At 62.7% G+C, this 110,292-nt stretch carries 110 protein-coding genes (2 of these 110 cut by a window edge); 48 read left to right on the top strand and 62 right to left on the bottom strand.

What is annotated here, in order from left to right:
* Nucleotides 1-571 carry the 5' portion of a LemA family protein gene (locus tag EHO51_RS03165; RefSeq protein ID WP_124737667.1) on the bottom strand. 26 nt of this gene lie to the left of the window's left edge, so 571 of the gene's 597 nt are visible here — the first part of the coding sequence; it begins with the start codon at nt 569-571; its stop codon lies beyond the left edge, outside the window.
* Nucleotides 572-707: 136 nt separating this feature from the next.
* Between EHO51_RS03165 and EHO51_RS03160 the strand changes: the two genes are divergently transcribed.
* Nucleotides 708-1,145: a SufE family protein gene (locus EHO51_RS03160; protein ID WP_124740020.1), complete on the top strand. Its 438-nt coding sequence runs from the start codon at nt 708-710 to the stop codon at nt 1,143-1,145.
* 9 nt (nt 1,146-1,154) lie between these two features.
* Here the strand turns inward: EHO51_RS03160 and EHO51_RS03155 are convergent, their stop codons facing one another.
* The 3 genes from EHO51_RS03155 to EHO51_RS03145 all read right to left on the bottom strand — a co-directional run bounded on the left by EHO51_RS03155 (nt 1,155) and on the right by EHO51_RS03145 (nt 4,485).
* A complete protein-coding gene (locus EHO51_RS03155) occupies nt 1,155-3,050 on the bottom strand; it encodes a DUF262 domain-containing protein (protein ID WP_124737666.1) in 1,896 nt (631 codons plus the stop codon).
* 236 nt (nt 3,051-3,286) lie between these two features.
* Complete coding sequence (locus EHO51_RS03150; protein WP_124737665.1) at nt 3,287-4,144, bottom strand: DUF6456 domain-containing protein; 858 nt, start codon at nt 4,142-4,144, stop codon at nt 3,287-3,289.
* On the bottom strand, nt 4,141-4,485 hold the full coding sequence (locus EHO51_RS03145) for a helix-turn-helix domain-containing protein (protein ID WP_124737664.1): 345 nt from the start codon (nt 4,483-4,485) through the stop codon (nt 4,141-4,143). The genes EHO51_RS03150 and EHO51_RS03145 overlap by 4 nt, the downstream gene beginning before the upstream one ends.
* A gap of 118 nt (nt 4,486-4,603) precedes the next feature.
* Here EHO51_RS03145 and EHO51_RS03140 point away from each other — a divergent pair, with 118 nt between their 5' ends.
* The gene (locus EHO51_RS03140; protein ID WP_124737663.1) at nt 4,604-4,936 is read left to right on the top strand and encodes a DUF6477 family protein; all 333 of its coding nucleotides are present in this window, start codon (nt 4,604-4,606) and stop codon (nt 4,934-4,936) included.
* A gap of 74 nt (nt 4,937-5,010) precedes the next feature.
* Nucleotides 5,011-5,829, top strand: coding sequence for a hypothetical protein (locus EHO51_RS03135; RefSeq protein ID WP_124737662.1), 819 nt, complete (start codon nt 5,011-5,013; stop codon nt 5,827-5,829).
* Between the two features lie 8 nt (nt 5,830-5,837).
* Here the strand turns inward: EHO51_RS03135 and EHO51_RS03130 are convergent, their stop codons facing one another.
* The gene (locus EHO51_RS03130) at nt 5,838-6,932 is read right to left on the bottom strand and encodes a hypothetical protein (RefSeq protein ID WP_124737661.1); all 1,095 of its coding nucleotides are present in this window, start codon (nt 6,930-6,932) and stop codon (nt 5,838-5,840) included.
* A gap of 141 nt (nt 6,933-7,073) precedes the next feature.
* The gene (locus EHO51_RS03120) at nt 7,074-7,610 is read right to left on the bottom strand and encodes a SixA phosphatase family protein (RefSeq protein WP_124737660.1); all 537 of its coding nucleotides are present in this window, start codon (nt 7,608-7,610) and stop codon (nt 7,074-7,076) included.
* 139 nt (nt 7,611-7,749) lie between these two features.
* Between EHO51_RS03120 and EHO51_RS03115 the strand changes: the two genes are divergently transcribed.
* The gene (locus EHO51_RS03115; protein WP_124737659.1) at nt 7,750-9,456 is read left to right on the top strand and encodes a hypothetical protein; all 1,707 of its coding nucleotides are present in this window, start codon (nt 7,750-7,752) and stop codon (nt 9,454-9,456) included.
* 42 nt (nt 9,457-9,498) lie between these two features.
* Here the strand turns inward: EHO51_RS03115 and EHO51_RS03110 are convergent, their stop codons facing one another.
* The 4 genes from EHO51_RS03110 to EHO51_RS03095 form a co-directional block, all read right to left on the bottom strand.
* On the bottom strand, nt 9,499-9,981 hold the full coding sequence (locus EHO51_RS03110; protein ID WP_124737658.1) for a hypothetical protein: 483 nt from the start codon (nt 9,979-9,981) through the stop codon (nt 9,499-9,501).
* 40 nt (nt 9,982-10,021) lie between these two features.
* Complete coding sequence (locus EHO51_RS03105; protein WP_124737657.1) at nt 10,022-10,705, bottom strand: hypothetical protein; 684 nt, start codon at nt 10,703-10,705, stop codon at nt 10,022-10,024.
* A gap of 248 nt (nt 10,706-10,953) precedes the next feature.
* Complete coding sequence (locus tag EHO51_RS03100) at nt 10,954-11,829, bottom strand: hypothetical protein (protein WP_124737656.1); 876 nt, start codon at nt 11,827-11,829, stop codon at nt 10,954-10,956.
* 356 nt (nt 11,830-12,185) lie between these two features.
* Nucleotides 12,186-12,986, bottom strand: coding sequence for an enoyl-CoA hydratase (locus EHO51_RS03095; RefSeq protein WP_124737655.1), 801 nt, complete (start codon nt 12,984-12,986; stop codon nt 12,186-12,188).
* Between the two features lie 99 nt (nt 12,987-13,085).
* On the opposite strand from EHO51_RS03095, the gene EHO51_RS03090 reads away from it, so the two are divergent.
* The 8 genes from EHO51_RS03090 (at nt 13,086) to EHO51_RS03055 (ending at nt 20,246) form a co-directional block, all read left to right on the top strand.
* Nucleotides 13,086-13,265 (top strand): hypothetical protein, encoded by a 180-nt coding sequence (locus EHO51_RS03090; RefSeq protein WP_205788994.1) that lies wholly within the window; start codon nt 13,086-13,088, stop codon nt 13,263-13,265.
* A gap of 106 nt (nt 13,266-13,371) precedes the next feature.
* Entirely contained in the window at nt 13,372-14,061 is a 690-nt protein-coding gene (locus EHO51_RS03085) for an RluA family pseudouridine synthase (protein ID WP_124737654.1), read from the top strand.
* Between the two features lie 61 nt (nt 14,062-14,122).
* Entirely contained in the window at nt 14,123-15,661 is a 1,539-nt protein-coding gene (locus EHO51_RS03080) for a TldD/PmbA family protein (protein ID WP_124737653.1), read from the top strand.
* A gap of 3 nt (nt 15,662-15,664) precedes the next feature.
* Nucleotides 15,665-16,999, top strand: a complete 1,335-nt coding sequence (locus EHO51_RS03075) for a TldD/PmbA family protein (RefSeq protein WP_124737652.1) — start codon at nt 15,665-15,667, stop codon at nt 16,997-16,999.
* 219 nt (nt 17,000-17,218) lie between these two features.
* The gene (locus tag EHO51_RS03070; protein WP_124737651.1) at nt 17,219-18,205 is read left to right on the top strand and encodes an ABC transporter substrate-binding protein; all 987 of its coding nucleotides are present in this window, start codon (nt 17,219-17,221) and stop codon (nt 18,203-18,205) included.
* Nucleotides 18,206-18,220: 15 nt separating this feature from the next.
* Nucleotides 18,221-19,015 carry an ABC transporter ATP-binding protein gene (locus EHO51_RS03065; RefSeq protein ID WP_124737650.1) on the top strand — a complete coding sequence of 265 codons (795 nt, stop codon included), beginning with the start codon at nt 18,221-18,223 and terminating at the stop codon, nt 19,013-19,015.
* On the top strand, nt 19,012-19,809 hold the full coding sequence (locus EHO51_RS03060; RefSeq protein ID WP_124737649.1) for an ABC transporter permease: 798 nt from the start codon (nt 19,012-19,014) through the stop codon (nt 19,807-19,809). The genes EHO51_RS03065 and EHO51_RS03060 overlap by 4 nt, the downstream gene beginning before the upstream one ends.
* Nucleotides 19,806-20,246 carry a GNAT family N-acetyltransferase gene (locus tag EHO51_RS03055; protein ID WP_124737648.1) on the top strand — a complete coding sequence of 147 codons (441 nt, stop codon included), beginning with the start codon at nt 19,806-19,808 and terminating at the stop codon, nt 20,244-20,246. Before EHO51_RS03060 ends, EHO51_RS03055 begins: the two co-directional genes overlap by 4 nt.
* Before the next feature lie 26 nt (nt 20,247-20,272).
* On the opposite strand, the gene EHO51_RS03050 is transcribed toward EHO51_RS03055, so the two are convergent.
* Complete coding sequence (locus EHO51_RS03050; protein WP_245434723.1) at nt 20,273-21,667, bottom strand: L,D-transpeptidase family protein; 1,395 nt, start codon at nt 21,665-21,667, stop codon at nt 20,273-20,275.
* 115 nt (nt 21,668-21,782) lie between these two features.
* On the opposite strand from EHO51_RS03050, the gene EHO51_RS03045 reads away from it, so the two are divergent.
* Nucleotides 21,783-23,564: a di-heme-cytochrome C peroxidase gene (locus EHO51_RS03045; RefSeq protein ID WP_124737646.1), complete on the top strand. Its 1,782-nt coding sequence runs from the start codon at nt 21,783-21,785 to the stop codon at nt 23,562-23,564.
* A gap of 117 nt (nt 23,565-23,681) precedes the next feature.
* The gene (gene ychF, locus EHO51_RS03040) at nt 23,682-24,779 is read left to right on the top strand and encodes a redox-regulated ATPase YchF (RefSeq protein WP_124737645.1); all 1,098 of its coding nucleotides are present in this window, start codon (nt 23,682-23,684) and stop codon (nt 24,777-24,779) included.
* A gap of 213 nt (nt 24,780-24,992) precedes the next feature.
* Here ychF and phaR read toward each other — a convergent pair whose 3' ends face one another.
* Complete coding sequence (gene phaR / locus EHO51_RS03035) at nt 24,993-25,619, bottom strand: polyhydroxyalkanoate synthesis repressor PhaR (RefSeq protein ID WP_124737644.1); 627 nt, start codon at nt 25,617-25,619, stop codon at nt 24,993-24,995.
* 244 nt (nt 25,620-25,863) lie between these two features.
* Between phaR and EHO51_RS03030 the strand changes: the two genes are divergently transcribed.
* From EHO51_RS03030 to EHO51_RS03015, 4 genes are all read left to right on the top strand, one after another.
* A complete protein-coding gene (locus tag EHO51_RS03030; RefSeq protein WP_124737643.1) occupies nt 25,864-27,036 on the top strand; it encodes an acetyl-CoA C-acetyltransferase in 1,173 nt (390 codons plus the stop codon).
* A gap of 116 nt (nt 27,037-27,152) precedes the next feature.
* The gene (gene phbB, locus EHO51_RS03025) at nt 27,153-27,878 is read left to right on the top strand and encodes an acetoacetyl-CoA reductase (RefSeq protein ID WP_026222828.1); all 726 of its coding nucleotides are present in this window, start codon (nt 27,153-27,155) and stop codon (nt 27,876-27,878) included.
* A gap of 98 nt (nt 27,879-27,976) precedes the next feature.
* On the top strand, nt 27,977-29,104 hold the full coding sequence (locus tag EHO51_RS03020; protein ID WP_245434722.1) for a lysylphosphatidylglycerol synthase transmembrane domain-containing protein: 1,128 nt from the start codon (nt 27,977-27,979) through the stop codon (nt 29,102-29,104).
* A 13-nt stretch (nt 29,105-29,117) separates the two neighbouring features.
* Nucleotides 29,118-29,726, top strand: coding sequence for a L,D-transpeptidase (locus tag EHO51_RS03015; protein ID WP_124737641.1), 609 nt, complete (start codon nt 29,118-29,120; stop codon nt 29,724-29,726).
* A gap of 33 nt (nt 29,727-29,759) precedes the next feature.
* Here the strand turns inward: EHO51_RS03015 and EHO51_RS03010 are convergent, their stop codons facing one another.
* The 3 genes from EHO51_RS03010 to EHO51_RS03000 all read right to left on the bottom strand — a co-directional run bounded on the left by EHO51_RS03010 (nt 29,760) and on the right by EHO51_RS03000 (nt 31,527).
* Entirely contained in the window at nt 29,760-30,398 is a 639-nt protein-coding gene (locus EHO51_RS03010; protein WP_124737640.1) for a pyridoxamine 5'-phosphate oxidase family protein, read from the bottom strand.
* A gap of 30 nt (nt 30,399-30,428) precedes the next feature.
* Nucleotides 30,429-30,917, bottom strand: a complete 489-nt coding sequence (locus tag EHO51_RS03005; RefSeq protein ID WP_124737639.1) for a DUF1348 family protein — start codon at nt 30,915-30,917, stop codon at nt 30,429-30,431.
* A 64-nt stretch (nt 30,918-30,981) separates the two neighbouring features.
* On the bottom strand, nt 30,982-31,527 hold the full coding sequence (locus tag EHO51_RS03000) for a carboxymuconolactone decarboxylase family protein (protein ID WP_124737638.1): 546 nt from the start codon (nt 31,525-31,527) through the stop codon (nt 30,982-30,984).
* A gap of 126 nt (nt 31,528-31,653) precedes the next feature.
* Between EHO51_RS03000 and EHO51_RS02995 the strand changes: the two genes are divergently transcribed.
* The gene (locus tag EHO51_RS02995) at nt 31,654-32,598 is read left to right on the top strand and encodes a LysR family transcriptional regulator (protein WP_124737637.1); all 945 of its coding nucleotides are present in this window, start codon (nt 31,654-31,656) and stop codon (nt 32,596-32,598) included.
* Nucleotides 32,599-32,696: 98 nt separating this feature from the next.
* On the opposite strand, the gene EHO51_RS02990 is transcribed toward EHO51_RS02995, so the two are convergent.
* Together EHO51_RS02990 and EHO51_RS02985 are read right to left on the bottom strand one after the other, a co-directional pair.
* Nucleotides 32,697-33,596 (bottom strand): pirin family protein, encoded by a 900-nt coding sequence (locus tag EHO51_RS02990; RefSeq protein WP_124737636.1) that lies wholly within the window; start codon nt 33,594-33,596, stop codon nt 32,697-32,699.
* A 75-nt stretch (nt 33,597-33,671) separates the two neighbouring features.
* A complete protein-coding gene (locus EHO51_RS02985) occupies nt 33,672-33,875 on the bottom strand; it encodes a hypothetical protein (protein ID WP_124737635.1) in 204 nt (67 codons plus the stop codon).
* A gap of 141 nt (nt 33,876-34,016) precedes the next feature.
* Here EHO51_RS02985 and EHO51_RS02980 point away from each other — a divergent pair, with 141 nt between their 5' ends.
* Both EHO51_RS02980 and EHO51_RS02975 read left to right on the top strand, forming a co-directional pair.
* The gene (locus EHO51_RS02980; protein ID WP_124737634.1) at nt 34,017-34,469 is read left to right on the top strand and encodes a MarR family winged helix-turn-helix transcriptional regulator; all 453 of its coding nucleotides are present in this window, start codon (nt 34,017-34,019) and stop codon (nt 34,467-34,469) included.
* Nucleotides 34,470-34,515: 46 nt separating this feature from the next.
* Nucleotides 34,516-35,820, top strand: coding sequence for an SCP2 sterol-binding domain-containing protein (locus EHO51_RS02975; protein WP_245434721.1), 1,305 nt, complete (start codon nt 34,516-34,518; stop codon nt 35,818-35,820).
* Between the two features lie 8 nt (nt 35,821-35,828).
* Here EHO51_RS02975 and EHO51_RS02970 read toward each other — a convergent pair whose 3' ends face one another.
* On the bottom strand, nt 35,829-37,928 hold the full coding sequence (locus EHO51_RS02970) for an elongation factor G (protein ID WP_124737633.1): 2,100 nt from the start codon (nt 37,926-37,928) through the stop codon (nt 35,829-35,831).
* A 157-nt stretch (nt 37,929-38,085) separates the two neighbouring features.
* Here EHO51_RS02970 and rph point away from each other — a divergent pair, with 157 nt between their 5' ends.
* Entirely contained in the window at nt 38,086-38,799 is a 714-nt protein-coding gene (gene rph / locus EHO51_RS02965; protein WP_018407504.1) for a ribonuclease PH, read from the top strand.
* A 131-nt stretch (nt 38,800-38,930) separates the two neighbouring features.
* On the opposite strand, the gene EHO51_RS02960 is transcribed toward rph, so the two are convergent.
* The 10 genes from EHO51_RS02960 to coxB all read right to left on the bottom strand — a co-directional run bounded on the left by EHO51_RS02960 (nt 38,931) and on the right by coxB (nt 47,649).
* A complete protein-coding gene (locus tag EHO51_RS02960; RefSeq protein ID WP_014892534.1) occupies nt 38,931-39,533 on the bottom strand; it encodes a GNAT family N-acetyltransferase in 603 nt (200 codons plus the stop codon).
* Nucleotides 39,534-39,554: 21 nt separating this feature from the next.
* A complete protein-coding gene (gene thrC, locus EHO51_RS02955; protein ID WP_124737632.1) occupies nt 39,555-40,961 on the bottom strand; it encodes a threonine synthase in 1,407 nt (468 codons plus the stop codon).
* A gap of 93 nt (nt 40,962-41,054) precedes the next feature.
* Nucleotides 41,055-41,792: an SURF1 family protein gene (locus EHO51_RS02950; RefSeq protein WP_124737631.1), complete on the bottom strand. Its 738-nt coding sequence runs from the start codon at nt 41,790-41,792 to the stop codon at nt 41,055-41,057.
* Nucleotides 41,789-42,166 carry a DUF983 domain-containing protein gene (locus EHO51_RS02945; RefSeq protein ID WP_124737630.1) on the bottom strand — a complete coding sequence of 126 codons (378 nt, stop codon included), beginning with the start codon at nt 42,164-42,166 and terminating at the stop codon, nt 41,789-41,791. The genes EHO51_RS02950 and EHO51_RS02945 overlap by 4 nt, the downstream gene beginning before the upstream one ends.
* A 71-nt stretch (nt 42,167-42,237) precedes the next feature.
* Nucleotides 42,238-43,128: a cytochrome c oxidase subunit 3 gene (locus tag EHO51_RS02940; RefSeq protein WP_124737629.1), complete on the bottom strand. Its 891-nt coding sequence runs from the start codon at nt 43,126-43,128 to the stop codon at nt 42,238-42,240.
* A 76-nt stretch (nt 43,129-43,204) separates the two neighbouring features.
* Nucleotides 43,205-43,801 (bottom strand): cytochrome c oxidase assembly protein, encoded by a 597-nt coding sequence (locus EHO51_RS02935; protein WP_124737628.1) that lies wholly within the window; start codon nt 43,799-43,801, stop codon nt 43,205-43,207.
* Entirely contained in the window at nt 43,801-44,010 is a 210-nt protein-coding gene (locus tag EHO51_RS02930; RefSeq protein ID WP_205788993.1) for a CoxF, read from the bottom strand. The genes EHO51_RS02935 and EHO51_RS02930 overlap by 1 nt, the downstream gene beginning before the upstream one ends.
* Nucleotides 44,011-44,022: 12 nt before the next feature.
* Nucleotides 44,023-44,955, bottom strand: coding sequence for a heme o synthase (locus EHO51_RS02925; protein ID WP_124737627.1), 933 nt, complete (start codon nt 44,953-44,955; stop codon nt 44,023-44,025).
* Nucleotides 44,956-45,068: 113 nt separating this feature from the next.
* Entirely contained in the window at nt 45,069-46,730 is a 1,662-nt protein-coding gene (gene ctaD, locus EHO51_RS02920) for a cytochrome c oxidase subunit I (RefSeq protein WP_124737626.1), read from the bottom strand.
* 55 nt (nt 46,731-46,785) lie between these two features.
* The gene (gene coxB, locus EHO51_RS02915) at nt 46,786-47,649 is read right to left on the bottom strand and encodes a cytochrome c oxidase subunit II (RefSeq protein WP_124737625.1); all 864 of its coding nucleotides are present in this window, start codon (nt 47,647-47,649) and stop codon (nt 46,786-46,788) included.
* 326 nt (nt 47,650-47,975) lie between these two features.
* Between coxB and EHO51_RS02910 the strand changes: the two genes are divergently transcribed.
* Both EHO51_RS02910 and EHO51_RS02905 read left to right on the top strand, forming a co-directional pair.
* Nucleotides 47,976-48,512: an invasion associated locus B family protein gene (locus EHO51_RS02910; RefSeq protein WP_124737624.1), complete on the top strand. Its 537-nt coding sequence runs from the start codon at nt 47,976-47,978 to the stop codon at nt 48,510-48,512.
* Nucleotides 48,513-48,603: 91 nt separating this feature from the next.
* Nucleotides 48,604-49,137 (top strand): hypothetical protein, encoded by a 534-nt coding sequence (locus tag EHO51_RS02905; RefSeq protein WP_245434720.1) that lies wholly within the window; start codon nt 48,604-48,606, stop codon nt 49,135-49,137.
* A 63-nt stretch (nt 49,138-49,200) separates the two neighbouring features.
* Here the strand turns inward: EHO51_RS02905 and EHO51_RS02900 are convergent, their stop codons facing one another.
* The 5 genes from EHO51_RS02900 to EHO51_RS02880 form a co-directional block, all read right to left on the bottom strand.
* Nucleotides 49,201-49,680: an ATP F0F1 synthase subunit B gene (locus tag EHO51_RS02900; protein WP_029652008.1), complete on the bottom strand. Its 480-nt coding sequence runs from the start codon at nt 49,678-49,680 to the stop codon at nt 49,201-49,203.
* An 11-nt stretch (nt 49,681-49,691) separates the two neighbouring features.
* Nucleotides 49,692-50,261: an ATPase gene (locus EHO51_RS02895; protein ID WP_245434719.1), complete on the bottom strand. Its 570-nt coding sequence runs from the start codon at nt 50,259-50,261 to the stop codon at nt 49,692-49,694.
* A gap of 98 nt (nt 50,262-50,359) precedes the next feature.
* Complete coding sequence (locus tag EHO51_RS02890) at nt 50,360-50,581, bottom strand: F0F1 ATP synthase subunit C (protein WP_014892520.1); 222 nt, start codon at nt 50,579-50,581, stop codon at nt 50,360-50,362.
* A 45-nt stretch (nt 50,582-50,626) separates the two neighbouring features.
* A complete protein-coding gene (locus EHO51_RS02885) occupies nt 50,627-51,394 on the bottom strand; it encodes a F0F1 ATP synthase subunit A (RefSeq protein WP_018407488.1) in 768 nt (255 codons plus the stop codon).
* Between the two features lie 168 nt (nt 51,395-51,562).
* Nucleotides 51,563-52,051, bottom strand: a complete 489-nt coding sequence (locus EHO51_RS02880; RefSeq protein WP_245434718.1) for an AtpZ/AtpI family protein — start codon at nt 52,049-52,051, stop codon at nt 51,563-51,565.
* 170 nt (nt 52,052-52,221) lie between these two features.
* On the opposite strand from EHO51_RS02880, the gene EHO51_RS02875 reads away from it, so the two are divergent.
* Entirely contained in the window at nt 52,222-52,821 is a 600-nt protein-coding gene (locus EHO51_RS02875) for a CPBP family intramembrane glutamic endopeptidase (protein WP_124737622.1), read from the top strand.
* Here the strand turns inward: EHO51_RS02875 and EHO51_RS02870 are convergent.
* Nucleotides 52,776-53,468 carry a ceramidase domain-containing protein gene (locus tag EHO51_RS02870; RefSeq protein WP_124737621.1) on the bottom strand — a complete coding sequence of 231 codons (693 nt, stop codon included), beginning with the start codon at nt 53,466-53,468 and terminating at the stop codon, nt 52,776-52,778. The genes EHO51_RS02875 and EHO51_RS02870 overlap by 46 nt on opposite strands.
* Nucleotides 53,469-53,745: 277 nt before the next feature.
* On the opposite strand from EHO51_RS02870, the gene EHO51_RS02865 reads away from it, so the two are divergent.
* Complete coding sequence (locus tag EHO51_RS02865) at nt 53,746-56,283, top strand: HWE histidine kinase domain-containing protein (RefSeq protein ID WP_124737620.1); 2,538 nt, start codon at nt 53,746-53,748, stop codon at nt 56,281-56,283.
* Nucleotides 56,284-56,473: 190 nt separating this feature from the next.
* On the opposite strand, the gene EHO51_RS02860 is transcribed toward EHO51_RS02865, so the two are convergent.
* Nucleotides 56,474-57,502 (bottom strand): AI-2E family transporter, encoded by a 1,029-nt coding sequence (locus EHO51_RS02860; protein WP_124737619.1) that lies wholly within the window; start codon nt 57,500-57,502, stop codon nt 56,474-56,476.
* 282 nt (nt 57,503-57,784) lie between these two features.
* The gene (gene smc / locus EHO51_RS02855; protein WP_124737618.1) at nt 57,785-61,240 is read right to left on the bottom strand and encodes a chromosome segregation protein SMC; all 3,456 of its coding nucleotides are present in this window, start codon (nt 61,238-61,240) and stop codon (nt 57,785-57,787) included.
* A 439-nt stretch (nt 61,241-61,679) separates the two neighbouring features.
* Here smc and EHO51_RS02850 point away from each other — a divergent pair, with 439 nt between their 5' ends.
* Nucleotides 61,680-62,276 (top strand): gamma-glutamylcyclotransferase, encoded by a 597-nt coding sequence (locus EHO51_RS02850; protein ID WP_124737617.1) that lies wholly within the window; start codon nt 61,680-61,682, stop codon nt 62,274-62,276.
* A gap of 67 nt (nt 62,277-62,343) precedes the next feature.
* Here EHO51_RS02850 and EHO51_RS02845 read toward each other — a convergent pair whose 3' ends face one another.
* The 3 genes from EHO51_RS02845 to EHO51_RS02835 all read right to left on the bottom strand — a co-directional run bounded on the left by EHO51_RS02845 (nt 62,344) and on the right by EHO51_RS02835 (nt 65,055).
* Complete coding sequence (locus tag EHO51_RS02845; protein WP_245434717.1) at nt 62,344-62,778, bottom strand: hypothetical protein; 435 nt, start codon at nt 62,776-62,778, stop codon at nt 62,344-62,346.
* Nucleotides 62,779-63,057: 279 nt separating this feature from the next.
* Entirely contained in the window at nt 63,058-63,990 is a 933-nt protein-coding gene (locus EHO51_RS02840; protein ID WP_018407477.1) for a glycine--tRNA ligase subunit alpha, read from the bottom strand.
* Nucleotides 63,991-64,176: 186 nt separating this feature from the next.
* Complete coding sequence (locus EHO51_RS02835; protein ID WP_124737616.1) at nt 64,177-65,055, bottom strand: bestrophin family protein; 879 nt, start codon at nt 65,053-65,055, stop codon at nt 64,177-64,179.
* Between the two features lie 644 nt (nt 65,056-65,699).
* On the opposite strand from EHO51_RS02835, the gene EHO51_RS02830 reads away from it, so the two are divergent.
* Nucleotides 65,700-68,522, top strand: a complete 2,823-nt coding sequence (locus EHO51_RS02830; RefSeq protein ID WP_245434716.1) for a metallophosphoesterase family protein — start codon at nt 65,700-65,702, stop codon at nt 68,520-68,522.
* Nucleotides 68,523-68,793: 271 nt separating this feature from the next.
* Here the strand turns inward: EHO51_RS02830 and EHO51_RS02825 are convergent, their stop codons facing one another.
* Nucleotides 68,794-69,537 (bottom strand): SDR family oxidoreductase, encoded by a 744-nt coding sequence (locus EHO51_RS02825; RefSeq protein ID WP_124737614.1) that lies wholly within the window; start codon nt 69,535-69,537, stop codon nt 68,794-68,796.
* A 368-nt stretch (nt 69,538-69,905) separates the two neighbouring features.
* On the opposite strand from EHO51_RS02825, the gene EHO51_RS02820 reads away from it, so the two are divergent.
* Nucleotides 69,906-70,970 carry a DUF2778 domain-containing protein gene (locus EHO51_RS02820; protein WP_124737613.1) on the top strand — a complete coding sequence of 355 codons (1,065 nt, stop codon included), beginning with the start codon at nt 69,906-69,908 and terminating at the stop codon, nt 70,968-70,970.
* A 280-nt stretch (nt 70,971-71,250) separates the two neighbouring features.
* The gene (locus EHO51_RS02815) at nt 71,251-72,801 is read left to right on the top strand and encodes a radical SAM protein (protein ID WP_124737612.1); all 1,551 of its coding nucleotides are present in this window, start codon (nt 71,251-71,253) and stop codon (nt 72,799-72,801) included.
* 183 nt (nt 72,802-72,984) lie between these two features.
* Here EHO51_RS02815 and EHO51_RS02810 read toward each other — a convergent pair whose 3' ends face one another.
* Nucleotides 72,985-73,668: a tRNA1(Val) (adenine(37)-N6)-methyltransferase gene (locus EHO51_RS02810; protein WP_124737611.1), complete on the bottom strand. Its 684-nt coding sequence runs from the start codon at nt 73,666-73,668 to the stop codon at nt 72,985-72,987.
* Between the two features lie 279 nt (nt 73,669-73,947).
* Here EHO51_RS02810 and EHO51_RS02805 point away from each other — a divergent pair, with 279 nt between their 5' ends.
* Entirely contained in the window at nt 73,948-74,958 is a 1,011-nt protein-coding gene (locus EHO51_RS02805) for a polyprenyl synthetase family protein (protein WP_124737610.1), read from the top strand.
* A gap of 146 nt (nt 74,959-75,104) precedes the next feature.
* Here the strand turns inward: EHO51_RS02805 and EHO51_RS02800 are convergent, their stop codons facing one another.
* On the bottom strand, nt 75,105-75,434 hold the full coding sequence (locus EHO51_RS02800; RefSeq protein ID WP_124737609.1) for a PsiF family protein: 330 nt from the start codon (nt 75,432-75,434) through the stop codon (nt 75,105-75,107).
* A 160-nt stretch (nt 75,435-75,594) separates the two neighbouring features.
* Nucleotides 75,595-75,765 carry a hypothetical protein gene (locus EHO51_RS20445; protein ID WP_164479333.1) on the bottom strand — a complete coding sequence of 57 codons (171 nt, stop codon included), beginning with the start codon at nt 75,763-75,765 and terminating at the stop codon, nt 75,595-75,597.
* A gap of 152 nt (nt 75,766-75,917) precedes the next feature.
* Here EHO51_RS20445 and EHO51_RS02795 point away from each other — a divergent pair, with 152 nt between their 5' ends.
* Entirely contained in the window at nt 75,918-78,071 is a 2,154-nt protein-coding gene (locus EHO51_RS02795) for a S9 family peptidase (RefSeq protein ID WP_124737608.1), read from the top strand.
* A gap of 55 nt (nt 78,072-78,126) precedes the next feature.
* On the opposite strand, the gene EHO51_RS02790 is transcribed toward EHO51_RS02795, so the two are convergent.
* The gene (locus EHO51_RS02790) at nt 78,127-78,342 is read right to left on the bottom strand and encodes a hypothetical protein (RefSeq protein WP_124737607.1); all 216 of its coding nucleotides are present in this window, start codon (nt 78,340-78,342) and stop codon (nt 78,127-78,129) included.
* A 247-nt stretch (nt 78,343-78,589) separates the two neighbouring features.
* On the bottom strand, nt 78,590-78,961 hold the full coding sequence (locus EHO51_RS02785) for a hypothetical protein (RefSeq protein WP_124737606.1): 372 nt from the start codon (nt 78,959-78,961) through the stop codon (nt 78,590-78,592).
* Between the two features lie 150 nt (nt 78,962-79,111).
* On the opposite strand from EHO51_RS02785, the gene EHO51_RS02780 reads away from it, so the two are divergent.
* Nucleotides 79,112-80,410 carry an O-acetylhomoserine aminocarboxypropyltransferase/cysteine synthase family protein gene (locus EHO51_RS02780; RefSeq protein ID WP_124740016.1) on the top strand — a complete coding sequence of 433 codons (1,299 nt, stop codon included), beginning with the start codon at nt 79,112-79,114 and terminating at the stop codon, nt 80,408-80,410.
* 689 nt (nt 80,411-81,099) lie between these two features.
* On the opposite strand, the gene EHO51_RS02770 is transcribed toward EHO51_RS02780, so the two are convergent.
* The 4 genes from EHO51_RS02770 to EHO51_RS02755 form a co-directional block, all read right to left on the bottom strand.
* Nucleotides 81,100-81,693 carry an outer membrane protein gene (locus EHO51_RS02770; protein ID WP_124737604.1) on the bottom strand — a complete coding sequence of 198 codons (594 nt, stop codon included), beginning with the start codon at nt 81,691-81,693 and terminating at the stop codon, nt 81,100-81,102.
* A gap of 288 nt (nt 81,694-81,981) precedes the next feature.
* On the bottom strand, nt 81,982-83,037 hold the full coding sequence (locus EHO51_RS02765) for an extracellular catalytic domain type 2 short-chain-length polyhydroxyalkanoate depolymerase (RefSeq protein ID WP_124737603.1): 1,056 nt from the start codon (nt 83,035-83,037) through the stop codon (nt 81,982-81,984).
* A gap of 54 nt (nt 83,038-83,091) precedes the next feature.
* A complete protein-coding gene (gene cobU / locus EHO51_RS02760; protein WP_124737602.1) occupies nt 83,092-83,622 on the bottom strand; it encodes a bifunctional adenosylcobinamide kinase/adenosylcobinamide-phosphate guanylyltransferase in 531 nt (176 codons plus the stop codon).
* The gene (locus EHO51_RS02755; protein WP_124737601.1) at nt 83,619-84,728 is read right to left on the bottom strand and encodes a cobalt-precorrin-5B (C(1))-methyltransferase; all 1,110 of its coding nucleotides are present in this window, start codon (nt 84,726-84,728) and stop codon (nt 83,619-83,621) included. The genes cobU and EHO51_RS02755 overlap by 4 nt, the downstream gene beginning before the upstream one ends.
* Before the next feature lie 92 nt (nt 84,729-84,820).
* Here EHO51_RS02755 and EHO51_RS02750 point away from each other — a divergent pair, with 92 nt between their 5' ends.
* The 4 genes from EHO51_RS02750 (at nt 84,821) to EHO51_RS02735 (ending at nt 88,707) form a co-directional block, all read left to right on the top strand.
* Nucleotides 84,821-85,378 (top strand): YbhB/YbcL family Raf kinase inhibitor-like protein, encoded by a 558-nt coding sequence (locus EHO51_RS02750; RefSeq protein ID WP_124737600.1) that lies wholly within the window; start codon nt 84,821-84,823, stop codon nt 85,376-85,378.
* Nucleotides 85,375-86,337 carry an adenosylcobinamide-phosphate synthase CbiB gene (cbiB, locus tag EHO51_RS02745; RefSeq protein ID WP_124737599.1) on the top strand — a complete coding sequence of 321 codons (963 nt, stop codon included), beginning with the start codon at nt 85,375-85,377 and terminating at the stop codon, nt 86,335-86,337. Before EHO51_RS02750 ends, cbiB begins: the two co-directional genes overlap by 4 nt.
* Nucleotides 86,338-86,489: 152 nt before the next feature.
* Nucleotides 86,490-87,791, top strand: a complete 1,302-nt coding sequence (locus EHO51_RS02740) for a polyhydroxyalkanoate depolymerase (RefSeq protein ID WP_124737598.1) — start codon at nt 86,490-86,492, stop codon at nt 87,789-87,791.
* A gap of 76 nt (nt 87,792-87,867) precedes the next feature.
* Nucleotides 87,868-88,707: a class I SAM-dependent methyltransferase gene (locus tag EHO51_RS02735; RefSeq protein WP_124737597.1), complete on the top strand. Its 840-nt coding sequence runs from the start codon at nt 87,868-87,870 to the stop codon at nt 88,705-88,707.
* 134 nt (nt 88,708-88,841) lie between these two features.
* On the opposite strand, the gene EHO51_RS02730 is transcribed toward EHO51_RS02735, so the two are convergent.
* The gene (locus EHO51_RS02730; protein WP_124737596.1) at nt 88,842-89,891 is read right to left on the bottom strand and encodes a WcbI family polysaccharide biosynthesis putative acetyltransferase; all 1,050 of its coding nucleotides are present in this window, start codon (nt 89,889-89,891) and stop codon (nt 88,842-88,844) included.
* 162 nt (nt 89,892-90,053) lie between these two features.
* Here EHO51_RS02730 and EHO51_RS02725 point away from each other — a divergent pair, with 162 nt between their 5' ends.
* The 4 genes from EHO51_RS02725 to EHO51_RS02710 all read left to right on the top strand — a co-directional run bounded on the left by EHO51_RS02725 (nt 90,054) and on the right by EHO51_RS02710 (nt 93,787).
* Nucleotides 90,054-91,118, top strand: coding sequence for a GSCFA domain-containing protein (locus EHO51_RS02725; RefSeq protein ID WP_124737595.1), 1,065 nt, complete (start codon nt 90,054-90,056; stop codon nt 91,116-91,118).
* Nucleotides 91,119-91,197: 79 nt separating this feature from the next.
* Complete coding sequence (locus tag EHO51_RS02720) at nt 91,198-91,626, top strand: DUF1772 domain-containing protein (RefSeq protein WP_124737594.1); 429 nt, start codon at nt 91,198-91,200, stop codon at nt 91,624-91,626.
* 93 nt (nt 91,627-91,719) lie between these two features.
* Nucleotides 91,720-93,144 (top strand): dihydrolipoyl dehydrogenase, encoded by a 1,425-nt coding sequence (lpdA, locus tag EHO51_RS02715; RefSeq protein ID WP_124737593.1) that lies wholly within the window; start codon nt 91,720-91,722, stop codon nt 93,142-93,144.
* A 76-nt stretch (nt 93,145-93,220) separates the two neighbouring features.
* Complete coding sequence (locus tag EHO51_RS02710; protein ID WP_124737592.1) at nt 93,221-93,787, top strand: hypothetical protein; 567 nt, start codon at nt 93,221-93,223, stop codon at nt 93,785-93,787.
* 302 nt (nt 93,788-94,089) lie between these two features.
* Here the strand turns inward: EHO51_RS02710 and EHO51_RS20440 are convergent, their stop codons facing one another.
* Together EHO51_RS20440 and EHO51_RS02705 are read right to left on the bottom strand one after the other, a co-directional pair.
* Nucleotides 94,090-94,233 (bottom strand): hypothetical protein, encoded by a 144-nt coding sequence (locus tag EHO51_RS20440; RefSeq protein WP_018407452.1) that lies wholly within the window; start codon nt 94,231-94,233, stop codon nt 94,090-94,092.
* Nucleotides 94,234-94,470: 237 nt separating this feature from the next.
* Nucleotides 94,471-95,082: a L,D-transpeptidase gene (locus EHO51_RS02705; RefSeq protein WP_018407451.1), complete on the bottom strand. Its 612-nt coding sequence runs from the start codon at nt 95,080-95,082 to the stop codon at nt 94,471-94,473.
* Between the two features lie 278 nt (nt 95,083-95,360).
* Here EHO51_RS02705 and EHO51_RS02700 point away from each other — a divergent pair, with 278 nt between their 5' ends.
* Nucleotides 95,361-96,263, top strand: a complete 903-nt coding sequence (locus EHO51_RS02700; RefSeq protein ID WP_124740015.1) for a histone deacetylase family protein — start codon at nt 95,361-95,363, stop codon at nt 96,261-96,263.
* Nucleotides 96,264-96,353: 90 nt separating this feature from the next.
* Here EHO51_RS02700 and ykgO read toward each other — a convergent pair whose 3' ends face one another.
* The 3 genes from ykgO to queC form a co-directional block, all read right to left on the bottom strand.
* Nucleotides 96,354-96,479, bottom strand: a complete 126-nt coding sequence (gene ykgO / locus EHO51_RS02695) for a type B 50S ribosomal protein L36 (RefSeq protein WP_018407448.1) — start codon at nt 96,477-96,479, stop codon at nt 96,354-96,356.
* A 350-nt stretch (nt 96,480-96,829) separates the two neighbouring features.
* On the bottom strand, nt 96,830-99,118 hold the full coding sequence (locus tag EHO51_RS02690; RefSeq protein ID WP_124737591.1) for a TonB-dependent receptor: 2,289 nt from the start codon (nt 99,116-99,118) through the stop codon (nt 96,830-96,832).
* A 126-nt stretch (nt 99,119-99,244) separates the two neighbouring features.
* A complete protein-coding gene (gene queC, locus EHO51_RS02685; RefSeq protein WP_124737590.1) occupies nt 99,245-99,988 on the bottom strand; it encodes a 7-cyano-7-deazaguanine synthase QueC in 744 nt (247 codons plus the stop codon).
* Nucleotides 99,989-100,120: 132 nt separating this feature from the next.
* Here queC and EHO51_RS02680 point away from each other — a divergent pair, with 132 nt between their 5' ends.
* From EHO51_RS02680 to kdsA, 3 genes are read left to right on the top strand one after another with little or no spacing between them, the layout of a single operon-like run.
* Complete coding sequence (locus EHO51_RS02680) at nt 100,121-100,732, top strand: glutathione S-transferase family protein (RefSeq protein ID WP_124737589.1); 612 nt, start codon at nt 100,121-100,123, stop codon at nt 100,730-100,732.
* Entirely contained in the window at nt 100,732-101,373 is a 642-nt protein-coding gene (locus tag EHO51_RS02675) for a uracil-DNA glycosylase family protein (RefSeq protein ID WP_124737588.1), read from the top strand. The genes EHO51_RS02680 and EHO51_RS02675 overlap by 1 nt, the downstream gene beginning before the upstream one ends.
* A 12-nt stretch (nt 101,374-101,385) precedes the next feature.
* Entirely contained in the window at nt 101,386-102,222 is an 837-nt protein-coding gene (gene kdsA, locus EHO51_RS02670; RefSeq protein WP_124737587.1) for a 3-deoxy-8-phosphooctulonate synthase, read from the top strand.
* A gap of 27 nt (nt 102,223-102,249) precedes the next feature.
* Here the strand turns inward: kdsA and EHO51_RS02665 are convergent, their stop codons facing one another.
* The 4 genes from EHO51_RS02665 to EHO51_RS02650 all read right to left on the bottom strand — a co-directional run bounded on the left by EHO51_RS02665 (nt 102,250) and on the right by EHO51_RS02650 (nt 104,092).
* Nucleotides 102,250-102,600: a hypothetical protein gene (locus EHO51_RS02665; RefSeq protein WP_124737586.1), complete on the bottom strand. Its 351-nt coding sequence runs from the start codon at nt 102,598-102,600 to the stop codon at nt 102,250-102,252.
* An 83-nt stretch (nt 102,601-102,683) separates the two neighbouring features.
* Nucleotides 102,684-103,373 (bottom strand): Crp/Fnr family transcriptional regulator, encoded by a 690-nt coding sequence (locus EHO51_RS02660; protein WP_245434715.1) that lies wholly within the window; start codon nt 103,371-103,373, stop codon nt 102,684-102,686.
* Nucleotides 103,374-103,436: 63 nt separating this feature from the next.
* Nucleotides 103,437-103,826, bottom strand: coding sequence for a type II toxin-antitoxin system VapC family toxin (locus EHO51_RS02655; RefSeq protein WP_124737585.1), 390 nt, complete (start codon nt 103,824-103,826; stop codon nt 103,437-103,439).
* Nucleotides 103,823-104,092, bottom strand: coding sequence for a type II toxin-antitoxin system Phd/YefM family antitoxin (locus EHO51_RS02650; protein ID WP_124740013.1), 270 nt, complete (start codon nt 104,090-104,092; stop codon nt 103,823-103,825). The genes EHO51_RS02655 and EHO51_RS02650 overlap by 4 nt, the downstream gene beginning before the upstream one ends.
* A 123-nt stretch (nt 104,093-104,215) precedes the next feature.
* Between EHO51_RS02650 and EHO51_RS02645 the strand changes: the two genes are divergently transcribed.
* Entirely contained in the window at nt 104,216-105,289 is a 1,074-nt protein-coding gene (locus tag EHO51_RS02645; protein WP_124737584.1) for a HoxN/HupN/NixA family nickel/cobalt transporter, read from the top strand.
* Here EHO51_RS02645 and EHO51_RS02640 read toward each other — a convergent pair.
* The 3 genes from EHO51_RS02640 to EHO51_RS02630 form a co-directional block, all read right to left on the bottom strand.
* Nucleotides 105,210-106,913 (bottom strand): adenylate/guanylate cyclase domain-containing protein, encoded by a 1,704-nt coding sequence (locus EHO51_RS02640; protein WP_124737583.1) that lies wholly within the window; start codon nt 106,911-106,913, stop codon nt 105,210-105,212. The genes EHO51_RS02645 and EHO51_RS02640 overlap by 80 nt on opposite strands.
* 107 nt (nt 106,914-107,020) lie before the next feature.
* Nucleotides 107,021-107,482: a preQ(1) synthase gene (gene queF / locus EHO51_RS02635; RefSeq protein WP_109027341.1), complete on the bottom strand. Its 462-nt coding sequence runs from the start codon at nt 107,480-107,482 to the stop codon at nt 107,021-107,023.
* Nucleotides 107,483-107,544: 62 nt separating this feature from the next.
* The gene (locus EHO51_RS02630; protein WP_124737582.1) at nt 107,545-108,321 is read right to left on the bottom strand and encodes a hypothetical protein; all 777 of its coding nucleotides are present in this window, start codon (nt 108,319-108,321) and stop codon (nt 107,545-107,547) included.
* A 239-nt stretch (nt 108,322-108,560) separates the two neighbouring features.
* Between EHO51_RS02630 and eno the strand changes: the two genes are divergently transcribed.
* Both eno and EHO51_RS02620 read left to right on the top strand, forming a co-directional pair.
* Nucleotides 108,561-109,844 carry a phosphopyruvate hydratase gene (eno, locus tag EHO51_RS02625; RefSeq protein WP_124737581.1) on the top strand — a complete coding sequence of 428 codons (1,284 nt, stop codon included), beginning with the start codon at nt 108,561-108,563 and terminating at the stop codon, nt 109,842-109,844.
* 242 nt (nt 109,845-110,086) lie between these two features.
* A protein-coding gene (locus EHO51_RS02620; RefSeq protein WP_124740012.1) for a valine--tRNA ligase crosses the window boundary here: on the top strand, nt 110,087-110,292 show its 5' portion. The gene runs 2,503 nt beyond the window's last position; the window shows 206 of its 2,709 coding nt (coding positions 1-206); its start codon is at nt 110,087-110,089; its stop codon lies off the right edge, out of view.

The following is a 110,292-nucleotide window of genomic DNA, read 5'->3' as shown; positions in this document are numbered from 1 at the left end:
GCGCGGCGCCTGCGGCGGAGAATTCCGCCATCGGCTTCGTGCCGGCGAAGAACGTCTTCGCCCAGAGGAGCGTCGGAAAGGTGCGCAGCGACGTGTTGAATTCCCGCACCGCGTCGATGTAGTCGCGCCGCGCGACAGTGATGCGGTTCTCGGTGCCTTCGAGCTGCGACTGCAGGGCGAGGAAGTTCTGGTTCGATTTTAAGTCCGGATAGGCTTCGCTCACCGCGATCAGCCGGCCGAGCGCGCCCGTCAGCTGATTTTGCGCCTCTTGGAACTGCTTCATTTTTTCAGGGTCGGTCAGCGAACCCGCGTCGATCTTGACCGACGTCGCCTTGGCGCGAGCCTCCACGACGGAGGTGAGCACGTCCTTCTCCTGCCTGGCGTAGCCCTTCACGGTCTCGACGAGATTGGGGATGAGATCGGCGCGGCGCTGATATTGCGACTGCACGTCCGACCATTTCGCCTTGGCGGTTTCTTCGAGCGTCGGAATCGTATTGTAGCCGCAGCCGGCAAGACCCAGGCTCAGAAAAATCGCGGCGGCGGCGGCGCGCCAACGGGAAAAGTCGCTCATATAAATCTCCGTGAGAGCGGCGCGGCGCGCCAGCGATCATCGCGCGGAATGTAAGGCGTGGCCCTCGCCAAGGAAAGGGCGCGGCTGAGCGCCGAAATGAGGTAGAATGCGCCTTCGCCGGAAGGATGCGGAGCAAATGCAGATCGACGAGATCATTGGCAATTTCGAGCTGCTCGATGAGTGGGAGGACCGCTACCGCTATCTCATCGAGCTTGGGCGCACGCTCGAGCCGCTGCCGAAAGAGGCCTATACGGACGCGAACAAGGTGCGCGGCTGCGCCAGCCAGGTGTGGCTCGAAACGACGCCGACGCGCGACGCCGACGGACGCACCGCGCTCGCCTTTCGCGGCGACAGCGACGCGCATATCGTGCGGGGCCTCGTCGCGCTCGTGCTGGCGCTCTATTCGGGGCGGCCGGCGCAGGAAATCGTCGAAACCGACGCGGCGCCGCTCTTTAAGGAGCTCGGCCTCGCCGAACATCTGACGCCGCAGCGCGCCAACGGCCTGCGGTCGATGGTCGAGCGCATCAAGAGGGAAGCCAAAGAGGCGATGGCGGCGTCACCACCCTTCCCTTGAGCTATAGCGTTAGACACGCGGCCCTCGCCATAAGCTGACGGCATGATTAAAAAGAGCCTGCCCTCGTTCGTTGATGTGCGCTTCGTCCCACTCTTTCAGAAGCACGATCGAGCGATTCAGATGCAGGTTGGAGACTTGAAATAGCGCGTCACTTTTGACAACAAACTCGCAGTTTTGCAGGCTGCGGTTAACGCCATAATGCAAGAGAGTGAGATTGCCCATTGTCGCTTTTGCCTCTTCGCGCCGATGGATCGCGAGCTGCTTTTCCGTTAGCGGCTCATCAATCATAAACGAGAGCCCAATTCCGCTCGCCTCGGACGATTCCACTTTGGTCCCGTCTGACAGTGGCCAGTATTGAAACCAACTCGTCGGCAAGATGTGATCGATATCGAGATTTTCTAAGCCACTCGGGAGCGGCTCTTCCGAGCGCTCCGGTCTCATAGCAGCCTCGATTTCAGACAGCACAGCCTTAATACGCGGTGCATCAAGGTTGCCCGGGTAGACTTTTTTTGTGAGCCAAGCCTTTTTGAATTCCTCGTCTCTCGGCCAGCGTGATGTATCACCTTCAAGGCCCGCAAGAGAGGCATGCAAGGAGTCCGGTGTCAGCTCGCTAGCTGATACCTTTTTGAGCTGATTCAAAAATATCTTATTGTAATTTTTGGTGGGCAAATCGCAGACAGCACGGCGCACAAAATATGATGTTAAATCATCGTATAGTTCTTTTTGCGCCTCGTCCGATAAGCCCGAAGCTGCTATGCGCAATGCAAGGGCGTGTGTAGTTGAAGCATCCCACACGGCCATTCGCCTGCCAAATCTGGCGATAGCGTCTTCTCCAATGCCCGACACTAATTGGCGATAATTGTTGGCGTGACCGTCTAAAACCTTCAATTGCACAGCGGCTTTTATCGATTGTCCTTTGCCCATCGCGAAACGACGGTAGCTGGCATACAGCCTGCCGACCTCTACTTCTTCGCCTAGAACGGACTGAAGAGCTGTTTGGATAAACCATTCCATCCGCGGCTTTCTGAGGCGCCCGCGGCGTTGCTCGTCAGTCCAAAAATCGCCTTCAAATTGGCTCCACAGCGTTTCGAACAGTTGCGCAGCCGGAGCATTTTCCCGATCCGCGCGCATGAAGATGAAATTTCGGATTAAGTCAGTTGCATGCAGTTGAGCGCCATGCCCATTCAATGTTTCAAAGATAATTTGAGCATCGTCTTGCTCTCCGAGAGCAATAGACACTAATTGCAGATCACGGAAAACGGCCTCGGATATCGCCCTCAACCGTGCTGCTTTTTGCGTGTCAGGTTCTTTGGAGGTCCACTGGCTAATTTGTTCGGCAAAATACCAAATTGCCTCGAGCGCAGGTGGATGGTCGACGCCGACTTTTTTTAGTCCGCCGCTTTGTGTAAAGCTGCGGGGGAACCGTTCTCTTAACTCGTCGAAGCTAAGAGCACTCATCGCGAGTTGAAAGTGTGCGCGATCACGAAACGTTGGCCAAACCTTGAAAATTTCGATGTCCGGCTGCTCCATCGTGTCAAGGTTCCCGTTTTTTAAGCAACCGTCGACCACCGAAAGAAGCGTAGCTTGTTCCTCATTGCGAAGAACAATCGCAAGAGCGGCTAGGAAGTATTGAAGAGTGGTGAGCCGTTGCTGGCCGTCAATGATGTGGAACGTGTCGACGCCTATTAGGCCTTCGCGCTTCTGAGGCTCTAGAACAGCAGCGCCCAAAAAATGAGGTGTCGGCTGATCGCCGTCGTGGCGCATATCTGCCTTTTCGGAAATGTCGGCCCACAAGCGCTCCCATTGATCCTCTTTGTTCCAAACATACGGACGCTGAAAAAAGGGAACGCGATATTGCCTGCGATCTTGAAAAAGCTTCTGGACGGAGATTGTGTCGGCGAGCATGCAACCTCGGCAAATTAATCTTTCTACCGGACTCTATCTACCATAGTTGGGCTCTAGCTATCATCAAGAAAGAGGTGCATGAGGCGAGTAGGCCCCCACCCCAACCCTCCCCCGCTTCGCGGGAGGAGTCAGACTCGGCGTTTGCTCTCTGCTCTCCTGTAATTCATGCAGCGCTGCGCTGCCCGTTAGCGTCCCCTCTCCCGCGAAGCGGGGGAGGGACAGGGAGGGGGCTGTTCTCACACCCTCGGCCGATAGTCCTCCGCGTCCCAATGCAGCAGCGACTCGGCGCGGTCGCGGCCGCGCGCTTCGACCGCCAGCCCGTAATGGCGCGCCAATCGATCAAGCGCGATTCTCAGCACGACTTTCGCCGAGCGGGGCGGCCAGCCGCGTTCGCTTTCGACGATCTCCATGCCCTTGAGATAGCCGCAGACGTCGGTCAACAGGCCCGCCAGTTCCGGCCCCACCGCATCGAAGGCGCGCGCTAGCCGTCGGCGCGCGTCGATCGCGACCTCGGAGACGGCGCCCGCGTCGGCGCCGCGGCGGGCGGCGTTGATCGACGCCTCCCAATTCGCGGTCACGCGCTGCAGGAGCTGCGCCTGCTCGATGTCGCGGCGGAAACGCTCGCCGGCTTCGAGCTGCGCGGCGTCGAGAAAGGTTCGTCCCTCGCGGTCCTTTCGCCGCGCGAGCCAGGCGAGCGGGCTTTCCGCGTCATTGACGAGCGTCGGACGCGCGGCCTTTTCGAGCTGGCGCAGCGCATAGGATGCGTGCTGGGCGCGAAACGGCTCCGCCTGATCGACGTCGGGCGCGGACAATCGGCGCAGATGCGCGCGGCCGGCGTCGGTGAGCGCCAGCCGACGCTCGCCGCCTTCCTGCTCCCATCGCACGAGCCCTTCGGCGAGCGCGGCGTCGCCGGCAGCCGCCGCAAATCGCGCGCGCGCCACGGTGACGCCTTTACGCGCGGCGAGCACGACGAGCGTCGAGGGCTCGAGCGCGCTGAGCGCGCCGCGCGCCCCCGGCTCGGCAAGCGCCTGCAGCAGCCGACGCATGACGCGGCCGGTTTCGTCCCTGGAGGGGGTTCCCGCGCCTTTCTTCATTGCGCGCTCCCTTGGGAAAGGAGGGCGCAAATCATGTCGCGCTGCGCGGCCAGCGCGGTTTCGAGCCGGCGGGCGCCGGCGTCGAACAGCGGATCGTCGCGCAGATCTTCGATCGTCGCGCAGGCGTGACGGACAGTGGCGCGGTCGCGCGCGAAAGCTTTGGCGCAAGCCGAAACGCTGGCGCCGAGCGCGACATGGTGGAGATAGACGGCGAGCTGACGCGCCCGCGCGACCGAGGCGCGAGAGCGGCGAGGCGAAAAGAGGTCAGTGAAGGGCGCGCCCTTTGCGGCGGCGGCCGCGGCGGCGCTAAGTCCCGGAATAAGCGTCGGATCGAGAAACATCGAGGTCTCCAGCCAGGTGACGAACAAGCGTAAGCTGGAAAATAATCCTATTCAAGGATAAAAAGCTTATCCTCATCCGTTTGAGGGAAAGCATTCTGAGCGTCACGGAGGATGATCCATGACGCACAGGCCAATTCACGCCCCGCAAGACGACCGCCCCGCCCGCTTCGCCATAGCAGCTGGCGCGGCGCTCCAAGCCGCCCTCGCCGCGGGGCTCGACGCCTATGACCGCACGAGCGCGCTGTCGCGTTTCCATCGCCTGTCGGCTGAGACGATCGCCAGTGAATCGCCCGATGCGGCGCGCGCCGCGCTCAAGGAAATCGAGCGCGCGATGCGCGGCGAACGCGCCCGGCGCGGCCATTGGAGCTATGATCTCAACCGGCATATCAGCCTGCTCGTCGCCCACCGCGCCGAGACCGCGCGGCTTCATCGCCTGTTGACCGGCGCCTGAGCGCCGCCGCGCTTCCGCCCTCCTGCGCAATGCTTTAAGCTTCGCGCTTTCCGTCAGAGACGCAAAGGCCGGCGATGTATCTGGAGAAAATTCTGGCGCTGCTGGCTGCGGCGCTCGTCGCGGTCGGAGCCGGCATCGGCCTCACCTGGCTGGCCCTCAATCCCACGCCGCGCATGGCCGATGCGGGATCGGGGATCGCGGCGCCCGCCAATGGGCAGGTCGACAAGGGGACCGCGCGGCAGCAGATCGAGGCCTTGATCGCCTCGACGCCGGATTATGCGCGCTACTTCGCAAGACTTCGCGAGACCTTCACGGCGGATTACGAAGCGGCGATCAATGATTTCGCCACCCGCCTCGCGCAGACGAAAGAAGAGCAGAGCGTCGACTATTATCTGTCCGAGGCGGTGCGCCGCATCCGAACCTCGCGCGGCGCTCTGGCGGCGAAAGCCGAGCCTGAGCCGATCGCCCGCGTCTTCGAAAAGCAACTGGAAGTGCTGCAGGCGGTGGCGCGGGAGGACAAACGCATGTGCGTCGCCTTCCTCTACGGCGCGACCAATCTCGACTTTCAGCGATTCGCCGCCTCCCGCCGCCAGATCGTCTCGGACATGGCGCTTGCGGGATTAGAGGCGATCGTCAGCGGACAAGCCAAAAAGATCGACAGGACCGCGCCGACGGAGGCGGACTTCCGGGTGTTGGAGACCGCGCTCGCCGCGCGGGGTCTGAACAAGGTCGAGATCGACGCGCTGCTCGACGGCAAGATGCCGACGCCGCCGCTGGAAGACGCCCGCATGTGCGGCGCCGGGCAGACTTATTTTGAAGTGCTGAAAACCCTGCCCGAACCCGCCCGCACGAAAGTCTACGGGCTCGCGCTGGAGCTCATGGCGCGCTCCTAAAACTAAAATCACCGACCCGCATGCGCCGGCGGCGGCGCCGCCGCCGCAGCCCTCGGCGTCGCATCGCCTGCCGGCTTCGCGGACCCCCGCATCTGGCGCAGTTGCGCGACGGCGATCCGGATAAGCGCCTCGCGCGGCCGCGCCGGCCCGATCTCGACCGCCGCCATATTCGCCATCACCTTGGCCAGATTTTCGGTCGGCGCGCCGTCGGAGGTGAACAGCGCCAGATCCTCGTTCGGACCGCCGACGACGCCCTGGGCGATATTGGTCGCGTAAGTGACGATCCGCGCCAGCTCCCCGGCGCAATTCGAAACGCCAAGCGGCCGCGGCGCGGGCGCCGGCGGCAGGTCGGCGATTGTCGTCCGAGGCGCCGGTTCGATCAGCTCGGCGAGCTTTTCCCGCCGCGCGGGAAGCTCGGAGACGCCGGCCATGATCGAGGGCGCCGGCATGAGGTCGACGGGCTTTCCGAGCGGTCGCCGGGCCGTCTTCAGATTGACCCCGCCGCGCCCATGCGCCGCCAGCCAGCGCGAGCGAAGCGTGTTCTGAATGCCGCGCGGCGCGAGCCCCAGGGGCGCGAGGCGCTGCGGCGACATGCGCGCCATGGCGCCGCGCGACGCCGGCAATCCGGGAGCGGCTACCGGCCGCCGAGGCGCGGCGGACGCGAACACAAGCGAACATTGCGCCGGCGCCCAGCGCTCGACGATGGCGCGCGCGGTGCGCCTGCCATAGGCGACATAGTACCGGCGCAGCAGCAGCGCCGCGACGGCTGCGCCCTCCTCCGCCGAAGCGAAGGCGACATGGCCATCGGCGTCGGCGGCGATCTCGCCGTTCCAGCCCGCGCTCTTGATGCACCAGTAATTGTTGAGCTTGACGCAGCGGGCCGGTTCGCCCGCTTCGGCGCCGAGCGCCCGGCGGATCGCGGCGACAGGCGCCATCTCCAGCTCCAGCGCGCTTTCGAAGCGCCAATTGTCCACGGCGCGCGCTTGCGGCTGATAGGCGGGACTCGGCGTCGCGGCGAATATCGACGCGGGCGCGACGATCGCCGCCGGCGCCTTGTGGGGCGCAGCTACGGCCAGCATCGTCAGGAGCGCTTCGATCAGCATGGCCGCCTTGCGGGTTTGCGAACTGCGCTAGATCACGCTGCATTTGGGCGGAATCGCCCAAATGCAGATAACGTGATCGATTCCAAAAGTTTAGAGCGCGCTCAACGCGAAAAACCGGTTCCCACTTTTTCGCAGCGCGCTCTAGTCGGGGTCTTCCGTCGCCTCGCCCCGTAGAATGCCCGGCGTGACGAAGTGCGCAAGTCGCGCCCCGCCCCTGCCGACGTCCGCCCAACGATCGGTCTCGAAGTCGAGCATCGCCAGCGCCGCCGTTGGGAATTTTGAGCGCATCAGCGCCAAATCTTCCGCCTCGCCCGAACCGGCGAGCCAGGCGGCAAGTTCGGCGAAGCCCGGATTGTGACCGACGGCGAGCAGCGTCGCGACCTTGTCAGGCGTCTGCCGCAAAATTTCGACCAGATGGTCGACGGTCGCAAGATAAATCGTATTCTCGATCAGATGCGTGACATGGCCTGGGAACGCTTCCAGCACCTGGTCGAGGGTCTGCTTGGCGCGACGCGCGTCGGAGGCGACGGCGAGGCCCGGCACGATGGCGGCGTCTCGCAGATACTCGCCCATGCGCCGCGCATCCTCCATCCCTCGACGGGTGAGCGGACGTTGGCGGTCGCCGCCGGCCGAATGCCGGTCGGCCTTGCCATGGCGCAGGAGCAGGAGTCGACGCATGCGGCCTCTCTATCACGGCGCCGCCGCGCCGCCACGCGCCGCCCCTCGCGAAACGCCGGCTGCGACGAAACTACGCGCCTCTTTACCCCGAAAGGCGCGGCGTGCAAGCTCTCCCCCTTCGTCTTCCCAAGGTTTCCTGATGCGCAGATCCCTCGCTATCGGCGTCGTGACGTCGCTTTCGCTCATGAGTTTCGCCGCGCCTTCGCCGGGCGCCGGCGAAAAGCCGCTGACGCTCGACAATCTCGTCATCACGCTCGGCGCGACGACCTATCGTATCCCGCACATCGAAATCGAAGGCGCGAGTCTGCCGCTGACGGAATTGGCCACGCTGTTTTTGAGCGGCGACGGCAATGTCGCGGCGCGTCTTGCGCGCATTTCGGCGCGGCGAATCGCCGTGCCTTCCATGTCGAGCGAAAGCCGCAATGAGTCGAACATTGAACGCGCCGCGTATCGCAAGCTGCTTTTCGAGAATGTCGTGTCCGGACGCGCGGTGACCGTGCGCGGCGACGGCGGCGAGGAAACGATCGAATCCACGAAAGGCGGCGTTCAGCGCGTCTTCTGGGGCGCCTCTGTCGCCAAGGGCGTCGATCTAGCAGAACTCGCGCATCTGGCGCTCTCCACGCGCAGCGAGGCCAATGCGCCGCTGAAGCCATTGGTCGAGGAGGAAATCGTCGAATCGTCACGCCTCGAAGACGCAAGCGCCAATCTCATTCTGACGACGGGCCGCCTGAAGATCGAGGGCGTGCGCGGCCGCGCGCTGCGGACTCCCGCCGGCAAACTTATTGAAAGATTCGAGAAATTCGATCCGGCGAAGCCCGAAGAGGATCCCGCGCTGATGCGCGATGTCCTCGACGCGCTGCAATCCTTCGAGGCGGCGGCGATCGAGGTTGATGACGTCGTCGCCGCCGGCAAGGGCGAACCCGCGGAGAAGCCGTTCACGGCGAAGATCGCGCGCGCCGGCATGCGCAAAGTCGCGGGCGCCGGCGCCGGCGAGATGTTTTTCGACGATTTCTCGCTCGCCGCGTCGGACGGCGGCCATCTGTCGGTCAAGCGATTTGCGCTGAATGAATTGCAGCTGGCTCCGGTTTTAGAGGGCGCCGCCTATCCCAAGCTCGCGCGAATCGAGGCGCGCGGCGTCGCCGCCGATATTCCCGACTCCAAGACCAGCGAACCGTCGCGAATGAAATTCAGCGTCGAGAACGCCAGCGCGACATTCGATAATTTTCTTAGCTCGACGCCGACGAAATTCTCCGGGCGCGTCGACAATTTCATCGTCGATCTTTCGGCGCGCGGCGAAACCCAGACGACGGCGCATTTCCTGGCGCTCGGCTATCGCGAACTCGCGCTCTCCGGACTCGCCGCCGGCGAGTGGCGCGAGAAAACGTCGGAAGCGGCGCTGGAGCCTGTCGCGATCGACGCGAAGAACATGGGCGTGGCGCATCTTTCGGCGCTCTTCGGCAATGTGTCGAGCGCGGCGTTCTCGTCTTCGCCCCTCATTTCGCGCGCCGCCATGCTCACGACGTCGATCAAATCGATCGATCTGACGCTCGAAGGCGACGGTCTCGTCGATCGCGTGCTCGCGCTTGAAGCCAAAGAGCAGAAGACGTCCGTCGACAAGGCGCGCGCCGATTACGCCAAAGCCGCCGCGACGGCGATCAATACGCTCGGCGGCTCCGGCGCCAACGCCAAGCGGATCGCCGACGCGGTTTCGGCCTATATCGAGAAGCCGAAGCGGCTCCATCTGCGTTTTGCCGCGCCGAAGGGCGTCAACGCCATCGACGTGCTGGCGCGAAAGCCGAACGAAATTTTGGAGAGCATAGAAGTCGAGGCGAGCGCCGACCGATGATGGGCGAGGCCTGGCTGCTGCTGACCGGCGGTCCGCCAACGTTTACTGCACTGTCGCTGTCGCTTCTCCGTTTATTGTTTCTATTTTCACGAGAAGTCGCCTGGAACAGATGGCGCCTGGCGCATCTCTATCTTTATCTGAGAGTTCCAAAGGATATTTTCTCTTTGACGTCGTCGTAGACCATACGTGGAAAACTTTCACGAGCCGCGTGGCGTCCCAGCTCGCGACAATGCGCCAGCGCGCCACATTGTCCTCGTAATCGTCATCATCGCCCGGAACTGAGATCTGCTTTTCGGGCAGCGCCCGCCGAATATATTCGTTGATATTGGCCTCCGGCGGCACAACGCAGATCGTGTCCGCCGAAAACAGCTGGTTCAGATTCAAGAGCTGATTTTGACGAGGCGCGGAAATTATGAGCTCAGTGACGTCTTCGCCGTCGTCACGCGGCGGCAAAACTTCCCTGAGTCCGGTGAGAAGAAATAATACGACAACCGGCAGCGCCGCCAGAATCGCCGCCATGTTCATCACAAATTTGTACACTCGCCTTTCAGTTTTGCTGAACATTTCACATCCGCCGCGCCTTTAAAACAGCAAAACAAATATATGTCAGTATGAGTTCTGTAAGAAACTGCACGGAGAATACAAATGCCACCGCGACGATAATGAGCATTACGGCCGGATGGCTCTCCAGTAATTTTTTAATAAGCAGAGCGCTTTTATATGCTCCTGGATAGGAGACCAGCCAAAAACCCCCTATAGGTAAAATAATCCAAACGGCATAGCCTAGCGGACCCTTGCCGTAACGCTCCATTGCCTTCACATGCTCGAGGCTTGACGGGCGCCCAAGCAACGCCAAACCTATAGAAAGCGTAATCCTGAGGCCTGCGATAATGCACGCCGCCAGCGCCAGAATGTCCAACTGATGAAATACTGAATCGTTGTCACAAAATGCGCCATATTGATTACAAAAAACTTCATATTGTTGCGCAGAAAAGCCAAATATATACTGTTTATTGACTGCAATTTGATTACCATCCGAAACATACCTGGATAAAGACTGAATAATTGGGGATATCAGCATTAACAATGGCGTAAGCACAACCGTGATGGCTGCTGCGCCCCCTAGAACCATAGGCGCATCTATTTGGTATTTCGTTTTATCTGCTGAACATAAAACAGTTGTCACGCTCGCAGCAAGAAGAACGATAAATATAGCGCCGAATATTCTTTCGTGAACCGTTTCAAACATTTTTAAACCTCAGTGTATCCGCTCAACACTGTCGCCATCAGGGAGGCGCCGGTCACAGCTTCAATAACGTCTTTGTCAGTTAGCTTTTCGCGCTGTTCCGCCATTGTCTGGACCGATCCTTCTAGTTCAACCAACGACGCGCCGCCGGAAAGGCGCTGCCGACCAGCGTCACAGCAAGCAAAAGCGCGCCGAGGCGCTGCCGGCCCCCAACGGCAGCAGATGAGGCGCGCAAACGCTTGTTGAAAGCCTCAAGACAATCCTCCCCCTGGTTCGCCGCTACACGGGGCAGGCATGTTTTCATAACTTCTCCTAAACGTATGGTTGGGGTCATCGCGAACCAAACTTCTTACTTTGGCCGCGCCCCCCCCCCCCGGCCGCGCCTTCGTCAATGCTTGGCGCTCGTAAACAAAATAAGTATCACCATTTTTGAGTTTATACGGCGCTTCTTCCAATAAGTTGAGGGCAGACATGTTCGCTGTGCTAAATCCAAGTGAACTCATCGCAAAGAAAGCGCCATCTGAGCTTCCGCTTATTTCTCGACATCCCTCCGCAGAATTTCTTTTTCGCCAGTCCTCTGTGCGGTAAACATCAACATCGACGATATGATCCATCTTATCGAACTCCGGCGGTGAGCCTTGCAATAAAAACGCTCTTACCGGCAACTCGGCGTCTATGACAATTCTCGTATGAAATGCATGATAATTGATGTTACATTTTTGAGGATAGAGTCGCGGATCTTTAAAAAAAGGTTCTGTGCGTTTCTTTATGATTTCCACTTCTTTAACGGCGCAATATTTCGTGTTTTCGTCCACGGAGATGTAGGCCAAATCGCTCGAATTCGACGCGTCCTTGACCGAAATGATGTTGTTCTCGCGGGTGAACTTTATGTCAGAATATTTGGTCGAGCGCGCCGCGGAAACGCCGGGCGGCGCAGAAAATCGGTTGAGAATGTTGAAGTCCGAACTGCACTCGTAGGAGTCGGGATCGTGACCTCTGTAGTTTTCCCCCGCTCCGGCTGGCGCCGCGCTGCCGAAAAGCATCGCGGCGAGCAGAAGCGCGCCGAGGCGCAGCCTGCCTCCAGCGGCAGACGATGATCTGCGCAAACGCTTGTTGAAAGGCCTCAAGACAATCCTTCCCGTAATTCGCCGCTACACGGGGATAGGCATCGCCAATCGTCGCTGAAACAGTAACCGCTATGCCCACGCCGTCAAGCCGACCTGCATAAACAACAGGGCTCCGAATCCAGGTTAACAAGGCGTCCTCTCACCGCGTCATGGCCGCGCTTGTCGCGGCCATTCACGCGACGTCTCCGCACGATGCGTTTCGCGATGTCCCGGCGTGGATGCCCGGCGCAAGGCCGGGCATGACGGCTGAAAGCGAGCTGGATTAACCCGAGTTCGAAGCACTGGCATAAGCAAAGCGCGCGTTTACGCTGGCGACGGCCCCATCGCGACGGCGCGCGCCACGGCTGCGAGTAACGTCATCGCCCGGAAAAATTCGGCTCACGCTTCTCGAGGAACGCGGCGCGCCCTTCCATGTAATCCGCGCTGTCAAAACAGGCGCTCGTCAGCGCTTCACACTGCTCATGCGACGACGCGCCGGGCAGGCCTGCGGCGGCGCGGATCGCCGCCTTGGCGGCGCGCAAGGTCAGAGGCGCGCCCGCGGCGATGGTTTCCGCGAGCGCATGCACCGCGCCTTCGAAACTCTCGGTGGCGAAGAGGCGGCTGACGAAGCCGCGCTCCTTGGCTTCATCAGCGGTCAGGCGGCGCGCCGTGTAAAAGAGATCGAACGCGAGTTGCGGGCCGACGGCGGCGACGACATAGGCCATCGCCGCCGGCGGATAGCCGACGCCGAGCTTCGCCGCCGGAATCGCGAACGTCGCTTGCCCATCGGCGACGCGCAGGTCGCAGGCCGAGGCGATTCCGAATCCGCCGCCCATGCAGAATCCCGACACGGCCGCGATCGTCGGCTTGGAAAGATTCGAAATCGAGTCGAAGGCCTCGACATTGGCGTTCTCATAGATGCGCCCGCCCTCGCTTGTCGCGCGCAGGTTGGAGAATTCGCTGATGTCGGCGCCGGAACAGAACGGCAGACCCGGCGCCCCGCTGATGACGAGGATGCGCGCTTCCTCCGCCGCGTCGACGGCGCGCAGCAGCGGCGGCAGCGCGCGCCACATCTCAAAGTCGAACGCGTTCCGCTTGGCGGGGTTTTCGATGTAGAGGCGCGCCACGCCGAATTCGATCGTGACGCGCAGCTTCGGGGTCGGAGATATGATCGCCATTGTTCCTCGGAAAGCAAAGTTTCAACGTCGCCGGATCGCTCAATAGCAGCCATTCGGCGTCGATGTCGGCTTGTTTTGGACCCCGACAAGGTCGTCCTCATGAACGGCGTCAACGACGCGAACCAGCGCGTCGGCGCATCGGCCTATGTCGAATATACGGGAAAACGCGTCGAGTATTTCGCCGACGTCGACGACGTCGAGATCATCTCCCATAACGCCGTCAACGAACGGAACTCAAGCCGCCGACTCTGCATAGCGCCGTCAAGCATACGATATTGAGCTGTTTCTACGACGGAGAGTTCATCGGCGGCGCGGATTCACTCAGAAAAGCCGCGCCGGCCGTGAAATAGCGCCTTCTTGCGCGCGGCGCTGCTATAAGCCCGCCATGGACCTCCTTTCTCGCCTGCTCCACCGCGACGGGCTGATGCTGATCATCGACAAGCCCGCCGGCGTCGCCGTCCATCGCGGGCCGAAGGGCGGACCGAGCCTTGAAGACGCCTTCGACCAGCTGCGCTTTGGCCTGCCCCGGCCGCCGGCGCTGGCCCATCGACTCGACAAGGACACGTCCGGCTGCCTTGTTCTTGGGCGCCACCGCAAGGCTCTCGAGCGGCTCGGCGGGCTGTTCAAGTCCGGCCGCATCGGCAAGACTTACTGGGCGGTGGTCGAAGGCGCCCCCGTGGGCCAAGAAGGGGAAATCGACCTCCCGCTCGGACGGCTCGACGCGACGCGCGGCTGGTGGATGCGGCCGGACCCGCTCGGCCTGCCCGCCAGAACATCCTGGCGCGTGCGTGGCAGAAGTCCGGATAACGCGCTGACGTTCATCGAATTCACGCCGCACACCGGTCGCACGCATCAGATCCGCGTGCATGCCCAGGCGATGGGATGGCCCATTCTCGGCGATCCCATCTACGGCTCAGGTCGCCGCGAGGACTCAGCCCCGCTACATCTTCATGCGCGCGCGGTGAGCGTGCCGATGCAGGACGGCAAGCCGCCCGTGGAAGCTGTCGCTTCGCCACCCGCGCATATGGGCGAGGCGCTCGCCGCATGCGGATGGAACAGCGAAGCGCAACCATAACACGGCGATTGCAAATCACCGCCGAAACGACCAACATATCGAGGGAATTATGGAGCGACCAATGGCGCCCGCCGCCCCGCCTTCGACGAGCGAAGCCTCCTGCGCGAGGGGCCGCAGCGCTTTCGCGCTGGACCGCGCGCTGCTCTACGATCTCGCCGATATCGCGCTGACGGGCGCGAGGCAAAATGGCGCGAGTTACGCCGACGTCAGAATCGGCGAAACGCGGCGCGAATACGCCTTCGCCAAGGACGACCGCTTGGAAAGTTTCGACGAGCGGGCGTCGCAAGGCTTCGGCATACGCGTGCTGCTCGACGGCTGCTGGGGATTTTATGGCGCGCGGCGGCTCGATCCGCAGAGCCTGCGCGATGGCGTCGAGCGCGCGCTGGAAAACGCCCGCGCGGTGAAGCGGATACAAACCCAGCCGATCGCGCTTGAGCGGCTGCCCGTGCATGAAGCCGAATGGATCATGCCTATGGGCGTCGATCCCTTCGAAGTGTCCGCGAGCGAGAAGGCCGACCTGCTGCTGTCGATCATCGCCAGCGCGCGTGATCACGGCGCGGATTTTTGTTCCGCGTCGCTTTCGGCGACCTGCGAAGAGCGATTCTTCGCCAATAGTCTTGGCAGCCGCATTCATCAAACCCGCACGCGCGTCGCGCCGAACTTTCAGGCGACCGCCATCGACCGCGCCAGCGGCCGTTTTGCGACGCGCGAGTGCCTGGCGCCGGCGCGCGGCGCCGGCTGGGATTACATCGTCGGCGCCGGCCTGATCGAGGAAGCGGCGCGGGCCGGCGAGGACGCGCGCGCGAAGCTTGGCGCCAAGCCAGTGACGCCGGGCGACTACGACGTCGTGATCGACCCGACGAATCTGTGGCTCACCATTCACGAGACGGTCGGCCATTCGACCGAACTCGACCGCGTGCTGGGCTGGGAGGCGAATTTCGCCGGAACGAGCTTCGTCAAACCCCATATGCTCAACAAATTGCAGTTCGGCTCCGAATTGATGACGATCGTCGCCGATCGCGCGCAGCCCGGCGCGCTCGCCACGATCGGCTTCGACGACGACGGCGCCCCCGCCGAAGCCGCTGAGTTCGCCATCGTCGAAAAGGGCGTGTTCAGGAATTTCCAGATGGCGCTTGGACAGGCGCATCTCATCGGCCTGTCGCATTCGAACGGCTGCGCCTATGCCGACAGTCCGACGACGTTTCCCATTCAGCGCATGCCGAATATTTCGCTCAAGCCCAATCCTCAGAAATGCTCCTTTAATGATCTCATCAGCGATGTCGAGAACGGCATTTATGTCGTGGGCGCCGGCAGTTGGAGCATCGATCAGCAGCGCGACAACTTCCAGTTCGGCGGACAGCTCTTCTATGAGATCAGGAACGGCCAGCTCGGCGATCTGCTGCGCGACGGCGCCTATCAGGGCCGCACCACGCAATTTTGGAACTCCCTCGCAGGACTATGCGACGCGAGCGCCTATCATCTCGACGGCACCTTCACCTGCGGCAAGGCGGAGCCGGTGCAGGTGGCGCCGGTCTCGCATGGCAGCCCCCCGGCGCTCTTTCGCAACGTGCGCGTATTGAACACGAGCGACGACGCATAGCGCATGTTTCTTTCTTCAGACGACGCAAAGTCGATCGCCGACAAGGCGCTCACGCGTTCCAAAGCTGACGCCTGCGCCGTGCATATCCAAGGCGGCTTGGATCAAAGTCTGCGCTTCGCGCGCGGCGGCGCGACGACCAATCTCGCGACCGCGGAAGCTGCTCTGCGCATTTCGTCACATATTGGCGGGCGCATCGGCTCCTGCAGCATCTCGCGTTTCGACGACGCGGCGCTGGCCGGCGCCGTGGCGCGCTCGGAAGAGATCGCGCGGATGTTGCCCGTCGACCCGGATTACGTCGCGCCGCTCGGCCCGCAGAATTACGGTTTCTCCGACCGCTATGACGACGCGACCGCCAATCTGCGACTCGACGCCCTCGCCGACGCGGCGGCGCGCGTCATCGAGGAAGGCGCGCGCATCGGCGTCGACACCTTCGGCTGCGCGACGACGGCAAGGCGATTCGACGCATATGCGACGAGCGCCGGCCTTTTCGCCTATGAGCGGCGCAGCGAAATCGATCTTTCCGCCACGGCGCGCAACCGCGCCGACGCTTGGTCGGGCTGGGCCGGCGCGCATCAATTCTTTGCGGATCGACTCGACGCCGAAGCGATCGCGCGCGTCGCCTGCGCCAAGGGCGCCCATGACGCGACGCCGGTTGATCTCGAACCCGGCGCCTATACCGTCGTTCTCGAGCCGGAGGCGACGACCGAGCTCGCTTTTTGGCTCATCAGAACAATGGAGGCGCGCGCCGCCGACGAGGGGAGAAGCTTCTTCGCGCGTCCTGGCGGCGGCGCGCTTTTGGGCGAGAAGCTCTTTGACGAAAAGCTCACGATCCGCGTCGATCCGGCCGATCCGCTGGCGCCCGAAGCCGCCGTCGGTTACGAGGGCGTGCCGCATCGCGCCCGCGCCTTTGTGGAGAACGGCGTTGTGACGACGCTCTATCGTTCACGCGCCTGGGCGCAAAAAACCGAATCCGAACCCATCCCCTTCGCGCAGAATTTCGTGATGTCCGGCGGCGACGTTTCGCTGGACGACATGGTCCGCTCGGTGCGGCGCGGCGTTCTGGTGACGAGATTTTGGTACACCAATATCGTCGACCGGAAGAGCCTGCTGCTGACCGGCCTCACGCGCGACGGCAATTTTCTCATCGAAAACGGCCGGATCGTCGCGCCCATGCGCAACATGCGCTTCAATCAGCGATTGGGCGAGCTGTTCAGCAACATTAAAGCGCTCGGTCCAACGCGTCGGACCTGGCGCGCGGCGGGCGAAGGCGGCGCGCCGGCGGCGCCGGCGATGCTCGTCGAAGGCTTCAATTTCTCGTCGAAGTCGAGCGGGATATAGAGCCCGCGCGCGTTCATGTATGATCGCCGCGTTACGAAGGAGCGCTTGGTCATGCGAATCGCAAATCGCTGCATTTACAGTACTGTCATTCCCGACAGGCCGAAGGTCTGATCGGGAATCCAGGCTTCTTCAAAACACCGCGCTTGCTCTGGATTCCCGATCGCTTCGCCTCAGCGAAGCGTCGGGAATGACACTCAAGCAACCCGCCGGAGCCGCACCATGCGCCTTTTCGCCTTGCTCATCGCTCTCCTCATCGCGGCGCCGGCCCTCGCGCTCGACAAGGTGCGTTTCGCCACCAATTGGCGGGCGCAGGCCGAGCACGGCGGCTTCTATCAGGCCGTCGCCGACGGCACTTATGCGCGCTACGGACTCGACGTGACCCTTTTGCAAGGCGGCCCGCAGCTCAACGCGCGGCTGCTGCTCGCCGCGGGCCGGGTCGACTTCGCGATGGGCGCAAACACCATTCAGATGTTTGAATCGGTGCAGCAGAACGTGCCGGTCGTCACCGTCGCGAGCATGTTTCAGGTCGATCCGGTGATTTTCATGTCGCATCCTGGCGTCGGCCTCGATCGTTTCGAAGATCTGCCGAAGGCGACGGCTTTCATCGCCAGCGACATGCGCGCTTCCGTCTGGCAATGGCTGAAGCAGGCCTATGGGTTCAAGGACCAAAACGCCAAGCCTTATAATTTCAATTCGGCGCCGTTCCTTGCCGACAAGACGTCGATTCAGGAGGGAATTCTCACCTCGGAGCCCTACGCGATCGAGCGCGCGGGCGGGTTCACGCCCAACGTCTTTCTTTTGCACGACTACGGCTATGACGGCTATTCGACCACGATCGAGTCGCGCGCCGACACGATCGCCAAGACTCCCGACCTCGTGCAGCGCTTCGTCGACGCTTCGATTGTCGGCTGGTACAATTATCTGTACGGCGACAACGCTCAAGCCAATGCGATGATCAAGCGCGACAATCCGGAGATGACCGACGGCCAGATCGCCTATTCCCTCGCCAAAATGAAGGAGCGCGGCATTGTCGATTCCGGCGACGCGCTGACCTATGGCGTCGGCGTCATCACCGACGCGCGGATGAAGAGCTTTTTCGATAAAATAGCGAAGGCCGGCGTGGTTCCCGCCGACGTTGATTACACGCGCGGCTACACGCTGCGTTTTATCGGCAGGAAGGTCGGCATGGAGCTGCGGCCGAAATGACGCCCGGGACCCGACATGAGCGCGCGTGACATCGCGGAGACGCAAATGGCGGCGCCCGCGCTCGTTTCGTTGCGCGCAGTCGGTAAGACTTTCCCAAGTGGGCTCGTCGCCCTCGCCGACTATGATCTCGACGTGCGCGACGGCGAGGTCCTGACGCTGCTTGGGCCTTCGGGCTGCGGCAAGTCGACGGTGCTGCGACTCATCGCAGGGCTCGCGAGCCCGACCGCCGGCGCGATCGACTGGAGCGCGCCTCAAGTGAAGGACAATATCGGCGTCGTGTTCCAGGATGCGACGCTGCTGCCCTGGGCGAGCGTCTTCGACAATGTCTTTCTGCCGCTGCGGCTTAAGGGCGTTCCGCGCGAGGCGGCGTCGCTGCGCATCGAAGAGGCGCTCGCGCATGTCGGCCTCCTCAACTTTTCGAGGGCGCTGCCGCGCGAACTCTCCGGCGGGATGCGGATGCGCTGCGCCATCGCCCGCGCCCTGGTGACGCGGCCCACGCTGATGATGATGGACGAACCTTTCGCCGCGCTCGACGAGGTGACGCGCTTCAAACTCAATGACGATCTTCTCTCGCTCAAACGCCGGTTCGGCGCGACGATCGTCTTCGTCACCCATTCGGTTTTTGAAGCCGCCTATCTCTCGACGCGCATCGTGGTGATGTCGCGGCGCGCCGGCAGACTCATCGACGAGATCGAGATCGACCCGGCGATCCCACGCGACGACGACTATCGGTCGAGCAGGACTTTCGCCGACGTGTGTCGCCGGGCGTCGCAGGCGCTTCGCGTCTCAATCGAAGAGGCGACGCCATGATCCAGAAACCAAGCGCGATCGCCTGGCGCGACATCGGCGTGCCGCTCGCAGTTCTTCTCGCGGTGCTGGCGCTGTGGGAAGCGCTCGTGCGCTGGAAAAACATTCCGCCCTACATTCTCCCGGCGCCGAGCGTCATCCTCACCAAGCTGATCGAGGACCGTGAACTCCTGTTCTCGTCGCTGATGGTGACGCTCGGCGTCACCTTCGAGGCGCTTGTTATCGCCACCGTCTGCGGCGTCGCGCTGGCCCTGCTCATCGCCCAGTCGAAATGGCTGGAGCGCGCGCTGCTGCCCTTCGCCATCACTTTGCAGGTCACGCCGATCATCGCTATCGCGCCTTTGCTGCTGGTTTATTTGCAGCCCGGCAATGCGGTGCTGGTCTGCGCCTTTCTCGTCGCCTTCTTTCCGATTCTTTCGAACACGTCGCTCGGACTCGCCTCCGTCGACTTCGGCTTGCGCGACCTGTTTGACCTTTATCGCGCCTCGCCATGGCAGAAGCTGATTTATCTGCGCCTGCCGTCGGCGCTGCCGCAATTCCTCGCTGGCCTGCGCATCGGCGGCGGACTGGCGCTCATCGGCGCCATCGTCGCGGAGCTCGCCGCGGGCGCGTCGGGTCAGGGAACCGGCCTCGCCTATCGCATCGTCGAAGCGGGTTTCCGTCTCGACATCCCGCGCATGTTCGCGGCGCTGGCGCTCATCTCACTGAGCGGCTTAGCCATCTACGGCGCGCTCGCGGCGCTCTCCTATGTTCTGCTGCGCGGTTGGCACGAAAGCGCCAGAGCGCAAGACGAATGACGCTCATCCGGGACATTTGCGAGCCGGACGCCGCGGCGTGGCGCAGACTCTGGGCAGCCTATAATGATTTCTATGAAACGGCTGTGCCCATAGACGTGACGGAATTGACCTTGCGCCGCCTTCTCGACCCAACCTCGGCCATGATCGGCCGGATTGCTGAAAGGGAGGGATGCATCGCCGGCTTTTCCGTCTCCGTGCTGCATGAAAGCAGTTGGACCTCCTCCCCTTCGTGTTACCTCGAAGACCTTTTCGTCGATCCAACTATTCGAGGCGCGGGCGTGGGACGCGCGCTCGTTCAAGACCTCGTCGATCTTGGACGCGCGCGCGGATGGGCGCGCCTCTATTGGCATACGCAAGCGGACAATGAACGCGCGCGGCGCCTCTATGATTCATTCGTTGAAGCCGACACTTTCGTTCGCTACCGCGTGACGCTGTAGGGCTCATACGGAATTTGACGACGCCTTCATTGCTCGGCGATGCCGCTGATTTCGTCGAGATGATAGACGTCGTCGCGAAAATGCACGAGGCCGTCCGCCGACGCCCAGCCGGTCATATAGACCCACGCCACCGGCACATGCTGCGTCAGCCGCACCTCCTCGCGTTCGCCCGACGCGATTTTTGCGTTGATGTCATCCTTGCTCATCTGCGGACCGGATTCGCCGTCAAGCAGCCAGGCCGCGAGATCGACGACGCCCTGCACGCGCACGCAGCCATGCGAGAGGAAGCGATAATCATTGGCGAAGAGATTTCGCGAGGGCGTGTCATGCATGTAGACGGAATGGGAATTGGGCATTGAAATGCGGATCGAGCCCAGCGAATTGTCCGCGCCGGAATCCTGCCGCAGTGTGTATTGGGCGGCGCGCTCGCTCGCCCAGTTGATCGAGCGCGGATCGACCTCCTCGCCATGGCCGTTCAGCACGCGAATGTGCGAGCGCTGCAGATAGGTCGGGTCCTTCAGCATCTTCGGCGCGATCTCGTTCTTGATGATCGAGACCGGAACCGTCCAGGTCGGATTGATGTTGACCGCGACGACCTTCGCATGCAGCTCCGGCGAATGATGCTCGGGATCGCCGACGATCGCGGCGTAGCGGCGCACGACGCGATCGTCTTCCACCGCATCGACCGCCGTCGACGGAATGTTGACGACGATGTAGCGCGGACCAAAGGCGAAATCGAACGCGGTGAGCCGTTGTGCGGTGGACTCGAGCTGATGGAATCGGGTCTCGGCCGGCACGTCGAGTTCGCGTAGCGTCGCGCCGGCGACGACTCCCGTCTGTTTCAGCCCGAGGCGAAACTGAAAGCGCTTCACCGCCGCGGTGAGATCGGCGTCCCATTTCTCTTTGGCCGTGTCGACGAGGCTGTCGTCTTCGGCGGCGAGGCGCCGGCGCAGCGTCGACACCGCGGCTCCCTTCGCGCCAGGCCGAAGCGAAACGCCCACTCTCGGCCATCCGCCGCGATCGACGATCTGCCGATAGCGATCCGCCGCTTTCGAGGTGGTGAAAAATGTCTGAGGCTGCAATGCGGGCGTCGGATCATCGGAAAGCGCCGTCTCGCGCGGCGGCGCAGGTTTCGGCTTTGGCTTTTTCACGGCGGCCTGAACGGGCGCTGGCGTTGTCGCTTGCGGCGCGGCGGGCGCGGCGCTGACAGGCGGCGCAGACGTCACGGGCGCAGACGTTACGGGCGCTGGTTCGGACGGCGCCGCAGGCGCCGGCGCTACGGGCGTCGGCGCCGGCTGCGCGGACGCAGCCGCCGGTTCGGGCGTCGCGGTTTCAGCGCGAAGCGGCGCGCCTGTCGCGAGCATCGACAACAGCGCCCCAATCAGGAAGCCAAGACGAGAAACGGAAGGAGTTTTCTTCATTTTCATGCCGTGTCGGCGCGCACGTCGCGCGTAGCGGCGGCGCGCCGCCGCCCGTTGTGAATCACGCGCGCCTATGCTCTAATTTCATCGCATATTCTATTGTTTTGGGGGAGCCATGATTGCAAACAAAGCGCTGCGCACGCCATTGCGTGCGCACATCGCCGCCGCTGCGCTGCTCGCACTCGCCGCGGCAAATCCTTCGTCAGCCGCCGAACTGAACTACGCAAATCAGGGAGATCATTGGACGCCCGCCGAGCGCACGGAATTCTACAGTCTCGACCAAGGCTCGCGAATCATGCCGCTCGACTGGTTCAAGGCGTTGAAGCGTCCCGACGGCTCACATTTTCTCGACGACGGGATGACGCGCTACGGCTATCTGCCGAATCCGGACAGCGCCGCCGGCCTCCCGGTTGGATTTCTTGTCGCGCCCGAGAGCAAGACGCTCAGCATGACATGCGCCGCGTGCCATACGCGCCAGATCGACGTCGGCGGAGTGTCGTGGCGAATCGACGGAGGTCCGGCGATCGTCGACATTCAGCACTTCTTCGCGGACATCGACACGTCCGTCGATAAAGTTGTCAACGACGCGCCGACATTCGCCGAATTCGCCAAACAAGTGCTGGGCCAACATGCGACGGAGTTGGAACGCAAATTACTCCACAGGCAGGTGGAGGACTGGTTCAAGCCCTATCATGCGCTGATGAAAGAATCCCTGCCGCCCGAAGGATGGGGCGTCGGGCGTCTCGACGCCGTGTCGATGATCTTCAACCGCGTCTCGGGGTTGGACATCGGGACCTCGCCCGATCACATCATCAAGGAGAATATAAAGAAGGCCAACGCGCCCGTGCGTTATCCCTTCCTTTGGAACGCGCCGGTCCAGGATATGACCCAGTGGCCGGGGTTTGCGGAAAACGGGAACGACATTCTCGGCCTCGCGCGCAACGTCGGCGAGGTTTATGGCGTCTTCGGCGTCTTTCATCCCCGTAAAGATATTTTGTATCCGGACGGGGTCGAATATCTGAATGGCTCTTCACTCAATATGCCGGGCCTCATGCGTCTCGAAACGCTCATAAGGCAAATTGAGCCGCCAAAATGGCAGTGGGGCGTCGACAAGGGACTCGCCGACGCCGGAAAGAAAATTTACGACCGCGAATGCGGAGCGAATTGCCACGAGATCAACACCAAGGACGCCGCCAAGCGTTTATGCGCGAAATTTACCTGGAGAACGCCGATACAGGACGTCGGAACTGACGTTGCGGAATATGGGGTTCTCGAGCGTGTCGGCAAAACCGGCGTGCTTGAAGGCCAGTTGCTCCCCAAACCTCCCTTTAATCAGAGATTAAAGCGCGAGGGTGAAAGCCAGATCAACATTTTGACCGTGGCTGTCGTCCAATCGATCCTCCGCGCGCCCATACATTTCAGAGACATCACACTATATGAGCCCCTGCTGCAGGAGTGCCTAAAAAATCAGTCCGATAGACCGGATGTGACCGCGCAGGCATTGCGGCAGGACTTTCTCGGCGTCATCGGGAAAAGCCTCGCCACTCTCTATCAAAAGCCGGAGGAAAAGACGCCGCCTGCATATGAGGCTCGGGTCATGCAAGGCATCTGGGCGGCGGCGCCATATCTGCACAACGGATCGGTGCCGACCCTCGCCGATCTCCTGAAAAAGCCTGCCGACCGTCCGGCGTCTTTCAAGGTCGGCCCCGCCTATGACATCGAAAACGTCGGCCTCGCCAAGGAACAGACGAAGTTCGACGACACCTACGCCACCACAGCCAGTTGCGATCCGAAAAACCGCGACGCTTCCGGCAACAGTCGCTGCGGCCACGACTTCGGGACTTCGCTTTCGGAACCCGACAAGAAGGCGCTTCTCGAATATTTGAAGAGCCTCTAGCGCAAAGGCCGCGCGCGAGCGCAGCATGAAGACGAGGGGGACGCCCGTCCCCCTTGCCTTTTCTCGCGCCGCCCCGCATACCGCGCCGCAACGCGCAATCGAAAAACCGGGACGGATATGGGGTTCAAATGTGGCATCGTCGGCCTGCCCAACGTCGGCAAGTCGACCCTCTTCAACGCCCTCACGCAGACCGCCGCGGCGCAGGCCGCGAACTATCCTTTCTGCACGATCGAGCCCAATGTCGGCGAAGTCGCCGTTCCGGACCCGAGGCTTGAGGAACTGGCCAGGATCGCCGGCTCCAAAGAGATCATTCCGACGCGCCTGACCTTTGTCGACATCGCCGGGCTCGTGCGCGGCGCCTCCAAGGGCGAAGGGCTCGGCAACCAGTTTCTGGCCAATATCCGCGAATGCGACGCGATCGCTCATGTCGTGCGCTGTTTCGAGGACGGCGACGTGACCCATGTCGAAGGCGGCGTCGATCCGATCCGCGACATCGAGACGATCGAGACCGAGCTGATGCTCGCCGATCTCGATAGCCTCGAAAAGCGCGTCGTCGCCATGGAGAAAAAAGCCAAGGGCGGCGACAAGGAGGCGAAGGAACTCGCCGATCTGATGAACCGCTGCCTTGTCCTGCTGCGCGAGGGCAAGCCCGCCCGTCTCGCCAAGGTGAGCGCGGAGGAGCGCGTCGCCTTCGCGGGTCTCGGGCTGCTCTCGTCGAAGCCCGTGCTTTACGTCTGCAACGTCGAAGAGGCGTCGGCGTCCGAAGGCAACGCCCAATCAGCGAAAGTCGCTGTGCGCGCCGCCGAGGAAGACGCGGCCGCGGTGGTCGTTTCGGCGAAGATCGAAAGCGAGATCGCCGTGCTGCCCGCCGCCGAGCAGAAGGACTATCTCGAAGCCGTCGGCCTCACCGAGCCCGGGCTTAATCGCGTCATCCGCGCCGGCTACGACCTCCTGCATCTCATCACTTATTTCACCGTCGGCCCGAAGGAGGCGCGCGCCTGGACCATCGAGAAAGGCGTGCGCGCGCCGGCGGCGGCAGGCGTGATCCATACCGATTTTGAGAAGGGCTTCATCCGCGCCGAAACGATCGCTTATGGCGATTACATTTCAAACAAGGGCGAGGCGGGGGCGCGCGACGCGGGGCGCTTAAGGCTGGAAGGCAAGGAATATGTCGTCGCCGACGGCGACGTCATGCATTTCAGGTTTAATACGTAAATCCGCAGCGACTCCCCTCTCCCGCAAGCGGGAGAGGTTGGCCCGGCCAAAGGGCGTCTGTAAAGACGCCCGTCGCTAACGACGGGCTTTTGGCCGGGTCGGGTGAGGGCGTCGCAATTTCCTGAACGCCGTTGCCCTCATCCGTCGCGCCTTCGCGCGACACCTTCTCCCGCTTGCGGGAGAAGGTGAAACTCAGCCTTACGCTAACCAGCCTTACCCCTTCGACAGATTATCGATCCGCTTGTTCAGCTCGTCGAGCTGGCGCTTCAGGTCGGCGACGTCGCCGCCTTCCTTGCGAACGCCGCCATTCTCCTGCTCGTCGAGCGAGGGCGCCGTGGTCATCATGCCTTCCGTCGGCACGCCGAAGGGATTGAACATGGTCAGCGCCTGACGGAACACGGCCATGTTCTTGCGCGCCTGCTCTTCGAGCGACTGGAACGCCGCCCGCGTTGGCTCGGCGAACGGAGCCCCCCCGACGCCGAGCGCCGAGGCGAATTGATCCCGGAATCTTTGCTGTTCCTTCGTCAGCTTGTCGATCGAGAATTCGAGATAGCTTGGCACCAGCATCTGCATCGAGTCGCCGTAGAAGCGGATGAGCTGGCGCAGGAAGGCGATCGGCAGCAGGCTCTGGCCTTCCTTGCCCTCCTGCTCGAAGATGATCTGGGCCAGAACCGGGCGGGTGATGTCATCGCCGGTTTTTGCATCGCACACGACGAAATCCTCGCCGCGCTTCACCATCCCGGCAAGGTCCTCCAGCGTCACATAGGTGCTCGTTCCGGTGTCATAGAGCCGACGATTGGCGTATTTCTTGATCGTTGTGGGTTTTTTCTCAGTCGCCATACGCCTGACATGCTCCCCTCGCCCCACGGCCGCCACCCGCCTAAAAACAGCCGTCTAGCGTTAGACGATACGCGCAAATTGGCGCCTGCGGCAATATTTTCATGCCGAAAGCCTTTCGCTACCGCTCGATTCCGTGCAAAACGGGCCGCGCTTGCCCACCGCAAGCGCGAAAGGACCAACACTTCGCCCCCTGGCCGGCTAAGGCGGTCGGGCGGTTGGACTATTTTTGCAAGGAGATCGACAGATGACCGATATCGTGATCGTTTCCGCGGCGCGCACCGCCGTCGGATCGTTCAACGGAGCCTTTGGAGCGGTTCCGGCCCACGAGCTCGGCGCCGTCGCCATCAAGGCCGCTCTCGAGCGCGCCAACGTCCAGCCCAATGAGGTGAACGAAGTCATTCTCGGGCAGGTGCTCGACTCCGCGCAGGGCCAGAATCCGGCGCGTCAGGCGGCGATCAAGGCCGGCGTTCCGGACAGCGCCACCGCCTTCGGGATCAATCAGGTCTGCGGCTCCGGGCTGCGCGCCGTGGCGCTCGCCGCCCAGCAGATTCAGGCGGGCGACGCCAGCATCATCGTCGCCGGCGGTCAGGAGTCGATGTCGCTCGCGCCGCATGCGTCGCAGCTGCGCACCGGAACGAAAATGGGCGACGTCAAATTCGTCGACACCATGATCATCGACGGGCTCACCGACGCCTTCAACAATTATCACATGGGCGTCACCGCCGAGAACGTCGCCCGGCAGTGGCAGATCACCCGCGAGCAGCAGGACGAATTCGCCGTCAAGTCGCAGAACAAGGCCGAGGCCGCGCAGAAGGCCGGCAAGTTCAAGGACGAGATCATCCCCTATACGATCTCGACCAAGAAGGGCGACGTCGTTATCGACGCCGACGAATATATCAAGCATGGCGTGACCATGGAGGGCGTCGGCAAGCTGCGCCCGGCCTTCGCCAAGGACGGCACGGTGACGGCGGCGAACGCCTCAGGCCTCAACGACGGCGCCGCGGCGCTCATCGTGATGAGCGCCGAAGAGGCCAAGAAGCGCGGCCTGACGCCGCTGGCGCGCATCGCCTCCTGGGCGACCGCCGGCGTCGATCCGTCGCTGATGGGCTCCGGGCCGATCCCCGCGTCGCGCAAAGCGCTGGAGAAGGCCGGCTGGAAGGTCGCCGACCTCGATCTCATCGAGGCGAACGAAGCCTTCGCGGCGCAGGCGCTCGCGGTCAACAAGGACATGGGCTGGGATCCGGCGATCGTGAACGTCAACGGCGGCGCGATCGCCATCGGCCATCCGATCGGCGCCTCCGGCGCGCGCGTGCTCACCACGCTCCTGCACGAGATGGCGCGTCGCGGCTCCAAGAAGGGCCTCGCGACGCTCTGCATCGGCGGCGGCATGGGCATCGCGCTGACGGTCGAACGGTAATCCGGGGCAGTCGGCAATAAGCAATAGGCAGTCGGGTTGCGATACTCTCCGACTGCATGCTCACAACCGCCGACTGCCGTTTCAAACGATCAACAATTCTGGAGGAGACTCTTTAGATGGCAAGAACTGCAGTTGTGACAGGCGGCACGCGCGGCATCGGCGAAGCGATTTCCAAGGCGCTGAAGGCGGCGGGCTACACTGTCGCGGCGACTTACGCCGGCAATGACGAAGCCGCCAATAAGTTCAAGGCCGAGACGGGCATTCCGGTCTTCAAGTTCGACGTTTCCGATTACGACGCCTGCGCCGCCGGAATCGCGCAGATCGAGAAAGAGATCGGCCCGGTCGATATTCTCGTCAACAACGCCGGCATCACCAAGGACCGTCTGTTCCACAAGATGGAGCTTGCCCAGTGGCAGGCGGTGATCAACACCAATCTGAACTCGCTGTTCAACGTCACGCGCCCGGTCATCAACGGCATGCGCGATCGCGGCTTCGGCCGTATCATCGTCATCTCGTCGATCAACGGCCAGAAGGGCCAGGCCGGCCAGACCAACTATTCCGCCTCCAAGGCCGGCGACATCGGCTTCGTGAAGGCGCTCGCGCAGGAGAGCGCGTCTAAGGGCATCACCGTCAACGCCATCGCGCCGGGCTATATCGCCACCGAAATGGTGAAGGCCGTTCCGCAGGACGTGCTCGACAAGCACATCATCCCCTATATCGCCGTCGGCCGCCTCGGCGAGCCGGAAGAAATCGCGCGCGCCGTCGTGTTCCTCGCCGCCGATGACGCCGGCTTCATCACCGGCTCGACGCTGACGATCAACGGCGGCCAGTATCTGCACTGAGCGGACGCTGTTTCCGATAGAGAGTGGCCGGCGATTACCGCGCCGGCCATTTTTCCGCCTCGAAAGCGGAGCGCTATTCCGCGCATAGCGAGATGGCCATGAGCGTAGAGGACGATCGACTTCGACCGACGCGTCTCGCGCCCGAGCTGCGATTGCGCGAGATTGTCTCGCCCGCACGCCGCCTTCAGCCTTTGCCCGCGAACTCCGGGGCGCAGCACGCGTCCAGTCCGATAAAATTCATCTCTCAGCGCGGCGGATATGTCGCGCTGATTTTGAACGCCGCTTTTTTTGCCTACATCTCCTACTGGCTCTATCAGAACATCGAATTCGCCGATCTGTCGCAGGAGCTGAAGCAGATCCCCTTAAGCGCGGTTCTGACGGCGATGACGATGAATGTGTTCGTCTTGCTGTTCTATGGGTCACGCCTGTCGACGCTGCTTGGCGGCGGACTCTCGTCCGGTTTTCTGATCGCCACGATGGGATTCACCTTCAACAGTTTAGTTCCGTTCAGGGCTGGCGAAGGCGTGAAAATCTATTTTGGACATTCCTACTATAATTATGCGATCGGCGGCATCAGCGCCGCAGTCCTGCTGGAAAAACTCTACGACGTTACAGCGATCGTCCTTTTGTCATTACTCATCCTTGCGAACTCAGATTCGCGCATCATCGATCCGCGCCTGTTGACCGCAGCCGCCGTGTTCATTTCAATTGTTTTTTGCGGCATGTTCGTCTTCCGGCGAAAAGTCGTCGTCTGGCGCCTTCCGGATTGGCGCATCGTGAACGCCTTGCGTCTCGACGCATTTTTCAAACAGGCAGGCGGATTGGTCGCTAATCATCGCGCGGTGAGAACGGCGTTCTTCACGGCCTCGATATGGACGACAAACGTCTGCCTGGTCTACGTCGCCTTCAGAACGCTGCTGCCTGAAATCGATTTCACCCTCATCCACGCGATGACATTATTGATGATCGGCGCGCTCGCGGTCGCCGTTCCCGCAAGCCCCGCCGGCCTGGGGCTGTTCGAGGCCGGCATCGTCGCCTATCTCGTCAACGGCTACGGCCTCCAGAAGGAACGCGCCATTTCCGCGGCCTTGGCGTATCACTTCTCAATCACCGCGCCCCATACGCTCATCATCGTCGGTTTTCTTGGAATTGCATGTTTCAGATGGTTGAAAGAACGCTTGCGGCCTGAGGGCGCTGCGCAAGATTCCGCTTCGACGCTCAGCTGAAGGAATTTCCCGCGTGCGCCGCCGCACGGAATGCGGGCGGCGCCTCTTCTACAACGCGCTCATCGAGACATCGAACATCGAGCGCAAGACAATGAACCGCCGCACTTCCAAGATCACCCAATTCGTTTTCGCCGCCGCCCTCATCGGAGTCGCCGCTTCGGCGCCGCAGGCCGCCGCCGCGCGCGAATTCGTTCATTATCACTCCGAGCTCGATCCCGGCTCCATCGTCGTCAGTGAGCACGAGCGCAAGCTCTATCTGATCGTCGATCAGGACGACGCCATCGCCTACAAAGTCGCGGTGCCGAAGGCGGGCAAGGAATGGAGCGGCGTCGTGCAGATCAACGGCAAATTCGTCGCGCCCGACTGGACGCCGCCGGAAGATGTGAAACACGATCATCCGGAACTGCCGGAGGTGATTCCCGGCGGCGCGTCGAATAACCCGATGGGCGCCCGCGCCATGACGCTCAGCGAGGGTCAGGTCGCGATCCACGGCACTACGCAGAAGATGCGCAAGTCGATCGGCTCGGCCGCCTCCTACGGCTGCATCCGCATGCTGAACGAGGACGTCGTCGATCTTTACGACCGCGTCGCCGTGGGCGCGACCGTGGTGGTGGAGCCGTGATACCAACAGGCGTCGCAGCAATGGTCGACGTTGTCATCGTATGATTTGAACGCGCGATTGTTCGGCGCCGGCCGCCTGGGCGAGTTGCTGCTCGAGTTCGGCGATCCGCGCTGTGAGCGGCGCCGTCATCGCGCGCACTTCGTCGAGCGTGTAGCGCTCGACGATGTGTTGCGGACAGTTCCAGTCGAACCCCTCGACCTTGATCAGGAAGCCGCGTTCGACTCGGGCGCGGTAATCCGGGGGTTCGAGCAGAGACAAGGTCGCGTCATCGTCGAGACCGACGACCTTCGCGCGCCCGAAGAGCTTCAGCCGCGTCTTGTTTGGATAGTCCATGAAGAACAGCGACACGCGATCGTCGTTCGCGAGGTTGCCGAGACTGATGTATTGCCGGTTGCCGCGGAAATCCGCAAAGCCGATCGTGGTCTCGTCCAGCACGCGCACGAATCCCGTCGGACCTCCGCGATGCTGGATGTAAGGCCAGCCGGTCTCGCCCATCGTCGCCATGTAGAACGAATTTCGCGCGGCGATGAATTGAGCCTCCGCTTGGCCGAGCAGATGGTTTCTGGTCTCCGGCGCGCCTTCCATGCGCGCGTATGCGCTGCGGCTGCCAAATTTCTCCTGCGCCTTCTTCACCGTCGGGGTAAAGGCGATCTCGGCGTAACGATGCGGCATAGCGTCCTCCTGCGGGCCTGCGCCCGCGCCTTAAAGGCCGAGATCGGACAGACCCGGATGATCTGCAGGCCGCGGGCCTTGCGGCCAACGGAATTTCCGCTCGCTCTCCTGGATCGGTTGATCGTTGATGCTCGCGAAGCGCCGTCGCATCAGACCGCGCTCGTCGAACTCCCAATTCTCATTGCCATGGCTGCGGAACCAGTCGCCGCCGTCATCACACGACTCGTAAACGAAACGCACCGCGATCCGGTTCTCGGCAAACGCCCAAAGTTCCTTGATCAAGCGATATTCGAGCTCGCGCGCCCATTTGCGCTTCAGGAACGCCACGATCTCCGCCCGTCCCACCGGGAACTCCGCGCGATTGCGCCAGCGGCTGTCCTCGGTGTAGGCGAGGGACACGCGCTCCGGGTCGCGCGTGTTCCAGGCGTCTTCGGCCATTCGGACTTTCTGTACGGCGGTTTCGCGTGTGAACGGCGGCAGCGGCGGACGAGCGCCGACGGGTTGAGTCACCTCGACCATTTGGATTCTCCTGTCTGGATTGAGGAAATCCGGCGCAGACTCCGCCGCGCCGGAACCGAGTAAGTCAGGCGGCTTTGTTCAGCTCGATTTCCGGGAAGTCGATCTCGATCTGGGTCGCCTTGCCCAGCAAATTGGTGAAGATGTTCATCGCGACATGCGTGATGATCTCGACGATCTCGCCATCCGAATGACCGGCCGCGCGCACGGCGTCGAATTCGGCCTTGCTCACCTGTCCGGCATGTTCGACGAGCGCGCGGGCGAATGCGAGCGCGGCTTCCGCCTTGGCGTCCGACGAACGGCCCGTGCGGTTCGCCAGCATCTCCTGACTGTCGAGGCCGGCCTTGCGGCCGATGGCCGTGTGCGCAGAGACGCAGTACTGGCAGGCGTTCTGTTCGGCGACGGCCAGCGCGATACGTTCCCGCGTTTTCGGGTCGAGATAACCCGCGCCGGCGATCCCGTGGATGCCGAGGAACGCGTTCAGCGCCGCCGGGGAATTGGCCAGAACGCGGATGAAGTTGGGGACCGCGCCAAGGCTGGCCTGGACGGCGTCCAGCAATTTCTTGGCTTCGCCAGTGGCGGATTTCGGGTCGATGACGGCAATTCGAGCCATAGGGTCAATCCTTGTTTCGTTGACGGCGCGGCGCGCCTCGGCGCCGCTCCTCCAGACAATGGTTGGTTATTTTTCTTGTAAGAATATCTGACGTATGGAATTCATTATTCCGATTAGAGGAATAAAATGGATCGTCTTCACGAACTCGAGGTGTTTGTCGCCGTCGCCGACGCCGGCAGCTTCGCGAAAGCGGGAATGCGCTTGCGCCTGTCTCCTCCTGCAGTGACCCGGGCGATCTCCGCGCTCGAAGACCGCCTCGGCGCCCGTGTCTTCAACCGCACGACCCGCAGCCTAACGATCACGGATGTCGGTCAGCGCTTCCTGGAAAGCGCACGGCGTATCCTGACCGACCTCGATTACGCCGAACACGAAGCCGTCGGCGAAACGGCGGTTCCGAACGGCCATCTTACGCTCACGGCCTCGGTGACTTTTGGTCGGACGGCCCTCGCGCCGGTGGTGTGCGCCTTTCTTAGCCAACATTCGCGAATAACCGTGTCGGTGCTGTTGCTCGATCGCATCGCGAATCTCGTGGAAGAAGCGATCGATCTCGCCGTCCGCATTGGTCCCTTGCCGGATTCAAATCTGGTCGCGAAAAAGATCGGAACCGTTCGAAGGATATTGGTCGCGAATCCGGAATATCTCGCGCGGCGCGGCGTGCCGCAGACTCCAGCCGATCTGCGTCACCACTCGATGATTGCGTTCACTGGCCTTATGCCGAACAGGGAGTGGCGCTTTCTCGACGGCAAAAAAGGCAACAGCGTTTCCTTTGTTCCGCGGCTCGAGATCAATGACGCGGCTGCATCCATCGCCGCGGCGGAAATGGGAGATGGGATCACCGTGGCGCTGTCGTACATGGTCGCCGAACAGATTCGCGACGGCCGACTCGCGTCTATTCTCGACAATTTCACGCCGCCGCCCGTCCCAGTTCACCTTGTCTATCCTCAGAGCCGCTTGGTTTCCTCCAAACTGAGAGCTTTCATCGACTTCGCATCGCCGCGCCTTCGCGCCACGCTGGATAGCCTCGGCCTTCCCGAAACTAAAGCCAATGGCCATCAAGCTGAGGGGCTTTAGGCATAAGCGTCTGATGATTTGTTCATCTGGCTGGGAGTGTATTGTGGAACTCATCATTATATGCCGCCTCACGCCGAACGGTCGGCGGCTGATCGCCGCTACTCTTCCGGCAGCGGAATGAACTCCGCGTCGCCCGGCACCGAAGGGAACTTCCCTTCCCGCCAGTCGCGCTTCGCCTGTTCGATCCGCTCCTTGCTGGAAGAGACGAGATTCCACCAGACGAAGCGGCGTCCGTCGACCGGCGCGCCGCCAAGCAGCATCATCCGCGCATCGGAAAGCGCGCGGATCGTGATCGCGGCGCCGGGGCTGAAGATCAGCAGCTGCGGCTCATCGAAACGTTCGCCGGCGATCTCGATGGCGCCCTCGACGAGATAAAGCGCGCGCTGCTCATAATCGGCGTCGAGCGGCGCCGAGGCGCCGGCCGAGAGGCGCAGCTCAACATAGAACCAATCCGACAGCGTCTCCACCGGCGACCTCGCCCCGAACGCCGCGCCGGCAATGACGCGCGCGAACACGCCTTCATCCTCAACGATGGGAAGAACGTTCGCGCTAAAATGCTGGAAGCTCGGCGCGGTTTCTTCATGCGCCAGCGGCAAGGCCAGCCAGCTTTGCACGCCGAGCATCTGCTGTCCCGCCGCGCGCGGTCCCGGCGGCGTGCGCTCGGAATGAACGATGCCGCGCCCGGCAGTCATCAAATTCATCGCGCCAGGCGCGATCTCCCGCACGTTGGCTAAACTGTCGCGATGCAGAATGCGCCCGTCGAAAAGATAGGTGACGGTCGCCAGGCCAATATGGGGATGCGGACGCACGTCTATGCCCTGCCCCGGCGCGAATTGAACCGGGCCGAAATGATCGCAAAAGATGAACGGCCCGACCATTTGGCGCCTGTCGTCGGGCAAGGCGCGCCTGACGCTGAAGCCGCCGAGATCGCGCGCGCGCGGCGTAATTCGCAGTTCAATCGTCTTCGCCGCCGTCTCGGCGCCGCCGGGGATGGACATGCTGAGCCTCTTCTCGCGCATAAGGGGTGTTGCGCCACTAGCTATGTCCGCCGGTCGACGGATCAAGCGCCCCTATCACGCGCTGCGGCGCTTGCCCTTCATGACGCATCCGACGTTCGCCGCCTGTCGCACCCGCTTGCTGTTGGCGCAACGCGGCAGCGGATTGGCGTCGAGACTCTGCGCCTGCGGCGCAGAGGTCGACGCGCCCTTTAAGCCGCCAGCGCTCGAATAGAGACTGAACGACATGGCCAGAGCGGCGACCACCAGGAATATGAACATTCGCATCTCATCACTCCCCTTTTGATCATGAGAAACGCAGTCACGACCCTCATCCAAAGTGCGTTGGTTTACTGTGCTCTCGCGCACAAGCGAGCGCCGGCCGCACTTGACGGCGCGAATAAACGGGCATATGCACATATCATGACTTCGTTAGATCAAGCCGACGTCAAGCTCTGCGCGCAAAACTGCGCGGCCGCAAATATCCGCCGCGCCAGCCGCGCCATCACGCGGCTCTACGGGCAGTTTATGGCGACCACGGGTCTGGAGCCGACGCAATATTCGCTGCTCGTCGCCTGCTCTCTCACCGGAGGCGCGACGGTCAGCAAACTGGCCGAATATTTCGCGCTTGATCGCAGCGCGCTCGCACGAAACCTAGCGGTTTTGGAGAAGCGTGGTCTTGTGAAGGTGAAGCATGGCGACGACCGCCGCACGCGCAAGATTGCGCTGACGCCGTTCGGCGAGGCGACGCTCGCCAACGCCCTGCCGCATTGGCGCGAGGCGCAGAATGCAGTGGAGTCGAAATTCGGCGCCGAACGCCTGCAAAAGCTTCTCTCCGAACTGCGCGTCCTGACGGAGGCGACCTCGCCAGTCTAAGCTGATCGGCGCCGAGACTGTCGCCGCGCTAAAAGGGGTATATGCAATGATGGTAGATCGCAGCCTCTCCTTCGCACGTGACCCCGCAGACCTCGATACGAACGTCCTACGCGACATTGCTCTTGAGGCCGGCGCTGACGACGTCGGGTTTGTCTCGCTCGACGATCCGGCGCTTGACGATCAGCGGGGCGACATCCTCGCAGCCTTTCCCTTCGCGCGCACGCTCATCTCCTTCGTCCTCCGCATGAACCGCGAGAACATCCGCAGTCCCGCGCGATCCGTCGCCAATCTCGAATTCCACCATGCAGCCGATGATTGCGACGAAGTCGCGCGCACGATTGCCCACTCCCTCGAAGCGCGCGGCGTGCGCGCCGCCTATCCGTCAATGGGCTTTCCGATGGAGGCGTCACGGTGGCCGCGCAAGATGTGGATCATCGCGCACAAGCCCGTCGCCGTCGCCGCGGGTCTCGGACGCATGGGAGTCCATCGCAATGTCATCCATCCGAAGTTCGGCAATTTCATTCTGCTTGGCACGGTCGTCGTCGACATCGAGCTAGAGGCGCGCGCCACGCCGCTCGACTTCAACCCATGCTTCGAGTGCAAGCTCTGCGTCGCCGCTTGTCCGACGGGCGCGATTGCGCCGGACGGACATTTCGACTTCGGCGCCTGCTACACGCATAATTATCGCGAGTTCATGGGCGGTTTCGGCGAGTGGGCGGAGACGATCGCGGATGCAAAAAGCGCGCGCGCCTATCGCGCAAAGGTCAGCGACGCCGAGACCGTCTCAATGTGGCAGAGCCTCGCCTTCGGTCCGAACTACAAGGCGGCCTATTGCATGGCCGTCTGCCCGGCGGGCGCGGATGTGATCGGCGCCTATCAGGCGGACAAGAAGCGCTATCTTCAGGAGATCGTCGATCCGCTGCAGAAGAAAGCCGAGACGGTCTACGTCGTGGCTGACTCCGACGCCGAAGTTTATGTGGGGCGCCGGTTTCCTGCCAAGACGCCGAAACGCGTGGGCTCGACGCCACGGCCCGTGACGATCGAGGGCTTCCTCTCCGGCTTGCGGCTATTCTTCCAGCGCGGCAAGTCGACCGGTCTCGACGCGGTCTACCACTTCGTCTTCACCGGCGCGGACCGTCGCAGCGCCACCATCGTCATCGCCAACAAAACGCTCAGCGTCGACGACGGGCTTGTCGGCGACTCGCGACTGCTCGTGACCGCCGACTCCGAAACCTGGCTGCGCTTCGTGCGCAAGGAGACGAGCCTCGTCTGGGCGCTGCTAAGCGGCAAGATCCGGCTGCGCGGCGATCCGCGCCTGCTGCTGGCCTTCGGGCGCTGCTTTCCAGGCTGACCCGACTACTATCCCGCGTTCGCCTTCGCCGTATGCGCGGCGACGATGTCGCGCGCCTGCTTGCCGACGACTTCCGCGAGATGGTCGAAGCGCGCTTGATAAAAGCCCGCGCCGGCGGTCGCGGAGCGCAGTTCGACGATGAGATTGTCCATCTCCGCCTCGGGAATCAGAGTTTCGAGCTTGTCCCAGCCTTCCCAACCCTCGCGCGGGCCAAATCCCATGATCTGGCCGCGCCGCGCCGAGACGATACCGGTGGCGCGCGACATCGCGTCGCTCGGCACGAAAATGTCGACCGCGAGCACCGGCTCCAGCAGGATCGGCTCAGCCTTTTCCAGAGCTTCGCTCATGCCGATGCGCGCCGCCGTGCGGAACGCCATGTCGGAAGAATCGACGGAATGATACGAGCCGTCGGTCAGCACCGCCTCGACGTCGACCACCGGAAAGCCTAACGGGCCGTGCAGCAAGGCGTCCTGACAGCCGGCCTCGACGGACGAGAAATATTGCCTGGGCACGGAGCCGCCGTGCACGCGCTCGCTGAAGGCGAATCCTTCGCCGCGGCCGCGTGGCGCGATCTCCATCACCACGTCGCCGAACTGGCCATGTCCGCCCGACTGCTTCTTGTGGCGGCCGCGGACGGTGACCTTATGGCGGATCGTTTCGCGATAGGCGACCGTCGGCTTTGAGCAGTCGACCGCGACGTTGAAGCGCGAGGCGAGGCGTTCGAGCGCGACGCGCAAATGCATCTCTCCCTGGCCGAAGAGCTTGATCTGCGACAGCTCCTGGTCATGGACAAAGACAAGCGAAGGATCCTCTTCGATGAGCTTCGTCATCGCCGCGGCGAGGCGCATCTCGTCCTTGCGGTCCTTCACATTAAGCGCCAGGGCGTGCACCGGATCGGGAGCTTGCGCGCGCGTCTTTTGCAAATCCGCCGCGCCAGCGCGCGCGTCGGCGACGATCGTGTCGCCGGTCTGCGCATGGTCGAGACGCCCGAGAGCGACGACGTCTCCGGTCTTCGCCTCCGTCGTCTTGCTGGTCGCCGCGCCCATCAAATGCGACATGCCTGAAATGCGATCCTCCCCCTGCGGCGAAGCGACGGTCTGGCCGTCCGCGAGGGCGCCGCGCAGCACGCGCGCAACCGATATCTTTCCGCCGTGCGGCGTGTGGATCGTGCGGAAGATGCGGGCCAGCGCGGGGCCGCTCTCGCCGACGCCAAGCCGCACGCGGGTCGCTTCGATTCCCGGCGCCTCGTGACGCATCGCTTTCAACAGCCGCGTCACCCCGGCGCCCCGTTCGGCCGAGCCGATGAACAAAGGCACGACCAGTCCGGCGCGCAACTCCTTGGTGAGATCGTCGAAAATCTGATCGCGCGGCGGCTCGATGTCGGAAATCAGCTCCTCCATCAGCGCGTCGTCATAGTCGGCGAGCCGCTCCAGCATCGAGTAGCGGGCTTCCTTCTCGGTCGCGACGTCGCCCCCGGAAATGTCCACGACTTCCGACGGCGCATGTTCGCGATAGACATAGGCGCGCTCCAGCGCAAGATCGATGAAGCCGACCGCGACGCCATTGTTCCAGATCGGAACCTGGCGCAGCAGCAGCGGCGTGCGCGAAGCCTGCTGCAGAATGCTGAGCGCCTCGCGCACATCGATCGTCGCGGCGTCGATCTTGTTCAGGAAAATGAAATGCGGCACGCCGAGCTCTTCGAGCTGGCGCAAAATTAGCTGCAGCGCCGGTATCTTGCGGGGGTCGGCCTCGCAGACGACGACGGCGGCGTCGACCGCCGGCAGGATATTGCGCGAGTCATGGGCGAATTCGACGGAGCCCGGCAGATCGACGAATGTGTAGCGGTCGCCCATATAGTCGACCGTCGCGACATTGGATTCGACGCTCATCTGATGGGCGCGGGCTTCCGGACTGGAGTCGCCGACGCTGGCGCCTGCAGCGACGGGGCCCTGCCGCGGAATCGCGCCGGCGTGGGCCAGAATAGCCTCGAGAAGTGTGGTCTTGCCGCATTGAAAAGGGCCCGCCAGCGCAATCAGCCGGGGGCCCTGGGCTCTCGCCTCGTGAGAATGCGCTCCTTGGGACGACGCTTGGGACAACATCTGGCCCATCACTCCCTCCTTATCGTCGGAGCCTGGTTTTGGCCGGCCCCGTTAGCTCATGGTTTCACCATGCGGCCGCCAGCGCAAGACGCCGTCGCTCGCCCGGCGCTTTCACGCTCGCCGAAAGCGCGATAGAAGGCGCAACCCATACGACAACGGAGCTATTATGCGCCCCAGTAAACGCGCGCCCGACGAGATGCGCCAGGTGAGTTTCGAGCGAGGCGTCGCCCGCTACGCCGAGGGCTCCTGCCTCGTAAAATTCGGCAATACGCAGGTGCTCTGCGCGGCGTCGCTCGAGGACAAGCCGCCGCCGTGGCTGCGCGGCCAGGGCCGAGGCTGGGTCACGGCGGAATATTCCATGCTGCCGCGCGCCACCCACACGCGCACGCGTCGCGAGGCCGCCGCCGGGAGGCTCTCGGGCCGCACGCAGGAAATCCAGCGTCTCATCGGCCGCTCGCTGCGCGCCGTCACCAATCTGCCAGCGCTTGGCGAGCGGCAGATCGTCGTCGACTGCGACGTCATCCAGGCGGATGGCGGCACGCGCACGGCGTCGATCACCGGCGCCTGGCTGGCGCTGCATGATTGCCTTGATTGGATGCGTTCGCGCTCCATCGTCAAGGAAAGCCCGCTGCGCGATCATGTCGCCGCGGTGTCCTGCGGCATCTTCAACGCAACCCCGGTGATCGACCTCGATTACGCCGAGGATTCGACCGCGGCGACCGACGCCAATTTCGTTCTCACCGGCTCGGGCGGCCTCGTTGAAATTCAGGCGACGGCCGAAGTCGCGGTGTTTTCCCAAGATGAATTGTCGGCCATGCTGGCGCTCGCCCAGCAAGGGGTTGCGGACCTCGTCGCTCTGCAGAAAGCGGCGCTCGCGTGAGCGATCCCCTCCGCGTCAGCAGCAGGGCGATCTGATTTTGAAGAGACGGCGCGGCTCAAGCTGCATGGGAAGCTCGTCCCGCGCCGCGCGCCCCGCATCGATCGCCCCACGCGTTACTTTGAGTGTACCGCTTACGCCGGCGACGGCGGATTGATCGGCTGAGGATCAGTTTCCAACAGCGCATAAAGCAAATGGTCGCGCCACTGGCCGTTGATGTTGAGATAGGAGCGCGCATAGCCCTCTTGCTTGAAGCCGACGCGCTCCAACAGCCGCTTGGAAGGCTCGTTCGTCGGCAAGCAGGCCGCCTCGATGCGATGGAAGCCGCGCTTCTCGAAAGCATAGGCGCAAGCGGCGCGAGCGGCGCGGGTCATGTGGCCCTTGCCTGCATAGGGTTCGCCCATCCAATAGCCGAGCGTCGCCGCCTGCGACACGCCCCGCCGGACATGACCGAAGGAGAGGCCGCCCATCAGCGCGTCGTCCTCCTCACGGAAGATGAAGAAGGAATAGGCCTCGTCGCGCGCCATTTCCTCGGCGTGGCGGCGCACGCGATAGCGGAAGCTCGCCCGTGTGAGATCGTCGATCGGCCAGAGCGGCTCCCAGGGCGTCAGGAAGGAGCGGCTTTTTTCGCGCAGTTCGGCCCACTCCATATAATCGCGCATTTCGGACGCGCGCAGATAGAGACCGTCGCCTCTAATCGGCAGGTCGCGCCGTCCGATTACGCTGAAGATCGCCATCGTTCTCCTTGCCAGACCTTGTCAGTTCTTCGCCGCGCGCGCGTGCGATGAAATAAATTCGGCGACTCGCGCGCCATCATTTTCAAGAATCGTGAATCGTTCCGGCGCGTCAAGTCGGGCCGCAATATTTTCAGGCGGCTGCGGACGCAGTCCGATGGCGCGTTCAATGGCGTCTGGAAACTTTGCCGGATGCGCCGTCGAAAGCGCGATGACGGGCGTCGCCGGATCTTTCGCAAGCCGCGCGCGCGCCGCGGTGACGCCGGTCGCCGTATGCGGATCGAGCACATAGCCGGTCTCGCGCCAGGTGCGGCGAATCTCCTCCGTCGTCTCGGTTTCGCCGACAGACTCGGCATCGAATTCGGCCCGAATGGCGGCGAGCGCCGCAGCAGGAATCTCAAAGGCGCCGGATTGATCGAGCGAGGCGAAAGCGGCGCGGACCACCGCCGAATCCCGCCCGCTTGCGTCGAATAACAAGCGTTCGAAATTGGATGAAACCTGAATGTCCATCGACGGCGACTGAGTCGGCGTGACGCCCCGCGGCTCGTAACGCCCGCTTGCAAGCGCGCGCGCAAGAATGTCGTTGGCGTTGGTCGCGACGACCAGTCTCTCGATCGGCAGACCCATCCGCTTGGCGACATAGCCGGCGAGCACGTCGCCGAAATTGCCTGTCGGCACGGCGAAGGAAATATGCCGATGCGGCGCGCCTAGCGCCACGGCGCTCGTGAAATAATAGACGGTCTGCGCGACGACGCGCGCCCAGTTGATCGAATTGACGCCGGCGAGTCCGACGCGCGTGCGAAAGTCGGCGGCGCGAAACAGCCGTTTCAATATCGCTTGCGCGTCGTCGAACGAACCCTGCAGGGCGATCGTATGAACATTGGCGTCGTCGACCGTGGTCATTTGCTTGCGCTGCACGTCGGAAACCCGGCCGTGCGGAAACAGAATGAAAACGTCGACGCGGTCCAGACCCTTGAACGCCTCGATCGCCGCGGCGCCCGTATCGCCGGACGTCGCGCCGACGATGGTGGCGCGCAGATTTCGCTCTTCGAGCACATGATTCATCATGCGCCCGAGGAGCTGCATCGCCAGATCCTTGAAGGCGAGCGTCGGCCCGTGAAAAAGTTCGAGAACGAAGAGATTGTCGGCGATCTGCGTCAGCGGCGCGATCGCGCGATGACGAAACCCGCTATAGGCGCTCTCTGTCTGCGCCCGCAAAACCTCACGCGAAAACGTCTCGCTGAGATAAGGCGCGATCACTTTCGCCGTCGCTTCGGCATAGGGCCGGCCCGCGAGCCCGGCGATCTCGGAAGGGGCGAGACGCGGATAGGCGAGCGGCGTGTAGAGCCCGCCGTCGGTCGCGAGACCGGCAAGCAGCACGTCGTCAAAGCCAAGCTGCGCGGCCTCGCCGCGGGTTGAGAGATAGCGCAACCGTCGATCCATGGATGGAAGAGCGCGCGCCGCGCGCGCGCGTGTCACTGCGCTTTTCATAGCATATTCGACAGCGCTGCAAGCCCGAGGTCGCTAGATGCGCTCATGCGCGAGAACGCCGCGTGCGTAAATCCCAAAAACGACGAGCAGCGCGAGCGACAAACTGAACCAGGTCACGGCGTAGGAGAAATGATTATTGACGATCGATGGAACGCCCCCTATCGGGCGCGGCCAATCCGGCCCCGCCGCAGGAACCGCGTCGAGGACGAGCGCGAAAGGCGCGGCGTCGGCTAAGCCGAGAGCGCCGGCGATCGCCGCGGGATCGCGCGCATAGAAGACGCCCTTTTCGGGCTGGTCGGCGGGCGTGAAGGGGTTGCGGCGCTCCGGCGCGCGCAGCAATCCGACGAGCGTCACTTCGCCGGGAGGGGCGGCGCGTATGGCGGCGTCGACGGCTTTTGAGGCGGGGAGGAATCCCCGATCGACGAGCACGAGGCCGCCGCCCGTCAGCGCGAAAGGCGTGACCAGCCAATAGCCCGGCTCTCGGCTCGCGCCCTCCGGCGGCGCGGCAAAGACCAGCGCGTCACGGCCGCGGATAAAACGACCCGTCGCGCGCACATGCATGAAGTCGTAATCTTCAGCGCGAAGGCTCGCCCATCGGTCAGGCGGCGGCTGCGGCTGCGGCGACTGTGTGGAGCGCTGTTCGACGCGCGCGATCAGCGCCTCTTTCTCGCCGAGCCGCCGCACCTGCCAAAACCCCAAACTGACCAGCAGCGCAAAGAGCAGCGTCGTCACAACCGCCGGCCCCAGAAGCGCGCGGACGGCGGCGCTCACGACTGATGGCGGCTTTCTTCAGCCTTGTTGAAATATTGCAGAGCGATCAGCAGGCCCTTCATCGGCCGAAGCAGCCCGACGCAGAGAATGGCCGACAGGGGCACGAGGATCGCGGCATGCACCCAATAGGACGGCTGATATGTCACCTCGACATACCACAGCACCGCGATCGCGACGAAGCCGACGACGGTCATGACCATGATCGCCGGACCGTCGCCCGCGTCGGCAAAGGAGAAATCGAGCCCGCAAACCTCGCAGGCCGGCGCGACGGTCAGCAGGCCGCGGATCATGTGGCCCTTGCCGCAGCGCGGACATCTGCCGAGGATTCCGTCGACATAGAGCGAAACGGGCGGATAGACGTGCTCTTGTGACATGTTGGTCCTCCAACGAAAACGGTCACGGGCGCGCCCGTGACCGTCCAATGTTCAAATTAGCGCAGGCGCGCCTATTCCATGGTCCCGCCCCAGTTCCCCCACACGTAAATGCTGGCGAACAGAAACAACCAGACGACGTCGACGAAGTGCCAGTACCAGGCGGCGAATTCGAAGCCCAAATGCTGGTCCGGCGTGAAGGCGCCCTTGAAGACGCGCAGCAGGCACACGATGAGGAAGATCGTGCCGACGATCACGTGGAAACCGTGAAATCCGGTCGCCATGAAAAAAGTCGAGCCGTAATTCGTCGCCGCCGGCTTCGCCGGGTCGAAAGCGAAGGCGAAAGGCGCGTGGAGATATTCATAGGCCTGAATCGCGGTGAACAGCAGGCCGAGCGCGATCGTCGCGATCAAGCCCTTCTTCAACACCCCGCGATTGTTTTCCAGAAGGCCATGATGGGCCCAGGTCAGAGTCGCGCCGGAGCTGAGCAGAATGAGCGTATTGAGGAGCGGCAGTTTCCAGGGGCTCAGCACTTCGACGCCCTTGGGCGGCCAGATGCCCTGGAACAATTCGGTGCGCAGGACCTGCGCCGCATCGGCCGGGAAAAGCGCCGAATTGAAGAACGCCCAGAACCAGGCGACGAAGAACATCACCTCCGAGAAGATGAACAGGATCATGCCGTAGCGATGATGCAGCCGCACGACCGGCGAGTGGAATCCGCCGACGCTCGCTTCGTGAATGATGTCGCTCCACCACGCGTACATCACCAGCAGAATGCCGCCCAGGCCGACAAAGAACATGGTGCCGCCGAAGGTCATGCCGCCGATCGGCGCGCCTTTGTGCTGCGCCATCCACATGACCGCGCCGATCGCCGTGATGAGCGCGGCGAACGCGCCCACAATCGGCCACGGACTCGGATCGACCAGATGATAGTCGTGTTCGGGTTTCGCGTGTCCGTCCGCCATCTTGCTCTTCCTTGTCATCGGCCGGCGGTACCGGCCAGTCCCCTAGTTTGCCGCGCGGTCAAGTCGCGCGGCGCCGTCAACCCTTCGGCTTTGCGATCGCCGTCTCGCTGGTCTTCGCCGCAGCGGAATCCTTAATGGCGAAGAACGTGTAGGAAAGCGTGATCTCGCGAACGCCGCGCATGCCTTCTTCACGCTCGAGAGCGGGATCGAGATAGAAAACCACCGGCCATTCCTCGGCCTCGTGCGGTCCGAGCCGCTTCTCCTCGAAGCAGAAGCAGGCGACCTTGACGAAGAAGGCGCCGGCCTGGCCGGGCGTGACATTGTAGGCCGCCTGGCCGCTGGTCTCGCGATCAGAAAGATTGGCGACCTTGTAATAGACGGTCTTCGTCTCGCCGGTGCGCAAGGAGATCTTGGCGACCTCGGGCTCGAAGCGCCAAGGAAGATCGCGGGCGACGTTGGCGTCGAAGCGCACGGTGAGCACGCGTTCGCCCGGGGACGGCGCGCCGGCGAGATCGGTCCTCGGCGTGCCGCCAAAGCCGGTCGCCGCGCAAAAGGCGCGGTAAAGCGGAGCCGAAGCGAAAGACAGGCCGAGCATCGCCGCCGTGCCCACGACCAGCGCCGCCGCGATCATCTGCGGGCGTTTGCGTGAACGAGGCGCCGGCGCGTTCATCATCAGATCGTCCGGTTGACGATGGCCGCGCCAAACTTCACCAGCGTGACGGCGTAGAACAGCACGGCGAGCAGCGCGATCGTGACGCCGATCGCGACGTTGCGCGCGCGACGGCTACGCGCCTGCTCTTCGGTCAGCACGACCCCCGGCCGCTCGAATAGACTGGCGCGCTCTTTCATCTTGTCTCCTGCATCGACCATTTCGTTCACCATTCGCTTGGCCGCCTAGATCAGCGCGAAAATATGCGCGGTCTGCTCGACGACGAGGACCAGGAACAGCAGGAATAGATAGAGGATGGAGAACAAAAACATCCGGCGGGCGGCCAGACGCGCCGCATCGCCTTCGCGCCGCCTGAAGACCAGCGCCGCGACAGCGACGAGCGCGATCCCGCAGCCGATCGAGACGAGGCCGTAAGCGAGCGAAGCGAAGCCCAACAGCCATGGCGCGACGCCAAGCGGCGCGAGCGCCACCGCATAGATCAGGATTTCGAGACGCGTGCGGTCTTCGCCGGCGACATTGGGCAGCATCGGCACGCCGGCGCGGGCGTAGTCCTCGCTTCTCAGCAAGGCGAGCGACCAGAAGTGCGGCGGCGTCCACATGAAGATGATCGCAAAAAGCACGACGCTGGCAAGATTGATCTCGCCTGTCGCGGCGGCAAAACCGACCATCGGCGGAAGCGCGCCGGCGGCGCCGCCGATGACGATGTTCATCGGCGTCCAGCGCTTCAGCAACATCGTATAGATCACGACATAGAAGAAGATGGTGAAGGCGAGCAGCGCGGCGGCGAACCAGTTCGCGACATAGCCGAGCGTAAAGACCGATAGCGTCGCCAGCACGAGACCAAAGCCAAGCGCCGCCTCGGGATCGAGCCGGCCGGCCGGTATCGGGCGCTTGCGCGTGCGCGTCATCAACGCGTCGACGTCGGCGTCGTACCACATGTTGAGCGCGCCGGAGGCGCCGGCGCCTCCGGCGATCGCCAGGAGCGAGGCAAAGCCGATCAGCGGATGCGGCGGCGTCGGCGCGAGCAACAGGCCGGCGAGCGCTGTGAACACCACAAGCGACATTACGCGCGGCTTGAGAAGCGCGAAATAGTCCGACGGCGACGCGACCGAGATGCGCGGAGCCTGTTCGTCATGCAGATAGGATGCGTCGCTCATGGCGTTTCACTCAAAACCTTGGCCGCCGAGGCGGGCGCAGAGAGCCGCGTCATGCTCGCCGGCGCCGGCTTGCAGCGTCGGCGCGAGTTCCCTCGCGCCGTCGCGTCGTTTCGTTACCGCGTCGTCCCGGTGATGCGCGGCAGAACCTGGAACTGATGGAACGGCGGCGGCGAAGACAGAGTCCATTCCAGCGTCGTTGCGCCCACGCCCCAGGGATTGGCGCCGGCCAGCCGCTTCTTCATGAAGGCGTCAATGATCGCGTAAAACCAGACGATCAGCGAGAGCGTGACGAAGATCATGCCGGAGGACGACACCAGATTCCACAGCGCGTAAGCGTCCGGATAGTCGATGTAGCGGCGCGGCATCCCGCCCAATCCGAGGAAGTGCTGCGGGAAGAAGACGATGTTGACGCCTATGAACAGCAGCCAGAAGTTCGCCTTGGCCAGAGTCTCCGAATACATGTAGCCGGTCATTTTGGGGAACCAGTAATAGAATCCCGCATAGAGCGCGAAGACCGCGCCGAGCGACAACGTGTAGTGGAAGTGGGCGACGACATAGTAGCCCTCGTGGAACTGCTTGTCGGCGCTGGCGTTGGCGAGCACGACGCCGGTGATGCCGCCCATCGTGAACACGAAGATGAAGCCGATCGCCCAGACCATCGGCGCGCGGAACGATATCGACCCGCCCCACATCGTCGCGATCCAGGAGAAGATCTTGATGCCGGTCGGCACCGCGATCACCATGGTCGCCAGCGTGAAGTAGCGCTGCGCATTGAGCGACATGCCGACCGTATACATGTGGTGCGCCCACACGATGCTGCCGAGCACGCCGATGCTGACCATCGCATAGGCCATGCCGAGATAGCCGAACACCGGCTTTTTCGAGAAGGTCGACACGATCTGGCTGATGATGCCGAAGCCGGGAAGAATGACGATGTAGACTTCCGGATGGCCGAAGAACCACAGCAGATGCTGGAACAGCAGCGGATCGCCGCCGCCCGCCGGATCATAGAACATCGTGCCGAAGTTGCGGTCGGTGAGCAGCATCGTCACGCAGCCCGCAAGCACCGGCAGCACGAGCAGCAGCAGGAAGGCGGTCACGAGCATCGACCATACGAACAGCGGCATCTTGTGCAGCGTCATGCCGGGCGCGCGCATGTTGAAGATCGTCGTGATGAAGTTGATCGCGCCAAGGATCGACGAAGCGCCGGCAAGATGCAGCGCCAGGATCACGAAATCCATCGCCGGGCCGGGCGAGCCGGTGTTCGACGACAGCGGCGGATAGAAGGTCCAGCCGCCGCCAAAGCCCTTCATGCCCGGCGCGCCCTCGACGAACATCGAAATGACGGCAAGCACGAGCGAAGCGAAGAGCAGCCAGAATGAAATGTTGTTGAGGCGCGGGAACGCCATGTCCGGCGCGCCGATCATGATCGGCACGAACCAGTTGCCGAAGCCGCCGATGAGGATCGGCATGGCCATGAAGAAGATCATGAGCACGCCATGGACCGTGATGAACACGTTGTAGAGGTTCTTGCCCGCGTCCAGCGCCATCGACGGATCGGCGCCCTGGAGCGCTTCCGCAAGACCCGGAAAAATCTGCACGCCGGGATACGCCAGCTCGAGCCGCATGCCGAGCGACAGCAGGAAGCCGATGACGCCGCCAATCGAACCGAGGATGATGTAGAGCGTGCCGATGTCTTTGTGGTTGGTGGAGAAGAGGAAGCGGCGCAAACCCCTCGGATGATCATGCGCCCCGGCCATCGTCGAACTCGCCATCGTCATGTTCCTTAGAAAACTAGTGTGTTCCGTTGCGTCTCGTTTCAGCGGCTATTCAGTGGCTCTCGGCGGCGACCCGCACCCGCGAGTCGGCGCTGGCGAACTTCTGCTTCGCCTGGGCAAGCCACTCATTGTATTTCTCGCGGCTGACCGCGCGGATCACGATCGGCATATAGGCGTGATCCTTGCCGCAGATGAAGAAGCACTGGCCGTAGTAGACGCCTTCCTTCTCGATCTTGAACCATGTCTGATTCAAACGACCGGGGATCGCGTCCATGCGAACGCCGAATGACGGAACGCCGAACGCGTGGATGACGTCGTTCGACGTGATGTGCACGGCGATGACCTCATTGACCGGCACAACCGCCTCATTGTCGACGGACAGCAGACGAAGATCGCCGGGCTGGAGTTCGGATTCGGGCTTCAGCATCTGATCGAAGCCAAAGCCGCCGCCCTGATCCTCGGGATATTTGTAGGACCAATACCACTGGTTGCCGGTCACTTTAATCGTGACGGAAGCCTCAGGCACCTCAACTTGCTCCGCCAGCAGTCGCAGCGACGGAACGGAGATGAACAGAAGGATCAGAACCGGAATCAAGGTCCAGATGATTTCGAGCGGCGTATTGTGCGTCAGCTTCGAGGGAATGGGGTTCTTCTGCTCGTTGAAGCGATAGCTCACATAGACCAGCAAGCCCAAAACGAAGAGCGCGATGAACGAAATGATCGGCATCAGCACCATGTTGTAGAATTGCTGAGTCCCCAAGCCGACCGGCGTCACCATGTTCGGCAGGCCGAGGCCGCCCGGGGTGGGCTGCCCTTCAACTTGTGCGAGGGCGAAGCCGGCCAACAAAGTCGCGGGAATCGCCACGGCGGCCGCCAATGCGCCACGTGTGAGCATTCGTCGATTGACGTTAAACATTAAAGCCGCCTTTCGAACCCTTCGCCAGACAGTCATTGTTCTTTTTGTGATTTCCGCGCGCAGCCCGCCCAAAGCCCGCCCCGCTCGGTAGTCGGCCGGTTCAATCACAAACCGTCGGTTCGCGCAATTGTTGCAATGCCAGATTCGACAGACAAATCGTCGCGTCAAAGCGTTTGCCAAACAATGCGGCGCGAACGCCGTCGACCTTGACAGTTGAAGTCCATTTGATAGGCAACGACCTGTCGCGCTGGACGACCCGCGGCGATCGGCCCCTTTACCCTGCGTTACGAATGGAACGGCGACGGCGCCGTCAGCCAGGAGCCATCATGAAGCCCTTGCGCGCTGCGAAAACGCGTCGCCTGTTGCGACATCAGGTCGCGGCGGCGGCCTCATTGCTATTGCTCGGACTCAGCGCCGACGCGAGCCACGCGCAAGGCGGCCCCGCCAAGGCCAAATTCGGCGATTGGGAAATGCGTTGCGAAAAGCCCGCAGGCGCGGCGGCGGAACAATGCGCGCTGATCCAAAGCGTGGTCGCCGAGGATAAGAGCAACGTCAACCTCGTCGTCATCGTCTTGAAGACAAGCGACGGCAAGAGCCGTCTGCTGCGCGTGATCGCGCCGCTCGGCGTGCTCCTGCCCAACGGGCTCGGCTTGAAAATCGACCAAACCGACGTCGGCCGCGCCGGCTTCGTCAAATGTCTGCCGACGGGCTGCGTCGCCGAGGTGATGATGGACGACAAGCTCATCGATCAGCTGAAGAGCGGCAAGACCGCGACCTTCATCATTCACCAGGTTCCGGAAGAAGGCATAGGACTGCCGCTGACTCTGCAGGGATTCAAGGATGGATTCGCAAAGCTGCCGTAACGTTTGCTCGAAGCGCCCATTGGGCAAGCCCTCCAGAACTGCGCAAAGCCGCCTGGCCATTGCTGTTTCAGCGTCCATTGCGCTTACGCCTGTGGCGGCGGCTTTCGAACTGCCGCGGCTTCGCGTGCCCAGCATCTTCGGCGGCGGCGAACAGAAAGAGGGGCAGCCCGCGCCGCCCGGCGCCACGCCTGATTGTCCCGAAGTCTTCGTCGAAAGCGGCGCGGCCATGCTGCGTTCGCCGCCGGACGCCGACAGCGCCAATGTGCGCTATCAGCTTTCGCTTGGCGAGACGGCGCGCGAATGCGTGGTCGACGGCGATCGTCTGACGATCAGAGTGGGTCTTGAAGGCTCCGCCGTGCTCGGCGCGCTCGGTCAGCCCGGCGCCTTTGGCGCCAATCTGCGGGTGGCGATTCGCCGTCTGAAAGACGATACGCTCGTCGCCTCGAAGACCTATCGCGTCAGCGCGTCAATCCCAAAAGGCGGCACGCGGGGCGAATTTCAGGTCGTCGCCGATCCGTTCACGGTGCCGCTCATGAGCCCGCGCGCCCAGGACGATTATGAAATTCTGGTCGGCTTTCAGGGCGCAGAAAAGCCCGCGGCCGAGAAAAAGCGAAAGGGCGGCTAGAGCAGGTTCCGAAAAAGTGACCGACTTTTTCGATAAGAACCTGCTCAAGCATTTTGATTTGCCTCAGTGCGCGAGCGACTTCAATTCCTTGATGCCGTCGCCGACGAAATCCTTGCCCGCGCCAGCGCCGGCGGCGAGCGCGCGCTCGGCGATCTTCACCGCGGCGTCCGCGGCGGCGGCGCGCACTTCGGCCGAGGCCTGCGCCTCCGCCTGAGCGATCTTCTGTTCGACCTGCTTGACGCTGCGGTCCATGAATTCGCCGAGCCGACGACGCCCCTCGGCGGCGATCAATTCCGCCTCTTCCTTCGCCTGCGCGACGATGGCCTTGGCTTCGGCTTCCGCTTCCGCCCGCTTCTGTTCGAAGGACGCAAGGAGCGCCTCCGCTTCGTTGCGCAGGCGTTCAGCTTCGGCGAGTTCGCCCTTGATGCGGTTAATGCGCGCATCGATGAAGGCGGCGAACTTCGAGTGCGCGCCGACCCAAATCATCACGAGAAGGAAGATCGTGAAGCCGACGGCGACGTAGAATTCCGCGTCGAAATGCATTGAGCCTCTCCTCAGTTCGACGCTGTCGCGTGCTTGGCGAGCGCGGCCTGATCGATTTTGGCGCCGGTGAGCTTCTCGACGATGGAGGCGGCGGCGTCGACGGCGATCTGCTCGACATTGGCCAGCGCCTGAGTCTTTGCGCTCGCGATGCGCTCGTCGGCGGCGCGGATCTTCTCCGCGGCCTGCGATTCGGCGAGTTCGCGCTGCTTTGCGGTCTCAGCGGCGATCTTGTGCTGCGCCTCGCGGCCGATGCCTTGCGCCTCGTCGCGGCGGCGACGAAGGTTTTCGTCATTCGCTGCCGCGGCGGCCTGCGCCTTCGACTGCATCTCGCGCGCGGCGCCGAGATCTGAAGCGATCTTGGCGCCCCGGTTCTCGATGATGCCGCCGACGCGCGGAAGCGCGATGCGCGACATCAGCACGTAAAGCAATCCGAAAATGACGACGAGCCAGAAGATCTGCGGCGCGAAATTTTCGGTCTGGAAGGGCGGAAACACGCCCTCATGATGCGCTTCGCCGGCGCCGACGGTCTCGTGCGTCGTCTGCTCGCCCTCGGCGGCGAAAGCGGAAGAGATGATCGCCATGGACATGATCCAAGTCTATCCAAGTCTCGACAAAGGCCGCGCGGCGGCCGCGCGGCGCATGAGAAAGCGCGCCCGGCCGCAAGGCCGGGCGCGAAACGTCACTGCTTCAGGAACAGCAGGATTGCGATGAGAAAGGCGAAGATGCCCAGGCCTTCGGCAAGCGCCGCGCCGATGATGGCGTTGGTGAACTGGGAGGCGGCCGCCGACGGGTTGCGCAGGGCGCCGTTGACGAAATTGCCGAAAATGATGCCGACGCCGATCGCCGCAGCGCCGGTGCCGATCGCCGCCAGTCCGGCGCCGACGAGTTGCATTTCTGACATATCTTTCTCCTGCTGAATGGGGCGACGTTTATTGTTCGATTTTTATCAGTGGCCCGGGTGAATTGCGTCGTTCAGATAGACGCATGTGAGAACGCTGAAGACGAACGCCTGCAGACAGGCGACGAGCAGTTCGAGCGCATAGAGCGCGACGATCGCCAGGATCGGCACGGGCGCGAGCGCCGCCCAGGCGCCGGCTCCGAGCAGCATCACCACGAAGCCGCCGAACACGGCGAGGGTGATGTGGCCGGCGAGGATATTGGCGAAGAGACGGACGGAAAGCGACACCGGCCGCGACAGGAAGGAGATGATCTCGATCGGCACCAGCACGACGAGCACGGGCAGCGGCACGCCATGCGGCACGAATAGGTTGAGGAAGCCGAAGCCGTGGCGATAGAGGCCGTAAACGACCACGAGCGAGATCACCACGATCGCGAAGGCGAAGGTGACGACGATCTGGCTCGTCACCGAATAGGTGTAAGGCACAAGCCCGATCAGATTGGCGATGAGAATGAAGGCGAAGAGCGTGAAGACGAAGGGAAAGAACTTCATCCCTTCCGTCCCGGCGGTCTGACGCACCATGCCGGCGACGAATTCATAGAGCATCTCGGCCATGGCCTGCACGCGGCCCGGCACGATCGCCTTCTTGGAGGTCGCGAGGATCATCAGCGCGACGACGCCGAGCGCGGCGAGCAACATGAACAGCGAGGCGTTGGTGAAGGACGTCTCGACGCCGTTAATCTCGAAGGGCCACAGGCGATGCAGTTCGAACTGCTCGATGGGATTGGACTTTGCGGCTGCTTCTTCCGGATTCATCGCTTTTTTCCGGGCGTCGCCGCCCGGCCCCGCTTGGCGCTAGGACGCGCCTTCGTGTTCCCTAGAGCGCTTCCCGATCACAACATGTGATCGATAGGAATCGCTCAAAATCAAAACGTTGGAGCAGGTTCTCATCGAAAAAGTCTGTCGACTTTTTCGGAACCTGCTCTACTCCTCGCCCGGCGCTTTCGGCTTCGCCACGCGATAGACATTCCAAAATCCCGCCGCGACGCCCAGTCCGAGCATCACGATCAGAAGCCATGGCGTCGTGCCGAGCCACTGATCCGCCTGCCAGCCGATGACGGCGCTGACCAACACCGCCCCGACGAATTCGGAGAACGCGTTGAGGCCGACGCGCATGGCGCGCGTGAAGCCCTTGCGCTCCGTCCGCGGCGCCGCTTCGGCGGCGGCCTGCTCTTCGTCGACCTTGCGCAAGGCCGCGTTGAGCTTTTGAAGCCGCGCGTTGAGCGCCGCGCGCTCCGCGTCTTCCGCGTCGTCGTCGTTCTCGTCGCTCATCGGCGTTGTTCGCCTCGCAGATTGCGCCATGCGCAAAAATTGAACGATGGCGCGACGCCGCGCGACGGAAAAGTCGAACCGTTCGGGAGACGGCGCGAAATTCTCGGCTTGCGGCCAATCCTTTCGAGCCGCGCGCAACATATTTCCGGTCTTTCATTTAGTCAAGGCGAGGCTCGTCCAGATAACTCATTGAAACAAAAGCCTGTTTATCGGAACAGACCCATCTGCTCTCCAACGAGGCGCCGCGGCGCGGCAATTTGCCGGCGCTCGGACGCACGGAACTGTGACAGAGGGAAGTCTGTTACGCTTTTATGACGCTTCCCATACGATCCCTGGCGCCACTGATCGGCTTCCTGCTCTTGCTGCTCGCGCCGAGCCTCGCGATCGCCGGCGGCGCGCTGTCGTTTCACCTTCGCTTCGAGGCGCTGCTCGTCGTTTCCGGTCTTTGCATCGCGGCCTGCGTGCTCGGCGGATATTCCTTCGCTGAACTCGGTCTGGGCGCGCCAAGAGGCGGTCGCGCCTGGCTCATCTGCGGCGCGCTGACCTGCCTGCTTCTGGCGGCAATCGTCATCGAGGCGCAGTTCCTGAACCACTCGGCGCCGGAGCCGAATTGGGTCGCCTTCGCGCCGTTCTATGTGCTGGTTTCGAGTCCCTGCCAGGAGGTCGTCTGCCGCTCGGTCCCCAAGCTGATCGCCGATCGGCTGCAGATGAGCGGACGCAATTACGTGCTGTTTTCCTCGGCGGTGTTCTCGCTGATGCACGGCGCCTATGGCGATCCCGTCCTGCTCGCCAACACGTTTCTGGCCGGAGTCGCGTGGAGCACGGCTTATCTTTTCACGCGCAACGTCTGGCCGCTGACCGCCTCTCACGCCGCCGTCGGCTCTTTCGCGTTCTGGATCGGACTTGCCTGATCGCCACGCGGTCCGGCGATGATCGCCGCGCGCAGCAGCAGCCACAACACGCAGGCGTTCAGCATATGCCACAAAAAATGCGCGCCGAGCGGAACGGCGGGACAGATCGCGCGGTCGATCGTTCGAAAGGCAAGCGAGATTGCGAACAGGAGCGCGGCGGCGGCAAGCGCGCGGGCCGTACCGCGCTGTCCTCTCGATCTCCAAAGCAGCGCGGCGAAGATTGTTAGCGCGGCGAGCGCCGGCAGATAGCCGATCGACCCGTTCAGCGCGTCAATTGTCGTCGCGAAGAAGGAGAGCGCCGCGAAGGCGAGCGTGATCGCCGTCGCTAAAAAGGGCGACAGACGAAAATAGCGGCGAAGCGCCAGCAGGAAATAGCCATAGATGAAGAGCGCGATCGGAACGACGTCGAGCAGCATGGCGCCGCGCGTCGCCACCGTATGGAAGACGAAACTCCCGACGCCGACCGACGCCGTGACGATGATGAGCGCGAGCGCAGGATAATCCGCCCCGCCCCGGCGTCGCCAAAGAAGAAAGGCGCTGGCGGCCGCGATCGCGAAAGCGAAATTGCTCAGCGCATTCGCTGGCTCCGCCCAGAAGGCCGAACTCAGCCTTTCGCAATAATCCATCACCGGCGCGCGCCAATCCATGAACGGTTCTTTCCAATCCAATTGCAACGACTGAAAGACAACTTCGGAGAAAAGCCGGAGGAAAAATATTGCGAGTAGAGGACTGGGTCACCGCCACGCAGCCGACGACTGTCTGCGGCTTCGGAAAGCAAAGGAAGCGCACAAAAGCTGATTTGGCGAGAAACTCTTGGGAGTTCACTTTATTGTTGTAGACCGGATCCGCCCCAACGGCTACATTGCACGCGCAAAGACCTCATGAAAGTGCGGCCTATGCCACAATTTTATTGGGCGGACGGCTATGGATCTTTCAGCTTGCGATAGAGAACCCATCCACCTATCCGGCGCGATCCAGCCGCATGGAGTTTTGCTCGCGCTCGACCCTGATCAGATGACCGTCGTCCAGGTCGCGGGCGACACGATGGCGCTTCTCGGCATGCCCCCTGAGCCCTTACTGGGCCAGAGCTTGGAGGCCCGCCTCGGCTCGGTTGCGGCGACCAAACTCTGCCGTCTCATCGACGAGGCGATCGTCATTCCACGTCCTTTACTGGTGTTCGAGACAACGATCGGCGTCTCGCCAATGGCGCTCGACGGAGTCGTGCACATCTCCGAGGGATTGATCGTCATCGAACTTGAACCGCAGCGCTCCGGGTACGAGCGCGAGCCTTTGGCGCTTGTGCAGCGGATGGTCGCCAATTGCGCCGCGACGGAGACGATTTCGCAATTCCTTGCGTCCGTCGCCAAAGAAGTTTTCAAAGCCACCGGCTTCGACCGCGTGATGGTCTATAAATTTCTACAAGACGGGTCGGGAAGCGTTATTGCCGAGTCCCGCGCCGAAGGCGTCGACTCGTTTCTCGGGCTTCGATATCCGGAGTCCGATGTTCCGCAGCAGGCGCGACGGCTCTATGTCGCCAATTGGTTGCGATTGATTCCCGACGTCGCTTACACGCCGGCGCCGCTTGTCCCGGCGGACAACCCGAAAACCGGCCGGCCGCTCGATTTGAGCCACAGCGTCCTGCGAAGCGTTTCGCCCATCCATGTCCAGTATTTGAAGAACATGGGCGTGCAGGCTTCCATGTCGATGTCCATAGTGATCGAGGGCGAGTTATGGGGCCTGATCGCCTGCCATCACTATTCCCCGCATTTTCTGGACACACGATTGCGCGCTGCCTGCGAATTGTTTTCGCAAATCGCTTCCCTTCAGCTTCAGGAGAAGATCGCATCAGAGCTGGCGCGAGAGCGCGTGAAAGCCGGAGAGATCGAGCGCGCGATTGTCACCTCTATGGCGCGAGAAGGCTTCAACGACGCGCTGATTTCCAATCGGCCGAATCTGTTGGATCTCATCCCCGCGAAGGGTTGCGCGGTCTTTGTCGATGGAAAATTGTCGAGCCTCGGCGACGTGCCTTCTGAAAAGCAGATTATTTCGCTGATCCATTGGCTCGACGCCAATGGGCAAGATGGCGTTTTTGTCAGCGAATCTCTCGCTGCGCTGTTTGCGCCAGCAGAAGACTTTCGTCAGGTCGGCTCCGGCGTGCTGGCGATATCCGTTTCGCGGACGCCCAGAGATTACGTGATTTGGTTCAGACCGGAAGTCACGGAAATCGTGAAATGGGCTGGAAACCCGGAAAAGCCCGTTCAGCCCTCGTCCGACGGCGAGACGCTGTCGCCCCGCGCCTCCTTCACGGCCTGGGAACAAATGGTGCGCCTTAAGTCGGAGCCGTGGACCGGCAGAGAGGTGGAATCAGCCAAATCGCTCCGCACGTCCATCATGGAGGTCATACTTCGCACGCTTGATGACACGTTGCGCGCACGTCATGAAGCAAAAGCCCACCAAGACATGCTCATGGCCGAACTCGACCATCGGGTGAAAAACACGATCGCCATCATTCAGTCGCTCGTTCGCTTCACCTCACGTTCGGCGATCTCGCTCGAGCAGTTTCAGGAGGATTTGCAAAACCGCCTGTTCTCCATGGCGCGGATGCAGACGCTCTTGACCGAGAGCAGGTGGGAAGGAGTGTCCATCAGCGCATTGATCGAATCGGAGCTCGATACGCTTCCTGCGGATTGTTGCCAGGTCGCAGGCCACCCGTTTGTGCTCAAACCAAAGGCCGCGCTCGCCGTCAGTCTCGCCATTCACGAACTCGCTACGAATGCGCAGAAGCACGGATCTCTTTCAATCCCGGGCGGTCTCGTCAGCATCGACTGGGACATCGAAGAGAACAGCCCGGCCGATGTATTCGTCATTACATGGAAGGAGAGCGGCGGCCCCCCCGTTATGCCGCCAACCAGATTGGGCTTTGGACGCGTGCTGCTGGGAAAAGCCATCGCGCTCGATCTACAGGGCGACGTGAACCTGAGATTCGACCCGGAGGGCGTGCAGTGTCGTTTGAAAATGCCGCTCACTCAGATCGTGCGGCGAGATGAGGCGCCTAGCGGCAAGAAAGTGCGCATTACGCCCAACAACCTCATTGCGTGCGACAACGCACGCGTGCTCGTTATTGAGGACTCCGGCCTTGTGGCGCTGAACGTGTGCGACCTGCTTCGTACGCATGGAATGATCCCGGTCGGACCGTTCGGAATGGTTCGAGAGTCTTTGCGCGCGCTCGACGTCGAGAGTTTCGATCTCGCTTTGCTCGATATCGATCTCCACGGCGAGCCGGCCTGGCCAATCGCCGACGCCTTGATGGATGCGCGCACGCCGTTTGTTTTCACGACCGCTTACGAGAGCGATGTGGTCATTCCAGCCCGGTTCGCAGCCATGCCCGTGGTCAATAAGCCTTACCAGGAGCAGCAATTGTTGGCGGCTCTGTCCAATGCTTTAGTCGGCGACTCCAATTAGCGCGGCATGCGCGCGCGGCGTGAGTCACCCCGAACAGCCGGTCCCATGCGCGCGCAGAGGGCTGAGCGCGAGCGCAGGATAATCCGCCCCGCCCCGCCGTCGCCAAAGAAGGAAGGCGCTGGCGGCCGCGATCACGAAGGCGAAATTGCTCACAGGACGACGGCGTTCGTCGTGTCGCCCACCCTCCCCCTCAAGGGGAGGGTGTTTGCGCTTTCTCTCCCGGCAGCGTCGTCGACTCGCCCAGCGTATCGCGCACATAGAGCTTGATCACCGCGACATAGATGATGACCGTCAGCGGCGCGGCGAAGATCGTCGCGCCCAATCCGAACAGCGTGCCGAACAACGCGATCGAAATGAGCATGAGCGCCGGCGGCACACGCACCAATTGCCGCTGGATGAGCGGCATGATCATGTTGCCGTCGAGCTGATGAATGGCGAGATAGGCGAGGATCGTCCAAAGCATCGTATAGGGGCCGATCGTCGCCGCGACCGCCACTGAAGGAAAGATCGCCAGAATCGGCCCGATATAGGGGATGAATTCCGAGAGCCCCGATATGGCGCCAAGCGCGAAGGGCGACGGCAGGCCGATGAGCCAGACCGCCACGCCGGCCATGACGCCCATCGTGACCATTTCAATCATCTGACCGAGCAGCCAGCGGCGCAGCGCAGTGGAGACGTGACCGAGCGTTTCGCGCGCTCTGTTGCGCCAGCGCGGCGCAAACAGCAATGTGAAGCCTTCGCTGTAGAGCGCCGGCTCGCTCGCGATGAACACTCCGGCGAAAAAAGCCACGAGTCCGCCCAGAACGGCCTCGATGCTGATGGTGAACGACCGTCCGAGCAGACCCGACAGCGAAAAATCTTCGCTCAACGATTTTGGCAGATAGTCGGCGAGTCCCGATCGGCTGATTTCGATCGAGATGGCGTCCGCTGTGTCCTCGGCGCGGCGCAGCACCTCATGAAACTCCGAAGCCATTGTCCGGCCGAAGAGATAGAAGGTTCCGCCGATGACCGACGCGATCAGCAGGCCCGAGAGCGTGAGCGCCACGCCGCGCGGCAGGCGCAGCTTGAGAAACGGCGTCGCGACGAGATGAATGAGCGTTGCGACGAGCACCGCGCCTGTCGCAAGCACGATGACGTCGAAGAGCAGCCAGATGAGAAACGGCGTTAGGGCGAGCGCAATGAAAATCGCCGAACGCAGAACGAATTCGCTTCTGGTCATATCAGCTTCGCCCGATCATACGATTTTCGTTCGAACCGCTCGCAGGTCATTCCCGACGCGCGTCTTGCGCGCGATCGGGAATCCAGAAGCAAAACCAGCATTCCTGGATCGGCTCTGGATTCCGGGTCAGGCCTGCGGCCTGCCGGGAATGACGGCGTTGCGGACAAGATCAACCGAAAATTGACCTCACGCGTTCGCGCCCAAGCAGAGGCCAAGCGCGTCCTCGTCTGCGACATTTAGGGCGCCTAGGGGTCCAATCAGCTCAAGAACGGTCTCGATCCATTAACTCGCCAGCGCGAATTTCTCCGCCTGCTCGAGATCGACGGAGACGAGCTGCGAGATGCCGCGCTCGGCCTGCGTCACGCCGAACAGCCGGTCCATGCGCGCCATGGTGATCGGATTATGGGTGATGGTGACGAAGCGCGTGTCGGTCTTCTTGCGCATCTCCTCGAGGAGATCGCAGAAGCGCTCGACATTGCTGTCGTCGAGCGGCGCGTCGACCTCGTCGAGCACGCAGATCGGCGACGGATTGGTCAGGAACACCGCAAAAATCAGCGACATGGCGGTCAGCGCCTGCTCGCCGCCCGACAGCAGCGTCATCGTCGTCGGCTTCTTGCCCGGCGGTCGCGCGAGAATGTCGAGGCCGGCCTCAAGCGGATCGTCGCTTTCGACGAGCTGCAATTCCGCCGCGCCGCCGTCGAACAGCAGCGTGAACAGCTCCTTGAAATGCGCGTTGACCTTGTCGAAGGCGGCGAGCATGCGCTCGCGCCCCTCCTTGTTGAGACTGGCGATCGCGGCGCGCAATTTCTTGATCGCTTCCGAAAGATCGTCGCGCTCGGCGATCATTTTTTCGCGCTGCGCCTCGACCTCGGTGAGTTCGTCCTCGGCGCGCAGATTGACGGCGCCGAGCCGTTCGCGGTCGGCGCGCAAATTCTCCAGCCGCCGTTCGATGTCGGCGATCTCCGGCAGATCGTCGCCGTCTTTGACCTCGGCGAGTTGCGCGAGCGCCTGCGGCGTCGATTCGAGATCATGCGCGATGGCGCGCTCGACGTCGGCGACGCGCTGGCGCGCGGCCTCCAGTTGCGCTTCGCTGCGCGCCATCTCTTCGCGCGCGGCGCTCATCGCCTCGAGCGCGGCGCGCGCGGCGCGGTCGGCCTCAGTGAGACGCGTTTCGGCGCTGGCGCGCGCGTCGGACGCGTCGCGGCGGGCGGCCTCGGCCTCTTCGAGCGCATTCATCAGCGCGCGGCGCTGGCCGATGAAGGCGTCGGGCGCGTCGTCTAACCGCGCGTTTTCCTCTTGCGCCGTCGCCAGCCGCTCTTCGAGTTCGCCGATGCGGTCCTGCGCACGATCGCGGCGCTCCGCCCATGACGAAGTTTCTCGCGCGATCGCCGCGAGCCGCGACGCGCGCGCGGCTCTTTCGTGGCGCAGGGAGGCGACCGCGGCCCGCGCCTCGCCGGCCTGGGCGCGCTCGGCCGTGGCGCGGCCACGCAAATTCTCCAAAGCGCCGGCGAGGAACGCCGGCTCCTCAAGCTGGTCGAGCGCCTGCGTCACGCTTGCGCGCTTCTGCGCGGCCTCGTCGCGATTGGCGAGCGTCCGCGCCTTGGCTTCCTGCAGCGCCGACAGGCGCTGGGCGATCTGCCCCTGGCGACGCTCCGCCGTCGAATGGCGTTCGCGCGCTTCCTCCAGGCGGACGCGGGCGCGGCGATGCGCGTCGCGCGCCTCCGCTTCGGCCTGAGCGGCCGCTCGCGCGGCCTCGCGCGCGGCGTTCAACGCTTGCGTCAGCGAATCGGCTGCGGCGCGCGCGGCGGCGGCTTCGACGCGCAGATCGGCGAGCCGGTTCTTCTCGGCGAGGCGGCGCGCGGCGGCGGTCGGCGCCTCGGCGGCCTGGGTGAAGCCGTCCCAGCGCCACAGATCGCCCTCCTTGGAGACGAGCCGCTGGCCGGTTTTCAAGAGTTTGCGCAGGCTCTCGCCCTCTGTGCGCAGCACGACGCCGATCTGCGCGAGGCGACGGCGCAGCGCCGGCGGCGCATCGACAAGCGCGGCGAGCGCGCGCACGCCATTGGGCAGGGCCGGGTCGCCCTCGCCGGGCGTCACCGACCAATGCGCCGGCGCCGAATCATCGGCCGAGGCGTCAAGATCGTCGCCAAGCGCCGCGCCCAGCGCGGTCTCATAGCCTTTCTCGACGGTCATGCTCTCGACGACCGGCGCCCAGAGGCCGCCGGAGCCGGTTTGCAGCAGATGTTCGAGCGTGCGGATTTCGGTCTCAAGCCGCTGGGCGCGCAGCGCCGCCGGCTCCAGCGGCGTGCGGGCGGCGGCCTCGGCGTCGCGCGCCCGCCGCGTGGCGGCCTCGGTCTCCTGCGTCGCTTCTTCGGCGGCGCGCGCGTCCTGCGCCGCCTGTTCGAAGGCCTGGGCGAGACGCTCGACCTCGTCGGCGCCGCCGCCCTGCCCGGCGATCAGCGCAAATTCCGTCTCGATGCGGGTCAGCTCCGCCTCGAAGCGCGCGACCCGCTGATTTTCGTCGCGGAGCGCCGCTTCGAGCGCCGCCCGCTTGGCGTTGACGCCGGCGAGTTGCTCCTGCGCGCTCGCCAGCTCGGCCTCGGTCGCCGCCAGCGCGGCTTCGATGTCGATCAGCCGCGCTTGCGCCTCGGTCTCGCGGCCGGCGTCGTGGGCGTCGCCGCCTTGCAGCTCGCCGCGCTCGTCCTCAAGCCGCTGCGCGACCTCGGCCGCGTCCTGGATCAGCGCGCGTTCACGTTCGAGATCGCGGCCGAACTGTTCGATATGCCGCTGAAGCTCGGCGATTCGCTGCTTGGCGCGCTGCTCGTCGGCCTCGAGCGCCTGACGCGCGACGACGAGCCGATGCAGCGCCGCGCCGGCCTCGGCCTCCTTCTCGCGCAGCGGCGGCAGCTCATGCGCGGCGACCGCCTGAAATTTCGCCGCCTCGGCCTGCTCCAGCGTGCGTTCCTGCACGCTGCGCCGGCCGGCGTCGAGCTTCTCGGCGGCGCCCTGCAGCTGCTGTGCGGCGAGCTGATAGGCGAGAAGCGCCGCCAGCGCCTCATTCTTGCGGATTTGCGCCGCAAGCCCGCGGTATTTGTTGGCTTGGCGCGCCTGCCGCTTCAAGCTGTCGGCCTGGCTGTCGACCTGCTTCAGCACGTCTTCGAGGCGCGTGAGATTTTCCGACGCGGCGTTGAGGCGCAGCTCAGCCTCGTGCCGGCGCGAATGCAGCCCGGCGACGCCGGCGGCGTCCTCAAGAATGCGGCGGCGCGCCTGCGGCTTCGCCGAAATGATCTCGCCGATCTGGCCCTGGCGCACGAGCGAAGGCGATCGCGCGCCGGTGGCGGCGTCGGCGAAGAGAAGCTGCACGTCGCGGGCGCGCACCTCGCGGCCGTTGATTCGGTAGGTGGAGCCCTGCTCGCGCTCGATTCGGCGCGTGACCTCGATCGCGTCCGCGTCGTTGAAGGCCGCCGGCGCGGTGCGCGACGAATTGTCGAGCACCAGCCCGACTTCGGCGAGATTGCGCGCCGGGCGCGAGCCGCCGCCCGAGAAAATCACGTCGTCCATGCCGGACGCGCGCATGTTTTTATAGGAGTTTTCGCCCATCACCCAGCGCAGGGCTTCGACGAGATTCGACTTGCCGCAGCCATTGGGGCCGACGACGCCGGTCAAGCCCGGCTCGATGAGGAAATCGGTCGGCTCGCAGAAGCTCTTGAAGCCCAGAAGGCGCAGGCGCTCGAATTTCATTGCCCTAAAGACCGCCACAAACTACAGGGGAAAGCAAGAAAACCGACGCGATATGTTGTGGGTAGGCGCTTCGTTTCACGCGTCGCGCCATTTCCCCGACACACGGCGGGGCGCCGAATCACGATTTTCATTGCATCGCAGGATTGCGGCGGAAAAAATAGGAATAGAGACGCTGGGCGTCTAGTGAAGGACAGCTATCCTCTCCCTCATGCTGAGGAGCGCCCGCAAGTCGCGATTTACCCGACTCGCGGATTTAATGTCGATCTCGGGCAGGCCCGAGATCGAAGGCGCGTCTCGAAGCACGAGGGAGAGCTTAAAAGGCGTGCGTGAAGGTTCCCTCGTCCTTCGAGATGCCTGCTGCGCAGGCTCCTCAGGATGAGGAACCTTCAGTCGAGCACTGCGAATCTTTGAGCGAAATCGCGAGGCTCCAGGGCGAAGAATGGGTTCAGCCAGTCCGCGGGACGAAGATTTCTGGGTGTTCGGCTACGGGTCGCTGATGTGGCGGCCGGGCTTCGACTTCATCGACAGCGCGCTCGCCTGGGTGCACGGCTATCACCGCGCGCTGTGCATCTTCTCGCATGTCCATCGCGGCACGCCGCAGCGGCCGGGACTGGTGCTGGGGCTCGATCGCGGCGGCTCCTGCCAGGGCGTCGCCTTCAAAATCGCAGCGCGCGACCGCGACAAAACGATTCGCTATCTGCGCGAACGCGAACTCGTCACCTCGGTCTATCTGGAGAAAACGCTCGGCGTGCGATTTGTGGACGGCGGCTGCGCCAAGGCCCTCGCCTATGTCGTCGACCGCACGCATATCCAATATGCCGGGCGGCTGCCGGAAGACGAGATGATTCGCCTGATCGCCGAGGGCGTCGGCCTCAATGGCGACAATCCCGCCTATGTGCGCAACACATACGAACATCTGCTGCGGCTCGACATCCATGACGCCGAGCTCGCCGAGGTCGTCCGCCGGCTCGATCATCAGTCATGCCGAGCGGGGCCCGCGACCGGCGGCGCCGGCGATGAGCCGACGCCGCTTTGACGCGACGCCATACGCAACGCGCACGAAACTCGCGACGCAACGCTTACGCTACAGACGGTCCGCCTGATCAGTTGAGCAGCGACGCGGAAAGATCGCGCAACGACGCGGCGTCGGCGCAAAAATGCACATGCCATTCGGCGACGCCGAGCTCCCGCGCGATCTCGCGCAGCCCGCGGCGGTCGCCGTAGCTGCGTTCCTGCGCGAGAAAGACGCAGACCGGCCGCGTCGCCGCGCCCTCCCGCGCGACGCCGATGACGACGCCATTCGTCACGTCGGCGACGAAAGAGTCCTCGCCCGACTGAAACACCGAGCACACATAGCGGCGGCCGGAAGCGCCGCGCCAGGAAAAGAACCGGCTGCGCAGCGAATCCGTCTCGGCCAGCGATAGAAGCGCCTGGCCGCGCGGCGCGGAATCCTCAAGCGTTTGCCCCAAGACGCTGCTAGAGGCGCTGCGAGAGATGCTGCGAGAGACGCTGAAAGACGGATAACGGGGCTGATACATGGCACGATCCGCTAATCAGGGATGAACACGGAACATGACTAGAACGAAACGGGCACAGCGTCAAGGAGCGCGCGCCCATCCATGTCTCTTGGGTTCCTGGCAAAAGACAGGACAGGCGCGCACGCGCCGCTACTCGCCAACGGCGCAAGACGGTTGCCCGTCTCACGCACTGTTATGCATGGCTTCGATCTTGGAAGATGTGCGCCAACGCGCATGACAAACGCTGTTACCTCTTACGAGGTGGGCGCCGATTGAGGCTTTCGCAATAGCGCGAGCGCCCTAGCCGTTCGCGCCGCCGCCCGCCGTGCGCAGCCAGGCCGCGCCGCAGGCTTTGGCGAGTTCGCGCACGCGCAGAATATAGCTCTGCCGCTCGGTAACCGAGATCACGCCGCGCGCGTCGAGAAGATTGAAGGCGTGGCTCGCCTTGATGCATTGGTCATAGGCCGGCAGCGCCATGAGATGCATCTCGTCGCCCGAGCCCGCGCCAAAATGCAGCAGGCGCTCGCATTCGGATTCGGCGTCCTTGAAATCTTCAAAAAGTTTGCCCGTGTCGGCGGCTTCGAAATTATGGCGCGAATATTCCTGCTCGGCCTGCAGGAAGACGTCGGCGTAGGTGACTTTTTCGTCGCCGTCGCGGCCGTTGAAATTCAGCTCCATGATGCTGTCGACGCCCTGCAGATAGCAGGCGAGACGCTCCAAGCCATAGGTGAGTTCGCCGGCGACCGGCGCGCATTCGAATCCCGCCACCTGCTGGAAATAGGTGAACTGCGAGACCTCCATGCCGTCGCACCAGCATTCCCAGCCGAGCCCCCAGGCGCCGAGCGTCGGGCTTTCCCAATCGTCCTCGACGAAGCGGATGTCATGGAGCTTCGGATCGATCCCTATCGCGGCGAGCGACGCGAGATACAGCTCCTGCAGATCGGGGGGCGAGGGTTTGAGGATCACCTGGAACTGATAGTAATGCTGCAGGCGATTGGGGTTCTCGCCATAGCGCCCGTCCTTGGGGCGCCGGCAGGGCTGCGCATAGGCCGCGCGCCACGGCTTTGGCCCGAGCGCGCGCAGCGTCGTGGCGGGGTGAAAGGTGCCCGCGCCCATCTCCATGTCATAGGGCTGCAGAATGACGCAGCCCTGCGCCGCCCAGAAGTTTTGGAGGGTGAGGATGAGCCCCTGGAAGGAGCGGATGGGGGAGAGATGGGGGGAGACGGGGAGCATGGGAAAATCCTGCACGAGTTGCGCGCAAGCTATTGGCGGGGCCAACGCAGGTCAACGACATGCTGCGCCGATGGCGAGGCGGGAGAATATCCTCGTTGCGCCAAGAGCAGACCCGTCGAGATCCATCAACACACAAAAGGTCATCGCACAGCTGTACCATCGGCTTTCGGACCCGGGTCGCCGCGTTCATGAGTACGTCGTGGCCGTCATCTCTGCGCTTTTGTGAATCGGGTAATTGACCAGAATTTCATGGGCGTTCTTTTTGATGAGGATGCTAAACTCGTCTAACGGTAGATCGTTTGTGTCAATACCAAACGGATTCTCGATCTCTTCTGCTAACGTCTCAAGGCTTGCAAGAACATAAAACATGAAACTCGTGACCAAAATTGTCCAATAACCAAACTCTGGCGCAAAAACGAATGGCATGCTGATAATGTAAAAGAAGACAAACTTCTTTATGAAAACATGATAGGAAAAGGGTATTGGCGTTTTTTTAATGCGCTCACATGCCCCGCATATATCTGAAAGCGCCGTCAGGTCGCCATTCAGCGTCAAAAACTGAACTTCGCTAATCAATCCCTGTCGATTAAGATTTGCGACGTCCATGAATAGCTGTTCTGCAGCGAGGCTCGGCGCATGGTCCACCGGGTACGGAATGTCACTTGCTTGACCTCGCAGATGGTCTTTGAGCACGTCAGCAAAATTCGCTATATCGAAAGCGATCGTCGCTCTAACGCGATCTTGTGCGTCCAAATACGAATGACACTTTAGTGCGATATTTCGAGATGTGTTGACGAGAGAACCCCAAAGCCGCCGACCCTCCCACCATCGATCATAAGCGGTGTTGGTTCTGAACACTAGCAAAAGCGAGATAACGAACCCAAAGAGGTTATGAACTGTCGCTGTATATTTTAGATACCCCGGCATTATTCCGGAGTTGCAGTACACTACTAGTAACGTAAACAGCGCGACGATGGATATGTTTGGTAAGAGAGTCCTTAGAGTGTCTCCCTCGTGAAACTGGAAGATAAGCTTCCACCACGCTTTTGTGTCGTACCTGAGCATGCTGCTCTCGTTTAGCCTTTCGCCGCCTAATCGCTTCCGCGTTGTGATCGTTTGGGTTGCTGGCCAAGGACGCACCCAAATAAAAGGCCCATCGATAACGAAAATCGAATGTCGCTTCTGGCGCCCGAGTTTGCGCGGTAGCGACCACTTTTAGCACGGGTTTCAACGGTCGCACCGTAGCCGGGAAGATCGCGGTTAGTGAAGGGCTGCTTTATAAGGCCCCGTTGAGACCGCTTAGCGCCAGAAGCTGACCTTGATCTGCGAACAGATATCGGACGTTCGCGAGAGGATTCCGCAATGACCGCTATCGGTCCGGAGTCCAACGGGAACTGTCGACCGATCGGCGACATCTCCAACATGGAAGGGTCATGTCAGCCCTCGGCGGACAGAGGACTGCCGCCAACGTCGCCGGCAAGTCACCAGTTAGGCGGGAAGCGGCCGGAGGCCAACAGGCCGGAACTGGGCGCCGCCACGTCGCACAGCAAGGAAAGGGAACGGAATAGAGGGGTCCTGTGGCTTCCGCCACACGCAAAAATATTGCACTTTACGTGCCTCTTGACGTGAGGGGGCGCCTTTTGTCGGTTCGATGGCTGCATATTTCCGACGTGCACGAATGTTCGCGCGAAGGTTTCCACCGCGTTGGCATGTACGAGGCCATCGTCCGAAATGTGAAGCAGCAACCTGCGAAGCCGGACATAGTGTTCTTCACCGGCGATTTGGCGTTTTCCGGGACAAACCCGGAATACGGGCTCTTGCGCGAACGCTTCCTAGATCCCTTGCGCGCCGCCCTCCCGAAGGACTGTCCGATTTTTACCGTTCCGGGCAATCATGACGTCGATCGAAAGCGCGCCGGCAACCCACGCAGCTGGATGACGGATGTCGAACAGCAGCGCATGTTCCAGCAAGTCGATGAGGACGGACGTCAAAAGCGCGTCGACATGATCCTTCCGCGATTCGAAGCCTACCGGACGCTCGAACACGCCCTTGGGGCTTGGGGCGAGGACTGGCTGGCGTCCGAGATGGGGGCGGCATGCGCCACCCGCGAGATCAACGGCAAACGCGTTGCCGTCGTGGGCATCAACACTGCTTGGCTTTGTCATGACGACGAGGATTGGGGGCGTCTTACTGCCGGACGAACAATGGTGGATGCAGCGCTTAAGAGGGCCTCGGACACGGCGCCGAGTCTCATCATTGTCATCGGCCACCATCCATTGGCGGCGATGACCGGCGAAAAGGATTGGTCTGACGGGGAGCGTATCCGGTCACGGCTCGAGCAGGCGAATGCGATCTACTTGCACGGCCATCTGCACCGCTCCGGCGCACAGAAATCAGGCGACGCGATGCAGTCCGCGTTGGCTATCCAGGCGCCTTCCGGCTTCCAGGCTGGCGATAGTCCGATCTGGCGCAACGGCGTCATGTGGGGCGAGGCGAATTTGGCCACCGGTCGGCTGGTCATCGAGCCGCTGCGCTGGAACGACGATCACAGAGAGTACGTTTTCGACACTGACGCCGCTCCATCCCGGCTTCGAATCGCGAAGCGGGACGCATACGCCTATCCGTTGCCTGGCCCGAAGCCCGAAAATCCGCCCGCAGCTTCGCTATTCAGCGAGCAGCCGATTGTCCCCGCACCCGAAGGATGGCGGATCATAGACGCCGCCGAGCTTGCGCGGATGACCGCCGAGCGTCTCACAACCGAGGAAATGGCCGATTGGTTCAACGGTAGCTTTCCGCGCTGGGAGGCGGCTACCGCCGCAGGCGTTCGTCCTCGGCAGATCGTGGACGGTCTCGTCCGCACTTTCGAGGCGGCGCATCACGCCGCTCCTCGGCCCGTCGCGCGTTTGCTGACGGGTGCCGGTGGGGAAGGAAAGTCGGCGGCGCTGCTGCAAACCGCCGCGGGTTTGCTACGAGGTGTCCGGCCGTGGACCTGCCTTTGGCGCCAGAGCTCGACCGCTGAACTACCCGGCAACTGGCTGGAGTTGATGCCGCCCAAGCCGGACCATGCTTGGATTGTAACAATAGACGACGCCGAAAACGTCGCCGCAGGCTTGCCTAGCGCCCTGCACAGCTTCAACGTGCGTACGGATGTGCACTTCGTCCTGGCAGCACGCGAGGCCGATTGGGTTCTCCGCGGGCTGAACGATCAGATGTGGCAGAGAGTGGCGGACTTCCGGCGCGTGCGTTTGGTGGGCCTCGACGAAGAAGACGCGCGTCGCATCGCCGAGGGGTGGGCGGCTTGGGGCGGAGGCGCCATGGGCAGGCTGCAAAACCACACTTCTGAAGGCGCGGCGAAGATACTTCTCGACAACGCGCGCGAGCTTGCGGGGAAACATGAAGAAGGTTCACTGCTCGGCGCGCTGCTAATGACACGCGAAGGCGAGGAGCTTCGCCAACGCGTCTCCCGTCTGATGGCGCCCTGGGTTTCGGCCCCCGGCGTCGGCGACAAAACGCTGCTTGATATCTATGCCATGATCGCGGCGATGCACGCGGAGAACCAGCTATATCTGTCCCGCACCGTCTTGGCCTTTGCGCTGCGTTGCGACGAGTTGCGGCTCGATTGCGGCCCACTCCGCGTTCTTCGCAGCGAGGCCATGGTCGATGGCGGAACGACCTATGTTCTGACGCGCCATCGCCGGATCGCCGAGGCGGCACGCGACTGGCTAGTCGAGAGCGGTTACGAAGTTGATCGATGGTATCCGTTTCTTGCGCGGTCTGCGCTTTCTGAATTCTTGAAAAATCGCGGACGGAACCAGGATATCAATAGTTGGCACCGTGACCTAGCACGACACTTTCTGAACGCTGGTCCGGTTCGATGGTCAATCGCTCGCGCAATTTCGAAGGCATTATTTGAGGTAGATCGCGACGACCCCTTGCGGCTCACCGATTACAGCCACATTCTCCGAGCCACCGAACAGCCGGGCGAGGCGTTGGCGCTAATGCGCGAACATGCGCCCCGCTTCCCCGGACGCCGCGACGTCCTCTATGAATGGGGCGTTTCGGCCGGGGCAGCAGGCGATTTGGGGCTGGACGTATGGCTCGTAGCGCGGTCGCTCGCGGACGACCGGCGGGCGCCCTTCCTTCCGAACAATGTCAGGCTTGCCCTCGCCGGACTCGGCAGCGCCTTTCGCGAACTTGCGGCGACGACATGCCGAAGCGAGTTCGCAGCCGCGCAGGCTGCGTGCGGTCGCCTCGGCCTACGCATCCCCGAGCTTGACCCGACGGGCCGCAAATATTTCGAAGCATACGCCGCAGCGGCACCGTCCCCTAGCCGCGTCGCGCTGTCCGTCGAAAGCGACATCACCATGTTTAGCAAGGCGGCCGCCGAGGCCTCGTACGAAGCCGAGCTCGAAAATGTTCATGGGCTGGACGCGCTGATCGGCGAACCGGACGGTTACAGCTACAAGATGCTCGCCGCCGCTGTTTCTGGAGAGAACGGCGACCGCCGCAATAACAGCGGCAACCGCTCATAGGCGGGCTCTATTTCGGCAGGCGCATTCGAAGTGGTCGTCGCTTTTGGCCAATTGCCGCGTCCTATCGGTCACTTGGCCCGTGCCCTCAACTTTGGTGGGCGTTCGCAACGTAAGAACTTGCGGTCATTTCGCGCCCCATTGCCGCGCGGCCGCACCGGGTCGAGACAGGCATCCTAGGGCGATGCCAGGAATGTCGGGATTGGGTCATAAGCACCCGTTCGATCCGACCTTAGACCGCCACCCGCCAGTCGACGCCGACAGCGCGCGCCCCTCAAAACTCCTGCACGGTCGGCCGCACCACAATCTGGTTCACGTCCACATCCGCCGGCTGCTCGATCGCATAGCGAATTGCGCGGGCGATTGAATCCGCCGGAATCGACTGCTTATAAAATTCGTCGACGAATTTGCGGCTCGCCGCGTCGGACGTCCCGGTCTTCAATTCCGTGTCGACCGCGCCCGGCATGATGACGGTCGTGCGGATCTTGCCGCCGACTTCATGGCGCAGCCCTTCCGAGATCGCCGCGACCGCGAATTTCGTCCCGCTATAGACCGTGCCGCCGGGGCTGAACACCTTTATGCCCGCGACCGAGGAAATATTGATGAAATGGCCTGAGCCCTGTTTCTCGAACACCGGCAGCGCGGCGGCGACGCCATAGAGCAGGCCCTTGATGTTGATGTCGATCATCCGGTCCCATTCATCCGTGCGGCGTTCCGAAAGCGGCGCGATCGCCATCAGCCCGGCGTTGTTGATGAGGACGTCCAGCCGGCCGAAGGCCTGAACCGCGCCGGCGACGAAAGCGTCGACCTCGGCTTTCTTCGTCACGTCCACGGCGATGGCGACCGCCTTTCCGCCAGCGGCGGTGAGTTCGCCGGCGATCGCCTCGAGCCGCTCGAGTCTTCGCGCGCCGAGGACGACGGCGGCCCCGCGCGCGGCGAGATCGCGCGCCGTCGCTTCGCCGATGCCGCTCGATGCGCCCGTAATGGCGACGACCTTGCCTTCGATTGCGTTGCTCATCCCTAGGGTCCTCCGGTTTCCTCTTCATAGAACAATTTGAAGCGGCGAAGGTTTCGCCGCCGCGCGTCATCAAACGCGCCTGCGGCAGAGCCTCAATCTGGGCGCCAAAGCGGCGGCAAACTTGGCCGCGCCGTGGCGGGACATTTCACGAAACCCGGCGTTTTCAAAGCCTTAACTATTCGTCTTTACCGTAAGCGCGGACAAGAATTCGCCCTAAAGCAGCCCAAGCAAGGCCGTTTAGTTCTGGTGAGAATATGTGAAGGCGTTCCGTGCAGTTCTGGCTTTCGCCGAACTTTGTCGCGATTTCGCGCAAATGTCAGCGAAGCTCAGAGCCTTGCGACGGAAGAGTAATTCGGAGGTAGGGGCGGATGATGCAAGGGATCGGTGCGCCAATCGATTTCATTTCTTTGGATCGTCGCATTTATTCTCGCAAGAACTCGTCTCATCTGGTCATCGCCGGCGTTGCGCTGGCGGTGAGCCTGTCGGCGGGGTGGTGGGCGCTCTCGCAGCGCCCGGCGACCGCCAGCTCCGAGACAGCCGCGGCGGCCCTCAGGCAGAGCGCCTCTATCGCGCAAAATCCATACGGGGCCATCGTCGGCCTCGGCGGCCGGCGGCAGACGCTGGCGCTCGCTGAACCGACGCTGCGCGGCGCGCTTGACGCCAGCATCCAGCCCGCGGCGCAAACGCCGCGCGCCATCGTTCCCGAGCGCCAGGACGTCGACGGCGCGCAGGTCGCCTCGGCGGAGGACGCGCCGCTGCCGCCGCGCCGCCCGGTCGAACTCACCGTCGCCAATCGCGGCCTTTATGAAGGCTCGCTGCGCCGCATGGCGCGCACGACCGTCGTGCCGGGCTCTGGACCGGACGACCGCTCGATCTTCGAGCGATTCTTCGGGCTCGGCGACGCCGCGCAATCGGCGCAAGAGGCGCGTCAGCAGCAACCGCGCGGTCAGGCGCTCGCCTATGCGGCCCCGGACGGCGGCACGCTCTCCGACCTGAAATCCGGCATTCTCGGCGGCGCGGCCGGCGCGGCCGTCGGACCTGCGGCGCGCTTCGACCGCTACACCGCCGTCTATGACATCTCGTCGCATACGGTCTATTTGCCCAGCGGCGCAAAACTCGAGGCGCATTCCGGCCTGCGCGAACATCTCGACGATCCGCGCTACGTTCATTTGCGCATGCGCGGCGCGACGCCGCCGCATGTTTACGATCTCAAGCCGCGCGAGGCGCTGTTCCATGGCGTCGAGGCGCTGCGCCTCACGCCGGTCGGCGGCGAAGGCGCGATCTTCGGCCGCGCCGGCCTTCTCGCGCATACCTACATGCTCGGCCCGAACGGCGATTCGAACGGCTGCGTGTCGTTCCGCGACTATCAGGCCTTCCTGCGCGCTTATAAGAACGGCGAGGTTCGCCGGCTCGCCGTCGTCGCGCATCTCTAGAGCAGGTTCCGAAAAAGTTGACAGACTTTTTCGATGAGAACCTGCTCCAACGTTTGGATTGAGCGATTCCTTATCGATCACATGATTCGATGTGATCGGGAAGCGCTCTAAGCGTTTATTCTCACGCGTGAAAACGAAAAGCGGCCGGTAGCGGCCGCTTTTTTGTTGCGCGTTTTTCTTTGAGTTTGCGCGCCGCCATCCACTTTGGAATGATGACAAGTTCTTGTCCAGATTGCGAAGTTCATTTAGCGTACGGCTCGAAGCGCATGAGGGGATTTGCATGTCCGTTTCGATCTATCTCATCAATCCTGCTGGGGATTTTCCAACTTATTTCGGCGGCGAGGCGCTGGCGGCGTCAGGCGTGGCGGGCGGCGTGATGATGGCGGACCTCGCCACGGCGACCGTCGCGGCGCTTGCCCCCAGCGACTTCGAATTCGAGCTCTGCGAGGAGCAGGTCGAGCCGGTGAAGTTCGACCATCCCGCCGACTATATCGCGATCACCGGCAAAGTCAGCCAGCGCGGCCGGATGATCGCCATCGCCGACGAATTCCGCCGCCGCGGCAAGCGCGTCATCATCGGCGGCCCCTATGCGAGCCTTTCGCCGGCGCGACTGCGCGACCATTGCGACGTGCTGGTGAGCGGCGAGATCGAGGAAATCGCCGGCGAGATCTTCTCCGATCTTCGCGCCGGCACGCCGAAGGACAGCTATGTCGGCGACAAGCCGTCACTCGCCGCTTCGCCGCCGCCGCGCTGGGACCTTTATCGCAACGACCGCGCGATTCTCGGCGCGGTGCAGACCTCGCGCGGCTGTCCGTTCGAATGCGAATTCTGCGACGTCATTCAATATCTGGGACGCAAGCAGCGCCACAAGCCGATCGCCAACGTCCTCGCCGAACTCGACGCGCTCTGGGCGGCGGGCTATCGCACGGCCTTTCTCGCCGACGACAATTTCACCGCCTACCGCGCGCACTGCAAGGAGCTGCTCGCGGCGATCGCGCATTGGCGCCGCGATCGTCCGATGGAGTTCGTCACGCAGATCTCCATCGACGCGACGCGCGACGAGGAGCTGCTCGACATGTGCGTCGCGGCGGGCCTGACGCAGGTCTTCGTCGGCATCGAGACGCCCAATGTCGAAAGCCTGCGCGAGACCGGCAAGCGGCAGAATCTCAAGATCAGCCTCGTCGACGAAATCCAGAAGCTCGTCGATCACGGCATGTCGGTGATGGGCGGGATGATCGTCGGCTTCGACCATGACGGCTCGAGCGTCTTCGCCCAGCAATATGAATTCGCCATGGCGACGCCGATTCCGATCTTCAGCCTCGGCGCGCTGATGGCGTCGGAAGCGACGCCGCTCTTCGACCGCATCACCCGCGAAGGCCGGCTCATCACCGGCGGCGTCGAGACCCAGGCCGTGCCGTGGAGCTCCAACATCCAGTGCCAGACGATGAGCATGGAGGAGCTGCATCACGGCATGCAGAATCTCTGCAACGCGATCTACGCCCCGGCCGCCTTCGGCGAACGCATGCTGCGCCTGATCAGCACTTTCGGCCGCCACCGCAAGGCGCCGGCCCCGCAGCCCTTCGATCCGAAATCGCTGCGCGAGGTCGAACAGCAGGCGATGCAGGTCGGCATGGACGTGCGCAAGATGGGCGAGGCGGAAGGCCGCATGTGGAACAGGGTCTGGGGCGCCGCCGTGCGCAAGCCGGAGACCATCACCATCGTCGCGCGCATCATGTTCCAATATGCGCAGGCGCGGCACATGTTCGACAAGGGCAATTACTGGGAGCCGCAGCTCTCGAGCCCGCCCACGGCGTCGCAGCGCGCGGCGTAAGTTCGGGTCGCACTCTGGCTTCCTCATCCTGAGGAGCGAGCGAAGCTCGCGTCTCGAAGGACGAGGAAGCGTGCTCGCCATTCTCACCCTCGTCCTTCGAGACGCCGCTTCGATCTTCAGATCGAAGCGGCTCCTCAGGATGAGGGTGAGTAATGCAGCGCTCTAGAGTTCCCGAGAACACCGCTAGACCACGATCGCCTTCAAGATCGACAGCGGCGCTTTCGAGCCCTTGACGCCGGCGAGAAGAATGCGCGTCGCCGGCGCGTCGGCCCGCGTGTGAATGGGCTGGATCGAGACGCCCCCTATCCTGCCCTCGACAGCCGCGAGACATTCGGCGAGCGCGTCCGCGCGATGGATCATCACGAAGGTTCCGCCAGGCGCGAGCAGCGCGAGACAGGCGCGCGTCCACTCGACGAGCGGCGCGCTGGCGACATGGGCGCGCGCCTTGGCGGCGTCGGGCGTCACGCGCACCTTGCCGGCGTCATGAAACGGCGGATTGGTGAGCACGAGCGCCGCCCTTTCGTCGATCAGTCCAGCGGCGCGGCGCGATTTCGCCGCGAGCACGTCGGCTTCGTAAACTGTCGCCCTTGCGCCCAGCGCATTTTCGGCGACGTTTTCACGCGCGAGCGCGCACGACTCGGGGTCGATCTCGACCAGCCCAACGATCGCGCGAGGGGCGCGCAGCGCCGCCATCAGCCCGACCGCCCCCGACCCGGCGCCGACGTCGAGAATGACTCCCTGCTGATGTTCGGGCGTCGCGGCGGCGAGCAGCTCGGCCTCCGTGCCGGAACGGTGACCGGCGGCGCTTTGACGCAGGCGCAGCCGCCCGCCGAGAAATCCATCAAATATCGCGCCGCTTTTCGTCATTGCGCCGGGAGGCTTACCACGGCGGACCGCGCGCACGCCTCGCCCGTGTGGGGAGGTTGCCGCGCCGCGGCGCGGCAAGCCTCGCTGATACGGCGAAGCGCCTCCCCCGCGCGACCTTGCACGACGGCTCCTCCGTCGGGCATGACATGTGGCGCGTGGCGGCCGTTGCGGGCGCGTTCGTTCGGGACAAGGACGGAACGCGAACATCCTCGCCGACTTGCCGCCTCCATCCCAAAGCCGTAAGTTCGCGCCAGAAAACGTAAGGCTTAAGGGGGGTCCGTGGGTATCGTCATTCCGCTCGATGAGAAAAAGGACGCCGGCCTCGACAGTCTCCTCGAACTCATCAAGCCCGACCTGGAGCGCACCAATCAGCTGATCATTCAGCGCATGGGCTCCGACGTCACGACGATTCCCGAGGTCGCCAATCATCTCATCTCCGCCGGCGGCAAGCGCCTGCGGCCGATGCTCGTTCTCGCCACCGCCGGCATGTGCGGCTACAGGGGCGACGGGCATCTGAAATTCGCCGCCGGCATTGAATTCATGCATACGGCGACGCTGCTCCACGACGACGTCGTCGACGAAAGCGACATGCGCCGCGGCAAGATCGCCGCGCGCATGCTGTGGGGCAATCAGACCTGCGTGCTCGTCGGCGACTTCCTGCTCGGCCACGCCTTCAAAATGATGGTCGAGCCCGGCGTCATCGCGCCGCTCTCCGTGGTTTCGCAAGCCGCCGCGGTGATCGCCGAAGGCGAGATCATGCAGCTCAACGCCGCGAAGGACACGACCACCACCGAGGACGCCTATATGGGCGTCATCCGCCGCAAGACGGCAGAGCTTTTCGCCGCCGCGGCCGAAGTGGGGGTGATGCTCGGCGGCAAGCCAAAGGCCGATGAAGCCGCCGCGCGCAGCTATGGCATGAATCTCGGCGTCGCTTTCCAGCTCATCGACGACGCGCTGGATTATGGCGGCTCGTCCGCCAAGCTCGGCAAAAACGTCGGCGACGACTTCCGCGAGGGCAAGATCACGCTCCCCGTGGTGCTCGCCTTCCGTCGCGGCAATGAGAAAGAACGCGAATTCTGGCGGCGCACGCTGGAAAAGGCCGAGATCAAGGACGGCGACGTCGAGACCGCCTGCGGTCTGATGAAGAAGCACAAGGCGCTCGACGATACGATCGAGCGCGCGGCGCATTACGGCGCGATCGCACGCGACGCGATGGAGATTTTTCCCGCATCGCCATGGAAGAGCGCGCTGCTCGAAGTCGTCGACTTCTGCATCGACCGCGTCTACTGAAGCAGGTCCCGAAAAAGTTGATCAGACTTTTTCGAATGAGAACCTGCTCCAAGTATTTTGAGCGATTCCTTATCGATCACATGCTTCCATGTGATCGATAAGCGCTCTAGCGCCGCCGGCCGCCGGAAAGCGACCGGCGGACGTATTCATCCCTTCAGACAGTCGGATTTGAAGTGTTTGCGCTCTTTGCCGTGAAGCCCCTTGGCGTCGGCTTGCGTGCGGCAGTCTTTTTCTCTCTCCGCATGCGTCCTGGCCGGAGCGGCGCTCGTTGGCTGCGCAGCGGTCGCAGGCGCTTCGGCGCTTGGCGCCGGCGCATCTGAAGGCGCGGCGCTCTTCGGCGCGATCTCGGCGGGCGGCGCCCAAGCGGTCGGCGCGGTCGTTGGCGCAGACGCCTTCGGCTCGGCGAGCGCGGCGGCGCCGAAGGAAAGACTGGCGCAAACGACGCCAGCGGCAATGTTTTTCATGCTCGTGAACATTTTAAGTTTCTTCTGCGTTTCGAGGCGCGCCGCAGCGCCGTGTTGAGGGGTTGCGGCGCGACTCCATCACGCGCAAGCGCGCGTGCGCCATCGGCCACACCTGAAGCTTAGGCGATTTATGACAGTTTGTCTTTGACGCAGCGCAGCAGCGCCAAAATGGCTAGCGTCGCCACCACACGTAAATCGCGACGCCGGCGATAAAGCTCGAATAGAGGATCTTCCATGCGAGCCGGCGCAGCGCGGACGGGCGGCGCACAGGAATGTCGTTGGGGCGGGAAGTTCTTCGCTCGCCGATTGAAACCGGACTGAGCGCAGCGTGGGAGTAACGCATGAATCGCTCCTCATCCAAAAGCGGATAGGTCTTGCGGCAAGGCTAAGGCGCGATTGATTTACAAATTGCTTCGCTCTCAATCCGCCCGAGAGATCTCTGCGCGGCGCTGCAAGCAGTGATAAAAGCCTCGAAAGCAATCGGCGGAGGACGACATGGCCCGCGATACGACGGCGAAGACATCGGATTGGCGGTTTGATCTTACAGGCGCCACAGCGCCTCACGCCGCGCAGCGCCACACGCGCAGGGTCATCCATGGCCGCGTGCTCGATGATCCCTACGACTGGCTCGCGGCGAAAAACTGGCGCGAGGTGCTGCGCGACCCGGATGCGCTTCCCGACGACATCGCCGAGCTGATCGAGGCGGAAAACGCTTACTGCGATGGCGTCATGGCGCCGCTCAAGAATTTGCGCAGGGCGCTGGTGGCCGAGATGCGCGGCCGCATCAAGGAGGATGACAGCGAGGTTCCCGAGCCGGACGGGCCTTACGCCTATTACGAACGCTTCCATGAGGGCGCGGAACATCCGCTATACTGCCGGACGCCGCGAGACGGCGGGGCGGAAAGCGTGCTGCTCGATGGCGAGGCGCTCGCCAAAGGCCACGATTTCTTCGATATCGGCGACGCGGCGCATGCGCCCGATCACGCGCAGCTTGCCTGGAGCGTCGATGACGCCGGTTCGGAGCTATTCGACATCCGCACCAGGGCGTTGAGCGATGGCCTCGACCGCGCCGACGTCGTGAGCGACAGCGACGGCGTCATTGTCTGGCAGGCCAATTCGAAAGCCTACTATTATGTGCTGATCGACGAGAACCATCGCACCGCGCAGGTCTTTCGACACGAAGTGGACGCCGATCCCGCCGACGACGCGCTGATCATCGAGGAAACCGACAGCGCCTGGTTCGTCAGCCTGCATGAAAGCCGCTGCAGGCGTTTCGCCATTGTGTCCATCCACGGCCATGACGCGACGGAATGTTGGCTGATCGACCTTCGCGAAGACAATCCGACGCCGCGCATCGTGGCGCCGCGCGAGCCGCGCCTGCGCTATGACGTCGAGCCGCATGGCGACCTTCTCTACATCCGCAACAACGCTGACGGCGCCGATGATTTCCGCATTTCCGTCGCGCCGCTCGCAGAGCCGGGCCGCGAGAATTGGAAGGACGTCGTTCACCATCGCCACGGCGTCTTGATCGACTCGTTCACCGTTTATGCGCGTTATCTTGTCTGGCTGCTTCGGGAAAACTCCTTGCCGAAACTCGTCATCCGCGCGCTCTCCAGCGGCGAGGAACATGCGATTCACTTCGAGGAGGAAGCCTATGCGCTGTCGATTGATCCGGGACTTGAATTCGACACCGACATTCTGCGCTTCGTCTATTCGTCGATGACGACGCCAGACGAGACTTATGACTACGACATGACTGCGCGCACGCGCGTCCTGCGCAAGCGCCAGGAAATTCCCTCCGGACACGATCCGAAGACTTATGTGACGCGGCGCCTGTTCGCGACGGCGCGCGACGGCGAAAGCGTGCCGATCACGCTCCTGCATCGCGCCGACTTCACGCCTGGCGGAGACGGCGCGCCGCTGCTCCTCTATGGCTATGGCGCCTATGGCTATGCGCTCTCAGCGAGCTTTAGCGAAGACGCGCTCTCGCTCGTCGATCGAGGCTTTGTCTATGCGCGCGCCCATATTCGCGGTGGAACCGACAAGGGCTGGCGCTGGTATGAAGACGGCAAGCTCGAGAAGAAGCAAAACAGCTTCTTGGACTTCATCGATTGCGCGCGGCATCTGGTTTCGGCCGGCTACACGCGCGAAGGCGGCGTCGTCGCGCAGGGAGGGTCGGCGGGCGGTCTGCTGATGGGCGCCGTCGCCAACGAGGCGCCGGAGCTGTTCGCCGGCATCATCGCCAGCGTGCCTTTCGTCGACACGCTGAATACGATGCTGCGCGACGATCTTCCGCTGACGCCACCAGAATGGCTGGAATGGGGCAACCCGATCGCCAGCGCCGAAGCCTTTGATCGCCTCGCGTCCTATTCGCCTTACGACAATGTGCGCGCGCAACACTATCCGCCGATTCTCGCCGTCGCTGGCGTGACCGATCCTCGGGTCACCTACTGGGAGCCGCTCAAATGGGTCGCGAAGCTGCGCGTGACGATGAGCGGCGGCGGACCCGTGTTGCTGTTCACCCATATGGGCGCGGGCCACGCCGGCGCCTCGGGCCGTTTCGAAGCGCTTGAAGACACGGCGCTGGAATATGCTTTCGCGCTCGCCTGCGCCGCGCGTGCATTCAATGACGCGAAGGATTTCGTGTAACGATGCTGAGTAGAGCCGCTGCATTTCCCGAGAGCGGGAAATGCAGCGAAGAAAGTCATTTGGTGGGATGCACCCACTCCGAATCGGGGGGAATAACGGGTTTGCTCTCGGCGGCCGGCGGGCTGGTTTCGGCGGGAGCGCTGGGGGCCGCCGTTTCGGCGGGCGCTTCGCTCACCGCAGCGGGCGCTTCGCTTTGATCTTCGGCGCGGACGGGCGCGCCGAACATTGCGCCCGCAGCGATTGCGGCCGTCAACAGCAGTAGTTTTTTCATATGGCGATTTCCCCTTTGGAGTAAGCCCGAGTCGCGGGGTTGCGCTCATTTATGGCCGCGGCGGATTATAATCGGCGACTCCTTCGACTCAAGGAATAACGCCACGCTGCATGTTCGATCGCATACATGTCGAACAGCGATCGGCGACTCTCATGACGCTGAGCCCATGCGTCGAAGCCGCCGATCGATCATACGCCGCGAGTCCTGACCGGCGTTTTTTACGCCGGTCGCAGCACTCGGACTGACGTTAAGAGCTTGGCCCCTTCTTGCGCCGGATCTCTTCGGGCGGAGCCCATTCCTGGCCGCTCTGTGTTCCTTTCTTTCCCTCCACGCCCGGCGAGCCGGCGGAGGTTCCACTCGACCCCGCCAAACCGCTTTCGTTGACATCAACCGCTTTCGGATTGTCCTTCTGCACGGCGCCCGATGGCTCGACCGGACTTCCGGCCGCCGGTCCCGATGTCACGCCCTGCTCCTGCGATTGCTGAGACTGCTGATCTGGCGGCTGTTGCTGCGTTTGCTGCAGCTGTTCCCGTTGCTCCTGCTGCTGTTCCTCGGCCAACGCCGCAGGCGCCAGAAAGGCGAGGGCGAGGCTTCCGACGACGGCTAATCCTGTCTTCATGTCGAACTCCTTGGAGGGGCGCCAATGCGCGACATTCGCCCCGCGGGTAAATGGAGGAGGGAACAAAACTAGCAATGGCGTGACACTCGCCATGTAGCGCTCGCGTAGGCTTTGCCGTATTCAGCTTACGCTCACGCCAGGAGGAAGATGATGGCCGTCGACAGCAAGCACGCCGAAACGATTGCGCTCCACGCCGGCTGGCGCGCTGATGAAACCAACGGCGCCGTCGCCGTTCCGATTTATCAAACGACCTCCTATCAGTTTCACGACACCGAGCACGCCGCCAATCTTTTTGCGCTCAATGAGCTTGGCCATATCTATACGCGCATCGGCAACCCGACGACCGGCGTGTTGGAGGCGCGGCTCGCGGCGCTCGAAGGCGGCGTCGCCGCCCTGGCGCTGGCTTCCGGACAGGCGGCGTCGGCGCTCTCGATTCAAAATCTCGCGCGCGTCGGCGACAATGTCGTCTCGTCCACCGATCTTTACGGCGGCACTTGGAACCTCTTCGCCAATACGCTGAAGGATCAGGGCCTCGACGTGCGCTTCGTCGATCCGGCGGATCCGGAAAATTTCCGCCGCGCGACGGACGCGCGCACGCGCGCCTATTACGCCGAGACTCTGCCCAATCCCAAACTCACCGTGTTTCCCATCGCCGAAGTCGCGGCGATCGGCCGGGAGCTCGGGGTTCCGCTGATCATGGACAACACCGCGGCGCCGATTCTCTGCCGGCCGATCGATCATGGCGCGGCGATCGTCGTTTATTCGACCACGAAATATCTTGGCGGCCACGGCACGTCGATCGGCGGCGCCATCATCGACTCCGGCAATTTCGACTGGGAAAAATTTCCGCAGCGTCAGCCGGCGCTGAATACGCCTGATCCGAGCTATCATGGCGCCGTCTGGGTTGAGGCGGTCAAGCCGATCGGCCCCGTGGCCTACATCATCAAGGCGCGCGCGACGCTGTTGCGCGATCTCGGTCCGGCGCCCTCGCCGTTCAACGCTTTTCTCACGCTGCAGGGTGTCGAGACGGTGACGCTGCGCATGGAGCGCCATGTGCAGAACACGCAGAAGGTCGTCGACTTCTTGAGCAAGCGCAGCGAAGTGACGCGGGTCATTCATCCTTCGCAGCAGACGGGCGAGATACGCCGGCGCGCCGACGCCTATCTGAAAGGCGGCTATGGCGCGCTGCTCGGCTTCGAGCTGAAGGGCGGTCTCGACGCCGGCCGCAGATTCATCGACGCGCTGCAGATGTTCTATCACGTCGCCAATATCGGCGACGCGCGCAGCCTCGCCATCCATCCGGCGACGACGACGCATTCGCAGCTCGCCGAAGAAGCGCAGCTCGCATCGGGCGTGACGCCCGGCTATGTGCGGCTTTCGATCGGCATCGAGCACATCGACGACATCATCGCCGATCTGGAGAAGGGGCTGAAAGCGGCGGGCGCGTAAGGCGCTCCCTTCTCCCGTGAAGCGGAAGGGTGGCCCCGCGACGCGGGGTCGGATGAGGGCGATGGCGACGACATTTCTTGGTTTACAGGCGACGACACCTCAGAAGTTCAAGAAGCCATGTGAGCGAATCGTCCATCGTTTGGCGTTGATCACGAGGCGCGGTCGCCCGAGCGTGATCGTTTCGGACAACGGCACGGGTTCACCTCGAACGCGACGGCAATCCGCGCTTTAGTGAAGCTTATCGACACTCGCCTCGCATTCGGCGCTGGCGTCCGTCCTGACGATCGGACCTGCCATTCGTCAAAAAAAAGGCGGAGGAGGAGGTGGTGGTGGCGGTGGCGGTGGCGGCAATCGACGCCATCGTCTGCGACGTGGTCCCCACGAGTCTGGGGGCGGAGGCGGCGGTCCCCAGCCGGGCCCCGGAGGCGGCGGTCCCCAACCAGGCTCCGCTTGTGCGAAAGTCGCCGACGCAACTGAGACGACGCCGGCGAGCGCGGCCAATTCGCTACAACAAATAGCAAATGCCAGTGCTCCCGCCGTCGAGGTCAGCCGTTGGCGCCGTCGAGACGACACACCATTGTTACACATGATGTCTGCCTTCACGCTTGATAGAAAGGAACGCGCTATGGTGATGAACAACGCCAGTCGGCTCAGCGTATCCGTGGAATGTCTGCGACCCTTGGGAACGCTTAGAAGGCATTTGGCGGGCTTAGAAATGCATAAGGATCGAAGCGATAGTTGAGTCCCGCTCGCACGACGTTGAAACCCTGGTCGCCATGTCGACGTGGCCCAAAATCTTCGTTCTGAGAAAGGCGGACATAGAGGTATTCAACCTTCGCGGACCATTTCGGAGCGAAAGCCCATTCAACGCCGCCGCCGGCGGTCCAGCCTGCCCCCGCGCCGCCGCTTCCGCCATAGGCGAATCCTCCGGTCCCATAAACGAGCAATGTTGGATTAATTACAGTTGTGCCCAAGCGTCCCCGAACCGTTCCAAACCAATGCACGCCACTCATGCTTGATCCTTGGATATCGGTTTCAAGGCCGGCAACAAACAGCCGCGAAAATTGGTAATTGTAACCCAGCTGACCGCCGCCGATTACGCCGCCGGCTCCCCTATTCGGCACTCCTCCTCCGAGGTTTGCGCCAACATAGAAGCCGGTCCAAAGCGGAGGTGGCGCAATCAAGTACGGCGGCGGCGAAGATTTATGGGAAGGCAAGTCCGCCGCCTGTGCGCCCACTGAAATCGCGCTAAATGCAATGAGCGCGCCGAGCGATCTTTTCATATCCTTACCCCTTTTTTATCCACGCCGTCCGGGGTCGAGCGAACGCAGTGACGTCCGACATTTCCGAGCCGCGCCTAGCATATGGGGCTACTTCCTCAGCCGGACTGAGGCCAATTGATTTCAATTTGTTTCGGGCAGTCGCTCGTGTGCAAATGACGCGCCCTAATTCGCAATTTGGCTATTATTCCGATAGCGAACGACGCCAAAAGCCACACCCAAATTGTCACAACAATCGCCATCTCCCGCATGCGCAATGATGAGCACAAACACGACATGGAGCGCTAAGCCTCACGGCTTCGTCGCGAGCCGGTCCACGATCGCGCGAATGGCGGCGATCTGCGGACCTTTCTTGGTGTGGTGCTCGGCGCTGTCATAGCCCCACCAGTCCCAGCAAGCGTTGGGGTTCAACACGAAGTTCAACGTATAGAACGGCCAGCCCCAGCCCCAGCGGCTGATGGTTTGCGGATAGACGACGATGATGTGGTTCGTATCCGCCCAGCGATTGTAGCCGGCGTGTTTGTAGAACGCGTCGCCAACTTCGGCGGCCTGCTGTTTGCAGCCATGCAGGGCGACATGCACGCGGCACGTCTCCAGCGCGCAGACATGCGGCACATAGGCGTAGCCGACATCGCTTAAACTGTGATTGTAGGGATTGCCGTCGGGCAAAAATTCCTTCTGATCGAACTCGACATATTTTCCGGCGGGCTGCGCGCTCGGCGGGTTGAGCGGCCCGTAAATCTGTTCGAGCATGGCTTTCGCGGCGTCGAAGTCGCAATCGACGATGAACGGAGCCTTGTTCACGCCGCATTCCTTGTCGCCATAGTCCTCGGTCACCATGGCGTGACCCGCGCCGATATCGTTTCGAAAGGCGATGCGATCCGGCGGCACATAAAACGCGTAATAATCGCGCGCCGCATCCATCACGACCGGATGCACCACCTCATCCTTGCGACCGGAAAACAGCCAGACCCGCGCATCGTTCAAATTGGCGACGTCGTCTATGGCGCCGGAGCGTGCGAGCGAATCGGTGATGTCCTTAAGATGCGCCGGATCCGGAACAGGATGGGCGGCATCCGGCTTCATGCAATTGCTGGTCGCGCGATTCGAGCTCTGCTCCGCGCAGTCGTAAGGCACGCCGGCGACGATCCCCGCGCCTTTGACAACGCCGGAATGCGCCACATGGAATTGCAAAGCCATCGCCGCGCCCGATGACAGCCCCGACACGGAGGTCTCGGACAGATTAGCGCCGTAAGCCGGCAGGCGCTCGGCGCCCGACGCGGCGTCGGCTGCAAGACAGCACGTCACGGCGACGGCGATGTGTAATCTGCGCAAAGGAATAAACATGAACTTCTCCTCTAAAATTGTGTAGCGAAGCTTTAGCGGCGAGGGGGGAAATGATCACATGATCGGCGGCCCCTTAACCGTCAGCGGATTGCCTGCGACGACGAGGACGACCCGTCCCGCACTCCGGGAAATAGCCTGATGCAATTCGCCTGCCGCATCCCGAAAACAACGCGCCAGCGCATTGTCGGGCACGATGGACAAACCAACCTCGGACGAGACGGCGACAGTCGCCGCCGAACGTGATGACAACGCATCAACAAGCGCGGCGCGATCGCGTGAAAGATCGGCGCCGCCAAGCAGCCGATTGCTCAGCCAGAGCGTGAGACAGTCGATCAGCAACGGTCCATCGACCGGCGCCTCGCGAATCGCGTCGACGAGCGCCTGCGCCGCTTCGACCGTGCGCCAGTCCTCGCCGCGTCTTGCGCGATGCGCGTCGACGCGCGCGCGCATTTCCTCATCCAGAATGTCCGCCGTCGCAATATAGGTCCAGGGCGACGGATGCGTGACGATGAGACTCTCCGCATATGCGCTTTTGCCTGAACGCGCGCCGCCGAGCACAAGGGTAAGATGCGGATTTTCGCTCATGTCTGGGCTCTTTGGAACGGCGTGCGGGCGAGCAGAGCGCCCTCGCGGTCGAATATGATGATCTCCAATTCGCTGTCCGCCGTATCCAGAGCGCGCGCCGCGGTTTTCCACGCGGCGCGCGCGACCGGCGCCGAAAGATCGATTCCGGCGCTTTGTCCGATCTGCAAAGCTTCGAGCGCGCTGTTGGCGCGCTCGATGAGCGCGGCAATCTCTTCGCCCGCGCCGACCTCGCGCGCGATGTTAGCGAGCCGCGCAAAATCCACGCTCGAGCGCCCCGAATGCAGATCGAGCCGCCCTTGCGCGAGCTTGGTCATCTTGGCGAAGCCGCCGCCGATCGTGACGCGCGCGACCGGATGGGTGCGAAGATATTTCAACAGTCCGCCGACAAAATCGCCCATTTCAATGAGGGACGTCTCCGGCAGATCATGAAGCCGCTTCACCGCCGCCTCGGAGGTCGAGCCCGTTGTGCCGGCGACATGGGTCAGGCCGCTGGCGCGCGCCACATCGACGCCGCGATGGATGCTGTCGATCCAGGCGGCGCAGGAAAAGGGCGTAACGATGCCGGTCGTGCCGAGAATGGAGAGTCCGCCGATGATCCCCAGTCGGCCGTTGAGCGTGTGCTTGGCCAATTCCTCGCCGCCGGGGACCGAAATTTCGATGTCGGCGTCCGCGCCGACCCCGATCTTCGCGCTCGCCTCGATGATCGTTTCAACCATCATCTTACGGGGCGTGGGATTGATCGCCGGCTCGCCGGGCGCCAGCGGAAGCCCCGGGCGCGTCACGACGCCGACGCCCTCGCCCGCGAAAAACCGCACGCCCGCGCCGGGAGCGCCGCGGCGCACTTGCGCGCATATCAGGGCGCCGTGGGTGACGTCCGGATCGTCGCCGGCGTCCTTAACCACGCCGGCGCGGGCGAAATCCTCGCCGCGTTCAAAGGTCGCCAGCGCGAAGGCGACGCGCTTTCCCGACGGCAACGCGATCTCGACCGGATCGGGAGGCGGCGCGTCCGTCATCAGCGCCTCGAAGGCGGCGCGCGTCGCGGCGGTCGCGCAGGCGCCCGTCGTCCAGCCGCGGCGCAAAGGACGCCCACTTCCCGCATCGCTCATGCGCCCTCTTTACCGCGAAGCGCGAGCGCGCGACACCGGCGCGCCGATCCGCTAAAGATGCGGCGATTTCCAGATTTGAGGAGCACGCTTACATGTTGCGCAGCGTTTCATCCTTTCTCGGTCTCATTGCGCTGGCCGCCGCCGACTCGCGCGGCGCCCAGGCGTTCGAGCTCACAAGCCCCGACATCGCCGAAGGCAAGACGATCGACATGAAGCATGTCTATGATTCCATGAGCTGCACCGGTGAGAATCTCTCGCCGGAGCTCAATTGGAGCGACCCGCCTCCGGGAACGAAGAGTTTCGCCGTCCTTGTGCATGACCCCGATGCGCCGACGGGCGGCGCCGGCTTCTGGCACTGGCTCGTCGTCGACATTCCGGCCGACGCGCGCGGCTTGAAGCGGGGCGCCGGCGACGCTTCGGGAAAAAACCTGCCGTCAGGCGCGCAGCAACTGGAGACGGACTTTGGCGACAAGGCCTATGGCGGCCCCTGCCCGCCGCCCGGCAAGCCGCACCGTTACGTTTTCACCGTCTACGCGCTCAAGACCGAAAAGCTCGGCGACGCCGCGCATGGCCGCACCGCCGTCGCCGGCTTCACCATCAATCAGAATGCGCTGGCCAAAGCCTCGATCACCGCGCTTTTTGGACGGTGAATTTCGGCGTTGCGCTTCTGGCGCTCGCCATCGAGGCGGGCGCCGGCTATCCGGACGCGATTTTTCGCAGGATCGGCCATCCGGTGACCTGGATGGGCGCGCTGATCGCCGCGCTCGACCGAGGGCTGAACCGTGAGGGCGATACCTTCGCGCTTCGGCGGTCGAAAGGCGCCGTCGCTCTCGTGGCGCTTCTTGTCATCGCCGTTGGGAGCGGCGCGCTGATCGAACGCGCGGCGCTCGCGCTTCCGCTCGGCTGGATGGCGCTCGCTGTCGTTGCATCCAGCCTTCTGGCGCAGCGCAGCCTGCATGCGCATGTCGCCGCGGTCGCGGAGGCTCTGGCGATTTCGGTGGAAGACGGCCGGGCGGCGGTGGCGAAAATCGTCGGACGCGACGTATCGGCGCTCGATCAATCCGGCGTCGCCCGCGCCGCCATCGAGAGCCTTGCCGAGAATTTCTCCGACGGCGTCGTCGCGCCGGCGCTCTGGCTCGCGTTCTTCGGCCTGCCAGGCGCGCTGGCTTATAAGATGGTCAACACCGCCGACAGCATGATCGGCCATAAGTCGGCGCGCTATCTCGCCTTCGGCTGGGCCGCGGCCCGCTGCGACGATCTGATGAATGTTCTCCCCGCGCGCGCGGCTGCGGGCCTGCTGGCGATCGGCGCCTTGGCGATGAAGGACGCCTCTCCGGCCAAGGCCCTGGCGGCGGCCTGGCGTGATGCGCCAAAGCACGCCTCTCCCAACGCCGGCTGGCCCGAAGCCGCGGCTGCCGGCGCTCTTGGCCTCAAGCTCGGCGGTCCCCGATCCTACGGCGGGGCTGAAGCGGTGGAGGGCGCGAGTCTGGGCGACGGCAGGCGCGAGGCCAATGCGGCGGATATTCGCCGCGCTTTGGCGCTCTATGAGATTTCAGTCGCCACGCTCTGGTTTTCGCTTGCAGTCGGGGCCTTGGCTGCGAGAGTATGACAGAACTGCAAATTTTCAGGTCCATGGCGCCACAGCTCTGCTCGCCAGATTTCTAATGTTGCCCATCTTGAATGTGTTATTAGTTAGATTGTGCGGTGCAGCATGAACGCAGCGCGGCGGCTGCGACGGGGGTGGCGGGGAGAAGCGTAAAAATGGACCGTATGTCGTACCAGCTCTACGAAATGTTGCACTTGGCTTTCGCGCCGGCGCGGGCGGCGACGGACGCGATGTTGCACGCGATGAAGAATCCGCTCAATCCGCTGCATCACACGTCGTTCGGCCGCAACGTCGCCGCCTCGGCGGAACTGTTCGAGCGCATGACCCGCCGCTACGGCAAACCCTTGTTCGGCCTGGACACGACGGTTGTCGACGGCGCCGAGGTCGAGATCGTCGAGGAGGTTGTCTGGAGCCGTCCGTTTTGCGGCCTGCTGCATTTCAAGCGGCTGTTTACTGGTCCGGCACCCCGACAGTCGAAATTGCTGATTGTCGCGCCGATGTCCGGCCACTACGCCACGCTGCTGCGCGGCACGGTCGAGGCGTTCCTGCCGACCTACGACGTCTACATCACGGATTGGAGCGACGCACGCACGGTGCCGCTCGTCGACGGCTCGTTCGACCTCGATGATTACATCGATTATCTCAGCGAAATCATGCGTTTCCTTGCCATGAACGGTCCTGAAACGCCCTTGCATACGCTAGGCGTCTGTCAGGCCTCGGTGCCGCTCATCTGCGCGATCGCCGCCATGGAGGCGGACAATGATCCTGACGTCCCCGAATCCATGGTGCTGGTCGGCGGCCCCATCGACACAAGGGTGAATCCGACGGCTGTCAACAAGCTGGCGCAGCAGCGCGGAATGGATTGGTTCCGCAGCCATTGCATTCACACCGTGCCGTTTCCGCACGCGGGCATGGGACGCCAAGTCTATCCGGGCTTTCTGCAGCTCTCCGGCTTCATGTCGATGAATTTCGAGCGCCATGTCTCGGCCCATTTCGAAATGTTCAACCATCTCGTCGAGGGGGACGGCGACTCCGCCGAAAAACACCGCGATTTTTACGACGAATATCTCGCGGTCATGGATCTGACGGCAGAATTCTATCTGCAAACCGTGGATCGCATCTTCGTCCGCCACGAGGTGCCGCTCGGCCTGTTGCGCCACCGGGACAATCTCATCGACCTCAAAGCAATCAGCCGCACCGCGCTCTTTGCGGTCGAGGGTGAAAAAGACGACATTTCCGGCGTCGGCCAGACCGAAGCCGCGCTGGATCTCTGCGCCAATATTCCTGCCGCCCGGAAACGCCATTATGTGCAGAAAGGCGTCGGCCATTACGGCGTCTTCAACGGCTCGCGCTTTCGCGACGAGATTGCGCCGCGCATTCGCGCATTCGCGGCCGACATGGAGAGTGTCGACGGTTTAGCGACGACGCGTCCTCGCCTTGCGTGGAGCGCGGAATAAAGGCAAACTCTGCGCCCTCGCCGCGATTAGACTGGGCGCTTTCGCGCGCCCGACCCAATCATCCAAGGAACATTCGATGGACGTGCAGGACGCAGCCTCGCGCGAAGCGCTGCAAAAAGAAATTGACGCCATTCATTGGTATCATGAGTTCGATTTCGGAAACGGGCTGCGCGCCCTCAGCGTGTCGCAAGCCGACGATCACCGCCGCATCTGGCGCTTCATCGAGAGCGAGCTCGACAAGATCGATTTCGCCGGCAAGAGCGTGCTCGAAATCGGCTGCTGGGACGGTTTCTGGAGCTTTTACGCCGAGCGGCGGGGCGCCAAGCGCGTTGTCGCCACCGACGACGTGAGCCAGAACTGGGCGAGCGGCGCGGGGCTGCGCCTCGCCAAGAAGCTTTTGAAATCCAACGTCGAGATCAATCAGAACGTTTCGATCTACGAAGCCTCGAAGCTCAATGAGACCTTCGACATCATCATCTGTCTCGGCGTCTACTACCACCTTGTCGACCCCTTCGCGGGATTCGCCGAAGTGCGGCATCTCATGCACGAAGGATCAATCGCGATTTTCGAAGGCGACGCGACGCTCGAATTGCGACCCGACACTTTTTATTGGGACATGTCGGATTCGTCGAAGTCGTGCTTCGTGCCGACGCAGTGGGGCCTCAACCACATGCTGAAGACAACCTATATGGATGTCGTCGCGCAGAGCTGGATGCGTCCGCCGCCGGCGTTCAAGGTCAATGTCGATCCGGCGCATCTTTTCGGCTTCACGGGGGCGCTGGATCCTTCAGGCTTCCCGCCCCTGAAACATCGCGAGCGCATTCTCACCGTGGTGAAGCCGTTCAGCGGCGAAAATCCGCTGCATCCCTATAAGCCGCCGTTCAATCTCGCGAAATTCGACACGCGCTGGAAATAGTACGGATATCGGTGCATTTGGGCCGTGTCATTCCCGGCAGGCCAAAGGGCTGACCGGGAATCCAGACCGATCCAAGCGCGCTGGTCTTGCTCCCGATCGCGCGCTTTGCGCGCGTCCGGAATGACGCAAGCAGCTTACAGCGTAGGCGTGAGGCCCGCGACGAAATTCTCGCGCGCCAACCTCATCAGCAATCCGCTCGTCGCCTCGTCGGCGAGCCATGCGTCGACGCGCGGATTGCTAAGCTGCGAGGGATCGTGGCCGCTATAGATCTTGTAGCAGGACGCGATGTACTGCGGCAACGTCAGGAAATCGCCTACCGTCGTCGATATATGGTGGTTCTGCAGCTTGAACATATAGCCGCCCTGCGCCCCATATCGCTTCGCGATTGATGGATAGATCGGGAAGATCTCGCTGCGCGCGAGATCATGAATGGCGTAATAGTTGAAATTCACCGTCCGCGGCTTCAGTCCGACCGTCTCGAACAGTTTCTTGGAGAGATCGAACAGCACAAAGCTCATCGGATGCACGGTGCTGTACATGAAGACGCCGCGGCGCGACCAGTTCATCAGCTCGGCCGAAAGATCGAGGCCATATCTGTCGCGCGTACCATCGACCAGTTCGCGCGACGCGTCGTTCCACATGTCGAAATAGCCGAGCGCGTCAAAGACGTTCTCGTTGAAGAGCGCGTTCGCCATCTCGACCGACAAGCCTTTGCGATAGGCGAAAAGTGCGATCGCCGAATGGTAGGGACCGATCGGCCCGCAAACGAAACCGTGCATGCGCGACAGATCGTGAATATAGACGAGATCGGGATGAAAGGCCGCAAAGGTGATCGCAGGAAAGATCATCGTCTTCGGCAGGCGCTTGCATAATTCTTCTGAACCGCCGCCGCGCACATGACCGTCAAGAAAGTCATGCGAGAAGACGTAGTCGTAAGTCTCCAGCGTCTTGGCGAAGAGGCCCATCGTCGAGCGGGCGCGGGCGATCATCGAAAAATGGTCGACGGTCGCGCTCGGATCGAGCACTTTCATCGCATAGGCGACGCCGAAACTCTGGCAATTGCCGATGATGGCGATCCGCGGCCCGGTGTTGCGCATGACGCGGCCGGTGATCTTCGCGAGCCGCGGCTCGACGGCGTATTGCCGCCAGGATTTTAGAATCTGTCTGTCAACCTGCGTTAACATGCGGTCTTTCATGGATTGGCGACGGCGCGGGCGTTCTCAGCGGCGCCGCCGGGTGACAAGCGGTCGGGCGCCGTTTATGTTGCGACGCCAGAGGGCGGCTCGCGAACGACGCGGGAAAAGCTCGATCCGCGACCATCGGCCGGATCAGAAAGGAGTGCGACCATGGCGGAGAACCCCTATAGCTCCCTACCCGACCATCGCTTTTGGCGCAAGGCGGTGACCTCGCTGCCGCCCTTCGCGCTCGATCCGATCATTCGCACGCCTTTCAAGATTTCGCCGCAGGACAAAGTCGCGACGGGCGGCAGCTGCTTCGCGCAGGAGATCGCCATGGGCCTGCAGGCGAGCGGATTCCATTATTACCTCGCCGAGCAGCCGCCGGCGGGCATGTCCGCGGATGAGGCGCTGCGCCGCAACTACTCAATGTATTCCTGCCGCTACGGCAATCTCTACACGACCGCGCAGCTGCTGCAATTGATCGAACGCGCCTATGGACGTTTCACGCCGCAGCTCGATCACTGGAACCGGCCGGAGGACGGCCGCGTCGTCGATCCGTTCCGGCCGCGCATCGAGCCCGACGGATACGCGACTGTCGACGACATGCGCGCCGATCGCGAGCGGCATCTCGCCGCGGTCCGCCACATGCTTGAGACGATGGACGTCTTCGTTTTCACATTCGGCCATACCGAGACCTGGCGCCACAAGCCCGACGGCGCGATCCTGCAGCTTGCGCCGGGCGTCGCCGGCGGCGCCTGGGATCCGAGCGTCTATGAGTTCTACAATATGACCGTCAGCGAAGTCGTGCGCGACTTCATGGCCGCCGTCGACCGCATTCGCGAGGTCAATCCAAAGGTTCGCATCGTGTTGAGCGTGTCGCCGGTCGGCATTATCGCGACCTATGAAGACCGGCACGTCATTGAGTCGAACTGCGCCGTCAAGGCAATTTTGCGCGCCGCCGCCGACGAGGTGGTCCGGGCCAGGCCGAACATCGCCTATCTCCCATCCTACGATCTCGCCACGGTTTCCCCCAACGTGCCGATGTTCTATCGGGAGGATACGAGACGCATCAATCCCTATGGCGTCGATCGCGCCATGAGGGTGTTCTTCGACCATTTCACCGATCGCCGAAAAGAGCAGGATGCGGTGAAGGCGGTGAAAATCGACGTCGCCGCTGAAGCCGAGAGCAACTCCCGCGTCGTCTGCGACGAGGAAGCGATCGAGTCAGCTTAAGAGACAATGGCGGCGGGTCGGCGGTCGGGGTCGATTCGCCAGGAACGCCGCGTCATGCCGACCGCCAAAGGACGCTTGAATGATTATTGGTTCGCTTGCGCTCGCGACGGCTGGCGCTTTCACCGGCGCCTCGCTTTATGTCAATTACGTCGAACAGCCGGCGCGGCTTGCGCTCACTGACGACGCGCTGATCAAGGAGTGGGAGCCCTCCGATCACCGCGGCTTCATTGTGCTCGCAAGTTTTGCCGCGCTTGCCGCCCTCTTGGGCTTCATCGCCTATCGCGAGCTCGATGACGTCAGATGGCTTTTCGGCGCGCTCATCGCGATTGCGACCTGGCCCTACACCTATCTCGCCATCGTGCCGCTCAACAATCGCATCCTGGCGCTGATCCAGGCCGACGCGGCGCACGAAGCACGCAAGGTCATCGACCTTTGGGGTCGCCTGGAGCTGGGTCAAACCGCGCTCGGCCTCGTCGCAACGCTCATCTACGTCTGGGCCGCCGGCTGATTTCCGAGGGCGGCGTTTAGCCGAAGTTCATCTCGGATGCGTTCATCTAAGAACGGATCTTGGAAGCGGCCCCATATTTGAATTGCGGATGACATGACCTACGATCTTATCGTGATCGGATCCGGTCCAGGCGGTTACGTATGCGCGATCCGCGCGGCGCAACTTGGATTGAAGACGGCCGTTGTCGAGAAGGATTCGACGTTTGGCGGCACATGCCTCAATGTCGGCTGCATTCCGTCGAAGGCGCTGCTCCACGCTTCACATATGTTCGAAGAAGCCGCGCATGGATTGGCGCCGCTTGGCGTCATCGTCGATCCGCCGCGCCTCGATCTTGCGGCGATGATGAAGCACAAGGACGACACGGTTGGCGCGAACGTCAATGGCGTCGCCTTCTTGTTTAGAAAACACAAGATCGAGTCGTTTCGCGGCGTCGGCCGGCTGAAAGGCGCCGGGCAAGTCGAGGTCGCGAGCGCGGACGGCGCGGTTCAGACGCTGGAAACGAAGAACATTGTTCTCGCCACCGGCTCGGCCGTCGCGCCGCTGCGCGACGCCTCCGGCGCGGAGATTGCGGTCGACGAAAAGCTGATCCTTTCGTCGACCGGCGCCTTGGCCCTGGGGAAGACGCCGAAGCGGCTGGTCGTCGTCGGCGCGGGCGTCATCGGACTCGAGCTTGGATCGGTCTGGCGGCGGCTGGGAACGGAAGTGATTGCGATCGAATATCTCGATCGCATTCTACCGGGCTTCGATCTCGAGATCGCCGCACGCTTTCAGAAGATCCTCGAAAAACAGGGCTTCGAATTTCGCCTCGCCTCCAAGGTGACAGGCGTGCGGCGCGAAGGAACCGGCAAGGCTGAGCGCGCTGTCGTCTCCTATTCGTCGGTCGATGGCGCGACATCCGACACGATCGAGGCCGACGCCGTGCTCATCGCCACGGGCCGCATCCCCTTCACGCAGGGCCTCGGACTCGAGGACGCCGGCGTCGCCATGGAGCGCGGCCGCATCGTCATCGACGAAGGTTTCGCGACCAATGTTCCGGGAGTCTACGCGATCGGCGACGTGGTGCGCGGGCCGATGCTCGCCCATAAGGCTGAGGACGAAGGCATCGCCGTCGCCGAAATCCTTGCGGGACAGGCGGGGCATGTGAATTACGGCGTCATTCCCAGCGTCGTCTACACGATGCCGGAAGTCGCGGCGGTCGGCATCACCGAGGAAGAGGCCAAATCCGGAGGGATCGAGGTCGCGATCGGCAAATTCCCCTTTACCGCCAATGGCCGCGCGCGCGCGATGCGCGCGACCGACGGTTTCGTGAAGATCATCGCCGACGCGGCGACCGACCGGGTGCTCGGGGTCCATATTGTTGGCGCCGCGGCCGGCGAATTGATCGCTGAAGCTGCCGTGCTGATGGAATTTTCCGGCTCGGCGGAAGATCTCGCGCGCACCTGCCACGCCCATCCGACGCTCTCGGAGGCGATTCGCGAGGCGGCCTTCGCCGTCGCCAAACGCGCCATCCACATTTGAGCTGGCGGTCCATGTCGCCGTCGTGATTCCCGCCGCGCGCTGGCGCTAGCGCCCGCCGCATGCGAGAGGAAGACGTATGGAAAATTGGAAGCAACGCCTGAGGGAGGCGTTCTGGTTCACGCTCGCCGTCCTCTTTCTGGTCGAAACCTGGCTGTGGGATCATTTCAGCGAATGGCTGCACGATCTTGGACGCGCGCTTGGGCTTGAACGTTACGAGCAGCAGTTCAAGGACTTCGTCGCGACGCTTACGCCCCTAAAAACATTGGCGATATTTATCACGCCAGCGTTCGCGATTATCCCGGCCAAGCTGGTTGGTTTTGAGTTAATCGCGCATGGTCATGTGTTCACGGGACTTTTGGCGATCCTTCTCGCCAAAACGCTGGCGCTCGGCGTCATGTCGTTTCTTTTCGACATCTGCCGGGACAAGCTGATGCAGATCGACCGGTTCCGTCAGATCTATTCAATTGTCCTCGAGATTCGCGCCTGGGCGGCCAGACTGGTCGCGCCGTTCAAGCAACGCGCCTATGAGGCCGCCGACGCGATGTGCGGGCGAATAGAAGCGTTCATCGGCGTTGAAGCAGGCTCGCTGACGCGCAGCATCGCGCGCATGCGCGAACTGGCGCGTCAGAAACGGTCCGCCTGATTATTCGCAGATTGCATATCCAAAGCAAAAATCGTCGCCGTTAGGCGACGGTCCGGAGAGAATGGTCGTGGCGCTTGCAACGCCTGCCGCGAACAGGAACAGCATCAAAACGTACAAAACCAAATTGCGCATGACAGGCCCAGCCTTCCGCCTCTCGCTGCAACAGTTATAAAAACTTGAAAGGCGCGGCGCTCCGAGTCTCCGCTCTTTCGAGCATTGATTTTGGGCACGCCGGCCTTTCAGAACAGAAACGCAAATGTCGCGCGCGCGTTCCACGATTTGCGCGACAGAAATGAAAATTTTTACTGGCAAATCGCATAGCCGTAGCAAGGGTCCGAGGGTTTCGCTTGCGCCGACGACGCGAGGTAAGCGCCCGCGCCGGCGACTTCCAGCAAGAGAATGCTGACCACCAGGACTAAGCAGCCCATGCTTGTCGTCGGACGCATAACCAATCCCCCTCTTCGATCGCCCGCACCCTGCGAACATCCGCGACATTAAGGTCCGCTTTACCAAGGCGCCGTGCGAGAGCGCACACGGGCGAATGCCGGGGCGGGGCGTCGAAAAACCTCGGTCTACTCGGGCGCGCGCGGAGCGACTGCGCCCGGAAGCCTATGGCAAAAAAGACGACGCCCTCGCGCGCTGGGCGGAGGGCGTCGCAGGAAGCTTGATAAACGGGCGAAGCCTTAGAGGACGACGACCTTGGTGCCGACCTTCACGCGGTTGTAAAGATCGATCGCATCGATGTCGCGCATGCGGATGCAGCCCGAGGATACGGCCTGTCCGATCTTGTCCGGCTCATTGGTGCCATGGATACGATAGAGCGTATCCCTGCCGTTCTGATAGAGGTAGAGCGCGCGCGAGCCGAGCGGATTGTCGGGACCGCCCGGCAGACCGCCGGCGTCCGCCGTCGGCTGGAGATGCGGCCAACGCTCGAGCATGTCTTTTGGCGGGATCCACCGCGGCCATTCCTGCATGCCGCCGACATAGGCCCGGCCGGTGAAGGCCATCGCGTCCTGACCGGTGGCGACGCCGTAGCGCACGGCCTTTCCGCCCGGCAAGACATAGTAAAGAAATTTCGAGCGGTTATCGACGATGATCGAACCGACGGGCTCATTCGTCTTATAATCGACGAGGTAGCGTTCATATTGCGAACTCACCCCGGCCTTGGGAGCAAGCGCCATGAATTCAGCGTCGCGGCCGTTAAGCCTCGGATCGGGAAGAGGCGTCCCCCCGTTGCAACCCGCCAAAAAGACAGCGAGAAGCGCTGACGCCGCTGTCACATATCTGAAACTCATTTCAGGCACTCCTTTCCGCCGCAAAACAGTTGTTACGATTTTCTTATCATGAACTTTGGCGCTGGGATCACGTCTTCCGAATTATTCCCTTACTGTTGCGCCGGCGCCACGCTAACCGGCGCGGCCCCGCGCTTGAGCTTTACTGTTTCTTTTTCATGGACAGGAGGCCGCGGAAGGCCGAAAATCCTTGCGTTGACTGGCGTAGCGTCGCCCGCTTGGATTGCGTCGCAGCATTGAAAACCCTCCTCATCACACATGAATGCGGGCTTCTTCATGAGATGGGTCCGGGCCATCCTGAAGCGCCGGAACGGTTGCGGGCGATCCAGCGCGGATTGGAGCACGCGCGATTCGCGTCCCTGACCCGGATGAATGCGCCCGAAGCGCATGCGGAATCCCTGCAACGCGTCCATCCGCAATCCTATCTTGCCGCCCTCGAGCGCGCCGCGCCGCACGAAGGCTATTCGGCGCTCGATAGCGATACGCTGATGTGTCCGCAAACGATCGAAGCGGTGTGGCGCGCCGCCGGCGGCGCCGTCGCGGCAGTGGACGAAGTCATGTCGGGACGCGCCGACAACGTCTTCGTCGCCGTCCGCCCGCCAGGGCATCACGCCGGCGCGCACAATCCGATGGGGTTTTGCTTCGTCAATAATGTCGCCGTGGCCGCGCGCCACGCGCTGGCGGCGCATGGGGCGGAACGGGTGGCGATCGTCGACTTCGACGTCCATCACGGCAATGGCACGCAAGAGATTTTCTGGGCCGACGACAAGGTGCTGTTCTGCTCGACGCATCAGGCGCCCTTTTATCCAGGCACGGGCGGGCGCAACGAAACCGGCAACCATGACAACATCGTCAATGCGCCGCTCCTCGCCGGTTCGACCGGGGACGCCTTTGGCGAAGCGCTCGCCGACCGAATCCTGCCGCGGGTGCGCGATTTCGCGCCAGATCTGATCCTGATTTCAGCGGGCTTCGACGCCCATGAGCGGGATCCGCTCGGCGGCCTGCGGCTCCGCGAGACGGACTTCGGCGATGCGACCAAACGGCTGATGGACATCGCCGACCGTCGTTGCGGCGGCCGCATCGTCTCAATGCTCGAAGGCGGCTATGACGTCGACGCTCTCAGCCGCAGCGTCAACGCGCATGTGCTGGCGCTCATGGGCGTTGCGGAAGACGGCGGCGTCTAACGCGGCGGCACGCGATTTAGAAGTGCAAAAGGGCCGCGAGCTGACGCTCCGGCCCTCTTCATGCGTCTGGATCAACAGGCGTGGCGGAACTCAGCCTTGGCGAGCCTTATAGCGCTTTTGGACCTTGTTGATGATGTAGACGCGGCCTTTGCGGCGCACGATCTGGTTGGCGCGATGGCGCGAACGCAGAGATTTCAAAGAGTTGCGGACTTTCATCGATCTCACCCCGGCAATAGTGAACTGGCCGGGATACGCCCAGCGCTTCGTTGGCCCCGCCTATGCCCTATTTCGCCCCGGCGATCAAGCCGAAACGCCTCAGGCGCCAAGGCACTAGGGTGAAGGATTGTTTACCTCACCCTCATCCTGAGGAGCCGCCCGCAAGTCGGGGTTTACCCGACTTGCGGATTTAATGTCGATCTCGGGCAGGCCCGAGATCGAAGGCGGCGTCTCGAAGGACGAGGGTGAGGAAAATACGCGAAAACGGGCTTCCTCGTCCTTCGAGACGCGTGCTGCGCACGCTCCTCAGGATGAGGAAGCCCTTTACCCGATCGCTCTGCCTTAGGCGCTCAAAACCGCGCATTCGCGAAAAACCGCAGATTCGCGCCCGGGAGCAGCACCTCATCCTTGCGGAAAGAGACGCTGTTGCGGATGTCCTCGTTGAGGAGATTGTCGCCGACGAGTCCCAGCCGCAATTCGCGGCTCAGCGGATCGCCCGGATCGAGCAGCATGCGGTAGCTGATTTCGGCCTTCAGCAGATTATAGCCCTTCGTTGGCGTTTCATTGGTCAGGTCGATGTTGCGCTGCGCGAAGGCGTGCAAAAAATTGATCCGCAGCAGCCAATTCGAATCTCGCCAGAACAATCCGCCGCCGAGCCGAACGGGCGGGATGCGGGGGACGTTGCCGCCGCCCACGAATGTCGCCCGCACCACGTCAAACTGCTGCTCCGCCCCAAAAACGCCGCCTGCCAGCGGCGCGACGTCGAGTTGGCTTTGAAACTCGCCGCCCCGGAAGAGCGCATTGCGCTGCGAATAGATCGCCTCGCGCAGATCGCCCTCGCCTTCCAAGGCGCAGCTCGCAATGTCTTCCTCGCAGACCGCGCCGGTGAGATTGCGAAAGATAAATCCATCGAAGCGCGTGAGGTAGGCTGTCGCCTCGAAACGGAATGGACCGACTGGGCGGCGCAGGCCGATTTCGATGGTCTTCGCCCCTTCAATTCGAAGATTCGGATTGCCGATGTCGAACGTCCCCGTCGCTTCATGGATCCCGCGCGAAAAGAGCTCGGGCGCGCGCGGCGCGCGTTCGACATATTGGGCGGTCAGGCTGGCGACGACGCCTTGCGGCAGATCCTGGAGGAACCCAAAGGCCCCGCTCTTTGGCGTGAAATTTCTCATGCGGGCGACTTGCAGCGCCGGATCAGCGAGGGGTTCGGGAAAAGCGCCGGAGACCAGGAGTTCGGGAAATGCGCCGGAGACGGTCGCGTGTTCGATGCGTCCGGCCAGCTGCATTCTCGACGTGTCGGTCAGTCTGAATTCATTGAACCAATAGCCGGCGACGCTTCGCGTCCGATTGGGGTCGAAGAGCCCGCCCTCGCGTCCGGGCGAGGTCAGGATCTGATGCATGCCCTGCACGCCGAAGGCGCTGGTCAGAGTCGCGAAGGACAAATCGACCGGGCGAAGCTGCGTTTCGACCCGCGCCTCGAGATCCTTGTTGGTGAAGGTCTGCTGAACGCCGTCGAAGCCCCCCTCATTGGCGAGTTCATGGTGCTTGTAGTCGGTCAGACCCGCCCAGAAGCGGACCGCTTCGATATAGGCCGACTGCGGACGGAACTCGCCCTTGGTCGTCACGCGCGTCTGGCGAAGTTCGATGCGCGTATTGGTCTCCGTCGGCTCGATGCCGGGGATGCGATAGCGCGAGTTGAACTGCGTCACCGCGACGCCGACGAAGCCGCCGTCGAAGAAATAGGAGCCGCCGACCGAACCGCCGGCCGAGCGCATTGACGAATTGGGCTGGCGTCCGAACACCGGCGGCGGCGGATCCGGCAGAAAAAGATAAGGATAGCCGGGAATAAGGTAGTCGCTGCTGCGGCGGCCATGGACATCCATGTGGAAGGCGACATTGCCTCGGCCAACGTCGAGCAGCGTCGCGTTTTCCAACCCATTGTCGACGGTCATCACCGCGCCGCGAGTCTCGATGACCGAGCAACCCTCCGTCTCGGCCGTCGGGATGAACGCAAGACGACACGGCAAGGCCGTGGGAATGCGGTTGTTTTCGACGTTGACGACGCCGCCGATCGCTTGCGACCCCCAGCGCAGCGTCGCGGGGCCGCGCACCACCTCGACCTGGCTCGCGGCGACGGGATCGAGCGGTACGGCGTGGTCCTCGCCAAGCTCCGAGACGCCGCTGTTGCTGACGCCATTTTCCTGGATGCGCACCCGATAGTTGTCGAGGCCGCGCACGATGGGACGGCTCGCCGCGCCGGGCGCGAAGGTCGATCCAGTGACGCCCGGCTTGGCGAAGAGCACGTCGCCAAGCGTCGCGCCCGGCGAGCGCCGCAGCTCTTCATTGGTGACGACCGTGACCGTCGCGAACTGATCGGCGACGATGGGAAGGACGCCTTGCGGCGCCACGGCCGGTTCGCGCGGCTCGGCTCCGCTCGGGCCGGCGACGCTGCGGTTGCGCCCGCCGGGCGCTGGGGGAGTCTGTGGCGCGGAGACGATCTTGGCGCGCTTGATCGGACTCACGGAGCCGACTTCAATCGGCGGCAAGGCCTGCTGAGCCAAGGCGCTCGCAACGCTGCTGAAAATCCCGACGACGGCGCCGCCGGCCGCTGCGCCGACCAAAACGCTCTTCCTCATGGACGCCCGCTCTCGCTAATAATGTTATAACATAACATATCCGAGGCGGACTGAGCCGTGTCAATACGCTGTCGCTCAGCGTGAGCAGGTCAGCGCCGACTGTGGCCTCGACGCCACACTCGAAGATCAGAAGGTCTCGGCCGCCGCGCTCGTCTGTCCGGCGCGATAGTTCTCCCAGCCATGCGCGCGCAGCTTGCAGGCGGGGCATTCGCCGCAGCCATAGCCCCAGTCGAAGCGGCGGCCCCTCTCGCCGAGATAGCAGGTGTGGGTTTCTTCGACGATGAGCCGCACCAGCGCTTCGCCGCCGAGCGATTCCGCCAGTCGCCAGGTCGCCGCCTTGTCGATCCACATCAGCGGCGTATGGATGGCGATGCTGCGGTCCATGCCGAGACTGAGCGCCTGCGCCATGGCGCGGATCGTCTGGTCGCGGCAATCGGGATAGCCCGAATAGTCGGTCTCGCACATGCCGCCGACGAGATCGGCGACGCCGCGGCGATAGGCGAGCGCCGCGGCGAAGGTCAGAAACAGCAGATTGCGCCCCGGAACGAATGTGTTGGGAAGCCCGTCGGCGGCGAAGGCGATCTCCGCGTGGCGCGTCAACGCCGTCTCGGAAATCGCGCCGAGCGCTTCGATCGAAATCGTGCGATCTTCGCCGAGCCGCTCGGCCCAAAGCGGCGAGAGGCGAATAAGGCCGTCGCGTAGCCCCGCGCGGCGCGAGAGCTCGACGCGGTGGCGCTGGCCGTAATCGAATCCGACCGTCTCGACGCGCTCGAAGCGCGACAGCGCCCAGGCGAGGCAGGTCGTGGAATCCTGCCCGCCGGAAAACAGCACGAGCGCGGCGGCAGGTTGAGTCGGGAGATCGTTCGTCATCGCGCTTAACTTAAATCATGGCGCTAAAACTGCGAACCGCCGCTGACGGGCGGGCGCGTATGGAAAGTTTTCAGAGCCGCCCTCACCAATCGCAGCAAAGCCCCCCATATCGAAACCCGAACCGAGACCGACATGCTGCTTTACAATACGCCGCTGGCGCCCAATCCCAGACGCGTCCGCATTTTTCTGGCTGAGAAAAACGTCACGATTCCCATTCGCGACGTCAACCTCATGACGCATGAGCACAAGCAGGAGTCCTATGCGGCGGTCAATGCGCTGGCGGAGGTTCCGGCGCTCGTTCTCGACGATGGCGCGACGCTCACAGAGTCGGTGGCCATCTGCCGCTACATCGAGTCGCTATATCCGGAGCCGCCGCTCTTCGGGCGGAACGCGCGCGATCAGGCCTTTGTCGAGATGTGGCAGCGCCGGGTGGAATTCCGCCTGTTCACGCCAGTCGGACTCGCGTTTCGTCATAGCCATCCGGCGCTCGCGAAACTCGAGTCCCCGCAGCTCCCGCAATTGGCCGAGCATCAGCGGCCGCGCGCGCAACAGATGATGCGCTTTCTCGATGGCGAACTCGCCGCGCGGCGCTTCATCGCCTCGGACGACTTCACCATCGCCGACATCACCGCGATTGTGGCCATGGATCTGACGAAGCTCGCGCGGGTCGAGATTCCCAAAGACCTGCCGCATCTTTCGCGCTGGCGCGCGGACGTCTCGGCGCGTCCGAGCGTCGTTCCCTGATGCGGCGCGTGTCGGGCAGGAAACTCGATGAGATCACGGCGCGCATCCGCGCCTGCCGCGTCTGCGCCGAAACGCCCGAGGGCGTAAAGCTGCCGCATGAGCCGCGCCCGGTGTTGCGCGTCTCGCCCACCGCCCGGCTTCTCCTGGGAAGCCAGGCGCCTGGTAATCTCGTCAATCAGACGGGAATTCCCTTCAACGATCCTTCCGGCGATCGGCTGCGCGACTGGATGGGCGTCGATCGCGAGACCTTCTATGACGTCTCAAGTATCGCCATCGTGCCCATGGGCTTTTGCTTTCCGGGTTACGACGCCGCCGGCGGCGACCTGCCGCCGCGCCCCGAGTGTCGCCCGCGCTGGCACGACGGGCTATTCGCAGCGCTGCCGCGGATCGAGACGATCGTCGCGATTGGCAGATATGCGCAGGACTATCATTTCGCGCGTCTCGGCCATGCGCTGCCGAGGGGCGCGAGCGTCGCAGAGATCGTCGCGCGCTGGCGCGAGTTTCAGAACGCGAAACCTCTGATCTTTCCCCTCCCCCATCCATCCTGGCGCAATATCGGCTGGCTGAAACGCAATCCATGGTTCGAAGCCGAGGTCTTGCCGGCGCTGCGCCGAGAAGTCGCGCGGCTGATCAAAACGTGAGACAAGGCGCGCGTGACGAGAGTTCTCATTGGAGATGGCGCGCGCCGCGTTGCCATCGGCGACGACCTGCCTTTGACGCTGATCGCCGGCCCCTGCGCGCTGGAGAGCCGCGATCTGGCGCTCAAGGTCGCTGAAGAGCTTGCCCGGCTCGGCGAGCGACTGAAGATCGGCGTCGTCTTCAAGGCGTCCTACGACAAGGCGAACCGCACCAGCGGAGGCGCGTCGCGGGGCGTCGGCCTCGACGCCGCGCTGCCGATCTTTACTGAAATCAGAGAGAAGACCGGCTTGCCGGTGACGACCGACGTGCATGAAGCTGGGCAATGCGCGCGCGTCGCCGAGGTCGTCGACCTCTTGCAGATTCCCGCCTTCCTCTGCCGGCAGACCGACCTCATCGTCGCCGCGGCGAAAACCGGACGCCCCGTCAATATCAAGAAGGGGCAGTTTCTCGCGCCGTGGGACATGGTCCACGCCGTCGAGAAAGCGCGTGAGGCCGGCGCCGCCGGCGTCCTCGTCACCGAGCGGGGAACGAGCTTCGGCTATAATGCGCTCATCGCCGACATGCGCGCGCTGCCGATTCTAAAGGAGACCGGCGCGCCTGTCGTCTTCGACGCGACGCATGCCGTGCAGCAGCCGGGCGGACAGGGGACGTCGTCGGGCGGCGAGCGGCGTTTCGTTTCAGCGCTCGCCCGCGCCGCGGTGGCGGTTGGGGTCGCGGCGCTTTTCATCGAAACTCATCCCGATCCCGACGCAGCGATCTCGGACGGCGCGACGCAAATCCCGCTTGGGGCGCTGGAGGCAATGGTCGAGGAATTGATGGCGTTCGACCGTCTGGCGAAGGCGCGTCGCTGATACGAATTGGGCCGATCCATTCGCTGCCTAACCCGCCTCCGCGTAATCCGTCAGCCAGCCGACAGCGATGATGACAAGGCCCATGCCGGCGAAAAAGGCGAAGGCCGGCTTGACGCTGAAAATATCAGGAAGAAAAGCGACGGCGATGAGCGCCGGGCCGACGATCCTCTCGACCCAGCCATGAAGCGCAAAGGCCAATCGCCGAAAGACGCCGAGCGGAAATTTCGTCACGAGCGTCATCGCCAAGTGCACGCCCGCAAGCAGCCAGGCGAGCTTCGCCGGCAGGCCGCCGAAGCCAAGCACGGCTGGCGCGGCCAGGAAAATCAAAACCGTCAGATAGTCGAGATAGCCATGCAGCCGCGCCGTCAGTGGTTTCATTGTGGTTTCTCCGCATTAGCGGCGCGGATCGGCCGCCTTCTCCTCTCGTTAGGGCGCGGCGCAGAGGCCGTCTGTCATCTTGATTACAGATCGCGGCCATTTTCCTTCGCGAGGGATCGCAGCGCGAGGTGATTGACGCAGATGAGGTCGCGCCGATAGTCGAGCGCCCCCCGGCGCCGCAAATCGTTCATGATCCGCGTCACGACTGGGCGGCTCGCATGGACGAGATCGGCGATGTCCTGCTGGGTGAGCCTGATCTCGAGCGAATAGCCATGCGGGCAAGGCGCGCCAAAGGTGAGCGCAAGCTCCCCCAGCGTCTCGGTCAGCCGCGCAGCGACTGACTTGGTCTGGCGGTCGATCAGCCGGCGCTCGGCGCGTTCCCGCGACGCCTCCAGTCCAGCGCTCAGGAAGCTCGAGAACGATGGGCTTTTCGCGAGGAGACGGGCCACGTCCGAAGGGTCGAACATCAGGACGCACGTTTCGCCGATGGCGCTTGCGGCATGCGCAGAGGCTCGCCCTGGCGAAACGCGCCCGAAGAGTTCGCCGGCGCCCGCGATGGCGAGCGTGATCTGCGCGCCGCTTTCCGCGACATGCGAAAGCCTGACGACGCCCCGCATCAAACAATAGAGAAAGCCCGGCTCCTCGCCTTGCCGATACAGCGTTTCGCCGTCGGAGAGCTCCGCTTCCCGCAGCGAAGGCGCGCAGAGCCGCCACTCGGCGATATTCTCTTCCGACAGCATGTCGTTCCCCGGCGCTTCCGCCTGACCGCGCATCCTATCAAAATCGAAGCTGCGCAAACCATCTTGCTCAAGAGACCGGCTGGCGAAGGCGATCCGCTAAGCCTTGCGCGCAGCCAACGGATGGTCGAGAAGCGCGCGATCAATCGTCACGAGACGCAACGCCTCGATTTTGCATTGCGCCAGCAACAGGCGATCGAACGGGTCGCGCGTGTGCGGCTCAGGTTCGACCGCGACGAGCGCATGCCGCGCGTTGATTGAGATGACCTCGATCCCCATCGCTTCCAGCAGTTCGGGAAGCATCTCAAGATTTATCGCGAGTTCGAGTTTGCCCAGTCGCCACTTGATGGCGATCTCCCAAAGACTCGCGACGCTGACGACAAATTCCGCATCTTCATTCTTCAGCAACAACTGCACGTGCGATCCGAAGTCGGCGACACGGTTTTCGATCAGCGCCAGCAGAATATGCGTGTCGAGCAGCAGCCTCATGCATCATCCGGCAGCGGGCGCAGCAGGAAATCTTCCGGCAAGGGCGCGTCAAAATCCTCAGCGATGAAAGTGACGATGGACTGGAGGTCGTGTCGCTTCTTGAATTCGTCGACGGCGTCGAGCCGCAATCCGCGTTTAGGTTGATGAGGAACCAGATCGAACACCGGTTTCCCATTCCGCGTCACGACGATCGTTTCGCCCTTCTCGACCTGTCGAGCAAGTTCGGTCAGGCGATTTTTCGCGTCTTTGATCGAAACAGTCGTCATAGGTCCGATAGTGGCTACTCGTAGCCACTCAGTCAAGCGTTCGTCCCTCCTCCCGCTGACCACTGTATGAACTTTCATAATTAAGCGATTACGCTAGAATGGCGCATTGCTCAGGCGGGGGTCATGGCGCTCAATCCTTTCGACGACCAAGGCGAAAATTTCAAAGCCAAGGCTGTGGCGACCTATGGCGTGATTATCGCGGCGAATGTCTTCGCCTGGACTTGGGCGTGGACGGCCTTCTCCGATCGGCCGGGCCTGATGGGAGCGGCCGTTCTGGCCTTTATGTTCGGACTTCGCCACGCCTTCGACGCCGATCACATCGCCGCCATCGACAATGTCGTTCGCAAATTGATGCAGGACGGCAAGACGCCCTATTCGGTCGGATTTTTCTTCTCGCTCGGCCACTCCACCTTCGTCACCCTCGCTTCGGTCATGATGGCGGCGGCGGCCGTGGCCATGCAGGGCCAGGCGCGTGACTTTCAGGCCCTTGGCGGCGCCATCGGCACGATGGCGTCTGCTTCGTTCCTCATTGTCATCGGCCTTGCAAACCTGCTCCTGCTCAGGGGCATCTGGTCGGCCTACAACCGCGCCCGACTGGGCGAACCGGTGCTCGAAGCGGACCTCGACCGTCTGCTCAACGGTCGAGGCTTGTTCACCCGGGTTTTCCGCCCGCTGTTCCGCTTCGTGTCGCGGTCATGGCACATGTATGTCGTTGGATTTCTGTTCGGATTGGGCTTCGACACGGCGACCGAGATCGGCCTGCTCGGGATTTCGGCGGCGCAGGCCGCGCAAGGCATGTCATTTTCGACGATTCTGGTGTTTCCGGCCCTGTTCACCGCCGGCATGACCTTGATGGACACCACGGATAGCCTCGTGATGACCGGAGCCTACGGCTGGGCGTTCGACGATTCGCTGAGGAAACTTTGGTACAATCTGGTGATGACCGCGATGTCGGTGATCGTCGCCATTTTCATCGGCGGCGTCGAAGCGCTCGGCTTGATCGGCGATAAGCTCGGCTTCGAAGGCGGCCTTTGGCGCCTCATTCAAGGGCTTAACGACAGTCTCGCCAATTTCGGCTTTGCGATCGCCGCGATCCTGATCGCGAGCTGGCTCGTCTCTATGCTCTTCTATCGAAGCCAGGGACAAATGAAGGCGTATCGCGGCGCAGTCGGGATGGACTATCCGGCGCGCCGCTAGGAGTCGTGAACTCCAGAATTCCCGGCATCTGCGTCTTTTTGCCGATCAGGAAGAACGAGCGCGTCGCCTCTTTGCCCTTTAATTCGACGGTCCCGCCGTCCAGGAATACGTAATCGTCGCTGAGACGCACCTTCACCGCTTCGGAAACGTGAATCTTGTCGGGCTTGGAAGTCGATTCGAATCGGCTGGCGACATTCACGACATCGCCCCATAGATCGTAGGAAAATCGTTTTTTTCCGACGACGCCGGCCGCCACCGTGCCGGTGTGCACGCCCATGCGCATTTTGAGCGGGTAAGAGAGCCCTTCCGCGAAATTCATGATGAAACTTTGCGCGTCCAAAGCGAAGTCCGCGATATGCTGACAGTGCAACGGGTCCCGGTTCGGAACTCCGCCGACTACCATGTAGCTGTCGCCAATCGTCTTGATTTTTTCGACGCCGTGCTTTTCGACCAGTTCGTCGAATTTCTCGAAGAGGACGTTGAGCATGTTGACGGTGGCATGCGGACCAAGCTTTGCCGAAAGTTCGGTGAAACCGACAATGTCGGAGAAAAATACCGTAACTTCAGGGAAAACTTCCGCGATTGTCTCCTCTCCGCCACGCAGTCTTTCGGCGATCGCGGCAGGAAGAATGTTGTGGAGCAGCTTTTCCGAACGGGAGCGTTCGATCTCGAGGTCCGACAAGGCTTTGCCCGAAAGCTTTATCTTGTCTTCGAGCTTGTCGAACGCGACGTTCAGATTTGCAGCCATCGTGTTGACGGTGGTGGCGAGTTCGCTGATCTCGTCGCTTCCGAAGACCGATGCTTGAGCCGCCAGATTTCCCGAGCCAATCTCGCGAACGACCGACATGAGATGCGACGCTCGAACCGCGAAGCGGTTGCGCAAAAAAATCAGGGACAGAACAACCACGCCAAACAATCCGATATTCAAGTAAGAGTTGGCTTCAAACAATTGGCTGGCGAACGCCTCTTCCAGCGAAATTCGTCCCGCATATCTCTGCCGAATCAAGTTCTGCATCTGCGCAATTCTCAGAGTCAGATCTCCATTGAGCTTGCGATATTCATCGCTAAACAGCAGCTTTGTCGCTAAAGCGCGATCGGGCTTGCCCTTGCGGGAATAGGTTCCAGCGCCATCATCGAATTCGCCATCCACCGCATGCATTGCGGCGCGTTCGATCGCGACGACTTTTTCCAGGAAGCTTCGTGCTTCCTTCAGCTTGTTCAATTCATGCGCGGTGACATTTTGGCTTAGGAAGCGCTCTTCGATGGAAACTGCGCCCTCGCTTTTCTTCTCGGGCGGCGGAATGATTCCGCCATTCACGAGATCCCAATAGCCAAAGTTATAGTCCTTCGGCCGAGCGGTTTCGCCGTTGAGAATAGCCCCGATAATGTTGTACCACTCAACGCGTCTCGAATCGTTGCTGGAGATGTAGCCTCGCGCAAAGCGAGTCTGCCACTGCGAGGAAAAAACCAAATCCTCGGCAAGCGTGGTCAAGGATTGCAATTCGCGGTGCGATGTCTCCAGATCCTTCTGAGCTTTTTCCAGAAAAACGCCCAGCGCCAAATTGCCGCCCGCGAGAGCGACGAGCAACAGGAAGAAGATCGAGAAAAACGTCCGAAGCTTCATGTTCTCTGGGTCCCGCGATCGGACGGTCTCTTTGTCAGGAGACCGCTGTGACCCATAGGTGATTTACTGGTTGAGGCACAAGGTTCGACCTTGGGGGGACCCAACGTCTAGCCTCGCCCCCGGTAGGGCGGCACGCCCTGGTCCGGAAGCCATAGCCCCTCCGGCGGCGCGCCGGTCTGCCAGAAGACGTCGATCGGCATGCCGCCGCGCGGATACCAATAGCCGCCGATGCGCAGCCATTTCGGCGTCATCGCCGCAACGAGATCGCGCGCGATCCGCAGCGTGCAGTCTTCGTGAAAGGCGCCGTGGTTTCGGAAACTTCCAAGGTAAAGCTTCAGCGCCTTTGACTCGACCAGCCATTCGGCCGGGACATAGTCGATAACGATATGCGCGAAATCAGGCTGTCCCGTCACCGGGCAAAGTGAGGTGAACTCCGGCGCGGTGAAGCGCACGAGATAGGTCGCGTCCTTATGCGGATTGGGAACGAGATCGAGTTCGGCCTCGTCCGGCGAAGCCGGCAGCGCGGCCATGCGGCCGAGCAGCGCGGCGCCCTTATGCGTCTTGGTCATGGCGTAACTTGGTCATGCGCGTAACAAAGGCGCGATCGCCGCCGCGTCAAGCGCCAAACGGCTCACGGGTCGCGCGAGTCGGGACATTCGCCCGCGCGCAAAGTGATCGGATGCGCCGACATCCAGCCGGAGAGAAGGCGATTCTCGGGGCTCTCCAGCGCCTTCAGCATTTCGACGCGCACCATTTCGAGCCATTTCTCGCGCCTGTCCGGCGTGTTCATCTCCGCGGGCACGGCGATTTCGAGGGCCTTCACCGCGAATTGATAGGGCAAGGTGTTCCAAAAGGCGACGCCGCCACGGTCGAGCATCGCCGAAACGTCTTTTTCGGGGATATGCGCGATCTGCTCCTGTTCTTGGATCGGCACGGCGCCCGACATCCCGCTTCTGGGCGCTACGATCGCGACGCCGTTGCGATAAAAGCGATTCTGCTTCACGCCGCTGCGCGCCGCGATCAGATTGCCGCCGATGACAAAGCTGGCGCGTGTGCTGTCGAGCGCGCATTTCAACGTACGGTCGAAACAATGGCCGGCGCCGACCATCAGCGCGCTGCATCCGGTTTCGACCCAGCGCGCGAGAGTTTCCGGCTTGACGTCGAGCACATAGGCAAGGCCAGGCATGTCCTCATGCTGATATTCGCACCGCTGCACGAGGCTCGCCGGCCAGCCCAGAAAATCTTCCTGCGCCGGCGCGCAATTGCCTCGGACGGGAGATTTCTCCAAAGTCGCCTTGGCGGCGGCGACGTGCTCCGGCGATTGAGCCCAAGCGCTGGCCGGACTGCAAAGCCCAAAGCAAAGGGTGAACACGACGCCACGCGCGAATCGCGTTGTGCTTAGAGCCATCCGAACCTCCCGCCGACCGTCGCGCTTGGCGGCGAACGTCCGCTCATTAATCAAGCTCAAGGATAGGGAGGTCCCCTCCCCAGTCAACGGATTTCACCGGCGCGTCTCGCCGCGGCGCAGCACAGATCCCGCAAAAGCCCGCAGCGGACGCAGAACCTTTTTACGGCTGAGGCTTTTCCGGACGGCGCAATAGGTCTAAGAAGTCGCGCCGCTCCGCGCCGCATCATGAAGAGGCATCCATGACCGAGATCGTCGACATCCACGCCCGCGAAATTCTGGATTCTCGCGGCAACCCGACCGTCGAGGTCGACGTCACCCTGGAGGATGGATCATCTGGACGCGCGGCGGTGCCGTCCGGCGCCTCGACCGGCGCGCATGAAGCAGCGGAAAAGCGCGATGGCGACAAGTCTCGCTATCTCGGCAAGGGCGTGCTCACGGCGGTTGACAACGTCAACGACGAAATCGCCGGCGCGCTGCTCGGCTTCGAAGCTGAGGATCAGGTCGCCCTCGACGAGGCGATGATCAAGCTCGACGGGACGCCGAACAAGTCGCGGCTCGGCGCCAACGCCATTCTCGGCGTCTCGCTCGCGGTCGCCAAGGCGGCGGCCGAGGCCTCAGCGCTGCCGCTCTATCGCTACGTCGGCGGCGTGCAGGCGCGGGTTCTGCCGACTCCGATGATGAACATCGTCAATGGCGGCGTGCATGCCGACAATCCGATCGATTTCCAGGAATTCATGATCATGCCGACCGGCGCGCCGAATGTGCGCGACGCCATCCGCTGGGGCGCGGAGATTTTCCACACGCTCAAGGCGGCGCTCAAGAAAGCCGGCCTCAGCACCTCGGTCGGCGATGAAGGCGGCTTCGCGCCCAACCTTCCCTCCGCCGAAGCGGCGCTCGACTTCATCATGAAAGCGATCGAGACAGCGGGCTTCAAGCCCGGCGTCGACGTGCATCTGGCGTCAGACTGCGCCGCGACGGAATTCTTCAAGGACGGCAAATATGTCTATGAAGGCGAGGGCGTGACGCGCTCGATCGACGAGCAGGTCGCCTATCTCGCCAAGCTCGCCAGCGCCTATCCGATCGTGTCGATCGAGGATGGCATGGCCGAAGACGATTGGGAGGGCTGGAAGAAGCTCACCGATGCGATCGGCGACAAAGTTCAGCTCGTCGGCGACGATCTGTTCGTCACCAATGTCGTGCGCCTCAATGAGGGCATCAAGAAGGGCGTCGCAAATTCGCTGCTCGTCAAGGTCAATCAGATCGGCACGCTGACCGAGACTCTCGCTTCGGTCGAGACCGCGCATCGCGCCGGCTACACCACCGTCTTCTCGCATCGCTCCGGCGAGACCGAGGATTCGACCATCGCCGATCTCGTCGTCGCGACGAACAGCGGCCAGATCAAGACCGGCTCGCTCGCCCGCTCCGACCGCACCGCCAAATACAACCAGCTCATCCGCATCGAGGAGGAGCTGGGCGACGCGGCGATCTACGCCGGCAAAGGCGCGCTCAAGGCGCTGGCGTAACGCCGAGTGAGTTCAGCCGCTTCGGCATACTTATATCGAGTCAGGACGTTCGAATCCCTCCCCCTTGCGGGGAGGGTGGCGAGCGTAGCTCGCCGGGTGGGGGAAAACCCGCAAATCCCGCCGACTTCGACGAACAAGCTTTCTTTGCTTATAGAACCCCACCCGGCCCGGCTTCGCCGGTCCACCCTCCCCGTAAAAGGGGAGGGATCAGCGCCCTTTCTGGCTCCGCTCGCCCGATGACCATGGAAAAAACCTTCGCTCCCGCCTCGATTGAATCGCGCATCCGCGACGCGTGGGAAGAGGCGCAAGCCTTTCGCGCCGGACGGCCCGAACGCGCGCAGGCGGCGCCCTATTCCATCGTCATTCCGCCGCCGAACGTCACCGGCAGCCTGCACATGGGCCATGCGCTCAACAATACGCTGCAGGACATTCTCGTGCGCTATCGCCG

Source organism: Methylocystis rosea, from assembly GCF_003855495.1.
Lineage (GTDB): Bacteria > Pseudomonadota > Alphaproteobacteria > Rhizobiales > Beijerinckiaceae > Methylocystis > Methylocystis rosea_A.
This window is presented reverse-complemented; position numbering and strand designations above follow the sequence as displayed.

Excerpts from the sequence above, each read along its gene's own strand:
- EHO51_RS02840 (WP_018407477.1), bottom strand. The coding sequence starts at position 63,990 with ATGCTCCCCGTCTCCCCCCATCTCTCCCCCATCCGCTCCTTCCAGGGG.
- EHO51_RS02790 (WP_124737607.1), bottom strand. The coding sequence starts at position 78,342 with ATGAAAAAACTACTGCTGTTGACGGCCGCAATCGCTGCGGGCGCAATG.
- EHO51_RS02650 (WP_124740013.1), bottom strand. The coding sequence starts at position 104,092 with ATGACGACTGTTTCGATCAAAGACGCGAAAAATCGCCTGACCGAACTT.
- EHO51_RS20440 (WP_018407452.1), bottom strand. The coding sequence starts at position 94,233 with ATGCGTCCGACGACAAGCATGGGCTGCTTAGTCCTGGTGGTCAGCATT.
- EHO51_RS03060 (WP_124737649.1), top strand. The coding sequence starts at position 19,012 with ATGATCCAGAAACCAAGCGCGATCGCCTGGCGCGACATCGGCGTGCCG.
- EHO51_RS03005 (WP_124737639.1), bottom strand. The coding sequence starts at position 30,917 with ATGGTCGAGGTGACTCAACCCGTCGGCGCTCGTCCGCCGCTGCCGCCG.
- EHO51_RS02655 (WP_124737585.1), bottom strand. The coding sequence starts at position 103,826 with ATGAGGCTGCTGCTCGACACGCATATTCTGCTGGCGCTGATCGAAAAC.
- EHO51_RS02665 (WP_124737586.1), bottom strand. The coding sequence starts at position 102,600 with ATGAAACCACTGACGGCGCGGCTGCATGGCTATCTCGACTATCTGACG.
- queC (WP_124737590.1), bottom strand. The coding sequence starts at position 99,988 with ATGACGAACGATCTCCCGACTCAACCTGCCGCCGCGCTCGTGCTGTTT.
- EHO51_RS02845 (WP_245434717.1), bottom strand. The coding sequence starts at position 62,778 with ATGTATCAGCCCCGTTATCCGTCTTTCAGCGTCTCTCGCAGCATCTCT.
- EHO51_RS03130 (WP_124737661.1), bottom strand. The coding sequence starts at position 6,932 with ATGCTGATCGAAGCGCTCCTGACGATGCTGGCCGTAGCTGCGCCCCAC.
- EHO51_RS02980 (WP_124737634.1), top strand. The coding sequence starts at position 34,017 with ATGACTTCGTTAGATCAAGCCGACGTCAAGCTCTGCGCGCAAAACTGC.
- queF (WP_109027341.1), bottom strand. The coding sequence starts at position 107,482 with ATGACCAAGACGCATAAGGGCGCCGCGCTGCTCGGCCGCATGGCCGCG.
- EHO51_RS03105 (WP_124737657.1), bottom strand. The coding sequence starts at position 10,705 with ATGTTTGAAACGGTTCACGAAAGAATATTCGGCGCTATATTTATCGTT.
- EHO51_RS02690 (WP_124737591.1), bottom strand. The coding sequence starts at position 99,118 with ATGAGGAAGAGCGTTTTGGTCGGCGCAGCGGCCGGCGGCGCCGTCGTC.
- EHO51_RS03135 (WP_124737662.1), top strand. The coding sequence starts at position 5,011 with ATGTATCTGGAGAAAATTCTGGCGCTGCTGGCTGCGGCGCTCGTCGCG.
- EHO51_RS02630 (WP_124737582.1), bottom strand. The coding sequence starts at position 108,321 with ATGGCTCTAAGCACAACGCGATTCGCGCGTGGCGTCGTGTTCACCCTT.
- EHO51_RS02810 (WP_124737611.1), bottom strand. The coding sequence starts at position 73,668 with ATGACGAAAAGCGGCGCGATATTTGATGGATTTCTCGGCGGGCGGCTG.
- coxB (WP_124737625.1), bottom strand. The coding sequence starts at position 47,649 with ATGTTTAACGTCAATCGACGAATGCTCACACGTGGCGCATTGGCGGCC.
- EHO51_RS02720 (WP_124737594.1), top strand. The coding sequence starts at position 91,198 with ATGATTATTGGTTCGCTTGCGCTCGCGACGGCTGGCGCTTTCACCGGC.
- EHO51_RS03160 (WP_124740020.1), top strand. The coding sequence starts at position 708 with ATGCAGATCGACGAGATCATTGGCAATTTCGAGCTGCTCGATGAGTGG.
- EHO51_RS03155 (WP_124737666.1), bottom strand. The coding sequence starts at position 3,050 with ATGCTCGCCGACACAATCTCCGTCCAGAAGCTTTTTCAAGATCGCAGG.
- EHO51_RS02705 (WP_018407451.1), bottom strand. The coding sequence starts at position 95,082 with ATGAGTTTCAGATATGTGACAGCGGCGTCAGCGCTTCTCGCTGTCTTT.
- EHO51_RS20445 (WP_164479333.1), bottom strand. The coding sequence starts at position 75,765 with ATGCGTTACTCCCACGCTGCGCTCAGTCCGGTTTCAATCGGCGAGCGA.
- EHO51_RS02785 (WP_124737606.1), bottom strand. The coding sequence starts at position 78,961 with ATGAAGACAGGATTAGCCGTCGTCGGAAGCCTCGCCCTCGCCTTTCTG.
- EHO51_RS02770 (WP_124737604.1), bottom strand. The coding sequence starts at position 81,693 with ATGAAAAGATCGCTCGGCGCGCTCATTGCATTTAGCGCGATTTCAGTG.
- EHO51_RS02875 (WP_124737622.1), top strand. The coding sequence starts at position 52,222 with ATGACGCTTCCCATACGATCCCTGGCGCCACTGATCGGCTTCCTGCTC.
- EHO51_RS02835 (WP_124737616.1), bottom strand. The coding sequence starts at position 65,055 with ATGCTCAGGTACGACACAAAAGCGTGGTGGAAGCTTATCTTCCAGTTT.
- EHO51_RS02970 (WP_124737633.1), bottom strand. The coding sequence starts at position 37,928 with ATGGGCCAGATGTTGTCCCAAGCGTCGTCCCAAGGAGCGCATTCTCAC.
- EHO51_RS02885 (WP_018407488.1), bottom strand. The coding sequence starts at position 51,394 with ATGAATCCGGAAGAAGCAGCCGCAAAGTCCAATCCCATCGAGCAGTTC.
- EHO51_RS02710 (WP_124737592.1), top strand. The coding sequence starts at position 93,221 with ATGGAAAATTGGAAGCAACGCCTGAGGGAGGCGTTCTGGTTCACGCTC.
- EHO51_RS02880 (WP_245434718.1), bottom strand. The coding sequence starts at position 52,051 with ATGTTGCGCGCGGCTCGAAAGGATTGGCCGCAAGCCGAGAATTTCGCG.
- EHO51_RS03115 (WP_124737659.1), top strand. The coding sequence starts at position 7,750 with ATGCGCAGATCCCTCGCTATCGGCGTCGTGACGTCGCTTTCGCTCATG.
- EHO51_RS03095 (WP_124737655.1), bottom strand. The coding sequence starts at position 12,986 with ATGGCGATCATATCTCCGACCCCGAAGCTGCGCGTCACGATCGAATTC.
- EHO51_RS02995 (WP_124737637.1), top strand. The coding sequence starts at position 31,654 with ATGGATCGTCTTCACGAACTCGAGGTGTTTGTCGCCGTCGCCGACGCC.
- phbB (WP_026222828.1), top strand. The coding sequence starts at position 27,153 with ATGGCAAGAACTGCAGTTGTGACAGGCGGCACGCGCGGCATCGGCGAA.
- EHO51_RS03150 (WP_124737665.1), bottom strand. The coding sequence starts at position 4,144 with ATGAAGAAAGGCGCGGGAACCCCCTCCAGGGACGAAACCGGCCGCGTC.
- EHO51_RS02930 (WP_205788993.1), bottom strand. The coding sequence starts at position 44,010 with ATGGTGAACGAAATGGTCGATGCAGGAGACAAGATGAAAGAGCGCGCC.
- EHO51_RS03120 (WP_124737660.1), bottom strand. The coding sequence starts at position 7,610 with ATGCGTCGACTCCTGCTCCTGCGCCATGGCAAGGCCGACCGGCATTCG.
- EHO51_RS02820 (WP_124737613.1), top strand. The coding sequence starts at position 69,906 with ATGATGCAAGGGATCGGTGCGCCAATCGATTTCATTTCTTTGGATCGT.
- EHO51_RS02645 (WP_124737584.1), top strand. The coding sequence starts at position 104,216 with ATGGCGCTCAATCCTTTCGACGACCAAGGCGAAAATTTCAAAGCCAAG.
- EHO51_RS03085 (WP_124737654.1), top strand. The coding sequence starts at position 13,372 with ATGGACCTCCTTTCTCGCCTGCTCCACCGCGACGGGCTGATGCTGATC.
- EHO51_RS02750 (WP_124737600.1), top strand. The coding sequence starts at position 84,821 with ATGTTGCGCAGCGTTTCATCCTTTCTCGGTCTCATTGCGCTGGCCGCC.
- EHO51_RS02765 (WP_124737603.1), bottom strand. The coding sequence starts at position 83,037 with ATGTTTATTCCTTTGCGCAGATTACACATCGCCGTCGCCGTGACGTGC.
- EHO51_RS02780 (WP_124740016.1), top strand. The coding sequence starts at position 79,112 with ATGGCCGTCGACAGCAAGCACGCCGAAACGATTGCGCTCCACGCCGGC.
- EHO51_RS02860 (WP_124737619.1), bottom strand. The coding sequence starts at position 57,502 with ATGACCAGAAGCGAATTCGTTCTGCGTTCGGCGATTTTCATTGCGCTC.
- ychF (WP_124737645.1), top strand. The coding sequence starts at position 23,682 with ATGGGGTTCAAATGTGGCATCGTCGGCCTGCCCAACGTCGGCAAGTCG.
- EHO51_RS02925 (WP_124737627.1), bottom strand. The coding sequence starts at position 44,955 with ATGAGCGACGCATCCTATCTGCATGACGAACAGGCTCCGCGCATCTCG.
- EHO51_RS02910 (WP_124737624.1), top strand. The coding sequence starts at position 47,976 with ATGAAGCCCTTGCGCGCTGCGAAAACGCGTCGCCTGTTGCGACATCAG.
- eno (WP_124737581.1), top strand. The coding sequence starts at position 108,561 with ATGACCGAGATCGTCGACATCCACGCCCGCGAAATTCTGGATTCTCGC.
- EHO51_RS03080 (WP_124737653.1), top strand. The coding sequence starts at position 14,123 with ATGGCGCCCGCCGCCCCGCCTTCGACGAGCGAAGCCTCCTGCGCGAGG.
- EHO51_RS03140 (WP_124737663.1), top strand. The coding sequence starts at position 4,604 with ATGACGCACAGGCCAATTCACGCCCCGCAAGACGACCGCCCCGCCCGC.
- EHO51_RS02725 (WP_124737595.1), top strand. The coding sequence starts at position 90,054 with ATGGCGGAGAACCCCTATAGCTCCCTACCCGACCATCGCTTTTGGCGC.
- EHO51_RS02660 (WP_245434715.1), bottom strand. The coding sequence starts at position 103,373 with ATGCGCGGTCAGGCGGAAGCGCCGGGGAACGACATGCTGTCGGAAGAG.
- EHO51_RS03145 (WP_124737664.1), bottom strand. The coding sequence starts at position 4,485 with ATGTTTCTCGATCCGACGCTTATTCCGGGACTTAGCGCCGCCGCGGCC.
- EHO51_RS02815 (WP_124737612.1), top strand. The coding sequence starts at position 71,251 with ATGTCCGTTTCGATCTATCTCATCAATCCTGCTGGGGATTTTCCAACT.
- EHO51_RS02975 (WP_245434721.1), top strand. The coding sequence starts at position 34,516 with ATGATGGTAGATCGCAGCCTCTCCTTCGCACGTGACCCCGCAGACCTC.
- EHO51_RS03110 (WP_124737658.1), bottom strand. The coding sequence starts at position 9,981 with ATGAACATGGCGGCGATTCTGGCGGCGCTGCCGGTTGTCGTATTATTT.
- EHO51_RS03070 (WP_124737651.1), top strand. The coding sequence starts at position 17,219 with ATGCGCCTTTTCGCCTTGCTCATCGCTCTCCTCATCGCGGCGCCGGCC.
- EHO51_RS02830 (WP_245434716.1), top strand. The coding sequence starts at position 65,700 with ATGTACGAGGCCATCGTCCGAAATGTGAAGCAGCAACCTGCGAAGCCG.
- EHO51_RS02895 (WP_245434719.1), bottom strand. The coding sequence starts at position 50,261 with ATGGCGATCATCTCTTCCGCTTTCGCCGCCGAGGGCGAGCAGACGACG.
- EHO51_RS02755 (WP_124737601.1), bottom strand. The coding sequence starts at position 84,728 with ATGAGCGATGCGGGAAGTGGGCGTCCTTTGCGCCGCGGCTGGACGACG.
- ykgO (WP_018407448.1), bottom strand. The coding sequence starts at position 96,479 with ATGAAAGTCCGCAACTCTTTGAAATCTCTGCGTTCGCGCCATCGCGCC.
- ctaD (WP_124737626.1), bottom strand. The coding sequence starts at position 46,730 with ATGGCGAGTTCGACGATGGCCGGGGCGCATGATCATCCGAGGGGTTTG.
- EHO51_RS03020 (WP_245434722.1), top strand. The coding sequence starts at position 27,977 with ATGAGCGTAGAGGACGATCGACTTCGACCGACGCGTCTCGCGCCCGAG.
- EHO51_RS02700 (WP_124740015.1), top strand. The coding sequence starts at position 95,361 with ATGGGTCCGGGCCATCCTGAAGCGCCGGAACGGTTGCGGGCGATCCAG.
- phaR (WP_124737644.1), bottom strand. The coding sequence starts at position 25,619 with ATGGCGACTGAGAAAAAACCCACAACGATCAAGAAATACGCCAATCGT.
- EHO51_RS02990 (WP_124737636.1), bottom strand. The coding sequence starts at position 33,596 with ATGTCCATCCCCGGCGGCGCCGAGACGGCGGCGAAGACGATTGAACTG.
- EHO51_RS02825 (WP_124737614.1), bottom strand. The coding sequence starts at position 69,537 with ATGAGCAACGCAATCGAAGGCAAGGTCGTCGCCATTACGGGCGCATCG.
- EHO51_RS03050 (WP_245434723.1), bottom strand. The coding sequence starts at position 21,667 with ATGAAGAAAACTCCTTCCGTTTCTCGTCTTGGCTTCCTGATTGGGGCG.
- EHO51_RS02795 (WP_124737608.1), top strand. The coding sequence starts at position 75,918 with ATGGCCCGCGATACGACGGCGAAGACATCGGATTGGCGGTTTGATCTT.
- cobU (WP_124737602.1), bottom strand. The coding sequence starts at position 83,622 with ATGAGCGAAAATCCGCATCTTACCCTTGTGCTCGGCGGCGCGCGTTCA.
- EHO51_RS02985 (WP_124737635.1), bottom strand. The coding sequence starts at position 33,875 with ATGTTCATATTCCTGGTGGTCGCCGCTCTGGCCATGTCGTTCAGTCTC.
- EHO51_RS03055 (WP_124737648.1), top strand. The coding sequence starts at position 19,806 with ATGACGCTCATCCGGGACATTTGCGAGCCGGACGCCGCGGCGTGGCGC.
- EHO51_RS02945 (WP_124737630.1), bottom strand. The coding sequence starts at position 42,166 with ATGTCACAAGAGCACGTCTATCCGCCCGTTTCGCTCTATGTCGACGGA.
- EHO51_RS03000 (WP_124737638.1), bottom strand. The coding sequence starts at position 31,527 with ATGGCTCGAATTGCCGTCATCGACCCGAAATCCGCCACTGGCGAAGCC.
- EHO51_RS02730 (WP_124737596.1), bottom strand. The coding sequence starts at position 89,891 with ATGTTAACGCAGGTTGACAGACAGATTCTAAAATCCTGGCGGCAATAC.
- EHO51_RS02940 (WP_124737629.1), bottom strand. The coding sequence starts at position 43,128 with ATGGCGGACGGACACGCGAAACCCGAACACGACTATCATCTGGTCGAT.
- EHO51_RS02740 (WP_124737598.1), top strand. The coding sequence starts at position 86,490 with ATGGACCGTATGTCGTACCAGCTCTACGAAATGTTGCACTTGGCTTTC.
- EHO51_RS02800 (WP_124737609.1), bottom strand. The coding sequence starts at position 75,434 with ATGTTCACGAGCATGAAAAACATTGCCGCTGGCGTCGTTTGCGCCAGT.
- EHO51_RS02680 (WP_124737589.1), top strand. The coding sequence starts at position 100,121 with ATGCTGCTTTACAATACGCCGCTGGCGCCCAATCCCAGACGCGTCCGC.
- EHO51_RS02865 (WP_124737620.1), top strand. The coding sequence starts at position 53,746 with ATGGATCTTTCAGCTTGCGATAGAGAACCCATCCACCTATCCGGCGCG.
- EHO51_RS02870 (WP_124737621.1), bottom strand. The coding sequence starts at position 53,468 with ATGGATTGGCGCGCGCCGGTGATGGATTATTGCGAAAGGCTGAGTTCG.
- EHO51_RS03065 (WP_124737650.1), top strand. The coding sequence starts at position 18,221 with ATGAGCGCGCGTGACATCGCGGAGACGCAAATGGCGGCGCCCGCGCTC.
- EHO51_RS03010 (WP_124737640.1), bottom strand. The coding sequence starts at position 30,398 with ATGCCGCATCGTTACGCCGAGATCGCCTTTACCCCGACGGTGAAGAAG.
- EHO51_RS02640 (WP_124737583.1), bottom strand. The coding sequence starts at position 106,913 with ATGAAGCTTCGGACGTTTTTCTCGATCTTCTTCCTGTTGCTCGTCGCT.
- EHO51_RS02900 (WP_029652008.1), bottom strand. The coding sequence starts at position 49,680 with ATGCATTTCGACGCGGAATTCTACGTCGCCGTCGGCTTCACGATCTTC.
- EHO51_RS03045 (WP_124737646.1), top strand. The coding sequence starts at position 21,783 with ATGATTGCAAACAAAGCGCTGCGCACGCCATTGCGTGCGCACATCGCC.
- EHO51_RS03090 (WP_205788994.1), top strand. The coding sequence starts at position 13,086 with ATGAACGGCGTCAACGACGCGAACCAGCGCGTCGGCGCATCGGCCTAT.
- EHO51_RS02735 (WP_124737597.1), top strand. The coding sequence starts at position 87,868 with ATGGACGTGCAGGACGCAGCCTCGCGCGAAGCGCTGCAAAAAGAAATT.
- EHO51_RS02890 (WP_014892520.1), bottom strand. The coding sequence starts at position 50,581 with ATGTCAGAAATGCAACTCGTCGGCGCCGGACTGGCGGCGATCGGCACC.
- EHO51_RS02935 (WP_124737628.1), bottom strand. The coding sequence starts at position 43,801 with ATGATGAACGCGCCGGCGCCTCGTTCACGCAAACGCCCGCAGATGATC.
- rph (WP_018407504.1), top strand. The coding sequence starts at position 38,086 with ATGCGCCCCAGTAAACGCGCGCCCGACGAGATGCGCCAGGTGAGTTTC.
- EHO51_RS03030 (WP_124737643.1), top strand. The coding sequence starts at position 25,864 with ATGACCGATATCGTGATCGTTTCCGCGGCGCGCACCGCCGTCGGATCG.
- EHO51_RS02675 (WP_124737588.1), top strand. The coding sequence starts at position 100,732 with ATGCGGCGCGTGTCGGGCAGGAAACTCGATGAGATCACGGCGCGCATC.
- EHO51_RS02850 (WP_124737617.1), top strand. The coding sequence starts at position 61,680 with ATGGGTTCAGCCAGTCCGCGGGACGAAGATTTCTGGGTGTTCGGCTAC.
- lpdA (WP_124737593.1), top strand. The coding sequence starts at position 91,720 with ATGACCTACGATCTTATCGTGATCGGATCCGGTCCAGGCGGTTACGTA.
- smc (WP_124737618.1), bottom strand. The coding sequence starts at position 61,240 with ATGAAATTCGAGCGCCTGCGCCTTCTGGGCTTCAAGAGCTTCTGCGAG.
- EHO51_RS02960 (WP_014892534.1), bottom strand. The coding sequence starts at position 39,533 with ATGGCGATCTTCAGCGTAATCGGACGGCGCGACCTGCCGATTAGAGGC.
- EHO51_RS03075 (WP_124737652.1), top strand. The coding sequence starts at position 15,665 with ATGTTTCTTTCTTCAGACGACGCAAAGTCGATCGCCGACAAGGCGCTC.